Raw genomic sequence first — 115,343 nt, forward strand, 5'->3', positions numbered from 1 at the left:
AGCTGTTGAATTCGCCGCTGAACCAGACGCCGCCGAGCATTGCGGCGGCGAACACCAGCATGACGATGGCGAACGGGGGGCAATGTTCGTGTTCGATATGAGCGCGGCCGCCAGCGCCCAAGCCCATTTGGTAGCCGCTGAGAGAATATGCGCTAATGGACTGCGCCATTTTGTCCTCCAGACTGTTATCAATTTGTGTTTCCACAAACTTACGCAGTTGGAGCGATCAGTAATACCAGACAATTCCTAACAACGCTTTCGACCTGTGGCGCTTGACTTTCGCCGAACCCCGCAAAACGCGATGCCACCGCGATTCACGCCTCATTTCGCTCCTGCGAACTCCTGAACATCGGCATCGGCTTCGCCGGCGAGCGGCACGACGCCGGACGGCCCCGTCGCATGCGGATGCAGCAACAGCGCGACGAGCCCGCTCCAGCCCGTCTGATGCGACGCGCCCACGCCGCGCCCGTTGTCGCCATGAAAATACTCGTGAAAGAGCACGAGATCACGCGAACGCGGATCGGCCTGTAGCAGCGGATAGGCAGCCATCACCGGACGCTCGCCGTTCTTGTCGAGCAGAAAGAGCGTGGTCACGCGGCGCGCGAGTTCGTCGGCGATTTGCGCGAGCGAAAACTTCTGTCCCGAGCCCGTCGGATATTCGACGCGAAAATCATCGCCGTAATAGCGATGAAACTCGTGGATCGATTCGATCAGCAGATAGTTGACCGGCATCCACACCGGACCGCGCCAGTTCGAATTGCCGCCGAACACGCGCGAGTCGGATTCCGCCGGAAGATACTGGATGCCGAAGCTTTCGCTGTTGTGATAGAAGACGAACGGGTTATCGAGATGCACGCGTGACAGCGCGCGCACGCCGTGATCGGAAAGGAATTCGGTTTCGTCGAGCATGCGCCTGAGCAGCGCCTTCATGCGATGCCCGCGCAACAGCGACAGCAGCACGCTGTTGCCCTGACCCGCCACGTTCCAGCGCGACACGAGCCTCGAAAGATCCGTTCGATGTTCGAGAAACCAGTGCAGCCGTTCGCGCAATTCCGGCAGCGAGCGATACACCTTCGGCTCCAGCACATGCACGGCGAAAAGCGGAATCAGCCCGACGATGGACCGCACGCGCATCGGCACATTGGTTCCGTCGGGCAGGCGCAGCTTGTCGTAGAAGAACTCGTCCTCGCTGTCCCAGAGACCGGTGTCGCAATCGTCCTCGCAGCTCACCGCTTCCGCGATATACAGGAAGTGCTCGAAGAACTTCACGGCGATATCGACGAACACCTTGTTCGCGTATGCGAGCTCGAGCGCGATACGCATCAGATCGAGCGCGTACGCGGCCATCCATGCGGTGCCGTCGGCCTGATCGATGTGGCCGCCCGTCGGCAGCGGCGACGAGCGATCGAAGATGCCCACGTTGTCCAGGCCGAGAAAGCCGCCCTGGAAAATGTTCTTGCCGTCGGCATCCTTGCGATTCACCCACCATGAGAAGTTGAGCAGCAGCTTGTGGAACACGAGTTCCAGAAAATCGCGATCGCCCTTGCCGGTGATCGCGCGGTCGATCTCGTAGACGCGCCACGTCGCCCACGCGTGCACGGGCGGATTGGCATCGCCGAAAGCCCATTCGTACGCGGGCAATTGACCGTTCGGATGCTGATAGCGGTCCTTCACGAGCAATAGCAACTGACGTTTCGCGAACTCCGGATCGATGAGCGCGAACGCCGCCGCATGAAACGCGAGATCCCACGACGCGTACCACGGATATTCCCACTTGTCCGGCATCGACACGATGTCCGCGTTGCACAGATGCCGCCAGTCCGAATCGCGTCCGATGCGCCGCTGCTTCGGCGGCTTCGGCTGAAGCGGATCGCCGTCGAGCCAGCGCGTCACATCGAACTGATAGTACTGCTTCGACCACAGCATGCCGGCGAGTGCCTGGCGTTGCACGAGCCGCTGATCGGCATCGGCGATATCGTGCTGCAGCGCGCCGTAAAACTCGTCGGCTTCCGCGATGCGTCGCGCGAAGAGACCATCGACGTCGAGCGGCACGGCGTCCGGCGCGGACTCGGGCCGCCAGCGCAGATACACGACCGCCTTGCCGAGCGGCTCCAGTTCGAGATGCGCGTGCGCGGCCGCGCGCGTGCCCTTGTCGCGGCGAATCGCGTCTTCGTCGCCTTGCAGGATGTAATCGTTGAAGCCGTCCTTGAACGGTCCCGTGCCTTCCATGTGGAAGAGACGCCTGACGTTGGTCTCGTTCTCGCAGAAGAGCCATTCCATCGCGCTCGCGTCCGGCGACCACGCGGTGACGACCATCGGTTCGTGCGCGCCCTGTTCGGCGAGCACGTAGGTGCCTTCGCCCTGCACCGTTTCCACCTTCAGCGAGGGCTTGATCGGCGTCGGCTTCCACGACCAGGTATTGCGCGCCCAGATTTGCGGCAGCACGTCGAGCGCGGCCCGCACGTCGCTTCGATTCTCGATCGTCACGCGCATCACGATGTCGTCCGGCGTGTGCTTCGCGTATTCGACCTGCACGTCGAAGTAACGCGCGTCGTCGAACACGCCCGTGTCGAGCACTTCGTATTCGGGCATGTCGGCGCCGCGCCGCGCGTTTTCATCGACGAGATCGGCATACGGATACGCCGCATGCGGATACTTGTAGAGCATGCGCATGTAGGAATGCGTCGGCGTGCCGTCGATGTAGAAGTACAGTTCCTTCACGTCCTCGCCGTGATTGCCTTCCTGGTTCGTCAGACCGAAGAGCCGCTCCTTGATGATCGGATCGCAGCCGTTCCAGAGCGCGAGCGAGATGCACCAGTTGAGTTTGTCGTCGCCGAAACCGGCGATACCGTCCTCGCCCCAGCGATACGCGCGGCTGCGCGCATGATCGTGCGGAAAGTATTCCCACGCGGTGCCGAATTCGCTGTAGTCCTCGCGCACGGTGCCCCATTGGCGTTCGCTCAGATACGGTCCCCAGCGCTGCCAGCGTGGGCAGTCCTTCGAATGGAGCCTCAGGCCCTCGACGGTTTCGAGCTGGTTGACGGGGCGCGATTTCGACATGGGCGACTCCTCGATGGCGGCGTGCTGAACGACGGGCAAGTCTCGTAATTTAGCGCGTTTTGACGCCGGCCCGCGCGCGCCGCGCTAGGTTGCGCCGAGCAGCTTTTCGATGCGCAGGAGCTCCGCGAGCGACCACGCCTGGAACGGCGTCCCGCCGGGCGTGTGCGGCGCATCGGCATCGGCGACTTCGCTGACGTGATCGAGACCGTAGCGATCGAGATGCGCGTAGAGCGGCGTCAGAAAACGCTCGCGCGCGCCCGCCGCGCCGTGCACGCGCACCCACGCCTCGACGAACGGGCCGATCAGCCACGGCCAGACGGTGCCCTGGTGATACGCGCCATCGCGATCCAGCACGCCGCCCGCGTAGTTCGCCCTGTAGGCCGGATCGGACGGCGCGAGCGTGCGCAAACCGGGCGGCGTGAGAAGTTGCGTTTCGACCTGATCGACGACCGCGCGCGCGATATCGCCATCGACGAGCGGAAACGGCAAGCCGCCGACCGCGAAGATCTGATTCGGGCGAATCGATCGATCGACGCGACCGGGTTCGTGATCGACGTCGACGACATCGAAGAGCGTATGCGTGTCCGGATCGACGAAACGCGCGGCGAACGACAACTGCGCCTGATCGCGCAACGCCTGCCAGCGCGGATTCCACGCGCTCGCGATCGTGAGCGCGTTGATCCACAGCGCCTGCACCTCTACCGGCTTGCCGATACGCGGCGTCACGACCCAGTCGCCTGCCTTCGCGTCCATCCATGTGAGCTGGACGCCGGGCACGCCCGCGCGCAGCAGACCGTCCACATCGGCGGCGATGCGAAAGCGCGTGCCGCGCGAATAGCCGTCGAGAATCGCATCGACGGCGCTTTGCAGGCGGCTCGTCGTCGCCGCGTGCGCGTGCCCCGTCGCCAGATAATCGTGCGCGGCGACGACGAACCACAGCGAGGCATCGACGGAGTTGTATTCGGGCAGGCCGCCGCTGTCCGGAAAGCGGTTCGGCACCATGCCTTCGGAAATCGTATCGGCCCATTCGAGCAGGATCGATTCCGCTTCCTGATGCCGGCCGGACACGAGCAGGAGGCCGCGCATCGAGATGAAGGTGTCGCGGCCCCAGTCGGTGAACCACGGAAAGCCCGCGATGATCGTTTTGCCGACATTGCGCGTGACGACGTACGCATCGGCGCTGCGTGCGAGCCGCGAGCCGAACGCCGCGCGCCGTTCTTTTTCCCGCGAGGCGAGATGCGATGCGTGCGCGAGCGCGCTGTCTTCGAACGGCTTGTCGTGGCCCGCGTGCGCGTGGAGGATCATCACGGCTTCGCCGCGCGCGAGATCGAAGCTGAAGATGCCGGGCGTCGCGAGGTCTTCGGTGAAATCGAGTCCGCGCTCGCGTTCGCGCACGTAGCAGAAGTTGCGATACCAGTCGGGGGCGTGATCGTAAGCGCCGTTCGACGTGACGCAAATCGTCGGCAAATCGCCATACGGCTGCCATTGCACGCGCTCGCCTTCCAGTGTGGCATCGAAGGAAAATGCCGCGTTTTCGTGGTGCAGCGCGTGGTAGTCGCGGCCTGAGAGCAGCGGGCGGACTTCCAACTTGGCCGCTTTCGATGCGCCCTCGAGACGCCAGCGCAGGACGGTTTGGCGGGCTTCCTTTGCAACGAACGCTTCTGCGACGATGATTGTTGCGTCGTCGTGACCGATGCGGTAGCGCCATGTGGGCCACGGATCTGTATCGAATGAAAGGAGGCTTGCGGTCGTGTCGGGATAGAGGATGTCGGGGGCGTAGCGCTGCATCGTCAGAGGGATACGCGCGTTGCCCGTTTCGAGCCATGCTTCCATGCCGTTGATGAGCACGACACGGCCGGCGGGCGGTTGAGTCGCCGTCAGCAGCAGCGCTTGGTAGCGACGTGTGCGCATCGTGCCGACCGTGCCGGAGGCGAAACCGCCGTAAGCATCGGGTTCGAGCCATTCGTCTTCCAGACGCGCAGCGTCGATCGGCGATTCATCGGTGCGTTCGATGCGTGTCATGGTTTTTGTTTTTTTGCTGGATTGCGTGTTCGTGGCGGCTCGGGGTTTCGCCGGATCCCGCTTTCGTGGCGGCTCGGGGTTTCGCCGGATCCCGCTTTCGCGTCGGTCTATTAGCACTGCCCCTGTGCGGGGCGGCACTCACTTTCTTTGCTGCTGCAAAGAAAGTAACCAAAGAAAGCAGCTTCCGATACGCCCGCGGTCACACGCAATTTGGGTAGTCCTCTCGTCCATCGTGGGCTGCCTAAAGAGTGCCCTCATCACAATCACCGGGCTTGGCTCGCGCACGGTCTGACTAGCTAGTAGTTACAACGCGCGGGTCCAGCAATCATACATCCGGCACAGCGCTACGCGCTGCCGCCCGGTATGCGAGGGAAACCAAAGGGCGGCGATTGCAGTGAGATGGAGACGTTAGTAGAGAAGCACATGCATCCCCGATGGACCGGTCGGCCGCGGAGCGGGCTGGAGCTATTTGGTGCTGAACCAGTTTGGTGTGTGGTGCGATGGTTCAGACCGTGCGCGAGCCAAGCCCGATGGGGCCTATGAGGGCACTCTTTAGGCAGCCCACGATGGACGAGAGGACTACCCAAATTGCGTGTGACCGCGGGCGTATCGGAAGCTGCTTTCTTTGCTTACTTTCTTTGCAGCAGCAAAGAAAGTAAGTGCCGCCCCGCACAGGGGCAACGCTAATAGACCGACGCGAATACGGGATCCGGCGAAACCCCGACCCGACACAATCACGGGATCCAGCGAAGAAACAAAATCAACCAAGAACCACACTCACAGCGTGAATCAAAATCCCGACGGCGCCTCCCACAAGCGTCCCATTCACGCGAATGAACTGCAAATCCCGCCCAATATTAAGCTCAACATCCCTGACGAGCGTCGCATCGTCCCACTGCTTGACGGTGGCGGCAATATGCTTCGCGATCCCATCGCGCAACTCCGGCGCAAGCGCCTTCAAAGCATCGCGCATATGCTCGTTAATCGACTCGCGTAATGCCGGATCGCTGCCGAGCGCCTCGGCAAAACCGCCCGCCATCGCGACGACCTTCGCATGCAGCGCCGAATCCGGCCGCTTGATATCCGCATCGAGCCACGCGATGAACTCGTCCCACAGCCCGTTCACGTATGTCCGCAACTCGGGCCGCTCCAGCCACTCACGCTTGTGCTCGTCGATGCGCGCCTTGAACGCCGGATCCGTCTTCAACCGCTCGACAAACCGCTCCACAGCCGCATCGAAAGCCTTGCGACGTTCGTGCTCGGGATCGCTGCTTACATCGTGCAGCCATTGATTCGCGCCGCGCACGAGACCGGCCGCAAACTTGTTGCCAAGGTCTTCAGCATTCAGTCCGACGAATCCCAGCATACCGACGAGCTTCGGATACTCCTCGCCCGCCACCGCGACGATGCGCGTCGCGAGCATCTCCTGCACTTCGGGCTTGTCGAGCCACCCGGCCAGTTGCTTCAGGCCCTCATCGAGCAGCAACTGATGACGCCGGTCCGATATCAGCGTCGACAGCACGCTTCCCGTCGCGCTCGCCAGATCGAACGACTCCGCGCGACGGCGCAGCGTCTCGTAGAGCATCGACTTCACGCGCTCGTCATCGACGAAAGACAGCAGTTGCCCGACCGCGCCCACGGCCTTCTTGCCGAGCAACTCGGCATTGGCAGGCTCGGCCAGCCACATCGACAGACGGCTCGCCGGATCGAACGCATTCACGCGCGCGACGAGCGCATCGGTGCCGAGAAAACGGTCGCGAACGAACACGGCCAGGTTGTCCGCGACGCGCGCCTTGTTCGCGGGCAGGATCGCGGTGTGCGGAATCGGCACGCCAAGCGGATGCCGAAACAGCGCGACCACCGCGAACCAGTCGGCGAGCGCGCCGACCATCGCGGCTTCCGCGAACGACGACACCCACGCCCACGCGCCCGCATCGTGCTGGCTTTTCGCGAGCGCGAACAAGGCGCCGGCCGCGACGAGCAGCCCGGCGGCGAACCATTTCATCCTTCTCAGCGCGACGGCTTTGTCCTGCGTTTCCATCTATGTCGGTTTCATGGTTTTGATGAGGCCGAAAGCTTACCAGCAGCGCGTTGCAAATCCCGAAGGACTTCGACGGCGCGTTCGCCCTCTTCGACCGGAACGAAGATGTGATCGTGATACGCCGCCGCAATCACATTGCAACTGATGTTCGCCTCGCCGAGCGCACGCGCGAACGCCGCCGTCAAGCCGACCGCGTTCAGATCCGAATGAACGGTCAGCGTGATCCAGGCCGCGCGAAAGAGCGGCGCGACGCCGGCCGCCTGCGCCGCGCTTTCTTCCATCACGACCGTCAATCCCTCGCGCTCGCGGAACGTCGCGACGATGCCCGCGCCGCTCGCCACCGCATCGTGCGGCAGCGACGCGAACACGTACGCGCCCGGCTGCAGTTCGGGCTCCATCGACGCGATCAGCGTATCGAGATCACGCAGCATCTTCGGTCTCCCGTGTCCGCGCCAAAACCGGCCGCAGCGCAGCGCCGGTATGACTGCGCGGATGCGTCGCGAGCGTGTCCGGGTCCGCCGCCGCGACGATCGTGCCGCCATTCACGCCGCCTTCCGGGCCGAGATCGAGCACCCAGTCGGCTTCGGCGATCACATCGAGATCGTGTTCGATGACGATCACGCTATGCCCGCCATCCACCAGACGATGCAGCACGCGTATCAGCTTCGCGACGTCCGCCATATGCAGGCCGACGGTCGGCTCATCGAGCACATAAAGCGTGTGCGGCGGCTTCTGGCCGCGCCGCGTGACGTCGTCGCGCACTTTCGACAGTTCGGTGACGAGCTTGATGCGCTGCGCCTCGCCGCCCGACAGCGTCGGCGACGGCTGGCCGAGCGTCAGATAGCCGAGGCCGACATCGCGCAGCAATTGCAGCGGATGCGCGATGCTCTGCATCGACGCGAAGAACTCGACGGCTTCGTCGATCTCCATCGTCAGCACTTCGCCGATGTTCTTGCCGCGCCATGTCACCGCGAGCGTTTCCGGATTGAAGCGCTGGCCGTGGCACACGTCGCACGGCACTTTGACATCGGGCAGGAAGCTCATCGCGATGGTCCGCACGCCCTGGCCTTCGCATGCCGGGCAACGGCCATCGCCCGTGTTGAACGAGAAACGCGACGGCGTGTAGCCGCGCGCGCGGGCCTCGAGCGTATCGGCGAAGAGCTTGCGGATCGTGTCCCACATGCCGATGTAGGTGGCCGGGCACGAACGCGGCGTCTTGCCGATCGGCGTCTGATCGACTTCGAGCACGCGATCGATAGCCTCGAAACCGGTGACGCCCGCGCAACCCTGCCACGCATGCGCGACATCGAACGTCGGACGCGGCGCTTCGCGCGCGAGCACGCTGGCGCGCGACCCGGCAGCGGGCTTGTCCGCTTGCGCGGCCTTGCGCGCGCGCCGCACCGCAGGCGACGACAACACCGAACGGCCGACGGCATCGAGCAGGTTCGTCATCAGCACGTCGCGCGCGAGCGTCGATTTGCCCGAACCCGACACGCCCGTAATCGCGACGAGCCGATTCAGCGGCATCGTCGCCGTCACGTTGCGCAAGTTGTGCAGCGTCGCGCCTTCGACCGTCAGCCATTGCTCCGGCACGGCGGCGCGCTTCGCGGTCGCCGCGCGCACTTCGCGGCGCGGCTGCAACGGATGCACGATCGGATTCGCGAGGAACTGGCCCGTGAGCGACGCCTTGTGCGCCGCGAGATCCGTCACGTTGCCCTGCGCGACGACCGTACCGCCGCGCTTGCCCGCGCCCGGCCCGATATCGATGATGTGATCCGCGCGGCGAATCGTGTCTTCGTCATGCTCGACGACGACGAGCGTATTGCCCTTGTCGTTCAGCTTCTTGAGCGCGGAGAGCAGGATCAGGTTGTCGCGCGGATGCAAACCGATGGTCGGTTCATCGAGCACGTAACACACGCCTTGCAGATTACTGCCGAGTTGCGCCGCGAGACGGATGCGCTGCGCTTCGCCGCCGGAAAGCGTCGGTGCGGCGCGATCGAGGCTCAAATAGCCGAGCCCGACTTCTTCGAGGAATTGCAAGCGCCCTTCGATTTCACTGACCACGTCACGCGCGATATCCGCATCGCGGCCCTTGAGCTTGAGCGATGCAATCCACTCGCGCGTATCGCTGACGGTCCAACGTCCGACTTCCGTGATCGGATAATTGCCGAACGTGACGGCGCGCGCAACATCGTTCAGACGCGTGCCTTCGCATTCCGGGCAGGGCTGATCCACGATATCGTCCGGTTCCTGATCGACCGAGCCGATGCTCTGCTCGCGTCCGCGATCGTCTTGCGCGAAGAGCGTGTCGTCGAACGCGGCGCGCTGTTCGCGCGTGAGCTTCACGCCCGTCCCGACGCATGTGTTGCACCAGCCGTGTTTGCTGTTGTACGAGAACATGCGCGGATCGAGCTCCGGATAACTCGTGCCGCAAACGGGGCACGCGCGCTTCGTCGAGAACACGCGCGTTTCTTCCTTGCCGCGACGCGCGCCGTCGTGCCACGACCCATGCAGTTCATCGAGCGGCGCGCAAAGATGCATGACGCCCTTGCCGATTTCGAGCGTGTCGTCGAGCAAACGCCGCAGTTCCGCTTCGTTGTCCGCCGACACGACGAGATCCGCAACCGGCAATTCGATCGTATGTTCACGGAAACGATCGAGCTTCGGCCACGGACTCACGGGCAGAAATTCGCCATCCACACGCAGATGCGTATTGCCGCGCGCCTTCGCCCATTTCGCGAGATCGGTATAGACGCCCTTGCGATTGACGACGAGCGGCGCGAGCAGTCCGACATGCTGCCCCTTGAAATCGCGCATGATCTGCGCGGCGATCGATTCGGAACTTTGCGACTGGACCGGCGTGCCATCGTGAATGCAATGCTGAATGCCGAGCTTCACGTACAGCAAGCGCAGGAAGTGCCAGACTTCGGATGTCGTCGCGACCGTCGATTTGCGTCCGCCGCGCGACAGGCGCTGTTCGATCGCGACGGTCGGCGGAATGCCATAGACGGCATCGACTTCCGGACGGCCCGCCGGCTGCACAATGGAGCGCGCATACGCGTTCAGCGATTCGAGGTAACGGCGCTGACCTTCGTGGAAAAGGATATCGAACGCGAGTGTCGACTTGCCCGAACCGGACACGCCCGTCACGACGTTGAACTTGTTATGCGGAATATCGACATCGAGCGACTTCAGATTGTGCTCGCGCGCGTTGACGATCCGCACCACGTTCTCGCCCTGCAACGCACGCCGCGCGCTCGCGACTTCCGCCGCGAGTTGCAGCGGCACGCCCGCGCGCTTTTGAGCCGCGCCGGGCGCCATCGCTTCTTCGTATTCGACCAGCGCGCGGCCCGTATGCGATTGTTCGCATGCCGAAACATCGTCCGGCGTGCCGACGCATACGAGCTGCCCGCCGCCATCGCCGCCTTCCGGACCGAGATCGATGATCCAGTCGGCCGCGCGAATCACATCGAGATTGTGTTCGATGACGATCAGCGAATGACCGCGTTCGAGCAGGCGCCGCAGTGCCTGCATCAACTTCGCGATGTCGTCGAAATGCAGGCCCGTCGTCGGCTCGTCGAACATGAAGAGACGGCTTTCGCTCTTGCTGGTCTGCGACGTTTCGGCGAGAAAGCCCGCGAGCTTCAGACGCTGCGCCTCGCCGCCCGAAAGCGTCGGCACGGGCTGGCCGAGCTTCACGTATTCGAGACCGACATCGACGATCGGCTGCAGCACGCGCAGCACTTCCTTGTCGCCGGCGAACAGCGCGACGGCTTCGCTCACCGTCAGTTCGAGCACATCGGCGACGCTCAACTGACGATCGCCGCGCTCGATCTTCACTTCGAGGATTTCCGCGCGATAACGGCGTCCGTCGCAATCGGGGCAACGCAAGTAGACATCGCTCAGGAACTGCATCTCGACGTGCTCGAAGCCCGAGCCGCCGCACGTCGGGCAGCGTCCATCGCCCGAGTTGAAGCTGAACATGCTCGCGCTATAGCCGCGCTGCAACGCGAGCGGCGCCTTCGCATAGAGCTTGCGAATTTCGTCGAACGCGCCGACATAGCTCGCCGGATTCGAGCGCGCCGTGCGGCCGATCGGCGACTGATCGACGAACACGACGTCGCTCAAATGCTCCGCGCCCTTCAGGTCGCGATACGCGCCGGGCGCTTCCGTCGCCTTGCCGAAGTGACGCATCAGCGCGGGCGCGAGCACGTCCTGGATCAGCGTCGATTTGCCCGAGCCCGATACGCCCGTCACGCACACGAGACGTTGCAGCGGAATGTCGACCGTGACGTCGCGCAGGTTGTGATCGCTCGCGCCTTCGAGCGTGAGGCGCGGCGTGTTCGCATCGACGACGCGGCGATTCCAGTTCGACGCATGCGCGACATGCTTGCGGCCGCCGAGATACGCGCCGGTGAGTGTGTCGGTGACTTGAATGTCGTCGGGTGCGCCGTCATAGACGATCTGCCCGCCGCGCTCGCCCGGACCCGGTCCCATGTCGATGAGACGATCGGCCGCGAGCATCACCGACGGATCGTGCTCGACGACGACGAGCGTATTGCCCGCGTCGCGCAGACGATGCATCGCTTCGACGATGCGGTTCAGATCGCGCGGATGCAAACCGATGCTCGGTTCATCGAGCACGAACAGCGTGTTCACGAGCGACGTGCCGAGCGCGGTCGTCAGATTGATGCGCTGCACTTCGCCGCCGGACAGCGTGCGCGACTGGCGATCGAGCGTCAGATAACCGAGACCGACATCGCAGAGATATTTCAGGCGCGTGCGGACCTCGGCGTGCAAGAGCTTGAGCGCTTCGTCGAGCAAGGTCGATGGCAGCGTCAGCGAATCGAAGAAGCGGCGGATGCGCTCGATCGGCATCAGCATCAGATCGTGCACCGTGAGGCCCGGCAGCGCTTCGAGTTGCGCGCGCGTCCAGTCGACGCCTTCCGGCATGAAGCGATCGTGCGGCGCAAGCACTGCGTCGGCCTGTTCCTTCGTGCCGAGACGCCACAGCAGCGATTCGGTTTTCAGGCGCGCGCCGGCGCACACCGGACACGTCGTATAGCTGCGATATTTCGACAGCAGCACGCGGATGTGCATCTTGTACGCCTTCGACTCCAGATAATCGAAGAAACGCTGCACGCCGTACCACTGGTTCTGCCACTTGCCCGTCCAGTCCGGCGAGCCCTTGATGACCCAGTCGCGCTCCTGCTGCGTGAGATCCTTCCATGGCACGCCGAGGCGAATGCCCGCCTTCGCGCCGTAGCGCACGAGATCGTCCTGGTTCTCTTTCCACGCGGGCGTCTGCAATGTCTTGATCGCGCCTTCGCGCAGCGTCTTCTTTTCATCGGGGATGACGAGACCGTAATCGACGCCGATCACGCGTCCGAAGCCGCGGCACGTCTCGCAAGCGCCATACGCGGAGTTGAACGAGAACAGCGCCGGCTGCGGATCGGCGTAGCGCAGATCGCTTTCCGGGCTGTGCAGGCCGGTGGAAAAACGCCAGATCTCCGGCTCGCCTTCGTCTTTCAGCACATAGACGTCGACGCGGCCCGTGCCGCGCAGCAACGCGCTTTCGATCGCCTCCAGCGCACGCGAACGCTCGATGTTCTGCAAGCGAAAACGATCCGCGACGACATCGAGCATCTGCCGTTTGCCGCTTGCGGTTTCGACGTGGCGTTTCGCCTGCACGCGCGTATAGCCGCTCGCGGAGAGCCACTGCTCGACCTCCTCGTCGCTCGCGGTGTCGGGCAATTCGACCGGAAACGTGATCGCGAGACGCGGATCATCGGCCCGCGTGCGTTCGAGCAGTTCGGCGTAGATCGTCTCGGGCGTGTCGTGACGCACGCGATGCGACGTCTTCTTGTCGAAAAGTTCGGCGGCGCGCGCGTAGAAGAGCTTCAGATGATCGTTCAGTTCGGTCATCGTGCCGACGGTCGAACGCGAACTGCGCACCGGATTCGTCTGGTCGATGGCGATCGCGGGCGGCACGCCGTCCACGCGATCGACCTGCGGACGGTCCATCCGGTCGAGAAACTGGCGCGCGTACGCGCTGAAGGTTTCGACGTAGCGCCGCTGGCCTTCCGCGTAGAGCGTGTCGAACACGAGGCTCGACTTGCCGGAACCGGACGGGCCGGTCACGACCGTCATCTGGCCGGTGTGCAGGTCGAGATCGAGATTCTTGAGGTTGTGCTGACGTGCGCCGCGAATGCGGATTGCGTTATTCGATGCCAATTTTTCAACCGGTTCAATGAGTTAGGCGGCATCCTCGAAGTGTTCGACGAGGTCGCACGAGTGTTCGGAAGTGCGTGGCCGCCATAGCGATCAGTACTGTACACGCATACAGTGTTTGCCGCCAAACGTGTCGGAAGTGTCCGGTGACACTGCGCAAGGCGCTCGCCTGCTCTGCGATCACTTCAGATGTTCGATGACCGCATCCGCGACGGCATCCGGCGCCTCGCGCAGCGGAAAATGCCCGGCGCCATCGATAACGACGCGCCGATAGCCCGCCGTGAAGTAGCGCGCTTGGCCTTCCGAGCTCGCCGGTTCGTCGCAGGCGTCCGCGCCGCCTTGAATCATCAAGGCCGGTACGCCGATGCGATCGATCGTCGCAAGCCGCGCGTACAGATCGGCGAGCGCCGGATCGGACGGCTGATCGCTCCGCCAGCGCCGGCGATACGCGTTCAGCGTGATCGGCACCCAGTCGGGATTGTCGAATGCGCGCGCCGTCGCCGCGAATTCGGCTTCGTCGAACCAGCCGGGCGGCGACCATGTGTCCCACTGGATGCGCGCGAAGCCTTTGGGATCGGCGGCGACGGCGTCCGGGCCGCCGTCGAGCGACATGAACCATTGGTACCAGAAGCGCCGCGCCTGCGAGAAGTCGGGCAATTCGAAGACGCCGCGCGGCTGATACGCCAGCGCGAGCGCGGCCATGCGGCGCACGCGCTCGGGAAACAGCGTGGCGATCGTGTAGGCGGCGCGCGCGCCCCAGTCGTGGCCGACGACATCGAAGGTGGCGATGCCGAGCGCATCGGCGAGATCGACGGCGTCTCGCGCGAGCGCGACGCCCGAGCCGTCGCGCACGGCGTCGTCGCGCAGGAAACGCGTGCCGCCCGCCCCGCGCAACTCCGGCACGACGGTTCGATAGCCGGCGTCGTTGAGCCGCGCGGCCACGGCATTCCACGCGCGCGCCGCATCCGGCCATCCGTGGATCAGCAGCACGACGGGCGCGTCGGCGGGACCGGAATCGGCGTAAGAGATATCGAGCGTCAGCGTGCGCGCGTGGCGTGCGAAATCCAGCATGGCGAGACTCCTCGAAAGCGAGGAGTCATTCTAGCGAGCAGTGAAAACACGCGCTCGGCGCGCTCACGCCCCGATCAACACCCCGCTCCTGATCGCCTTCTCACCCGTTACGCGTCCCATCGGCGCGCCCGCGTACACGAAGCGGACCGCGCGTCGCATGTAGAACACGCCGTCGTTGGCCGTCGTGACGGTCGTCACCGAGTCGGTGACCGGATCGACGATATCGAACACCGGATCGCCCGCTTGCAGCCGCGCGCCCACTTTCGCGCGATACACGACGATTCCGCTCGCCGGCGCCGTCAGTTGCTGGCTGCCCGCGAGCGGCGTCGCGGCCTGCGCGAGCGGCGGCGCGTCCTTCGCCTCGCCTTCGATCACGCCGCGCGCGATCAGATAATCGACGATGGCCTCCGCATCATGCGACGCCGTGTCGTAATCGACATCGCGCTGGCCGCGATGCTCGATCGTCGCCGCAATGTTCGGCGCGCCGAGCGGCGTTGCATCGCCGAGGCGCTCGCGCAGCTCGTTCCACAAAAGCGCATGAACCTCGTCGAAAGATTGACCGCCCGAATCCGTCGCCAGCAGCACGCCGTTCGCGCCGAGATAGCGCGCGAGCGGCTCGATCGCGGGCCAGCTCGCGGGACTCGTGTAGATGTGCATCGTCGCTTCGAGCGAGCAATGCAGATCGAGCACGACATCCGCTTTCGACGCCAGCCCGAGCAGCGCAAGCCGCAGCGATTCGAACTCGTTCTTCGCGGTCGTTTCGCCGAGCATCTCGACGAGCGCGCCGCGCAGCAGACGCGCGTTGTGCGCGGCATCGCCCGACGATAAGCGCGCGCCCACGCGTTCGATCAGCGCGGCAGCGGACGGCATCGGAAAATCGCGGTTGAAGTTGTGGCCGCTGTTCGCCTCGAAGCGCCCGAGGAATTGCCCGAGCACATGCTGCGACAAGCCGATGGGATTCGCCACCGGCACCAGCACGATTTCGCCGCGCATGCGCCCTTCGGCTTCGAGCGCGGCGAGACGCTGCTTCAAGGCCCACGCGGTGAGCATGGCGGGGGTTTCGTCGGCGTGCAGCGACGCTTGCAGATAAACGCTTTCGCCATTCGCGGCATCGCCGAAATGAAAGCTGGCGAGTTCGCGCGACGTGCCGAGCGTCGTCGACACGAGCGGATGACGTTGAGTGTGCATGTTCAGTCGCCGTAGACGTCGAAATCGAAATACTTGCGCGCGATTCTTTGATACGTGCCGTCCGCGCGCATGTCGCCCACGGCCTTGTCGACCTGGGCCTTCAGCGCCGCATCCTCCTGCCGCAGACCCATGCCGACGCCGTGATCGCCCATCGACAGCGGCTCGCCGACGAACGCGAAGCCCGCGCCGCGCGGCGTCTTCAGAAAGCCGTGCTCCGCTTCGACGGAACCGAGCAGCGCGGCATCGATGCGTCCCGCAGTCAGATCGTTGAGCACGCCGTCCATGCTCTGATACGCGACCACTTCGACGCCGCCCGGCTGCCAGTTCTTCATCGCGTAGGTTTCGAACTGGCTGCCGCTCTGCACGCCGATGCGCTTGCCGCGCAAGCCCTGCGCGCTCGCCGTGAGCGGCGCGCCCTGCTTCGCGATCAGCCGCGAGCGGAACTGGAAGAGCTTGGTGGAGAAAGCCATCTGCTTCATGCGCTTGTCGGTGATCGCCATCGACGACATGATCCCGTCGATCTTGCGGGCCTGCAGCGCGGGAATCATCCCCGAGAACTCGAGTTCGACCCACTGGCAGCGCATCGCGATGCGGCGGCAGATTTCATCGCCGAGATCCACGTCGAAGCCCGCGACGTGGCCATCGGGCGTCTTCACGTCCATCGGCGGATAACCGGGATCGATGCCGAGGCGCAAGGTGTCGGCGTCTTTAGCGTGAACCGGCGCGGCGGCGGCGAGCGCGGCGGCGAGAAAAAGCGTGCTGAGTCTGAGCATGAACGCGGTGCCTCCTGATTATGGCCACCGATGGTACGGGCCCAAAACGCTCGTAAAAAGAGGCGTTTTGCTTATCATGTTCAGTTTTTGAGATCACCGACGGAGACGCCGAACGTGGATCTGACTCTCACGCAGTTGCGCATGTTCGTCGCCGTCGCCGATGCGGGCAGCGTGCGCGCCGCCGCGCGCCGGCTCGACGTTGCGCAAAGCGGCATCACGCAGCAGTTGCAGAAGCTCGAAGCGATCGCGGGCGGGCCGCTCTTCGAACGCGACGTGCGCGGCGCGCGGCTCACGCCGATCGGCGAGCGCTTGCGTGTACGCGCCGACTTGATTCTGGGGGAATGCCGCAAGACGGAAGACGAGATGCGCCAGTTGCGCGGCGAACTGACGGGTCGCGTCGCGCTCGGACTCGCGGCCGAAGCGACGATGCGGCTTTTTCCCGCGCTGCTGGCGAGCTATCGGGAGCGCTGTCCGCGCATCGATGTGCATCTGACGAGCGCGACGTCGCGGATGCTGACTTCGTGGGTACGCGACGGCAGCCTCGATTTCGCGCTCGCGCTCATCGCACCGGGCGCGGACATCCACGACATGGAAACGACGCCGCTCTTCGCTTCCGACGTCGCGGTGATCGCGCGGCGCGGTCATCCGCTCGCACGTTCGCGCGCACTGGCCGACTTGCAGAACGCCGAATGGGTCAGCACACGCCAGCGCGGCGGCGGCGCGCCGGCCAACAAGCTATCGGCGCTCTTCGAGCACGCGAAGCTCGCGCCGCCGCGCATCGCCGCGACGACCGAAGCGGTCTTCGACACGCTGCATTGCCTTGCGTCGAGCGATTATCTCGGGCTCGAACCCGCGAGCCTCGCCGGACATCCGTTCTTTCGCGAGCACGTCGAGATCGTGCCGATCGCCGAACGTGCGGGGAGAACGCCCGTCTGCCTGCTGCGCCGCGCGGGCGTGCCGCTAACGCCCGCCGCGCAGGAACTCGCGACGATGGCCGTGTCGTACGCCCGGATGCTGCCGACTCAACGCGATGCGTGACGCGCATGCGAGCCTTTGGACTTCGCGGCCGCGTTCCTGCGGCGCGTCGCCCAGCCCTTCTTCGCGGCTGCCGAGCGATCCGCCGCCGAGCGCCGGCTCGCGGCTGCATGCGTCTGCCGCGACAGCGACTTGTGCGAAGCGGCCTTGGTGCTTTCGCGCTTGAGCACGCGCGTGGACGTTGCCGAGCGCTTCGCCTTCGACTCCGTGCTCGGGCTCTTCTTCGTCCGATGCGCGGCCTTGGTGTCCTGCGCGGCCTTCTTGCGTGTCGCCTCGGACGCCGTGCCCTTCTTCGGCGGCTTCATCTTCACGCCTGAGCGACGCGCCTCGGACAAACCGATGGCGATGGCCTGCTTCGCCGATTTCGCGCCGTGCTTGCCCTCGCGGACGTGATCGATCTGCTCCTTCACGAATGCGCCGGCTTGCGTGCTCGGGGACTTGCCTTCGCGTTTGGCTTTCGCCGCGCGCTCGAGAGTTTTCTTTTCGGGCATGTCGGACCTCCTTGGTGAAGTGGACTTGCCCTGACGAAGCGAGCAACGTGCGTGCCCGCCTCGCCCGAAACCTTACTGCGTAAGACGCAGCACGCCGAGATTGCCCGCGATCTGCTGGAAGATCTGATTGAGCGTCGTGTTGCTCGGCGCGTGATAGTAGTTGCCGGGGCTCGCGCAGTTCTGCATCGTCGTCTGCGCGCTCACGCTGGCCGTATCCGTTCCGTAAGTGCCGAACGTAATCGAATAGATGATGATGCCGTCCTGCTTCATCGCCGAGCACACCGCGAGCTGGTACGTATTGATGTCGTCGACGGAGCCCATCGAGCCGGGGCCTTTGGGGAACACCGTGCTCGACGTCAGATCCGCGCGGCCCACGCCCGACAATCCGTTGAATGCTTGCGGCGGCATGAAGCCCGTCGATCCGCCCGGATCGTTCTCGCCGTCCGTCAGCACGATGACCACGCGCTGCAAGCCCTGCGTCGTCTCCGGGCGCGGCAAGGACGTGTCGGTCGAAATGAAGCCGTTGCCCGCGCCCGCCACATTGTCCGACCACGACGACTTCAGCATGCGCCAGCCCCACAGGAGACCGGTCGGGATCAGCGTCGAGCCGGCCGCCTTCATGTTGGTGATGGCGGTCGTCAGATCGCTCTGGCTCTTCGTGAGAAAGAGCGCAGGCGCGATGTTGCACGGACCGTTGGTGCCGTAGTTGGTATTGCCGTTCTGATCGTAGGTCGTGGTCGAAGTCGAATTGCTGCTCGAATTGACGTACCACTGGTCGTAAATCGCGGGCGGCGTTGCGCCCGAGTATGTCGTACCGCACGAAGTCGTCACGCTGCCGCTCGTGAGATACGTGAGCGGCGCGCCGACCGTGACGGTCGGATTGCTGTTGATCGTGCAGGTGGTGATCTTGTTCTTCGTCGATTTGGTGTACGTGTAGACCGAGAAGCTGTTCTTCGGCACGTTCCAGAAGAAGGGCCTGAAGTTCGGCGACGACGCCGGCTCGTAGGCCTCCGCGCGCAGGTTGCCGCCCGCGTCGCGCGGCTCGACCGCGCAGCCGCCCCAGCCCGAACCCTTCCAGTTCTTGCTGGCGGTCATCGACATATGCTGGGCGTTGTAGTTGTCGAACAGCGGCGTGATCCACTTGCCGGTGGGCTGCAACGCATTCTTCACGTTGACCATCGTCGTGAACGGCACGAGGCCGACATACGAATCGGTCGTGGACGACTGGAAGATGCTGGTGACGAGATTCTGCGCGGCCGCGCGCAAGCCCGTGATCTTCGTGCCCGCCGTGTAGTCCTTGGTGTTCGCGTAGTCGGACATCGAGCCGGTATTGTCGAGCACCATCACCAGTTCGAGCGTGCTCTTGGGCAGGCGCAGCGCTGCGTTGCTCGCGCTGACGGTCGCCGTGTCGGGATTAGTCTGGTTGTTGCCGCTGTCGGAACCCGTGTCCGTCTTGGCCTTGCCGAAGAAGACCGGCGCGAGCAGCGGCATCGAGCCGGATGCCGAGAGCTTGATGGTCTGCCCCGTCGCGGGCGCGCCCGTCACCGACGCCGAGAAATTCGCGTTGGGCATGTTCAGCGCCAGATAGCCGGACGGCATGTTGACGTCGTAGAACGCGCGCGCGTCGGTCTTCCAGTTGGCAAGATCGGCGGGCTTGGTGGTGTCGTAGTGCGCGAGATCCGCGCCCGCGGAGAGCGTCGCGACGTCGAGCGCCATCTGCATGCGCGCCTGCGTCATTTCGTAGTGGATCGAGTCGATGGCCATGCACATCGAGCCGATCATCATGCTCGCGCAGATCGCGAACATCATCGTGACGGCGCCCTCGTCGCCGCACACCAGATTGCGCGCGCTGCGCGCGCTCAGAGGGCCGTGCTGCTTTCGCATTGCGATGTCGACAAGGTCGAGGATGGGTTCGAGAGCGCCAGCACCTGCCCGTTGCGCGGACGAACGAAGACGCGCTCGTAGATCGTCGTCTCGCCCGGTGCGCTGCGCCAGAACGGCGCGGTCATCGAGAACGGCGTGTAACGGTAGAAGACTTCGATCGCCACCGCCGAATCGCCGTAGCGGAACGGCCAGTTGCTCGGCACGACCTTCGTCGCCGTGACGCTCGACGTCATGCCCGTCGGCTGCCATTTCGGCTTCGCGCTCCACATGATCGCCGGCGTGCCCTTGGTCTGCGCGAGCGTTCCGCCCATCTGCGTGCAATTGCAGTTCACATTCTGGTCGCAGATCGCCGTGATGATGACGCCGCCCTTGCTGTCGAGCGTGTTCGGCTGCGCGAGCGTGACCGCCGCCGCCCAGATCGACGTGAGGCTGTTCGCGTTGGTCGCGTTGTTCTTGTCCGACGTGTCGTCGATGACGTTGCTCATCTGGCCGATCGAATCCGCGAGCGTGAACGCCGTATGCTCGACGAGACTCACGGCGCGCATGTACAGATACAGCTCGGTGAAGCCGAGCAGGATCAGCAGCATCACGGGCACGACGATCACGAATTCGATCGTCACGGCGCCGCGCTCCGAGCGCATGAGCCGTTTCGACACCGAGCGCGCGCGTCGCGTGACGGCCGCCGCGAACAGGGATCGCATCGTTGCGCTGACGGGCTTCATTTTTCGTTCTGCACGAGATAGTTGCGTTGGAAGGTCATCGAGTTGATGCCGAAGAGCTTCGGAATGCCCGAGAAGGTCGGCATCGTCACCGTGATCTGGTAGAGCACGACATCGCCGAAGCCGCCCATCGTGTCCTCGTAGTTGCCTGCGGAAATATCGTTGTACGAGTCGTACGCGTAGGTCTTGATATCGACGGTGCCGTTGATGTTCTTCCAGCCGCCGAGAATGTTGTTGACGATGCGCGCCGCCTCCTGGCTGCGCGTGCCGCTCGACGGATCGGTCGTCGTGAGCCCCGCGCGCGAGGCCTGCTGCGCCGCGTATTGCACGGAGGCGTCGACGATCATGTCGAGCGCGACTTCGACCGTGCCGAGAATCAGGATGAACAGCACCGGCGCGACGATCGCGAACTCGATCGCCGATACGCCGCGCTCGTCGCGCGCGATGCGCTTCCAGAAGCGGCGGTTTCCGAGCGACCGCGCGCGCAAGATCATTTCACGCTCGCCGTCTGGACCTTGGGCGTCGCGATCGCGGAGACGGCGACGCTCTTCGACGGCTGCGCGCTCGTCTGTCCGTCGCGCTCGCGCTGCAGTTCGTAGTAACGCAGGTTGTCGCGCACCGACGCCTTCGGCAGATCGCGCGACAGGATCGCGGCGGCGGCTTCATCGTTGCCGAGCAGGCCGTACGCGAGCGCGAGATTCTGGCGCGCTTGCGGCGGCGCGGCGGGAAAGCGCGTCACGTCGAGCAGCACGTTCGCGCCCTGACGCGGATCGCCCGACAGCGTGAGCGAAAGACCGAGATTCAGCGACAGCATCGGATCGCCCGGATTCGCGATCAGCGCTTCGCGCAGCAGCGCTTGCGCGTGCGCGTGATCGCCGGAGAGATCGAGCGCCGCGCCGAGGCCCGCGCAGGCGAGCGGATCGTTCGGCGTGATCGCGAGCACGCGATGATACGTCGCGATGGCGTCGGCGAAACGTCGTTGATGAATCGCCACGCGCGCGATGCCGATGAGCGGCGGCGTCGCCTTCGGATCGATCTGGCTCGCGCGCTGATAGTAGACGCCCGCGCGCGTGAAATCGCCGACGCCGTACAGCGTGTTGCCGAGACCCGTCAGGCCGGGCACGGACTTCGGATCGGCCTGCACGATCTTTTCGTACAGCGAAGTCGCGAGCTCGAAGTTGTTCGATTCGAGCGCCGTGTCGGCGATGCGCAGTTCGCTCATCGTGCTCGGCGCGGAGTTGCGCAGCACGGGGCGCGTTTCGGTCACCTGGCGCACGGTGGTCGTGCAGCCGGTGGCGGCCAGCATGAGTGCGAGCATGGAGGCGAGTGCCGCGATACGCGCGGTGCGTTGGATGGATGGCTTCATTTATTTCCCGCGATGAACGCAAGCAACTGAATGACGGCAGGGCCCGCCGCGATCGAGATGATGGCGGGCAGAATGAACAGCATCATCGGCACGACCATCTTCGGCGCGAGCTTCGCGGCCTTCTCTTCGAGCGAGACGATATGCGCGAGACGCTCGGTGCGCGACAGCGTGCGCAGCGCCTGCGTGATGGGCGTGCCGTAGCGCATCGACTGCGTGAGCGTCGAGATGAGCGCGCGAATCGACGGCAGATCGATGCGCTCGGCGAGATTGTTGAGCGCGCGCGCGCTGTCGCCGGATAGCTTGAGCTCGTCGGCGGCGAGCGCGAATTCGTCGGAGAGCGGCGGGCAGATCGTCTTCAGCTCGTTGGCCACGCGCCGGATCGACACGCCCAGGCTGTTGCCCGCGTTCGTGCAAATGACGAGCAGATCGAGCGCATCGGGCAGGCAGCCGGCCATCATCTTGCGGCGGCGCGACGCCCGGAACGCGACCACGTACTCCGGCAGGATCATGCCGACGATGAACACCATCAGCATCGCGATGCCGCGTGCGGCCGGATACGCGCCGACCATCGGAATGCGCGAGCCGAGCATCACGGTGGCCGCCGCGCAGGCGAGCCCGCAGAAGAATTTCACCGCGAGCAGGATCGACACCGCGAGGTTGCTGCGATAGCCGCTGCGCACCATTTCCTTCTGCAGCTTGAGCCGATATTTCGCATCGAAGAACGGGATCTTGTCGCCGATGCGCGCGAGCCGGCGCATCACGCGCTCGCCGCGCGTCATCGTATCGCCGTCGTCGTCCGTCGCGACGTTGTCCGAGCGGTGCGTGGCCGCGGCCATGCGCGCGCGCTCCGCGATGCGCCCGCGCGTGCCGCCGTGCTTGGTCATCCACCAGATGGCGAGCGCGGCGAACAGGCCGAACAGCATCAGCAGATTGATGAGCGTTTCGAACTGGTTCTGGTTCATCGCGAGGTATCGAGTTTCGACATCTTGCCGATCACGATCAGGCCCACGACGATGGAAATCACGCCGAACGTGAGCACGTTGTTACCCGAATCGGTGTTGAACAGCACCATCAGATAGTCGCGGTTGAGCGCATACATCGATCCCATGATGACAACCGGAATCGCCGCGAGAATCTTCGTCGTGATGCGCGCCTCGCCCGTCAGCGCCTTGGTTTTCTGGCGAATCTCGCGGCGCGTGCGAACGATGCCCGACAGGTTTTCCAATGTCTCGCCGAGCTGGCCGCCGGTTTCGCGCTGCAGCAGCAGACATACGCAGAAGAACGAAAAATCCGCGATCTCGATGCGCCGCATCGCCACCGCGAGCACTTCTTCCAGCTCGAGGCCGACCTGCAGCGAGTCGGCCATCAATTGGAACTCGCTCTTGAGCGGCTCGCGGCATTCGCTCGCCGCGCTGCCGATCACCTGCGTCACGGGCACGCCCGCACGCACCGCGCGCACGATCATGTCGATGACATCGGGGAAGCCGTCGAGAAAGCGCTTGCGAAAACGCTCGACGAGAAAGCGGTACGACTGCGTCAGCGCGAGCGCCGGCAGGCCGATCGACACGAGCGGCGGCAGAAAATCCGGCATCGGCGCGAAACGGTTGACGATGACGGCGACGAGCTCGCCCGCGAGCGTCGCGACGATCACGATACGAAGGCCGTTCGCGCCCGCGACCGTGCGCAGGCGCGCGAGGCGCGGCCCGGTCCAGCGCGTGAAAGCGTTCTCGTGGCGATTGACGTGGAAGATGTCGAGATCGTGCTTGCTGGCCTTCGCCACGTTCGCGCCGCGCCCGGCGAACGATGTCTGCATGCGTTGGCGGATGCGCGACGGCGGCTGATTGTTGCGCATGTCCTGCACGATGACGACCATCACGCCGAGCAGCATCACGCAGACGAACGAAGCGACGGTGATGAGATTGACGAGGTTCATGGCTTCATCGCTTCCAGAAGCGCATCTTCGAGGCCGTAGTACGCGGCGCGCTGCGCGAAGGCCGGACGCACGGCGGAGGTTTCGAAGACGCCCTTCACTTCTTCGCTGTAGGCGCTCGCGTCGTAGCGGAACGTGAACAGATCCTGCGTGATGATGACGTCGCCTTCCATGCCGACGAGCTCGGTGATGCGCGTCACGCGCCGCATGCCGTCGCGCATGCGCTCGATCTGCACGATGAAATGCACGGCGCTCGCAATCTGCCGGCGGATCGACAAGAGCGGCAGGTTGCCGTTCGCCATCATCACCATCGATTCGAGACGCGTGATGCCGTCGCGCGGCGTGTTCGCGTGGATCGTGGTCATCGAACCGTCGTGGCCGGTGTTCATCGCCTGCAGCACGTCGAACGCTTCGGGGCCGCGCGTTTCGCCGAGGATGATGCGGTCCGGGCGCATCCGCAGCGCATTGCGCACGAGATCGCGCTGCGTCACGGCGCCGAGACCTTCGGCATTCTCCGGCCGCGTCTCCAGACTCACGACGTGCGGCTGCACGAGTTGCAGTTCGGCCGCATCCTCGATCGTCACCGTGCGCTCGCCGTGGCCGATGAAATGAGACAGCGCGTTGAGCAGCGTCGTCTTGCCCGACCCGGTGCCGCCCGACACGATGATGTTGAGGCGGCATGTGCTCGCGAGCTTGAGCACGGTCGCCATTTGCGCGGACAGGTTGCCCTGCGTCGCCATGCGATGCAGCGTGATGTTGCGCTTCGAGAACTTGCGGATGGAGATCGACGCGCCGTGGATCGCGAGCGGCGGCAGCACGACGTTTACCCGGCTGCCGTCGGCGAGACGCGCATCGACCATCGGACTGCTTTCGTCGACACGACGTCCGACGCCCGCCGCGATGCGCTGCGCGACGTTGACGACGTGCGCGTTGTCGCGGAACTTGCAGTTGGTCAGTTCGAGCCGGCCGTGCCGCTCGACCCAGACCTGATCGGGACCGTTGACGAGCACGTCGGTGATGGTTTCATCGGCGAGCAAGGGTTCGATCGGGCCGAGACCGAACATGTCGTTCAGCAGCTCGCCGACGATCTGCACCTGCTCCGCGATCGTGACGTTCAGGCGCTCGCGCTCCGCGACATCGAGCACCAGCGTTTCGACCGCAGGCTTCATCTGCTCGCGCGTCTTGCCGACGGCCGCCGACGGATTCATCGCCGCGAAGACGCCCGCGCGGATCGTCTTGAAGAGATCGGAGCGCACGAGCGCTTCGTTGCCGTCCGGCTGCTGCGAGCGCACGGGCGCAGGCGCGGGCGCGGCGGCCTGCTTCTCGACGAGCGAAAGCGGCGGCGCCTCACCTTGCGGCTGTCCGTTCGCGCCGTCGCGGGAATCGGACGGCGGCTCCGCGCGCACCTGCTTTTGCCCGAACATCACGCCCTCCGGAGCTTGAACTTGCTCAGGAACGAGCGCTCGACCGTCGCGTGCTGGCCGGTGAGGTCATTGGCGATGCGCGCGATAGTCTGCGTGAAGCCGTTCTGCGCGCGCTCGACCGGCGCTTCGCCAAGGTTCTCGGCGGTCGCGAGCGCTTTCGGCTCGAACTGCACTTCGTGCAGCACGGTGCGGCCGATCGCCGTCATGAAATCCGTTTGCTGCACCTTCCCTGCGGCCGCCGCGTTCGGATTGTTGAGCACCACGGAAGTCGGCGGATTGTTGTCGCGATCCTCGATGTAGCGCAGCATGCGGATCGTCTCGCGCGTCGCATGCACCGAGCGGTCCGCGACGAGATACACGCGCGACGCGTGATCGAAGGCTTCGGCAGCGAGCGGGCCGTTCGGATCGCCGATATCGAGAATCACGTAGTGGAAGCTGTCGCACAGAAGCTCGACGACGCGGCGCAGCGCGCCCGGCTCGAACTGCTTCGTCGTGCCGTAGTCGATATCCGCCGACAGGATGAAGAGGCGGCTGCCGTTCGAGACCAGCGTGCGTTCGACATATTGCGGATCGAGACGATGCACGTTCTGCAGCACGTCGACGAGGCCGTTGTTGCTCTGCGTGCCGAGCATGCTGTTGGCGGCGCCGCCGCACATCTTCAGGTCCACGTACGCCACGCGGCGATGCGTGTCCTCGGCGAGATAACGCGCGAGATTGAGCGCGAGCGTCGTCACGCCGACGCCGCCGCGCGCGCCCGCGAACGCGATGGTCTTGCCGGCGCGCGCGAGCGTCACCGGGCTCACCTTGCCCTCGGAGACGTTGACGGTGCGCTTGAGCAGCTCGACCGTCAGCGGCTTGACGAGATAGTCGCGCACGCCGATCTTGAGCAGGCTGCGGAACAGGCCGACGTCGTTGCGCTCCCCGATCGCGACCACCTGCACCGAGGGCTCGCACACTTCCGCGAGACGGCCGAGGTCGGAGAGCGGCATCACCGATCCTTCCAGATCGACGAGCAGAAAGAGCGGCGATCGCTCGATCTTCGACAGATGCGCGATGGCGTCGTCCACGTTGCCGACGGCGATGTGAACGTGCGGCATCGCCTGTTCGAGCACGAAGCTCTTCAGGACCTGCTCGGTCTTGCGGTCCGCCACGAACGCGATGAAGTCGGCGATCCGGACGCCCTGCTTGCCTTTGAAGAAGCTGATCTCGGTGGTGCTCATGTTCTCGGTCCGTGAAGGCGCTAGTTCGAATCGCGCGTCGACGACTTGTCGAGCTGGAGGACGTGGCCGGTTTCGTAGCGGCGCATCGCGCTGGCGGCGGTCGCGCCGTCGGCGGGGCCGAGCGGCTGCGGCGCGACGATATCGGCCGGATGCGCGAGCTGCGCCGCGAGATTCGTGTAGGTCGCGCAGCCCCATTGCATCGACGGGCGCTGCCTGCCGGCATCGGAGAGAACGGGCGGGCGCGAGAGCGCCGCGCAATCGGGCGGCACGGCGCCGGTGCCGTCATAGCCGATCACCGATTCGTTGGGCATGTTGCGCGGCGGGTGGAAACACCCGGACAGGCCGCACGCGAGCGCGAGCAGCACGGCGAGGGTCGAGACGCGGGTCGGGCGAAGTGCGAGTTTCATGGCTGGGCGCTCAGTAGACGTAGCCCGCCGCGCCGACGAGACGCGGTTCGGATGCGGACGGCTGCGCGCCCGCCTTGCGCTGGAAGCTGTATTCGACGTCGCTCGAAGGCGAGATCAGCGAATCGAGCGGCGAACGCAGCTTCGCGGGATCGGTCGGCTCGACGAGATACGGCGTCACCATGATGACCAGCTCGGTCTTGTTGTTCTGGTAATTCGACGACGAGAACAGCTTGCCGAGCACCGGAATCGAGCCGATGCCGGGAATCTGCGAAACGATGTCGGTGGTATTGCTCTGCAACAGCCCGCCGATCGCGAAGCTCTGGCCGCTCGCCAGCTCGACGGTCGTATCGGCGCGGCGCACCGAGAGGCCCGGCACGGTCACGCCGCCGGTCGTCACGCTCGCGGTCGAATCGATCTGGCTCACTTCCGGGCGCACCTTCAGGCTGATGCGGCGTTCGTTGAGCACGGTCGGCGTGAAGTCGAGCTTGACGCCGAACTGCTTGAATTCGACCGAGATCGCGCCGTTGGTCTGCGAGACGGGAATCGGAAACTCGCCGCCCGCGAGGAAGCTCGCCGTCTGGCCGGACATCGCGACGAGATTCGGCTCGGCGAGCACGGTGAGCAGGCCTTCCTGATTCAGTGCGTCGATGAGCGCGCGAATGTCCGTATTGCCCGCCTTGAAGCCCGCGAGAACGGAGAACGCGTTGTTGGACGGCAGGTTGATCGGATACACGACGCCGCCGTTCGAACCGACGATCGGCTGGCTCAGATTCTGGATCGCGCGGCCCGCGAAGAGCCCGCCGAGCCAGTTGCCCGAATTGCCGAGCGCCTGCCAGTTGATGCCGAGCTGCTGCGTCACGTTGCGGTCCACTTCCGTGATGCGCACGCGCAACTGCACCTGCAGCGGACGGTCCACCGTCAGGCGGTTGATGAGCACTTCCTTGTCGGCGAGAAACGGCGTCAGCGCCTGCACGATCGCATCGGCATCGCTGGAAGTCGGCACCTGGCCGGAGACGAGCAGCGAGCCCTGGCCCGAGCTCGTCTGCAGGTTCAGGTTCGGAAAGCGCGCGGCGAGCATGTTGCGCACCGAGAGCATGTCGCGCGCGACGACCACGGTGCGCTGAAGCAGCGTCTTGTTGCCCGGCCCGAGCACATACAAGGTCGTCGTGCCGTTCTTCTTGCCGAGCACGAACACGGTCTTGGGCGAAGGCACATGCACGTCCGCGATCGACGGGTCGGCCACGAACACCGAAGTCGCATCCTCGGGCAGGCGCAGCATCGTGCCCTTGCCCGCGTCGAGCGTAAGCGGGCCGAGCGTGACGGCGGCGTCCGCCGGCGCGGCGAGCGCGGTCCGCGCAGGCGCCCCGGCGCGCACGCGAGTCTGCTGCGCGAGCTGCATGGCGGGCGCCGCGTCATCGCCCGGCTTCGTGGACATGACCGGCTGCGCCGCCGCTACGGACCCCGCCAGCAGCGCGCCGGCGCACGCGAGCGCGATTCGTGCGTTCCGCACGGTTCGCGCGCTCCGTCTTTCGATGCTGCTGAAGTCCAACTGCGTTCTCATGAGATTCGATCCTGGCACTGTGCTGCCGTGACTTGATGCTGCTGCTCCGTATCGGCGCCGCGTTCGGCCGCGGCGGACGATGCTCATCGGGCCGGCACGCTCGGAATCGGCGGCGCGGCGTCCGACGATCCGCCGACCTGCGCGACCGTCGCACCGGCTTCGCCCTTCTCCGATCCGCGATAGATCGTGACCGGACGCGCGGGCGCCGCCACGCGAACCGGCGCGCTGACCTGCGTCTGGCGCGAGCGCGGCAGATCCCGCACGGCGCGCGAGATGTCGCCGGCCCAGATCGGCGCGTGCTGCGCGGACGATGCAGGCGCCGCCGCAGTCGCCGATGCGTTCGGATCGCGCTTGTCGGTCGCGAAGCTGCGCAGCGCGAGCGAAAGGGAACCGAGGCGCGCCGCCACGGCGACGACCTCACCCATGCGCGGCGTCACTTCGAGCGTCACGGTGCGGGCGCGCGCGATGGGCTCGCTGCTGTCGCCGTTGTTCTTGGGCCGCTTGATCTCCGAGCCGACGGCCAGCACGCGTACGTGCTCGACCACGGTTTCGCTCGATACGGCCATGTCCGGCGAATCGGTGCGGCGCTCCATTTGCTGCGTCAGCAACAGATCGACGTAATCGCCCGGCTGAATCAGACCTGCGTTGCCGGAGACGTCATCGACCGCGACGGACACGGCGCGCATGTCGGGCTTGAGCGTCGCGGCGAGAAAGCCGGGTGCGTTCGGCAAAAAAACATCGGCCGCGGTCAGCACCGCGCCGCTCGCGGCCGGATGGCGCAGCAGCGCGCCCTTGAGGTCGGGCGCGTTCTGCGCGCCCGAAATGATCGCGTTGGGCGGAATCTGGTTGGCGGGCATCGCCTTCCACGCGAGGTCTTCGTCGCGCAGAAGCAGGCCTTGGGGCAGATCGGCGGCGCTCACCTGCACCTTCTCGGTCGTCACGGGCTGATTGGGCGGGCGCGAAGCGCTCGCGACCACGACGCGCACGATGAGCGCGATGAGCAGCGCGCCGATCAGAAGCATGGCGAACTTGATGATGTTGGACATGAGCGCGCCGTCCTATCGGATCGCAAAGAAAGGCATGAGCGCCGGCAGCACGATCACGAGACCGCCGCCGAGCGCGAGGGCCACGCCGTACGGAACGCCGCGCGCGCCGGAGAACATCGCGAGCGCTTTCATGGGCATGAACCGTTGCACGGGGTCCATGTGGCGCGTCGCGAGGCTGATGAGGGACACGACGGTCCCGATTACGGAAATCAGGGTTAAGGCGGGCAAGGACAAAGCGAGTCCGGCCCAGAGAAAAATCACGGAGGCGAGTTTCGCATCGCCTCCGCCCAGCATTTTCGCCGCGAACAGCACGGCGCAGACCAGGAATACGCCAATCGCGAGCAGCAGATGCACGATGACATCGTCGACCGGCATGCGGCGCGCCAGCGCGTCGGCAAAGAAGAGCGCCCCGACGACCAGCACGATTTTGGTCGGCAGGCGTCGGGAGCGCACGTCGATGACCGCGAGCCAGAGCAGCACGCAGAGCACGATCAGGCGGATGGCAAGAGACAAGAGCTGCACGTTGGTCTCGTTGTTGTGTGGGCCGGCGCTTGTTAGTTCGCGCTGCTTTGTGCCGTCGTGACCTTGTCGAACAGGGTCGAGAACATCGTTCCGACACTGGTGCTGAACGTGCTCGCCATCGCGCCGAGCGCCAGCACGACGATGCCGGCCAGGACTGCATACTCCATCGCGCTGACGCCGCGCTCGTCGCGCACGAATGCCTTCATCAGTTTGCGCATTTTTCTTTCCTTCAAGGGTTTAGGTAGGTGTGGACCCGGCAAAAGGAATACCGGGCAGGACCCATCCTAGCCATTTTGGGAAGGAATAACTTCGCGAATTAAAGCCTGAAATGGCCTCTTTCCGAGGTTTAGAAAAACGATGCGCGCGCCCTTTGTCGGCAACAATCCGAAATACTTTAGAGAGTGGATTTTTTCTTTTTTTATTTTTAACCAATCGACAAGACGGGCGCCCTATCGTTTTAAGCAGATCCCGCAAACTTTAGAGAAACCGCTTACTGATGTCTGGCGAAATGCGCTCGTAAGAAACGGCTCGACAAAACCTGAGCGATTCCGGAGCCAGGCGCGCGGCGCAGCGCTGAGCGCGCCGCCGCGAAACCGAAAGATTACCTTTTATTACCTGCTTTTGTCACGCAGTTTGCGCAACTCGCAAGATTATTATCCAGGGCCGCTCTTTCATGCCTTTCCATGCAAGCTTTATCCATCGCGCTTCTCGTCTTGTGGAAAAGAAGGCATGTCGATATCGCTGCTTGCCGAGCGGAAATTATCGCGCGCTTCTTGCGCGAGCTTTTCATAACGCTTGCGAAAAACCGTGAGTTCCCTTTCATCGAGCTCTTCGAGATCGAGCAGCGCGTTATGCGCCTTGTCGATTGCGCGAATCAGTTCGTCGAGCTTGATCTGCATCGCTGCGGTGTCGCGGTTCTGCGTGTTCTGGATCAAGAACACCATCAGGAAAGTGACGATCGTCGTCGACGTATTGATGACGAGCTGCCATGTATCGCTGAAGTGAAAGAGCGGTCCCGAGACGGCCCAGACGATCACGAGCACCACGGCGATGACGAAGGTCGATGCGCGGCCCGCTAATTGCGCGAGCGCATTCGAGAACCTGAGAAACCACGAAGTCTTCATTCGGCGTCTCCTGAGCTTGAGGATCTGCTACGGGGCGCGGCTAGAATACCGCTTGTGAACACGAAGCCCAAACCCATCGATTTCTACGCGCCGTCCGAGATCGTCGCGCAACGCCTGATCGGCGCGATCGTGACCGTCGACGGTATCGGCGGCCGCATCGTCGAAACGGAAGCGTACGACCGCGAAGATCCGGCCTCGCATAGCTTCTCCGGTCCGACGCCGCGCAATGCAGCCATGTTCGGGCCGCCCGCGCATGTCTATGTCTATCGCTCTTATGGCATTCACTGGTGCATGAATTTCGTGTGCCGCGAAGCCGGCCATGGCGCGGGCGTGCTGATTCGCGCGATCGAACCGCTCGTCGGCATCGATGAAATGCGCGAGCGGCGCGGCCTTGCGCCGATCAAACTGCTGTGCTCGGGACCGGGCCGCGTCGCGCAGGCGCTCGGCATCACGCACAAGAACAATGGCATGTCGCTGCTCGAAGCGCCGTTTCATATCGAGCCGCCCGAGGAAGAATGCGCGATCGTTCAAGGACCGCGCATCGGCATCAGCAAGGCGATGGACGTGCCGTGGCGTTTCGGGCTTGCCGGTTCGAAATTCGTCAGCAAGCCCTTTCCGAAGGATTGACGCTTCAGTCAGCCGGACGCAGCTTCTTCACTTCATCGTCCGATGGCTGCACGCTCGCGCCATCGACATAACGGAAGGACGTCATCACGCCCTTGCCGTCTTTCAGCCCGGTTACGCCGACATACGCGCCCATCGTCGATTGATTGTCCTCCTTGCGATACGTGATCGGACCGAACGGCGTATCGACAGGCAAGCCCTTGAATGCGGCCGCGAGCTTGTCGGCGTCGGGCGAGCCCGCTTTCTTCAGGCCGTTCGCAATCGACATCATCGCCGTATAGCCGACGACCGATCCGAGGCGCGGATAGTCGTGATACTTCGCCTCGTAAGCGGCGACGAACTTCTTGTTCGCCGGCGTATCGATCGAATACCACGGATAACCCGTCACGATCCAGCCGACCGGCGCTTCCTTGCCGAGCGGATCGAGATAATCCGGCTCGCCCGTCAAAAGCGATACGACCGCGCGATTCTTGAACAGGCCGCGCGTATTGCCTTCACGCACGAACTTGCCGAGGTCCGCGCTGAAGAGCACGTTGAAGATGCCGTCGGGCTTTGCATCGGCGAGCGCTTGCGTGACCGCGCCGGCATCGATGTTGCCGAGCGGCGTCGCCTGCTCCGCGACGAACTCGACATCCGGCTGCGCGGCCTTCAGCAAGCGCTTGAACGTGGCCACCGCCGATTGCCCGTACTCGTAGTTCGGATAGACGAGCGCCCAGCGCTTCTTGCCGAGTTTCGCGGCTTCGGGCACGAGCATCGCGACCTGCATGTAAGTCGAAGGACGCAGCCGATATGTGTACTTGTTGCCGTCCTGCCAGACGATCTTGTCGGTGAGCGGCTCGGCTGCGAGGAAGAAGATGCGCCGTTGCTTGGCGAAGTCCGCGAGCGCGAGACCCGTATTCGACAGATAACCGCCGAACAGCAATTTCACCTGCTCGCGCGCGACGAGCTCTTGCGCGACGCGCACCGTATCGCCGGGATTGCCGTTGTCGTCGCGCGAGACGACTTCGAGCTTGTTGCCGTTGATGCCGCCCGCCGCGTTGATCTCGTCGAGCGCGAGATTCCAGCCGTTCTTGTACGGCATGAGAAACGCGGGCTGCGCCTTATAGCTATTGATCTCGCCGATCTTGATGGTGTCGGCGTGCGCGGCGAACGCCATGCCCGCTGCGATGGCCGCGATAGTGAAGCGCATTGGCGCCATTGAATCTTCTCCTCTCCGTTTGAATGATCGTTTAAACACCGAGCAACTCGCGGCGCGCGGCATCGTCGCTCGCGAATGCGTGCATCGGGCCTTCATGGCGAATCTGCCCTTTTTCCAGCACATAAACGCGATCGCTGACGAGTTCCGCGAAATGCAGATTCTGTTCCGACAGCAGTATGGCGAGCCCTTCGCGCTTCAGTTCGAGAATCATATCGGCCATTTGTTCGACGATGACAGGCGCGACACCTTCCGATGGCTCATCGAGCAACACGAGGCGCGGATTGCCCATCAGTGTGCGCGATACGGTCAACATCTGCTGCTCGCCGCCGCTCATGCGGCTCGCGCGGCGATTGCGCATTTCGCCGAGATTCGGGAACACGCGAAAGAGCTTTTCGGGCGTCCACGATGGCGCATCTTCGCGCGGCGGCTGCCGGCCCGTGTCGAGGTTCTCCATCACCGTGAGATCGCCGAACACGCGGCGATCTTCGGGCACGTAACCCAGCCCCTTGCGCGCGATGCGATGCGGCGCCATGCCCGCGATGTCTTCGCCCATGAACGACACCGCGCCCGATATGCGCGGCAGAAGACCCATGACGGCTTTCATCGTCGTGGACTTGCCCGCGCCGTTGCGGCCCATCAGCGCGACCACTTCGCCTCGTCCGACTTCGAAGCCGACATCGAACAGTATTTGCGCGCGGCCATGGAACGCATTCAACGCATCGACTTTGAGCAGCGTCATGACGATGCCCCCGCATTCAACGCCGCACGCGGCGCATACGATGCGCCCGTGCCGAGATAGACCTCGCGCACGCGGGCATCGTTGCGGATCGCTTCCGCATCGCCTTGTGCGATGAGACGTCCGCGCGCGAGCACGATCAGCTTATCCGCATGTGAAAAGACCACGTCCATGCTGTGCTCCGTGAACAGCACGCCGATGTTGCGCTCTTTCGCGAGACGCGCGGTGAGCGTCATCAATTCATTGCGTTCCTGTGGCGCCATGCCAGCGGTCGGTTCGTCCATCAACAAGAGCTTCGGATGATTTGCAAGCGCGATAGCAAGCTCGACGCGCTTCACGTCGCCGTATGCGAGCACCGCGCAACTGCGGCGCGCATGCATCGCCATGCCGACGAGATCGAGCAACGCCATCGCTTCGTCTTCCCTCCACGATTCGACGCGCCCGAACAGCCTGTAGATGCGCCGCTCGCGCGAAAGCAATGCCATCTGCACGTTTTCGAGTACGGTCATCGAATTGAAGGTCGCGGCGATCTGAAACGTGCGCGCGACGCCACGCCGCCAGATATCGCGCGGACGCATACCCGCGATATCGTGACCGTCGAAGCGGATCGCGCCGGAAGTCGGCTTGAGCTGACCGTTGATCATGTTGAAGCACGTCGATTTGCCCGCACCGTTCGGACCGATGAGCGCGAGCAATTGACCGGCTTCGAGATCGAATGAAACGTCGTCGACGGCGTGCACACCGTCGAACGACTTCGAGAGATGCGCGACGGATAGCAGGCTCATTGCGCCTCCCTGAAAAAGCGCTCGCGCACGAAACCCGCGATGCCTTGCGGAAACGCGATGACGAGCACGAGGATCGCCGCGCCGAGCAGCGCTTGCCAGTAGTCGGTCTGACGCGCGACGGCATCCTGCAGCCAGTTGAACACGCTCGCGCCGACGATCGGACCGGCAAGCGTCTGGATGCCGCCGAGCAGGACCATCACGAGGCCGTCGACGGAGCGGCCCACGCTGATCGCTTCCGGCGAGATGTTGCCCTTCGAGAACGCATAGAGCGAACCCGCGAGCCCGCACACGAGCGCCGCGACGATGAACGCGGCCCACTGCACGCGCGCGACGTTCACGCCGATCGCTTCGGCGCGCAACGGCGAATCGCGACCGGCGCGCATCGCGAGACCGAGCGGCGAGAAAAGCATGCGCCGCAAAAGCCATACGCCGATGACGGCGAAGAAGAGCGTGAGGTAGTAGAACGCGACGGGAGACGATAGCCACGGCGACGGCCAGATGCCCAATATGCCGTTGCTGCCGCCCGTCACGGCATCCCATTGAAAGACGACGGACCAGACGATCTGCGCGAACGCGAGCGTGAGCATCGCGAGATACACGCCCGATAAGCGCACGCAAAACCAGCCGAACACGATCGCGCCGATGCCCGCAATCAGCGGCCCGAGCACGAGCGCGGCTTCCATTGGTAACGCGAATACCTTGAGAAACAGCGCCGCGCCGTATGCGCCGAGGCCGAAGTACGCCGCATGACCGAACGAGTGCATGCCGCCCGGTCCCATGATGAAGTGCAGGCTCGCGGCGAACAGCACCGCGATCATGATCTCGACGAACAGCACGGGCATGTACGGAAACGCATCGGCGGCGAGCGGCGCGAGCGCAAGCGCGATCACGGCGATGAACGCCGCGATCCTCATGTTTCGCGTGGCGGGTAGCAAAGGCCGGTCGGCGGGCGCGGCGGAACGTGCGATCGTCTGCGGACGGCCGAAGAGTCCCCACGGACGCAGCACGAGCACGACCGCCATTACGACGAACTCGGCGACGAGCGTGAACTTCGACAGCGAGAAGCCGACGCCCATGATCGTTATGTTCCCGATGCCGATGCACATCGCCTTGATTTCGGCGATCAATAGCGCCGCGACGAACGCGCCCGGAATCGAGCCCATGCCGCCGACCACGACGACGACGAACGCATTGCCGATGGTCTCCATATCGAGCGAAAGATTCGCCGACATGCGCGGCACCTGCAGCGCGCCGCCGAGTCCCGCAAGCATCGCGCCGACGAAGAACACGCCGGTAAAGAGCCACGCCTGATTGACGCCGAGCGCGCCGAGCATCTCGCGATCCGCGCTCGCCGCGCGCACGAGCGTGCCCCAGCGCGTGCGCGCGAGCGCATACCAGAGCATGAACAGCACAAGCGGGCCGATGACGATCAGCGCGAGATCATAGGTGGGCAACGCATGACCGAGCAGCTGCACCGCGCCTTCGAGATGCGGTGCGCGCGGGCCGAACAGATCTTCCGGTCCCCAAAGCCACAGCGCCGCATCGCGAATGATGAGCACGAGCGCGAACGTGGCAAGCAGATGAAACAACTCCGGCGCGCGATAGATGCGCCTCAGCACGCTCACTTCTATTACTGCGCCGATCGCGCCGACCAATAGCGCGGCGCCCGCGATCGACGCCCAGAACCCCGCGACGCTTTCGCCGAAGCGGCTCGTCAGGCTGTACGCGACATACACGCCGAGCATATAGAGCGAGCCGTGCGCGAAGTTGACGATGCGCGTGACGCCGAAGATCAGCGACAGTCCCGAAGCGACGAGAAAGAGCGCAGAAGCATCGGCGAGGCCGTTGACGAGTTGAACGAGCAGGTTGGAGAGCATCGGCTCTGTGAGCATTTCGGCGGTAAGAGCCGACATTATCGATGAATTGCGCAACCTTCTCGTGGCGCGACAGAAACATCCCGCGTGAAAACCACTGGAAAAAACGTATTGACGGCGTTTATGTCTCGTATATGCTCGCTGAGGGGCAATTGTCGGCATGGGCAATCGCTCTGCAAATCCACTCGACCAACGAGTCTTATCGTGAAAGTCCAAAGCCCTCTGGCACGCAGGAGCCATCACTCCCGCGCCGATCGCTGCGGCAAGCTTCCCGATCGCCGCTTCCTGTCGGTTCTGACCGTCCTCTCCCGCCGCTGCGTGCGGCGTCGCAACGCGATTTCCGCGCGCGCGTTCATCGCCGTGCATTGCGTCGGCGCGGCTTCGCTGCTGCCGTAGCGCCTCCTCTCGTTTTCTCCTCGAGCTGCTGTTGGTCCGCGCGCGTGCGCCCGCACGCGTGAACGCGCGCGTCCTGCTTCTTCGCGCATTCGCGATGCATCGCGAAGGCCGTGGACGCGTGCGCCCTATCGAAACGTGAGAACGAACATGGAACGCATCGACGAATTCCTGCGAAAACATCGCATCACCGAAGTTGAAGCGATCATTCCCGACATGGCCGGCACCGCGCGCGGCAAGATCATTCCGCGCAGCAAGTTCGAATCGGGCGAAGCGATGCGCCTGCCGCAAGCCGTGATGATCCAGACCGTGACGGGCGACTATCCCGTCGATGGCAGCTTCACCGGCGTCACCGATCCCGACATGGTCTGCGTGCCCGATCCCGCGACGATCCGCCTGATTCCGTGGGCCACCGATCCGACCGCGCAAGTCATCCACGATTGCGTGCATTTCGACGGCACGCCTGTCGCCATTTCGCCGCGTCGCGTGCTGCGCGAAGTGCTTCATAAATTCGCCGCCAAGGGCTGGCGGCCTGTCGTCGCGCCCGAACTCGAGTTCTTTCTCGTCGACATGAATCGCGATCCCGATCTGCCATTGCAACCGCCGGTCGGCAGAACGGGGCGCGCGGAAACGGGGCGTCAGGCGTACTCGATCGATGCCGTCAACGAGTTCGATCCGCTTTTCGAAGACATCTATGAATACTGCGAGATGCAGGAGCTCGAAGTGGATACGCTGATTCACGAAGTGGGCGCGGCGCAGATGGAAATCAACTTTCTGCATGGCGATCCGCTCAATCTCGCGGACCGCGTGTTTCTTTTCAAACGCACGGTGCGCGAGGCCGCGCTGCGCCACAAGATGTACGCGACCTTCATGGCGAAGCCGATGGAAAACGAACCCGGTTCGGCGATGCATGTGCATCAGAGCCTCGTCGATGACGAGACCGGCCGCAATCTCTTCACCAATCGCGAAGGCGAACCGACGGGACTCTTCTATAGCTACATCGCGGGCTTGCAGAAATACACGCCCGCGCTCATGCCGATCTTCGCGCCGTATATCAACTCTTATCGCAGGCTATCGCGCTTCATGGCCGCGCCGATCAACGTGCAATGGGGCTATGACAACCGCACCGTCGGCTTTCGCGTGCCGCACTCGTCGCCGCAGGCACGACGCATCGAGAATCGCATTCCGGGCGTCGATTGCAATCCGTATCTCGCGATTGCCGCCACGCTCGCCGCGGGTTATCTCGGCATGACGCAACATCTCGAACCGACCGAACCGCTCGCGAGCGATGGTTATCGCCAGCCTTATCAATTGCCGCGCAATCTCGACGAAGGCCTCACGCTGATGGGCGCTTGCGAGCCGCTTGCCGAAATGTTCGGCGAGAAGTTCGTGCGCGCCTATCTCGCGCTGAAGGAAACCGAATACGAAGCGTTCTTCCGCGTGATCAGTTCGTGGGAACGCAAGCATCTGCTATTGCACGTTTGAAGGAGCCGACAACATGAACGATCGAATCGATTCGACGGCGCATTACCGCGCGCTCGACGCCGCGCATCATCTGCATCCGTTCTCCGATATGGGCGCGCTCAATCGCGCGGGCAGCCGCGTGATCGTGAAGGCCGAAGGCGTGTATCTGTGGGATTCGGAGGGAACGCGCATCATCGACGGCATGGCGGGCTTGTGGTGCGTGAACGTCGGCTATGGACGCCGCGAACTCGCCGATGCCGCACTGAAACAGATGCAGGAACTGCCTTACTACAACACCTTCTTCAAGACGACGCATCCGCCGATCATCGAGTTATCGGCGATGCTTGCCGATGTCGCGCCCGCGAAGTTCAATCACTTTCTCTATTGCAACAGCGGATCGGAGGCCAACGATACGGCGCTGCGCGCCGTGCATCGCTATTGGGCAGTGCAAGGACAAACGAAAAAACGCTATGTCATCGCGCGAGCGAATGCGTATCACGGCTCGACGATCGCGGGCGCAACGCTCGGCGGCATGAGCTATATGCACGAGCAGATGCCATCGAAGATGGAGCATGTCGCGCATATCGATCAGCCTTACTGGTTCGGTGAAGGCGGCGCGATGAACGAAGAGGAATTCGGCATTGCGCGTGCGCGTCAGCTCGAAGATATGATCGTCGAACTCGGCGCGGAGAACGTCGCCGCTTTTATCGGCGAGCCGTTTCAGGGCGCGGGCGGCGTGATCTTTCCGCCATCGACTTATTGGCCGGAGATCGCGCGCATCTGCCGCAAGCATGACGTGCTCTTGATCGCCGATGAAGTGATCGGCGGCTTCGGCCGCACAGGCGAGTGGTTCGCGCACGAGCACTTCGGCTTCGAGCCGGATGTCATCACGATCGCAAAAGGTCTTACGAGCGGCTATGTGCCGATGGGCGCCGTCGCGCTATCGGATCGCATCGCGAATGCAATCGTGAATGGCGGCGAATTCAATCACGGCTTCACGTATTCGGGGCATCCGGTCGCGGCTGCGGTGGCCGTGGCTAACCTTAAGTTGCTGCGAGACGAAGGCATCGTCGCGCGCGTAAAGCACGATGCGGGGCCGTACTTTCAAAAGCGATTGCGCGAAGCGTTAAGCGATCATGCGATCGTCGGTGAAATTGCGGGCACGGGGCTCGTCGCCGGCATTCAGCTTGCCGAAGATCGCGCGACGAAAAAGCGCTTTGCCAATGGCGACGATATCGGCACGATATGCCGCGACTTCTGTTTCGCGGGCAATCTCGTGATGCGCGCGAGTCACGATCGCATGTTGCTTTCGCCGCCGCTCGTCGTCACGCATGACGAGATCGACGAAATCGTCGATAAAGCTCGCGCCGCCATCGATGCGACCGCGCGCGCGATCACGCACGCCGCGTAGCGAAGTATTCCGCCGCCATGTGCCTAAACGCCGTGACGGCGGGATTGTCTTGATCGGCACGCCACGCCATGCTCATTTCGGCCTGAACGGCGTTGCCCGCAATTTCCCTGAACTCGACACTGTCGTAATGAAACCGTTGCGACGATGCGGGCAGAATCGATACGCCCAGCCCTGCACGCACGAGCGAAAGAATGGTCGGCGTCTGATCGATGTATTGCGTGAAGTGCGGCTTCACTTCATCGGCGACGAGCATGCTCATGATGCGGTCGTAGAAGTATTTGCCGTGCGTGGGCGAATGCATGATGAAGGGCTGCTCGTGCAACTGCGTGAGTTCGAGCCGGTCGAAACGGCACAGCGCGTGTCCCGCAGGCAATGCGACGATCATCGGCTCGCGGTCGACGAGAAGAAACTCCACTTTCTGCCGCGAAGGCAGCGGCCGCATGAAGCCGAGATCGATCGCGTTTGCCTCGAAGGCTTCGATCTGCGCGACGGAAATCATCTCGAGCAGCACGACGTCGATATCGGGCAAATCGCGCTTCGCAGCGACGAGCAGTTCGGGTATCAGCTCATAGCCCGCCGCGCCCGTGAAGCCAATGCGTACGCGCCCCGTCTTGCCCTTGCTCGCGCGCCTCACGGTGCTTTCGGCTTGCTCGGAAAGATTGAGCAGGCGCGTTGCATCGGCGAGAAACACGCGCCCTTCGGTCGTCAGCTTGACCGTGCGCCCGACGCGCTCGAACAGCTTCACGCCGAGGTTTTCTTCGAGCAGATGAATCTGTCTGGAAAGCGGCGGCTGCGTCATGTTGAGCAGCGCGGCCGCGCGCCTGAAGTTCAGTTCCGTCGCGGCCGCAACGAAGCAACGTACTTGTCCGAGATCGAGCATTCGTAATCGACGTTGAGGTGATGGCCGATCATTATATGTTCGCCCCGGACGCGTTCATGCGCGTGCGTCAGGTCGTGAGGCTGCCTTCGGGGCGCTGTCCCGCAAGAGCCTGAGCGAGACTCGCGAGCACCATCTCGCCCATCGCCGTGCGCGATTCGACCGTTGCGCTCGCGCGATGCGCCTGCAGCACGACGCGATCCATGCCGAACAATTCGGCCGGCACATTCGGCTCATCGACGAAAACATCCAGGCCCGCGCCCGCGATCACGCCACGCGACAGCGCTTCGACGAGATCGCTTTCCTCGACGAGCTTGCCGCGCGCGATGTTGATGAGATAGCCGTCCTTGCCCAACGCATCGAGCACGGCCGCATTAACGATGCCCTTCGCTTTATCGGCTGCCGCGGCGAGCACGAGAATGTCGCTCTCGCGCGCAAGCGACAGCAGATCGGGCACGAAGCGATAGTCGATATCGTCCATCGCGCGTACATCGGTATAAGCGATCGGACAACCGAACGCGGCGGCGCGTTGCGCAATCGCGCGGCCCACCTTGCCGAGGCCCACGATGCCCACGCGCTTGCCGCTGAATCGGCGCGACAACGGAATCGCGCTCGGGCTCGGGTTGTTCACCCACTTGCCGGTCTTCACGAAATCGTTGCCGGGGCAGATCTCGCGCAGCGTGGTCAGGATGAGACCGATGGCGAGATCGGCAACATCTTCGGTCAACGCGCCGAACGTACCCGTCACCGGCAAACCGCGCGAGCGCGCGAATTCGAGGTCGACGGCATCGGTGCCGACGCCGTTCACCGCGATCACCTGCAATGCAGGCAAGCGTTCGATGAGATCGTTGGCGATGCCCGTATGTCCGCCGGTAATCACGCCGCGAATCGAAGCGCCGTGTTCGCGGATATACGCGTCCTTGTCTTCCTGCTCGAACAGCCGATGCATCGTATAAAGCGCATTCAGCTTTTCATTGATGGCCGGTACGAGGATGGGATTGAGTTGCAGAATGCTCGGCTTCAATTCGCGTGCTCCATGGTGTTCGTTGCGATGTGGAGCGGATCATGTCTGCTTTCGGCGATAACGTCCAATCCCAAAACGCTATCAATTGATCCACGAATCGACGCATTGCATGCCGCGCTTCGATCGATTCAATCCGGGAATCAGGTAATAGCAATAAAAGATTGGACGCTCTTGCCCACGCTCCCCACAATTCGAAACATCGGAAGGCACATCGACAATAAAGCCTTGCACATAACATCGGAGACAACAGCGCAATGAACAACGCTGACGGCATCGTCGCTTCCTCGAAAGCGGAACCTGTTGCGGAGAAACACACGAAACACCGCTGGGTCGTGATGGGACTGATCTTCTGCATCTGGGCGATCGCGTGCGCGGATCGCGCCAACTTCGGCATCGCGCTGCCGTATCTGAAGAGGGAATATCACATCACCAATACCGAGGCCGGTCTCATCGTGAGCCTGTTCTCCTTCGCTTATGGCTTTGTGCAGATTCCCGTCGGCCTCCTCTACAAGCGACTCAGCGAAAAGACCACCGGCCTGCTGTTTTCCGTCTTCATGATTCTCACGTCGGTATTCACCGGATTGATGGGCACGACATCGTCGGTGTTTCTGCTGATGGCGTATCGCGTGGGTCTCGGCTTGTCGGAAGGACCGCTCGGCATCGGCTGCACCAACGTCATCAACCGATGGTTCCCCGCAAAGGAAAAAGGCACGGCCACCGGCCTGTGGATCGCCGCATCGAAGCTCGGGCCGCTGATCGTGCCGTCGGTGTGCATCATCGTGATCCAGTTGTGGGGATGGCGCGAGATCTTCTATGTGTTCGCGGTGCCGGGCATTCTGCTCGCCGTCGTATGGATGTTCTTCGTGACGAACTCGCCCAGCGAGAATCGCTTCTGCTCGCCCGCCGAGCGCCGCTACATCGCCGATGAAACGACCGTCGGCAGCAACGGCGGCAAGTCGCTGTCGCGCGCGCGCATGACGCCGATGCCCCGGCTCGACGCTATCAATCGCACGAAGCGCGTGCCGCAGCTCGAAACGATTCGCCAGGTCTTCGGCTCGTGGAATATCTTCGGCATCGCGCTGGGCTATGGCTGCATGATCGGCATCAGCAACATCTTCATCTCGTGGATTCCCACTTATCTCGTGACAGTGAAGGGCTTCGCTTCGGTGAAGATGGGCTTCCTTGCATCGGCGCCTTTCATCGGCGCGGTGACGGGCAACATGCTCGGCGGCATCATCTCCGATCGTCTGCTTGGCGGACGCCGCAAACCGATGATGATGCTCGGCGCGCTCGGCACGATGCTGATGACCTTCCTGCTGATCGATGCGCCCGACAGCGTCGCCTATCTCGGCGCGGCGCTGATGCTCGCGGGCCTGATGCTCGGCATCGGCTTCGCAGGCTACTCCGCGTATCCGATGGGTCTAGCAACCAAGGCCACCTATCCGACGGCGTTCGGCATCGTGAACTCGGTCGGACAAATCGGCGGCGCCTGCGCTCCGCTCGCGGTCGGCCTGCTGCTCGACAGCTATAACTGGACCGCGGTCTTCCTGTACATGGTCGGGACCGCGACGCTGTGCCTGCTCTTGTTGCTCAGCGTGGTCGAACCGATAACCGACTCATCGGAACCGGCGAAATGAAATTCAGTTGATTCGATGATGCTTCGCGCCGCTCCTCGCGGCGCAATTTCTTTCAAAGACCGCTCTCGACCATATCGAGAAGCCGCTCGGCAAGCGGTTCGATCTGCGTGCGCTTCAGCCCCTGCAAAGGGCCTTCGATCAGCAAGAGCGCGAAGCCGTGCACCGCGCTCCATGCTAGATATTCCGCTTCGGGCCGGCGTTTCGCTTCGAGCGCGCCCGCCTCGACCATGTCGTCCAGCGCGCGGCTCAGCAACTCGAACGGATCGAGACCGCCCGGCCCCGCGCCATAGGTTTCCTCGTGTTCCGTCCATTCCGTTTGCGGCGCCGCGAACGCCGTGCGAAACAATCCCGCTTCCTTTTGCGCAAAACGAAGATATCCCGTGCCGATGGCGCGCAAACCCGCGCGCGCCGCATCGGCACGGCGGCGCTTCTTCGGGCGCGACGCGAGTTCCTCTTCCATTGCTTGCGCGACGAATGACAGCGCCGCCGAGCGTACCGCCGATAGCAATTCCTGACGGCTCCCGAAGTGACGATAGGCCGCGTTCGGCACGACGCCCGCCCGGCGCGTGGCTTCCCGCAAGACGATCGCGTCGGGGCCGCCTTCGCGCGCGAGTTCGATTCCCGCATCGATCAGCGCGCGTCGCAAATCGCCATGTCGATAGGTGCTGCGCGGCTTGCCATTTGTCATTTTGATTCGTGTGACTTCGATTATGTGGACACTGTTCATTATCTCTGCTACTTTTTGTGGACGGTGTACACAACACAAAAAATAGTTCTGCATCGGTGTTTGCCGTTGCATTGTCGCGACGCGGCGGCATCGTATGCGAAAGGAGGTTCGCATGGCGAATACAAATGATCGTACGGATCCGCATGACGATATCGCGCGCATCCGCGAAATGATCGAGGCGTGGCGGCAGGCAGTGCTGGCGAAAGACGTCGATACGCTCGTCAGCCACTACGCGCCGGATGTCGTCGTGTTCGACGTCGTGCCGCCCGCGTCGATCAGGGGCATCGAGCACTATCGCGAGAACTGGCGGCGCTGGTTCCACAGCATGAAAGCCCCGCTCTCATTCGAAATGCGGGAAGTGGAAGTCGCCGCGAGCGGCGATCTGGCTTACGCGCACTCCGTCAACCGCGTCGCCGTGGGCGAACAGGAGGACATCGTGCGCGCGACCGTGTGCTTCAGAAAGATCGATGGCGACTGGCGTGTCGTGCACGAGCACGCATCGGTGCCGCTCATGATGGATATGGACCCTGACGAAACGTCATAACTCAAGGAGCAGTCATGCAAGTGCAACCCTATTTGTTTTTCGAAGGCCGCTGCGAGGAAGCGATCACGTTCTATCGCGAGAACCTGGGCGCGCAAGTCGTCATGATGATGCGCTTCAGCGAAAACCCCGACGCCGGCAAGGCCGAAGCCGCGAGCGGTTGCGGCGTGCCGTCGGGATCGGAAAACAAGATCATGCATGCGGCGTTCACCATCGGCGATTCAATGGTGATGGGCTCCGACGGCATGTGCAGCGGCAACACCGAATTCAAGGGCGTATCGCTTTCGCTCACGGCCGATGACGAACAGCAGGCGGAAAAATACTTCAACGCGCTATCGAACGGCGGCCAGGTGCAGATGCCGATGACGCAAACCTTCTTCGCCAAGCGCTTCGGCATGGTGACGGACAAATTCGGCGTCAACTGGATGGTGCTCGGCGGCGTCGAAGGTCAGCCGCAATAAGCATGCGACGACCGTCCGGCTGGAACGCGGCTTGCGCGCCTTTCATCGCATCGATTCGAAAGGAGGCGCACCATGAGCAACTACGCCGGACGTTCTCAGGAAGACCGTATCGCGCAACGCAAGGGCAATAAGCAGACAGCGCAGGAACAGCCGGGCGGAAACATGGCCGAACCCGGCACGGAGCCCAACAAGGACCATAGCAGCGGCGTGCTGACGGAAGAAGGCAAGCAGGTGTGGCGCACGGGTTCGGGCATCGACGGTGGGGGAAAGACCTGACATCCGTATCGGCCTTCTGAAACGTGAAACAATGGCGGGGTGCCAAAAATATCGCATGTACTATTTGCACCTTGACTCATAGGAGCTTTCGATGAGCGCCCCGCGCAAAAACAATCTTTCAGGTTCGGACATGCCTGCTGATGGAGCCGATCGTCCGACCCGCGAGGAAGCCGAAGCCGCTGTCCGTGTTCTGTTGCGCTGGGCGGGCGACGACCCGCGCCGCGAAGGCCTGCTCGATACACCGGGCCGCGTCGTGCGCGCATATGAAGAGTTTTTTGCGGGCTATACGCAGAATCCGCATGACATCCTCGCTCGCACGTTCTCGGAAGTGCAAGGCTATGACGAAATGATCGTCCTGAAGGACATTCGTTTCGAGAGCTATTGCGAGCATCACATGGTGCCAATCATCGGCCGCGCGCATGTCGCTTATCTGCCGAACAAACGCGTCGTCGGCATTTCGAAGCTCGCGCGTCTCGTCGACGCCTTCGCGAAGCGTCTGCAGATTCAGGAGAAGATGACCGCGCAGATCGCCGATACGCTGAACGAAGTGCTGCAGCCGCTCGGCGTCGGTGTCATTCTGGAAGCCGCGCATCAATGCATGTCGACGCGAGGCGTGCACAAGGCGGGCGTGTCGATGGTCACCTCGCGCATGCTCGGATCATTCCGCGACGATCCATCGACGCGTCGCGAGTTTCTTGCCATCGTCGGCAATCAGAACGCGTTCAGCGTGTCGAATACGTAAGGCCGCCGCAAGCAAAGCGCACGCGCGAACGCAAACGCAAGCAAACAAAAAAGGGCCTCGCGGCCCTTTTTTCATGCGCCGAATCCGTTGCCCGGCGTGCCCGGTCCCGAACCTTCGCGAATCTTGCCCTGCGATACGTTGCTGCCCGGCGGCACGCTATGCGTGAGCCACACATTGCCGCCGATGACCGAGCCTTTGCCGATGGTCACGCGGCCGAGAATTGTCGCGCCCGCGTAGATGACGACATCGTCCTCCACGATCGGATGCCGTGCGTTGCCTTTGACGAGCGCGCCATCGCTCGTCGAAGGAAAGCTCTTCGCGCCGAGCGTCACGGCTTGATAGACGCGCACATGCTGGCCGATCACCGCCGTCTCGCCGATCACGACGCCCGTGCCGTGATCGATGAAAAAGCTCGGCCCGATGGTCGCGCCCGGGTGAATGTCGATGCCCGTCAGCGAATGCGCGATCTCGTTGATGAAGCGCGCGAGCAAGGGCACGCCGAGCTTGTGCAACGCATGCGCGAGACGATGATGCGTCATCGCCCAGACGCCCGGATAACACAGCAGGATCTCGGTGATGTGCTGCGCCGCCGGATCGCCGGTGAAAGCAGCTTGTATGTCGCTTACGAGCAGCGCGCGGATATGCGGCAACTGCGCGCCGAACTCGCGCGCGATCGCGAAGGCTTGCGCCGAGAGATCGGCTTCGCTCGTATCGCGATGTTCGGGGAGGAAGCGCAGCGCGCGGCGAATCTGTTCGCGCAACAGACGCAAGTTGGTTTCGAGCGTTTGCCCGACATAGTAGTCGACGCTTTCGTCGGTCAGATCGGGCGCGCCGTAATGCGTGGGAAAGAGCGCCGAGCGCAGGCCGTTGACGATCCCGACGATGGCCTCGCGTGAAGGCAGTTCACGTATGCCGAGCGGATGCCGCGTGCGATGAAGCTCTTCGCGCGACTGGCGCAAGTCCGCGACGATGCGGGCGAGGCCCCATTCCTGAGGCGTGTCGAGCGCGGTGTCGCGGGATGTTTCGAGCGGCGGTACTGCGCCGAACGTGGGCATGTTCTGCATGTCGGGCAAGAAGCGAGGGACGGATTAAACGACAAGCGTAACCGGTTTTGCGAAAGCCTGCCGTCCGGCCGATCGCGCACCCGCGTCCCCGATGCTCGCGCGGAACATCGCTCAGGCTGTGACGTTGCTTGCGTCGATCCAGCGCACGGCCCAGTCGCGCGCGTGCGCGATGGCTTCGCCTTCGTTGCGGAATCGCAGCTCCGAAGGAAAGAATCGGTTCGCGACGAGCTCGCCATCGCTCGATCGCGAGATCACCACGTACGGCTGGTAGCTGCCATCTCCGGCCCGGGCGGGCGCGCAGTTTAGAAGGTAGCCTCGATGTGAAAAGGCTGCATCGTGTTGCATGAGTCACCTGTGTGAAAGTGCCCTGCTCGTTCGAATCGCATTGCTCTTTTTCGACGGCAAGGTAACGCGCCCTCCTGATTGCTCGAGTTTCGCGTATTGCGCTTTGCCGCCGACAGGTTCCAAATAATACTTGCAGGAAATCGGCTTGGGGTCGAAAAAAGGCCTGAAATTTTAAGTATCTCCGAAGGCGCTCTCCGGCAAGGCTCGCGGTTCCGTCGCCAAATATCCGGAACGAGTCTTGCGTGAGGGCTTGGTCAATTCAGGTCCAACTGCAACGGAGCAATGCGATGAACAACGCTGAATCAAACGATCCGCAGAATAAGCAGAAGGAGCAGGTCGCCGACAGTCCGATCAAGACGCCCGGCGCGGAAACCGCTCACGTGAAGATGAGCGATGCGAACAAGGCCGCAGCGGGCGGCGAAGCGCACGCGGGCGCGGGCGCCGGTGCGAAGACGGAGACGACGAAGGCAGGCATGCATGTCGGCCCGCAAGGTCTCTATGAGAAGCCGCCGCGCGGCGTCGATGTCGCCAACGACGACGGACTCGACGACACCGTCGATGCCGACGCGAAGAGCATTCATGCGCGACGCGAAGCGGAAATGCTCGCGCGCGAGCCGGATTCCGTCATCACTTCGAATGCGACGACCGTGAACTTCGTACCCGAACCGGGCGATGGTCTCGGCGGCTTCGACAGCCGTCCCGGCCGCAATGGCGTGTTGCTTGCGCTGGAGCGGGGCTATCGCCTGATCGATCGCGGCATGGTCGCGCCGACGGTGCCCGAGGTCGAAGACAAGGTGCGTTTCGAAGGACGCGACCCGCACGGCCACACCTTGCGCGGACGCAAGCACTACGCGCTGAATCATCTGCGTCCGTCGCGGCTCTTCGAGCTCGAACGGAAATGAGCACGACCGCCGTCGCGCATAAGCAAAGAGCCGCATGGACTATGCGGCTCTTTTTACTTGCGTGGGCTTCGCGCGTTACTTTTTTTCTTCCTTCTCGTCATCGGTTTCGATGCGCGTCACGCCGCCCGTTGCAGGCGGATCGCTCGCGGGGAACGTGTCTTCGACTGCCTTGTCGAGATCTTCGTCGTCACGTTCCGAATGCGGATTCTGTTCCTTCAGATTGCCCATCGTCTGCTCCTTTGCTCGTTGCTGATCGACGTAATGGGAAGCAACGCGCGTTCCCCGAACGTGGCACGGCGTATGCTCAGGGACACGGCGAACGAAGCGCCGCAGCGCAACATACATCGCCGGCGCACGAGAGTCGATAAAGGGGAAACCACATGACGACCCACGCATACGACGGTTACACGCAAGAGACCGAAGAGACCACGCAACTTGAACCGGCTACGCGCCACGCCGTTACGCCCGAGCAGCGCTTTACATCGGCGATCGCGTGTCTCGGCGCGGCCTGGGCGCTGTCATGGGCCGAGTTCGCATTGGCGCTCGCCATCGGGCTTCCAGGCGATGCATCGAGCCATCCGCTCGCCGCGATGGTCGCGTCGCGGGTGCTCGTCGGCCTGCTCTATGTGTGCGTTGCATCACGCCTGCAATGGGCGCGCTGGCTGACCGTCGTGCTCGGATTCGTGTCCGTCGCCCTCGTCGCGCCGACCCTTGCGCTGCAATGGCATATCTTTCCGGCGGCCGCGTTCGTCTGCGGCGTCGGACTCGTCTGCAAGTTCGCGGCGTCGCTCTATCTTCTTTCGCCGATGCCAGGACGCCTCGCGACGCACTAGCCATTCGAAACTCGCGGTTTGCAATCCTTGAAGCGGACGCGGCTTTTTCGCGCGTCCGTCCGCTCGCACAATGCATGACCACCTTCAACGTCATCCATGCGAGCCCGATCATGAAAATCGCTGTCATTGGTGCAACCGGCACGGTCGGCCAGGCGGTCGTCGCCGAATTGAAAGCCCGTCACGAAGTCATCGAAATCGGTGCGACGCGCGGGGCGCATCGCGTCGATCTGCTCGATCTCGACAGCATCAGAAAGCTCTTCGAAACCATCGGCAAAGTGGATGCGATCGTCGCGACCGCCGGTCATGTGCACTTCGGCCCGCTCGTGAAGATGACGCCGGAGCAATTCCGTCTCGGTCTCAACGACAAGCTGATGGGCCAGGTCAATCTCGTGCTCACCGCGCGCGATTACCTGAACGACGGCGGCTCGTTCACGTTGACGAGCGGCATCGTCGGCGCGGAGCCGATTCGCGAGGGCGCGAGCGCGGCGGCGGTCAACGGCGCGATCGAAGGCTTCGTGCGCGGCGCGGCGATCGAACTGCCCCGCGGCCTGCGCATCAACGTCGTGAGTCCGACGATGCTCGAAGAGGCGCGCGAAAGCTTCGGCCCGTATTTTCGCGGTTTCGAGGCCGCGAGCGGCGCGCGCGTGGCGCTGGCGTACAGCCGCAGTGTCGAGGGCGCGGAGACGGGGCGCATCTATACCGTCCACTGACACTTGCGCGCGCGAAGTGTGCATGGAGCGCGACGCATCGATCGCTTATGCTCGGCGCTTCGAAAAACTCATGGAGCGCGCGATGCAATGGACCCGGGACGGCTATCGGCTGAGCACGGACATCGACGAATTCGACTTCGATGTCGTGCATCGCTATTTGAGCGAAGTGGCGTACTGGTCGCCGGGCATCGCGCGAGAAAAGGTCGAGCGCGCCGCGCGTCATTCGCTCGCGTTCGGGCTCTTTCACGGCAACGCGCAGATCGGCTATGCGCGCATGATTACCGACACGACGACATTCGCCTATCTCGCGGATGTGTTCGTGCTGCCCGAGCATCAAGGCGCGGGCCTCGGCACATGGATGATGCAATGCGTGATGGCGCATCCCGATCTTCAGGGGCTGCGCCGCATGATGCTCGTCACGTCCGACGCGCACGGGCTCTACGCGCGCTTCGGCTTCGCGGCGAGCCAGCATCCCGAGCGCATCATGGAGAAGATCGGCAAGGCTTAACCGCCTTTCACGCCTTGCGTATTGACGTAAAGCGCATAGAGCCCGTGACTCGCCGCCATGAACAACCGGTTGCGATGCCGTCCGCCGAAGCACACGTTCGCGCAACGCTCGGGCAAGTCGATGTGGCCGATCGCTTCGCCTTGCGGCGTGAAGACGCGCACGCCGTCGAGTTCGGCGTCGCCCATGCCCCAGCCGCACCACAGGTTGCCGTGAATATCGACGCGAAAGCCATCGGGGGTGCCGGGGCCCGCATCGATGAGCGGGCGCGCCTCGCCTAGCCTGCGGCCGCCGTCGAGCACGTCGAACGCGTAAATCTTGCGCGGCGTCGCGCGCGATTCCACCACATACAGCACCGATTCGTCCGGCGAGAACGCGAGACCGTTCGGGCCCACGAAGGCGTCGATCATCATCGTGATTTCGCCGCTCTGGCCATCGACGCGATAGACGCAGGGCTTCAGTTGCGCCTCGTTCCTTTCGCCTTCGTAGAAACCGTCGATGCCGAAGGTCGGATCGGTGAACCAGATCGAGCCGTCCGACTTCACGACGACATCGTTCGGCGAATTGAGCGGCTTGCCGGCGTAGCGATCGGCGATGACGGTGATCGATCCGTCGTATTCGGTGCGCGTCACGCGCCGCGTCAGATGCTCGCAGCTTACGAGCCGGCCTTCGCGATCGCGCGTGTTGCCGTTCGCGTTGTTCGACGGCTTGCGAAACACGCCGACTTCGCCGCTCTCTTCGTCCCAGCGCAGGATGCGATTGTTCGGGATGTCGCTCCAGAGCAGATAGCGGCCGTCGCCGAACCAGACCGGCCCTTCGGACCAGCGCGCGCCCTGATACAGACATTCCACCGACGCCGATGCGATGCGCAGTGCATTGAAACGCGGGTCCAGCACGCGCACGGCGGGGTCGGGATAGCGGCGGTCGGGGTGGGTCATCTTTCTTGTCTCCGGTTGGGGGTTGTCTTCACGGTTCGCCGGCGGCCACGCCGGTCAACTCGGCGATCGATCTGTTCAGCCCATCGAAGATACGCTCGGCGACCCGAGGCGGAAAATCGCCGGGCAATTGCGCTGTCACTTCGTCGATGACCGTCGGCGCGCGTTCGATGATGTGCCGGATGATCGGCTCCGCGCTGTCGCCGAAACCGCATCTCTGCGCCATCGCGTCGAAGTGCCGGCGCTTGATCTCGCGAAACGCGTAGCGCCTGCTCGCACCGGGGATGGCCATCGCCAGCTTCGCCTTGTCCCACGACCATGGGTTGGCGCCGTCGCCTTCTACTGGCCAGATCGACATGACGTCATAGAGCGGCGTGAGGCGGTATTGTCCGCCCCTCGCCAGAAGAATGCTGAAGTTCTTCGCGTGACCGTCGGGCGCGGCCAGCAGCCAGAACAGGATCTGCGCGCTCACGAGCGTTTGCACGTCACGGCGCGCTTCGGTCGACTGTTGCAGCACGCGCGCGAGATCGAGCACGCCCGGACCGCCATCGTGCTCGTACTTCTTGTGCGGAGGCAGCCCGGTCGCCTGGCAGAAATCTTTGGCAGACGAAGAATCCACTTTCCGCCTGGGTGCATCCGCCGGTCGAAACGCTCGACGACAAGCACGCGCCGTTCGCCGAAATTCGCGATCTCGACGTTCGCCGCGGGCAAGCCGAACGCCTGCAGGAGACGCATGCAGAGCCATTCGTTCTCGACCGATGTCGTGAGATCGGCGCGTCGATTGCCGACGAGCCCCAACGGCAGCTTGAGGATATGCGTCGTCGGCGTCGCGCCATGGGGCTTGAGCCATCGCCCGCCGTGCCGCAGCAGCGCGGTCTTTTCCTGCGCGCCCGCGAGCGAAATGCGGAAGTCGTGGTCATGGTCGGTGCCCAAGGGCATGCCGCCGGCCACCTGATTCAGCAGGCTTTCGACGTCATCGTCGCTGAACGGCGTTCCCTCGATGCTTTCGATGTCTTTCGGCGCTTCGTCGTCGGCAAGCAGTTGCACGGCACCGACACAATCGCGACCGATGGCCCGCAGCAAGTCGAACGCATCGGCGCTGTCGGTCTGGAAGCGCTGCGCGATGCGGCGGCGAATCGGCTCGCTGTCGGGCAGAAGATTGTCGAAGTAGTTGAGCACGGCGTCGCCTTTCAGCAGCGCGCCGTCGAGACCGATCGGCAGCGACAGCGAGAGCGGACGTGCCTCGAAATATCTGTATGGCGAATAAAATCAGTTTATTCGCCATACAGATAATCGGCCAACTACAAACCAGAGCGACTATCTGCGAGAAGAATAAATACCGTTTATTCGTCCCGCAGATATTCGATGCCGGCGCTCAGTTCGGCCCCAGCTCTCCATCCCTCAGACGCCACAAGTTCAATGGATTGTCGTCCGCCAGCGCAGCCGGCAACAGCGCCGCCGGCAGATCCTGATAGCACACCGGGCGCAGGAAGCGCTCGATCGCCATCGCGCCGACCGACGTGGAACGGCTGTCCGATGTGGCCGGGAACGGCCCGCCGTGCACCATCGCGTAGGACACTTCGACGCCCGTCGGAAAACCGTTCGCGAGAATCCGGCCCGCCTTGCGCTCGAGCACCGGCAATAAGCGCCGCGCAAGCTCGACGTCGCCCTTTTCCATCAGCAGCGTCGCGGTGAGTTGGCCTTCGAGATGGCGCGCGACGGCGATCATCTCGTCCTCGTCGCGGCAAATGACGATCACCGACGTCGGTCCGAAAATCTCGCCCGACAGTTGCGGCTTGGCCAGAAATTCCTCCGCATTCACGCGATACAGCACCGGCAGCGCGCCGCTCGATGCGTCGCCCTTCACGCCGGTCGCGATATTGCGCGCGCCGGAGGCGTCGCGTTCCTGGATCCCGCTCGCGTAGGCCGCGGCGATCTGCGCGGTGAGCATTGTCTGCGTTTCCTTCTTCATGATCGCGGTGGCGGCCAGATCGATGAAGTCGTCGAGATCCGGCCCCTCCAGCGCGATCACGAGGCCCGGATTCGTGCAGAACTGGCCGACGCCGAGCGTCACCGAATCGATGTAAGCCGCCGCCAGCGTGTCGCCGCGCGCTTCCAGCGCGCCCGGCAACGCGAAAACCGGGTTCACGCTGCTCATTTCGGCGAAGACGGGAATCGGCACCGGGCGTTTCGCCGCGATATCGACGAGCGCGAGCCCGCCGCGCCGCGAGCCGGTAAAGCCGACGGCCTGAATCGCCGGATGCGCGACGAGCGCCTCGCCGATCGCATTGCCCGCGCCGACGACGAGCGAAAACGTGCCCTCGGGCAAGCCGTTGTCGGCGACCGCCTTCTGCACCGCGCGGCCGACGAGTTCGGACGTGCCGAGATGCGCCGGATGCGATTTCACGACCACCGGACAGCCCGCCGCGAACGCCGAGGCGGTATCGCCGCCCGCCACCGAAAACGCCAGCGGAAAATTGCTCGCGCCGAACACGGCGACCGGGCCGAGCGGAATCTTTTGCAAACGCAGGTCGGATCGCGGCAGCGGCTTTCTGTCCGGCTGCGCGGAATCGAGCGTCGCCGAGAGCCAGCGGCCCTCGCGCACGAGCGATGCGAAGAGCCGCAACTGCCCGACCGTGCGGGCGCGCTCGCCTTCGAGACGCGCCTTCGGCAGCGCGGATTCGGCCATCGCGCGCTCGATCAGCGTATCGCCGAGCGCGATGATGTTGTCCGCGATCGCTTCGAGAAACTGCGCGCGCGTTTCGAACGGCGCGTGGCGATAGTCGTCGAACGCCGCTTCGGCCAGCTCGCACGCGCGCGCGACTTCCGCCGCGCCGCCGCCGCCGAACTCGGGTTCGAGATCGGCGTTGCGCGCGGGGTCGAACGCGCGGAGCGTGGCATCGGTGCCCCGCACGGCCGATGCCCCGATCAGCATTTCTCCGGTGATCTTCATTTCAGCTCCTCATCTCTTGTTGGCGATGGGCGGCGAGCGCTGGGCGCGGCCGCCCGCTAAAGCGAGTGACCCGCGCCCCGCGCAAGCGTTCCGCGCGAGGCGTGCGAGTGGTCATCGAGAGCGGTGAAGCAAATGCGGTGCGCGGTCGAAGCCGAAGCGAAAACCGGTCTTGCGTTGACGCCAGAAACTATAGGCGCGACGCACCACTTGCGAAAGGAAGCGCCTCAGGTTTTGGCGACGGGCGTCGCGGACTTCCTGAACGTGATGTGCGCGATGCGCCGCACCAGCAGCGCCGCCACGAGCGCGGCGACGGCCGTCAGCAGCACGCCGATGTGGATCGACTGCACGAGCGCGTCGCGGGCGGCATCGAAGAGCGCGGGCCCGTCGAGACCGGCCGCGCCCAGTTCGGCGAGGATGCGCTCGCGCAACGCTTCATCGACGAGAATGCGCGGATCCGACAGCCGCGGCAGCCACTGCGCCGACACCGACGGCCCGAGCACGCTCACCGTGCGCGCCACGACGCTCGCATAGTGATGCGCGACGATCGTCCCGACGATGCTCGTGCCCATCATCCCGCCGACCATGCGCGTCGATTGCAGGAGCGCCGTCGTGATGCCGAAGCGCTCGCGGCCCGCGATCTCCTGCCCGAAGATATTCATGTTGTTGAGGATGAAGCCGAGGCCGATGCCGGTCGCGGCCATCGGCAATTCGATCCACACGTGCGGCGTCGATTCGCGCGCGAACGCGAGTCCGACCGACGCGATCAAAAGCAGCGTGAAGCCGATCGACAGGATATTCACCGGCTTCTTCATGTGAATCACGATGCGCGTGTTGATGAAGCTGCCGAGCGCGATGCACGCGGCGATGGGCGTCGCGAGCAGACCCGCGGCCTGCGGCGACAGGCCGAAGCCGCCTTGCAGCAGGAGCGGCGCGAAGAAGATCAGCGAGAACATCACGAAGCCCGCGAGAAACGAGAGCGTGAAGAGCGTGTTCATCTGCGCGTCGCGGAAAATGTCGAGCGGGATGATCGGATGCGTCGCGCGCCGCTCGCAGATCAGGAGCGCCACCGCGCACACCGCCACGCCGATGCCGAGCGCGACATTGGCGGCCGTCAGCCCGTCCTGCGGCAGCGCCTCGATCAGCGCCTGAAAGCCGCCGAGCACCAGCGCGACGAGCGCCGCGCCCGTCCAGTCGATCTTCACGCCGCCCTCGCGCGGCCGATGCAGGTTCGGCAGATGCGCCCAGATGAAGTACAGCGCCGCCGCGCCGACCGGCAGATTGACGAGAAACGTCGAGCGCCAGCCCCAGTGCTGGCTCATCCAGCCGCCGAGCGACGGCCCGGCCGCCGTGCCGATGCCGTAAGCCGCCGCGAGCACGACCTGCCAACGCACGCGGGCGCGCGGATCGGGGAACAGATCGGGAATCGACGCGAACGCGGTGCCGACCATCATCCCGCCGCCGACGCCCTGCAGCCCGCGCGCGAGCACGAGGAACAACATGCTGGGCGCGAGGCCGCACAGCACCGACGCGACCGTGAACGTAATCACCGCGGCGATCACGAAGCGCTTGCGGCCGAAGTAGTCGCCGAGCCGCCCGAACACCGGCACCGTCACGACCGACGCCAGCAGATACGCGCTCGCGATCCACGCGTAGAACTCGAAGCCGTGCAGCTCCGCCACGATCGACGGCAGCGCGGTGCTGACCACCGTCTGATCGAGCGCGACGAGCATGTTGACGAGGCCGATGCCGAGCATCGCGTAGAGAGCGGTTCTGAACGGTAAAGCAGGCGGCGATTGAGTCACGGTCGGGCGGGCGGGATGGAGAAGTGCTAAAAAGAGATCGCGCCGCCGTTTGTTAAGCGGACGCTGATGCAGAAGAACCACGAATTGTACGGCCTGCCTTGCGCCAGATCGACCTATCGCAAAAAAGCATCGGCGCTGATTCCGTCGACCATTGGCGATCTCGGTAAAAAAGCAACCCAGTAAGGTAAAAAAGTTTGACCGATGCCGTGCCCGCGTCAATTTTTCACGCGGGCCAATGGTTGCCCTATGGGAGAATCGTTTTGTCATTCATCAACAAAACGAAGCCCAAAATGTCCGTCGTGTCCGAACTTTCCCGTGCGCGCCGCAATTCGGCGCACTGCTCCACGTGCGCGATGCGTCATCTGTGCATGCCCGAAGGCCTGTGCGCGAACGACATCGCCAAGCTGGAGAACATCATTTCGGTGACGCGCAAGGTCAAGCGCGGCGACGCGCTCTTTCGCGCGGGCGACCGCTTCGATGCCCTGTTCGCCGTGCGCTCCGGGTCGATCAAGACGGTCATCACGCACGACGGCGGCCGCGAGCAGGTGACGGGGCTGCTGCTCGCGGGCGATGCGCTCGGTTTCGAAGGCATCGAGGAAGGCGAGCATACGTGCGATGCGATCGCGCTCGAAGACAGCTCCGTCTGCGTCGTGCCGTATTCGCTTTTCGAGCGCATGTGCCGCGAAACCGACGCGCTGCAAAAGCGCCTGCATCGCATGATGAGTCACGCGGTGAACCGCGAGGCGAATCACGTCGTGCGGCTCGGCATGCTGAGGGCCGACGAGCGCGTCGCGCGGCTGCTGCTCGATCTTTCGTCGCGGCTGTCGAAGCGCGGTTACGCGTCGTCGGAATTCACGCTGCGTATGACGCGCGACGACATGGGCAGCTATCTCGGCATGACGCTCGAAACCGTGAGCCGCACCCTGTCGCGTTTCGACAAGGCGGGCCTTATCGAGACGCAGGGCAAGTTCATCCGCATTCGCGACTTCGACGCGCTGCGCGCCGTCTGACGGGACATCGTCTGCGATTATTGCGTCGGCCCGAATAATCGCCGCCTATTTTTCTGTTGGCATGCGCTTCGCTACGGTTTAGTCTTTTCGATTCGACCGACGCGCGCTACGGCGCGCGTTTTGGTCGATTGCGAAGCCACTGGCCAGCCACGGAGATTGGGCGACATGAACCGCGAACCTTCCCTGCGTCATCCGCTGCTCGAGCGCCTCGCCGAAGCGCGCCGCGTCACCGACGAGCTTTTCAATGTCGTCAAGCCCGAGCACCTTTACGACAGGCCGATCGCCGAGCGGCATCGCATCGTTTTCTATATCGGGCATCTCGAAGCCTTCGACCGCAATCTGCTCGATCAGCGGCTCTTCGATCTGCCGAGCCCGAATCCCGCCTACGACCAGCTTTTCGCTTTCGGGATCGATCCGGTGGACGGCGGCCTGCCGACCGATCAACCGTCCGACTGGCCTTCGCTCGACGAAGTGCGCGCGTATCGCGACACGGTTCGCGCCGAGATCGACGCGCATTTCGATCCGATCAGGATCGCCGCGGCGCCGCTTTCGGCAGACGAGCCGCCCGCGAAGCTGCTCGAAGTGGCGATCGAGCATCGGCTGATGCACGCGGAAACGCTCGCGTACATGCTGCATCAATTGCCGGTCGATAGAAAAATCGCGCCATCGAATGCGTTTTCGGAACGTTCGTCGGATCGCGATCTGTCGCACGAAAGCGTGCGCGTGCCGGCGGGCAGCACGACGCTCGGGCTGACGCGGGAAAGCGGCCTGTTCGGCTGGGACAACGAGTTCGGCGAGGAACGCATCGAGGTGCCCGCGTTCGAGATAGACCGCCATATGGTCACGAACGGCGACTATCTGCGTTTCATCGATGCAGGCGGTTACTGGAATCGCGATTACTGGGACGACGCCGACTGGGCGTGGAAGGAAGAGCAGCGCATTGCGCACCCGGCGTTCTGGATTCCCGGCGACGACGCGAACGCATGGCAGCTACGCACGATGTTCGACGAAATCGCGCTGCCGCCCGACTGGCCCGTCTACGTGAGCTACGCCGAAGCGAAGGCGTACGCGCGCTGGGCGGGCAAGTCGTTGCCGACCGAGGCGCAATGGCAGCGTGCCGCATCGGGCGCGCCGCATGTCGCGGAAGGCAACTTCGATTTCCGCCGATGGGACCCGGCGCCGGTGCAGGCGCATCCGGAGAATCGCAGCGAGTTCGGCGTCGAAGGGCAATTCGGCAACGGCTGGGAATGGACGTCGACGGAATTCGGCCCGCTGAACGGCTTCGAGCCGTTTCCGTTTTATCTCGGCTATTCGGCGAATTTCTTCGACGGCAAGCATTTCGTGATAAAGGGCGGCTCGGCCCGCACGGCGGCGTGCATGTTGCGGCCGAGCTTCCGCAACTGGTTCCAGGGGCATTACCAGTACGTCTATGCGGGATTTCGCTGCGTGAAGAACATCGATTGAGCGATCACCGCGCGCAACTTATCGTGCGGTCACATCCTTGGCCGGGACGTCGATGGTCGCCGTTGCATTGGCGGCCGGCGTCGCGCTTTCGCCCACGCCATCCTTGAAAGCCTTGACCGCGCCGCCGAGATCGGAACCGACGCTACGCAGCTTTTTGGTGCCGAAAACGAGCGCGACGATAGCCAAGACGATGAGCCAATGCCCGATGCTGAGACTTCCCATATCACCTAACCTCACAGAGATAAACGTTGAAACCGGGCGGAATGCGCAAGATTTACTCGACGCCCCGCTCGCACTTTGCGTATTCTGTCATAAAAATCAACAACTTATGTGGCCCCGTTTTGAACTGCGCTCGGTAAACGGCCGGCTCCCGAGTATTTATTGCCTCGGGCGCCAAAATGGAAACGCCGCGCGTCCTCACGAACGCGCGGCGTTTTTCGCTTGCTATCGACGCGATCAGAAATCCGTTGTCACCGACAGCAGCACCGTGCGCGGCGCGCCTTGCGTCAGATAACCGCCGATCGTCGAAGCCCAATACGACTTGTTCGCGACGTTGAGCACGCTCGCGCGGAACGTCGTCGGCTTGCCATAGATCACGGTCGCGTAACGCGCGCCGAGGTCGAAGCGGTTCCAGTGCGGAATCGACAGCGTGTTGGTCGTGTTCAGATACTGCGACCCGGTATAGATCCAGCGCGCCGTCAGCGTGAGGCCGTTGAGCATCGGCACGTCGTACTCCGCGTTCACGTTGAACATGAACGTCGGCACGCCGATCGGCTTATTGCCGTCCAGGGAGGCGTCGCCGAGACCGTATTGCGTCGCGTGGATATACGTCGCGCCCGCGATCAGGCGCACGCCGCGCACCGGCTCGCCGAACACCGACGCCTCGATACCGCGATGGCGCTGCGTGCCGTCCGAGACAAAAACGTTCGACGTGTTCGTGTAGGTCAACGGCTTTTCGATCTGGAACGCCGCGATCGACGCGCCGTACTGGCCGTTGTCATATTTTGCGCCGACTTCCCATTGCTTCGACTTCTCCGGCGGCAGCAGTTGCCCGGTGTTGACCGCGGTTGACGGCGCCGCCTCGCCTATCGTCAGCGCTTCGCTATGGTTCGCGAAGAACGACACGTTCTGCCACGGCTTCACGACGAGACCGAACAGCGGCGTCGTCACCGAGTCGTTGTAGGCCTCGGTCTGAACGCCCGTGTAGTCGAAGTTGTTCGCGTGGATGTCCTGATGACGCACGCCGACCGTGAACAGCACGCGGTCGTTGAGGAAGCCGAGCGTGTCGGAGATCGAGACGCTGCGCAGCAGGCTGAGCGACGTGGTTTGCGGATCGGCGAGATTGCCCGCCTGCCCGATCGTCGCCGGATACGGAACCTGCGGCGTGTCGTAGATGCTCGACGCCCAAGAGCCGCTGTACGTGTACGCGGACCTCGAATCGACGCGCACGATCGACGCGCCCGCCGTCACGAAGTGCGACACCGGGCCGGTGTTGAAGTGACCGCGCACGCCGGCTTCGGCGGAAGTGCCGTCTTCCTTGTGCGGCACGCCGAGACGCGATTGGGTGACGCCCGTCGTATTGATGCTCGGCGACGAATACTCGCCGTGCTCGTCCGTATGACGCGCGCCGCCCGTCACGTAAGCCGTCCAGCCGGGCAGGAAATCGTATTCGGCGCGCAGGATGCCGACCGTGTCTTCGATCGAACTGTAGGTCCACGACTGCCCGTAGTTGTACGACGCCGACGGCGGTTCGGGAATGTAGTTGGCGTAGTCGTAGACCGTCGAGCGGCCGCCGTTCACGCGCTGGCGCTGATACAGGAAATCGGCGTACAGACGCAGTTTGTCGCCGCGCCAGTCGAGCGCCACGGCGGTCGTGTTATCCCGCCGATGTTCGTTGTCGATCGACGTCTCGCCGTCGTGATTCGCCTGATTCACGCGGATGCCGAACTGCCCTTCGCTGCCGAATCTGCGGCCGACATCGACATGCGCGCCGATCGTACCGGACGTCTCGCCATCGATCGTCACGCGCGTGAGCGGCTTGTCGTCGGCGCGCTTGAGTTGCAGATTCAGCCCGCCGCCCACCGCCGAGCCGTTCGGCGATGCGCCGTTCAGAAACGCGTTCGCGCCCTTGAACACATCGACGCGTTCGAGCGCATCCGTCGAGACGAGCTGACGCGGCGTGATGCCGTAGAGACCGTTGAGCGAGACGTCATCGCCTTGCAGCTCGAACCCGCGAATGATGTACACCTCGGAGAAGTTGCCGAAGCCGAACGCCGTACGCACCGCCGGATCGTTCGCGAGCACGTCCGAAAGCGTGCGCGCCTGCTGGTCCTCGATCAGCTTCGACGTGTACGTCGTCATGCTGAACGGCACGTCGATCATCTTTTGCTGGCCGAGCACCCCGAAATCCGCGCCGCGCGCGACCTGGCCGCCAGCATAGGTCGGCGCGAGATCGCCGGGCAACTGTTCCTTCGACGCCTGCACCTTGACGGCGGGCAGCGTGCTCTCGGCGGGCGAATTCGCGCCTTCAGCGTTGCTTGCGCCGGACGATTGCGCGTGAGCGGACAAGGAAAACACCGCCGCGACAGCCGCGACGATGGCTACGCTCGACGCGCGACGGACGAGCGCCTTCGCAGGCGTGGCCTGCAAGGTGGAAACACGGGAAACGGGCATGAATCAGAGAGGAACGTCGAAGTTGGTCGGTCTTCCGTCCCGGGGCGCGAATGGAATCCGGGCGGCATTGTTCTGAGCGTCGAAGCAAGCCGCGCAAGCGCGCGGCAGCCCGAGGCCGTTGTGCGCCGCATTATATTGCAAATAAGAGTCGTTATCATTCCGATAACGAGAGATTTGTCGGAACGCAACGTCTGACGCGCGTCAGGCTTTTGAATCGCGCTTTATGCGAGGGTCCTCGGATTTACGAAGTCATTGAACGTGCCGACCGCGCATCGGCGACGGCGGCCGAATGACGGCGCGCCGCGCGCTTCCTGAACCAGATGATGAGCCCCGTCGCGCTGAGCACCGCGACTGCGATGCCCACGGCGCTCACGAGAATCCGTCCGCCGAGGCCGACGATGCGCCCCGAGTGCAGCGGAAACTGCGCCTGCATGAAGATGTCGCCGGCCGAGCCGCGGCCCGGAATCGTCGATCCCGCGAGCGCGCCCGTCTGGGCGTTGTAGTACAGCCAGGCGTTGCCGAGACCGACGTCGCCGTGATCGTGCCCCGGCGCGAAGAAACCGACGCCGTAAGCCTTGAACATCGGCGCGTAGTAGAGCGCGCCCGGCGGTTCGGTCAGGTTCTCGCGTTTCGCATCGCGGGCGGCCATCTCCAGAATCTGCTCGCGCGTCGCTGGCGCCTTGCCCGGCGGGCCGGCGCGCACGAGTTCGGGGTTGTCGAGGAAAGAAGGCGAAAGCTTCGAGAACATCGATACGACCGGGCGCATCACGGGTTCGGAAAGATTCATCGAGATCGAGGTGAGCGCCATGACGAGCAGAAGGCCCCAGATCCACACGCCGCCCGAGCGATGCAGGTCGAACGTCAGCGCGTAGCCGCCGCGCTTCACGCGGAACGCGAACGACTTGCGCCACGCCTTCACGCTCGGAAACGACAGAATCAGCGCGATGCCGCTATCGAAGAACCAGAGAATGCCCACGATGCCGATGAGCCACGTGCCGATATCGAAGCCGCCGACGACCGGCAAATGCAGCGTGTAGTGCAGCTTGTAGAGGAACGGCATCAGATCGATGCGCGCGAGCGACACCGCGCCCCACATGCGCTGCGCCTGCACCTGCCCCGTCGCGGGATCGACGGCGATCTGGTTGTACGGCACGTCGAACGGCGCGTTCGTCGCCGGATTCGTGCGCGGCATCACCATCATCTGCGCGGTGTGCCCCGGCTCGATGCCGAGCGGCAGGTACGTCACCTCGACGCGCGGATCGGCCGCTTCGACGCGCCGCGCGAGTTCGAGCGGCGGAAGCGCGGGCGCATCGGTGCGCGCGTTGAAGAACGACGGATTCAGCAGCGCGTCGATCTCGTGATCCCACGCGATGATCGCGCCGGTCAGCCCCGAGACGAAGAGAAAGAGCGCGGTCGCGACGCCGAGCCAGCGATGCAGGCGAACCAGAACCGGCCTCATGCCCGCTCCTCGGAGCGATAGTCGTGCGCGACGGCGATCATCTTTTCGACGTGATGTAAATAGGAATTGTTCGCAATTCTATCGACGACTGATCGGCCACACAAGCTTCTCGTAAGCTGCTTACCGATTTTTTGTCGCGAATCCGTGCCGACAGTGGAGCAAAAGTTTACAAGCTCGCGATGTTCAGGGCAGAATGCCGTCGCCCGATAATGCGAACGATTCGCATTTAAAACAACTTCAAACGACGACGGACAGACCATGAAATCAGCGACGCGCTCGCGCGCATTCCCGGCCACATCGACGATGCGGCCTTCGACCCTCGCCGCCCTGCTGCTCTTCGCGATGAGCCAGTCCGCGCTGGCGCAAGGCAGCGACGGCGCGCAAGCCGCCGATCAACCCCACGAGGCGTCGCTGCCGGCGGTGTCCGTCACCGCGTCGCAGGACACGCTGCAGCATCTGCGCGACGACGTGTCGAGCGGCGCGCTCGGCTCGCGCACGCAACTGGAGACGCCCTTCTCGACGACGATCGTCACCGGCGAGGAGCTCGCCGACCGGCAGGCCAACAAGCTCGGCGACGTCTTCGCGCAGGACGCGTCCGTGTCGGACAACAGCAATCCGTACAACGCGTGGGCGAGCTACATCACCGTGCGCGGCATGCAGCTCGACTGGCAGAACGGCTTCAAGCTCGACGGCCAGCCGTACAACGGTTACGGCATCACGATGCCTTACGAGCAGCTCGAAAGCGTCGAACTGCTGAAAGGGCTGTCGGGCTTCATGTACGGCTTCGGCGCGCCGGGTGGCGTCGTGAACTACGTGACGAAAAAGCCGCCCGCGACCGACAGGCAGATCGCGAGCGTCGATGTCGGCTATCGCTCGACGTCGGTCTGGACCGAGCATCTGGATCTCGGCGGGCGCGTCGGCCCCGACAGCGTGGTCGGCTACCGCTTCAACGCGACGCACGAGGAAGGCAAGACGTACAACGGCGGCAACGTGCGGCGCGATTCCTTCTCGCTCGCCGCCGACGCGCGCCTGACCCGCGATCTCACCGCGACCTTCGGCGCGCTGTATCAGGAGCGGCATGCGTCCGGCATCACGACGGCGATTTCGACCGCGCGATATACCGGCACGTCGCTGCCGGCGACGCTGTCCGGCGGCAGCAGCACGCTGCAGACGCCCGATCAGCATCTGAACACCAACCTGCAGATCTACACCGCCGGCCTGCATTACAACCTGAGCCCGGACTGGACGCTCTCGGCGACGTACAGCTTCAGCAAGAGCACGCGCTATCGCAACGAAGGCACCTGGTATCTGCTCGATCAGGCAGGCGATTACGACGACTATCGCTTCGAAGGCAAGGAAGGGCATCAACTGAACACGTTCCGCGTGATGGCCGAAGGTCTCGTGAAGACGGGACCGCTCAGGCATCAGCTCGTGTTCGGCGCTGATTACCAGAAGCAGACGACCGACTACGGCGCGAACTCCTTCTATGCGCAGCTCGGCACGGGCAACCTCTATCAGCCGAACGTGAATCGTTACGACAGCTCCGGCTTCTACACCTATCGCGCCGCCGACGTCACGCAGAAGGCGCTGTTCGCGAGCGACACGATCGCGCTGACCGAGCGCTGGTCCGTGCTCGGCGGCCTGCGCTACACGAACTACGAGCAGCACGGTTACGGCCTCGACGGCAGCACGTCGTCGACGTACACGCAAAACGGCGTGCTCACGCCAACCGTCGCGCTGATGTACAAACTCACGCCGGGCACGACGCTCTATGCGAGCTATGTCGAATCGCTCGAAGCGGGCAACGTCGTCGGCGACACCTATGCGAACGCCGGGCAATTGCTCAAGCCGCTGCGCAGCAAGCAATACGAAGTCGGCGTGAAGAGCCAGAACGCACGCTGGAGCGCGACGGCCGCGCTGTTCCGCATCGAGCGCGGCGCGCAGTATGCCAACAGCGACAACGTCTTCGTCGAGGACGGCGAGTCGATCTTTCAGGGTGCCGAAGCGGGCGCGGACGTGCGTCTCGGCCGGGACTGGACCGTCGGCGCCGATCTGATGTGGATCGCGACGCACTACGAGAAAGGCTCGACCAACAACGGCAATCGCGTCGCGGGCGCGCCGGGATTCGTCGCGGCGGCGCACGTGAATTACGCGGTGCCCGTCGTTCCGGGCCTGACGCTCGGCGCCGATGCGAAATTCACCGGCAACACGAGCCTCAGTCCGTCCGGCGACATCAAGGTGCCGGGCTATCTGGTGATGAACCTCGGCGCGACCTACACGACGCGCATCGCCGGACATAACGTCGGGCTGCGCGCGGCCATCGACAATCTGACGAATCGCCGCTACTGGGAATTCCAGTACGCCGATTACATCCAGCCGGGCGAGCCGCGCACGCTCTCGCTCAACGCGCGCGTCGAATTCTGATCCTTGCCGCGCGACATGCCTTGAAATAACTGGTCCGAGAGGCCCGCCGCTTGTGCCGCAAGGCTTGGCGGGCGGGCCGTGACATTCCGTGAAATAGTTTGCGCGTGGTTTTTAACCGGGCCGATCGCCACAATGGGTTCATTCGCAACCACCCACCAAGGCGAACAATCATGGAACTGGAACTGCTCGGAAAAATCTCGATGTACGTGATGGGCATCGTCCTCACCGCGTCGCTGCTCGAGGCCGTCGTCCTGCATTTCAAGTACAAGGGCACCGACAAGGCGTTCGACTGGCACGAGACCTGGATCTCGCTCGTCGATCTCGTCGGCCGCAAGCTCCTCGCGTTCCTGCCGCTCTCGCTCGCGACGCCCGTCTTCAACTTCGCGTGGGAGCATCGCATCCACACGGTCACGACGAACACGGCGCTCACGCTGTTCCTGCTCTTCATCGGACAGGAGTTCTGCTACTACTGGTATCACCGCGCGTCGCACACGATCCGCTTCTTCTGGGCGAATCACGCGGTGCATCATTCGCCGAACCAGTTGACGCTGTCGTCGGCGTATCGATTGGGCTGGACCACCAAGATCGCGGGCTCGGCCATCTTCTTCACTCCGCTCGTGTGGTTCGGCGTGAAGCCCGACGTGGTGCTCGCGGTCGTGTCGATCAACCTCCTCTATCAGTTCTGGCTGCACGCAACGTGGATTCCGAAGCTCGGCTGGCTCGAATATGTGTTCAACACGCCGTCGGCGCATCGTGTGCACCATGCATCGAACGCGACATATCTCGATGCGAACTTCGGCGGCGTGCTCGTCATCTTCGATCGCCTGTTCGGAACGTACGTGGAAGAGCGCGCCGATGAGCCGTGTGTCTACGGCCTGACGACGCCGGTGACGTCGCATAACCCGATCGTCGTCGAGATGCAGCACTGGGTCAGCCTCGCGAAGGACATGTACAACGCGAAGAGCGTGTCGGATGCGGTCGGCTTCCTGCTGCGTCCTCCGGGCTGGCTGCCGAACGGCGAAGGCGACACCACCGAAGAATTGCAGAAGCGCGCCAAGTCGATCGAACAACAACCGGCCCACGCGGGCCGATAACGAAAGCCTCGCAGCGGTACTTTCGAATCCCGATGTCCGGTTCAGCGCCGGCATCGGGTTTTTTCATTTGCGGCGCTGGATCGTCGCAGCCGCCGCGCCCGCCGCCGCGAACGCGCACGCGGCGGAGAGCGCGGCGACGGCGCGCAACGCATCGGCGATGGCATCGGCTTGCGCGCGGGCGAGCGGCGCCGATGACGCTTCGGACGTCGGCTGGGCGTCCAGCGCGCGCATGCTGTCGCGCGGCACATGCATCCGATCGAGCCGCGCCGACAAAGCCGCGTCGTGCGACCACACGAACACGATGCCGAGCACCGCGATCGCGAGCAGGCTCGCCACGCGCGCGACCGCGTTGTTGATGCCCGACGCGATGCCCGCGCGCTCGCTTCCCGCCGATGCCATCACGGTCGTCGTCAGCGGCGCGACCGTGATCGTCATGCCGAGCCCGAGCACGACGAGCGCTGGCAGAAAGCCCATCCAGTAGCTGCCCGCGACGAACGGCAGCGCGAGCATCGCGAAGCCCAGACCCGCCACGCACGGACCGGCGATCAGGAGCGCACGCGCGCCGAAGCGGCTCGTCAGCCCGCCCGTGAAACGCGACAGCAAACCGATGATGAGCGGCATCGGCAACACCGCCGCGCCCGCTTCCGTCGCGGTGAAACCGTATGCGCGAATCAGCGTGTACGGCAGGAAAAACAGCACGCCGCCGAGCCCGAAGTACAGCAGCAGCGTGACGATATTCGCGCCGCTGAAATCGCGCGAACGGAAGATGTCGAGCGGGACCATCGGATCGCGCGATTTCGCTTCGATCGCGATGAACGCGGCGAGCAGCACGATGCCCGCGCCGATCATCCCGAGCACGAGCGGATCGGCGAAACCGCGCGACGGCGCTTCCGTGAGACCGTAGGTCAGCATCGCGAGGCCCGCTGCCGTGCTCGCCGCGCCGGGCCAGTCGAGGGTTGGCGGCGCGTCGGCGTCGTGGCTGTCGGGCACGGAAGCCATCGCCAGCGCGATCGTCGCGGCCGCGAGCGGCACGTTGAGGAAAAAAATCGCGCGCCACGAAAATGCATCGACGAGCCAGCCGCCCGCCGCCGGACCGACCGACGACGTGATCGCGCCGACGCCCGCCCACGTGCCGATCGCGCGGCCGCGCGCCTCGCCGTCGAATACCGCGCCGATGATCGCAAGGCTGCCCGGCACGAGCAGCGCCGCGCCGATGCCCTGCAATGCGCGCGCCGCGATCAGCCAGCCCGTGCCCGGCGCGAAGCCGCACGCCGCCGACGCGACCGTGAAGATCGCGACGCCCGCGACGAACACCTTGCGCCGTCCGAGCTTGTCGCCCATCGCGCCGCCGACCAGCACGAGCGCGCCCAGAAACAGCAGATACGCGTTGACGACCCACTGCATCGCCGCAATGCTCGCGCCGAGCTCGCTCTGGATCGACGGCAGCGCGACGTTGACGACCGAGCCGTCGATGAACGCCATGCTCGATCCGAGAATCGTCGCGGACAGCGCGAGGCGCTTGCGATGGCACGGCTGATCGGCGGCGACGGGTTGCGCGCGGATCGCGAGTTCGTCGCAAGGACTCGCGGGCGAGGCGACGGCGTGCACGCGTTGCGGGTTGTTCAATGGCGCTCCTGGTCGACGAATCCGCGGATAGAAGAGGCTAACCGGTTCTGCATTTTCACGCCCGCGACGTGGTTGGCACGCTCGCGCGCACGCCCCGGCCCGGCGGGTTAAGCTAATTGCTTCACTCGCATCGAGATGCCGCCATGAGTCGAACAGACGGAGTCGCGCAAAGCCGATGGCTCGTAGATGCGCGCGAGGAAATCGCCGCCGCGCTTCGGACTTCCGACGAAGCCTGGCTTCACGACATGAGCATGCGCTGGGGTTGCCGTCTCGCGATGCTCGTCGCGGATTTCGGCGTGCGCGTGATGCTGCGTGAGGAAGGCGTCGTCATGAAGCTCGAGCCGCCGCCGGAGGTCGACAGCGCGCTCATCGAGTTCTGCGAAGGGAAGGCCGATTCGCTCGCGCGCGCCGCGTGGATCAAGCTGTCGAAGTTCGAAGAGCACGCGATCGCCGTGCTCGAAGCGAGCGCGCTCATTCAGGGCGATGCGCAATGCACCGCCTGCCGCGAAACGATTCTCGCGTGGCGTCAGATGCTCATCGCCGCGAACGAGTGGCCGCGCGAGGAAGCCGATCCGTACATCAGCCACGCCTGCCGGCCGATATTGAAGCAGTTCATGAATCTCGCGTCGTGCGCGACGGACGGGCATCAGTTCGAGCTCGCGCGCGCAGGCGATTACGAAGAGACATGGCGCGAGTTCGAGACCTTCTGTTCCGATGAAGATGCGCCGCCCGTGACCGGCTGGGGCCGCAAGTATCGGCATCGGGGCAAACGCATTGCCGATGCCTCGTGCGTTCGAAGTCAGAACCGATGCCGCAAGCCGACCGTCGCTTCGACCTGATTGCTCGTCGACGATGGCGCCGTGAGGCCGTTGATCCAAGCCACACCCAATGGCGAATTGGCGCTGGCGCTCACGCCTTGCCATACGCCCTGGATGTAGACATCGGTGCGCCGCGAGAAGGCATAGCCGGCCATCGCGCTGACCTGATTCCAGTGCGGATTGCCCGCGCCCCCGAGCCCGCCCGCGCGCGAATACGTGTACGCGGCCGAAAGTTCGACGGCGGGCGTCAGCGCGTAGCGCACGTTGCCTTCGAAGTTCTGGACATGCGTCGAAGAGCCGGTCTGGAACAGCTCCGTCAGATTCGTCTGCGTATAGACGAGGCCCGCCACCGCCGGGCCGATCGCGTAGCTCACGCCCGCGCCCCACGTCTGCTGACGGCCCGCCAGCGCGCCTAGCGGAACGGCCGTCGTCGTGAGCACGCCCTGTAGCGAAGAGCCGGTCGTATCGGTGACGGCGCCGTTGGTGTTCAGCTGCCCCGGCGTCGCGGCGTCGCTGTTCAATTGCAGGAAGCCCGCGCCGAAACTAAGCGGTCCCCACATATACGACATGCCGAAGCTGTACGCACGATTGTTCGAAAATCCGCCGGCCTGGTTCGAGAAACCATATAACGCACCGAGCTTGAATCCCGCGAAATCCGGGCTCTGATACTTCACGGCGTTGTTGATCTGGAACGAATCGTTGAGGTTATCGATATCGAATGGATGTGCGAAATGCGTGCCGCCATACTCCGTGCCCGTCAATGATAGTGGCGCGACGAAATCGACCATGTCGTCGGTCTGACGGCCGAACGTGATAACGCCGTAATCGCGGCTCGACAAGCCGACATACGCCTGCCGGTTGAAGAGGCGGTTATTCACCGACGATTGTCCATTGTTCAGATTGAAGCCGCTTTCCAGATTGAAGATAGCTTTCAATCCCCCGCCGAGATCTTCAGCGCCGCGCAAGCCCCATCGGCTGTATTGGACTGGGCCGCTTTTCAGTTCCCAATTGCTGTGGCCGCCGCCGGTCGGCGTGATCTGATTGTTCGAATACGTGATGCCGGCGTCGATGAGGCCGTAGAGCGTCACGCTGCTTTGCGCGTGGGCCGCGCCCGCGCAAGCGATCATCGTGGCCGCACCGCTCATAAGCAACTTTTTCATTTGCCGAGGCTCCATCGATGTCGGGTAAAGACACGCATGCCTCATCCACTTTATGCGACCGAAACGATAACCGGCAACCTGAAAATATCGCGCGCGAGCACGGGCTCGGGCGTTCGCTTAAAAGTCGTGGCGCACCGAGAATGTCATGCCCTTTTCATGCTCGTGATTCACGCCGAGCTGCGGATTGGCAGAGAAATGCCAATCGTCCGTGTCGTTCGTGATGTCGTCGCGCGGCTGCACCCGAACGGGCGCCGAATTGGGCGATAGCGGCAAGGGATAAGCCCGCGCGAGCTGGCTCAGATCGGGATGAACATTTCTTTCGTACTTCGACAATGCGATGGCGTCGAGCGCGTCCATCGTGCCCTTGAATGCATATCGCGGATGACGAGGCCCGACGCGAGACACGCTTTCCGTCGAGACAATGGCTGGCGCGGGAAAGAACAGCACATTCGCCGCCACGCGCTGATTGGGAATCAGGCGAGCCTGTTCGCTGGCTGATGCGAAGCTGCCGACAACGAAAACCATGATGCCGGCGACCCAATACCTTCGGATAAGACGTGTCATCGAATGCCCGAAAGACGCTACGGTCGAATGAAATTCAGCGCTCTTAAATCATTTTAATTCATTTGGCGGTGCGTTTCCTGACAATGACGCCATCGAATCGTAATCACGAATTGTGCAACGAATCGAAATGTGATTCTCGAATTGCATGACGGGTTTCACAACTCTGCACGCAGCATCTATCTTGAAGAGCGGATCGACTCCGATCACGCATCTTCCGGAGACCACATCATGTTTGCGCGCAAGCTCCGACTCATTGCCTTGTCCACTGCAATACTCGTCTGCGCCATACCGAATGCCTCTTTCGCAACGGAACAGGCACAACAACGCCGCGCGGGACGCGACGTCCGCCAGGACACGCGACAGCACGCACGCCATACGAAACAGGATTGCCGCGCGGCGAATCAGCAATCGAACGCGAGTTGCCGTCACGACAAACGCGACACGAAGCAACAGGGACGACAGGCAGCACGCAATATCAAGTATTGATGTGCGGGACAGGTTGTTTCCTGTCTATCGCATTCCCGCAATCGCCGATGAACGTTCAATGAAAGGAGACCTCGTGATGAGCAAGCACTCCAGAAATGGCGCGTCGCATTCTTCTGCTCTCGAAGGCGATGAACTTCGCCTCGTCGATGCGTGGTGGCGCGCGTGCAATTATCTTTCGGCGGGCATGATCTTTCTCGCCGATAACCCGCTGCTGCGCGAACCGCTGAAGGCCGAACACGTCAAGCACCGGCTGCTCGGGCACTGGGGCGCGAGTCCCGCACTGTCGTTCGTATGGGCGCATCTGAACCGCGTCATCAGGCGCGACGACATCGACGTGATCTTCATGGCCGGCCCCGGTCACGGCGCGCCCGGCGTGCTCGGTCCCGCGTATCTCGAAGGCACGTATTCGGAGGTCTATCCGGACAAGAGCGAAGATGCCGAAGGCATGCAGAAGTTCTTCAAGCAGTTTTCCTTTCCGGGGCATATCGGCTCGCATGTGACGCCCGAAACGCCGGGATCGATCCATGAAGGCGGCGAACTCGGCTATAGCCTTTCGCACGCTTATGGCGCGGCACTGGACAATCCGGAGTTGATCGTCGCGTGCGTCGTCGGCGACGGCGAAGCGGAAACCGGTCCGCTCGCAACGGCGTGGCACTCGAACAAGTTCATCAATCCCGCGCGCGATGGCGCCGTGCTTCCGATCCTCAATCTCAACGGCTATAAGATCGCGAATCCGACGATCCTCGCGCGCATCGGTCATGACGAGCTGGAGGCCTTGTTCGTCGGTTATGGTTATCGGCCTTATTTCGTCGAGGGATCGGATCACAACGAAATGCATAAGAAGATGGCGGAAACGCTCGATGCCGCGACCGCCGACATCCGCGCGATCTGGGACAAGGCGCGCAACGATGGCCATGTGAAACGGCCGCGCTGGCCGATGATCGTTCTGCGCACGCCGAAAGGCTGGACCGGTCCGAAGGAAATCAACGGACATAAGGTCGAAGGTTCATGGCGCGCCCATCAGGTGCCGTTCTCCGACGTGCATAACAATCCCGCGAATCTCGCCGTGCTCGAACGCTGGATGCAAAGCTATAAGCCCGAAGAACTCTTCGATGAAACCGGCCGCCTGCGTGAAGAGATCAGATCGATCGCGCCCGTTGGCACACGGCGCATGAGCGCGAATCCGCATGCGAATGGCGGCACGTTGCGCAAGGAACTCAAGCTGCCCGATTTCCGCGACTATGCCGTCGATGTCGGTCAGGCCGGCAAGCTCCTGCACGAAAATACCCGTCCGCTCGGCGCATTCCTGCGCGACGTCATGCGCTGCAACATGGACCGGTTCCGCGTGTTCGGCCCCGATGAAACGGCCTCGAATCGGCTTCAGGCGATCTATGAAGTCAGCAAGAAAGTCTGGATGGCCGACCTTCTACCCGAAGACGAAGACGGCGGCGAGTTGTCCCGCGACGGCCGCGTGATGGAAATGCTTTCCGAGCACACATTGCTCGGCTGGCTCGAAGGTTATCTGCTTTCAGGGCGGCACGGTTTCTTCCACACGTACGAAGCGTTCGCGCATGTCATCGATTCGATGTTCAATCAACATGCGAAGTGGCTCGACATCTGCAAGAACCATGTGCCCTGGCGCGCATCGGTTTCGTCGGAAACGATTCTGCTTTCATCGACGGTATGGCGGCAGGATCACAACGGCTTCTCGCATCAGGACCCGGGCTTCATCGATCTCGTCACGAACAAGAGCCCTTCGGTCACGCGCGTGTATCTGCCGCCCGATGCCAACACACTGCTCGTCGTGGCCGATCAATGTCTGCGCTCGACCGACTGCATCAACATCATCGTCGCGGACAAGCAGAAGCATCTGCAATTCGCGACCATCGACGAAGCGATCGTTCATTGCGCCAAAGGCATCGGCATATGGCGGCGCGCGAGCACCGATGAAGGCGAGGAGCCCGACGTCGTGCTCGCCTCTTGCGGCGATGTCGCGACGCAAGAAGCGCTAGCCGCCGCGGCGATCCTGCGCGAGCAGTTGCCCGAATTGAAATTGCGCTTCGTGAACGTAGTCGATCTCTTCAAGATGCAGCCCGACACCGAGCATCCGCACGGATCGAGCGCGCGTGAATTCGATAGCCTCTTCACGCTCGACAAGCCTGTGATCTTCAACTTCCACGGTTATCCGTGGCTGATTCACAAGCTCGCTTATCGCTTTCACAATCACGAGAATCTGCACGTTCGCGGCTATAAGGAAAAAGGCAACATCAACACGCCGCTCGAACTGGCGATACTCAATCAGGTCGATCGTTTCAATCTCGTCATCGATGTGCTCGATCGCGTGCCGCGCCTGCAGGCAAGGACCGCGCACTTGAGGGAGGACATGAAGAACGCGATCATCCGTCACCTCGATTACGCGCATACGCACGGCACCGACAAGCCGGAAATCGCCGACTGGGTATGGCCCTTCTGAATCACGGAGATTCCTTGAGCACGCGAAGATCCGGCTGCACGGCGCCATCCGCTGCATGCCGGGTCTGAGCCTGCGAGCGTTCGTCGCTCTCCTTCGATGTCTGGATGTGCATCTGCGGCAACATCATCTCGATGCCCGCTTCATCCATCTTGAGTTTGAGCCTCGCATTGAAGGCGCGCGCGACGCTCCATTGCTGGAGCGGTTTCGTCTTGATCTGCCCTTTCACGACGATGCAGTTCGACTCGAAGCGATCGAGTCCCCACACTTCGACCGGCCCGATTATTTCGTTGCGAAAGCGAAAGTCGGCCATCATGTCGGCGCCCACTTCGTTGATCATGCGCGTGATGTCGTCGAGCTTCGCCGAGAACGGCACGCGCACTTCGAACACGGCATTCGCGAAATCGCGCGACAGGTTCTTCACGATCTTGATCTGCGAAAACGGAATCGTGTGAACCGCGCCTTGTCCGTCGCGCAGGCGCACCGTGCGGATCGTCAGGTCCATCACGGTGCCCGCGTGTCCGCCGTCGATGTCGATCCAGTCGCCGACCGAAATCGTCTCCTCGACGATGATGAACAGCCCCGTGATCAGATCGGTGACGAGCGATTTCGCGCCGAAGCCGACCGCCAGGCCGATCACGCCGGCGCCCGCGAGCAGCGGCGTCAGGTTGATGCCGAGACTCGCGCACGCGACGATGGCCGCGAGGCTCGCGACCGTCACGAAGATGCCATTGCGCACGAGCGGCAACATCGTGCGGGCGCGCACGCCGGGACTCAGCGCCTTGTTGCGCGAACTGTTCTGGCCGAGCGCTTCGAGTATCACGGTATCGAGCACGATCCAGATGAACCACGCGCCGAACACCGTCGCGACGACCGCGATCAGCGCGTGCCTGAAGCCGGGCGTCATCGCGCTGTGCCTGATGAGCCGCGCGATCGGTCCGCTCCATAGCTCGAGCTCGAAGCGCAGATAAGCCAGCCAGATCAACAATACGATCAGCGTGCATCCGAAGCGCAACAGGCGCGTGAGATGCGGCGCGCGGCGCTGCGCGCGCGTGTCGCGCCGGCGCGTCAAATGCAGCAGCAGCGCGGACGCGAACAGCGTAAGCACGAGCAGCGCCGCGCTCAATAACGACGGCCGCAGCACGTCGCCTTCCGCGCCGCGCCCGTCGATGATCGCGACGACCGATGCCACCGCGATCAGCAGTATCGGGATATGCCATAGCGACGCGAGGATATCGAGCGCTTCCGTCGCGAACTGATGATCGCGCCTGCGCGCATACGGCCGATTGCGGATCAGATGCGTCACGGGCCGCCGGTAAGCGAGCGCGAAATAGCCGCACAGCAACGCGGCGGCGAGCCCCGCGAAGGTCGAGATGATGCCCGCGAGATTGGGGCCGAGCTGCCGTGTGACATCGGCGTTGGCGGTGGCATCGCCGAGCGCGCCGGATGCGCCGATCGCAAAGAGCGGCCAGAGCGTGCGCGTCAGCAGTTGCTGCACGGCCACGCGCCGATGCGCCGTGCTGAACACCGAAAACACGATCATGCAGATGGCCGAGAAGATCGAGCCCGCGACAATCGCATAAGCAATGACGAGCCCGAGCGTGCGGCCGAGCGCATCGGGCATCGCGCGCACGAAGAGCAGCACCGCGATGAACGCGACCACCCACGGCCCCGTCTGACGCAGCGCGAACGCGAGCAATTGCGTCGATGTCGGATTCGGCGCGAGCGCGACGTCGCGGCCATAGCGCGCGAAGATGCGCCGCTGCACGCGGATCAGCAAGAACGCGCACAGGCCCCATCCCGCGAGCGTCGCGCCCATGCCGCTGACGATCCTGCCGAACGATTCGCCTTTCGCGCCCGTGACAACGGCCTGCAATTCGCCCGCGGCCGCACTGCCGCGCGCGGTCCAAAAACGCATCGGCGTGAGCCCTTCGCTGAGATTCGTTTCGACGGATGCAATGCCCGATGCGATCGCGCCAAGAAGATCGGCATTGGCGGGCGCGGGCGTGGCGGGCGCGGCGCTCTGCGTCGCATCGCGTAACGCTTTCAATTGCGTGACGAGCGCGCTGCGTTGCGCGTCGTTGTCGAGCGTGCCGATGAGGTTGTTCAGCGAACGCACCATTTCGGCCTGACTCGCGGACGACGGCGCGGACGCCGCGGTCGCATCGGCGGGCGTCTGCGGCGCGATGAACTTCTGCATCGCACCGGTCAGCGGCGCGGCCATCGCCGGAAACACGCACGAACATCCGATCAAGACACCGAGTGCCATCAGGACACGCCTCGCATCGATGCGCCGCGTGAATGTGCTCATGGAGTCGCCCTCCAGGATCATCGCCGTTGCGCGAGATCGCGAACGGCTCTCGCGCAAAGATTAGCGTATCGAATTCAGGCGTGCCATCAGGCTGTCCTATTCGGCGGCGCCGCTCAGCACGACACGCCGGAAGAATTGCGCGAGGACGTCCTCGGCGAATTGCGCCGGCACCGACTGCGGGTCCGACGAATAGAAGAACTGCACGCCGTCGCACAGCGCGATGAGGCCGAGCGCCATCTGTTCGGGCGGCATGGTGAGCGGCGTGCCCACGCGTTCGGAAAAAGCGCGGATGTAATCGGTCGTGGTCTGACGCAGTTCGCGCATCAGCGCATTGAAGCTCGCGCGGAACCTCGCGTCGCGGCTCGCGTGCAGCTTCGCTTCGACCCACAGAAGAAAGCACGCGTTGTTCTGATAGCACTCGCTGTAGTACTGCAGCACGCGCGCTTCCATGTCGGCGCGCGACGCCTCGCCATCTTCGAAAATCGTGGAGAGGCGCTGCATGATCGTGTCGTGATCGCGCTTGAGCACTTCGAGCAGCAACTCGGCCTTGCTAGAAAAGTTCGAATAGAACGCACCGCGCGTGTAGCCCGCGTCGGCGGCTACATCTTCGACGCTCGATGCGCCGAATCCTTTCTTCGTGAAAACCGCTTGCGCAGCGTCGAGCAGACGCTGGCGCGTCTGGTCACGGCTCTGCTCGCGGGTGAGACGGACTGGTTTCATGCGCGCAGTGTAGCACCGCCAGGCTTACGAATCCGTCTTTGCATTCAGATACAAGTGTGTATTAGAATTCACTTCGTATTTGCGTCCGGGTCGTCGAAACCCTTGCCGGACGGGGCTTTCAGGTCGATGCATCAATCCGCCCCATTCAGGCTCGTTTCTCGAAATTGCTGCCGGACAGCCCCGGACAACCCATTTCCCCTGCTTTGCCCACGAGCGGCGCGTCACGTCTTCGCGGCGCGCGGCACCATGCCCTTGCGGGCGCCGAGGTTCCTGTGAAGCTCTTGCACTCACCCGCGTCGGTCGTGGCGCGCGCGGCATTCGTCCCGATCGTCTGTGTTGCGCTCGTCGCCTGCAAGCGGCATGAAGCGCCTGCGCCCGCACCGCGTCCGGTCGTCGCCGTCGCGGCACAAGCCGACGGCCACGCGACCGCGTCGAGCCTGCCCGGTCAGGTGCAATCGCGTTATTCGACGCCGCTCTCGTTTCGCATCAACGGCAAGATTCTCGAACGGCGCGTGCGCCTCGGCGATAGCGTGAAGGCGGGGCAAGTCGTCGCCCGGCTCGATCCCGCCGATGCCGAGAAGAACAGCGCCAGCGCCCGCGCGCAGCTCGATGCGGCCGAGCATCAGCTCGTCTATGCAAAGCAGCAACTCGATCGCGATCGCGCGCAGGCCGCCGAAAATCTCATCGCGCCCGCGCAGCTCGAACAGACGCAGAACGCGTATGCGTCGGCGCTCGCGCAGCGCAATCAGGCGCAGCAGCAAGCGGGGCTCTCCGCCGATCAACTGCGCTACGCGACGCTCGCCGCCGATCACGCGGGCGTCATCACCGCAGAGCAAGCCGACACCGGCCAGAACGTCACGGCAGGCCAGGCCGTTTATACGCTTGCATGGAGCGGCGATATCGACGTGATCTGCGACGTGCCCGAAGCCACGCTCGCCGCGTTCGCCGTCGGACGCGAAGCGAACGTGAAGCTCGCGGCACTGCCCGGCAAGACCTTCAAGGCGCGCGTGCGCGAACTGTCGCCCGCCGCCGACACGCAAAGCCGCACCTGGCGCGCGAAGCTCACGCTCGAAGCGCCGACGCCCGATGTGCGGCTCGGCATGACGGCGGACATCGCGTTCGCGGCAGCCAGCGACGCGAAAGGCGCGTTCACGATTCCATCGACGGCGCTCTTTCACGACAACGGCCATCCCGCCGTGTGGATCGTGAAGCAACCGGGCGATGCGCTCGAACTGCGGCGCGTCGAAGTCGCGCGCTATGGCGAGCGCACGGTGACGCTCGCGGGCGGCATCGCGGCGGGCGAGCGCATCGTGTGGCAAGGCGTGCATACGGTGTCCGCGGGCGAGAAAGTGCGCGTCGTCGCGCCGCTGCATCCCGAGGACTTCGCGTCATGAGCGATACACGCGAAGACAACGACGCCTATCGCCACGAAGAAGGCCGCTTCAATCTCTCCGCGTGGGCGCTGCGGCATCGCGCGCTCGTCGTGTTTCTCATCGCGATGGCGACGATCTTCGGCATCCTCGCGTACACGCGGCTCGCGCAGTCGGAAGACCCGCCTTTCACGTTCCGCGTGATGGTGATCCGCACGTTCTGGCCCGGCGCGACCGCGCGACAGGTGCAGGAGGAAGTGACCGACCGCATCGCGCGCAAGCTGCAGGAAACGCCCTACACGGATTTCATGCGCAGCTATTCGCGTCCCGGCGAATCGCTGATCTTCTTTCAGATGAAAGATTCCGCGCCCGCGAAAGACGTGCCCGAGGAGTGGTATCAGATCCGCAAGAAAGTGGGCGATATCGCCGCGACCTTGCCGCCCGGCACGCAAGGCCCTTTCTTCAACGACGAGTTCGGCGATGTCTACACCAACATCTACGCGCTCGAAGGCGACGGCTTCTCGCCCGCGCAACTGCACGATTACGCCGATTCGCTGCGCACGGTTCTGTTGCGCGTGCCGGGCGTCGCGAAGGTCGATTACTTCAGCGATCAGGAAGAGCGCATCTATGTCGAGATCCCCAATACGACGCTCACGCGTCTGAACATCTCGCCGCAGCAGATCGCGCAGGCCATCGACGGACAGAACGCCGTGTCGAGCGCGGGCGTGCTGACCACGCCGAACGATCGCGTATTCGTGCGTCCGAGCGGCCAGTTCAAGAGCGTGGACGCGCTCGCCGATACGCTCATCAACGTGAACGGGCGTTCGTTCCGGCTCGGCGATATCGCGACGGTCAAGCGCGGCTACATCGATCCGCCCGTCACGCAGATGCGTTCGGCGGGCGTGCCCGTGCTCGGCATCGGCATCACGATGCAGCCGGGCGAAGACGTCGTGCGTCTCGGCAAATCGCTCGATGAAACGATGATCAAGTTGCGTGCGCAACTACCCGCGGGTTTGAAGCTGACGGAGGTGTCGAGCATGCCGCGAGCGGTCTCGCATTCCGTCGACGACTTTCTCGAAGCGGTCGCCGAAGCGGTCATCATCGTGCTGATCGTGAGCCTCGTATCGCTCGGCGTGCGAACGGGCATGGTCGTCGTGATCTCGATTCCCATCGTGCTCGCCGTCACCGCGCTCTTCATGTATTTCTTCGATATCGGCTTGCACAAGGTTTCGCTCGGCACGCTGATTCTCGCATTGGGTCTGCTCGTCGACGACGCGATCATCGCCGTCGAGATGATGGCCGTGAAGCTCGAACAAGGCTGGAACCGCACGCGCGCCGCCGCGTTCGCCTACACGAGCACGGCGTTTCCCATGCTGACCGGCACGCTCGTCACCGTCGCGGGCTTTCTGCCGATCGCGCTCGCGAAGTCGAGTACCGGCGAGTACACGCGTTCGATCTTCGAAGTATCGGCGATCGCGTTGATCGCATCGTGGCTCGCGGCGGTCGTGCTGATTCCGCTGCTCGGCTACAAGCTGCTTCCCGAGCGCAAGAAAGAAGCGCATCTGCCCGACGATCACGAACACGATATCTACGACACGAAGTTCTACGGACGCCTGCGCCGATGGGTCGGCTGGTGCGTGAAGCGGCGCTTCGTCGTGCTCGCAGTCACGGTCGTGCTCTTCGTCATCGCGATGGCCGGCTTCACGCTCGTGCCGCAGCAGTTCTTCCCCAGCTCGGATCGACCCGAACTTCTGATCGACGTGAGATTGCAGGAAGGCGCATCGTTCGAAGCGACCTTGCGCGAAGCGAAGCGTCTCGAAGAAGCGTTGAAGGCCCGCGATGAAATCGATCATGTGGTGAGCTTCGTCGGCACCGGCGCGCCGCGTTTTTATCTGCCGCTCGATCAGCAATTGCCGACGCCCAACTTCGCGCAGTTCGTCGTCACCGCGAAGTCGGTCGAAGCGCGCGAGCAGCTCGCGCGCTGGCTCGATCCGATGTTGCGCGAGCGCTTCCCCGCCGTGCGTACGCGCCTGTCGCGTCTGGAGAATGGTCCGCCTGTCGGCTATCCGGTGCAGTTTCGCGTGAGCGGTGACGATATCGGCACGGTGCGTCATATCGCGGAACAAGTAGCCGCCGACATGCGCGCCGACTCGCGCACGACGAATGTGCAGTTCGACTGGGACGAGCCATCGGAGCGCTCGGTGCGCTTCGAGATCGATCAACAGAAGGCGCGCGATGCGGGCGTCACGTCGCAGGACATATCGAGCTTTCTCGCGATGACGCTGACCGGCACGACCGTCACGCAGTATCGCGAGCGCGACAAGCTCATCAGCGTCGACTTGCGCGCGCCGCGCGCCGAGCGTGTGGATCCTTCGCGGCTCGCGACGATCGCGATGCCGACGCCGCACGGACCGGTGCCGCTGGGGGCGCTCGGCCGCGTCGTCGATACGCTCGAGTACGGCGTGATCTGGGAACGCGACCGCCAGCCGACCATCACCGTGCAATCGGATGTGAAGGGCGACGCGCAAGGCATCGACGTGACGCACGCCATCGACGAGAAGCTCGACGAGATTCGCCGCGCATTGCCCGTGGGTTATCGCGTGGAAGTGGGCGGATCGGTGGAGGAAAGCGGCAAGGGTCAGGCGTCGATCAACGCGCAGATGCCGGTGATGGTGATCGTGGTGCTCACGCTGCTGATGATTCAATTGCAGAGCTTCTCGCGCGTGATGATGGTCGTGCTCACCGCGCCGCTCGGACTCATCGGCGTGGTCGTCACGCTGCTCGCATTCGGCAAGCCGTTCGGCTTCGTCGCGATGCTCGGCGTCATAGCGATGTTCGGCATCATCATGCGCAACTCGGTGATTCTCGTCGATCAGATCGAGCAGGACATTGCGTCGGGGCACAAGCGATTCGATGCGATCATCGGCGCGACGGTGCGGCGCTTCCGCCCTATCACGCTGACCGCAGCCGCCGCCGTGCTCGCGCTGATTCCGCTTCTGCGCAGCAACTTCTTCGGCCCGATGGCCACCGCGCTCATGGGCGGCATCACGAGCGCGACCGTGCTCACGCTTTTCTATCTGCCCGCGCTCTATGCCGCGTGGTTTCGCGTGAAGCTCGACGAACGCGAAGGAGCATCGTCATGAATCGCCGGCTATTGATGACTTGCGCGTGCGTCGCGTTGAATGCGTGCGCGCTCGGCCCCGATGGCAAGCCGCCCGCGATGCCGCAGCCCGCGCATTACGGCGCCGAAACGCAAGTGCAGGCGAGCGTGAGCGCAGAAGGCGCGTCGCAACGTTTCGATGTGGGCGCGAAGCCCGTGCCCGAATGGTGGAAGCGCTATCGGTCGGATACGCTGAATGCACTCGTCGATGAAGGCTTGCGCGCGAGCCCGAATCTCGCGGCAGCCGACAAGAGCCTCGTCGCGGCGCGCGAACAGTTGCGCGCGCAAGTGGGTTCGTCGCTGTTGCCGCAGATCGATGCGGGCGGACAAGCGACGCGGCAACGCGGCTTCGGCATTCCGCAGGGCGGCCCGCCGACCGTGCTCTACAACCTCTTCGTCGGGCAGATTCAGGCGCAATACACGTTCGATCTCTTCGGCGCGGCGCGCTATGCGAATGCATCGCTTGCCGCGCAGGTCGACCAACAGGCCTTTCAACTCGATGCCGCGCGCCGTGCGCTTGCTGCGAACATCGTGACGGGTGCGATCGGCGCGGCCGCGTTGCATGCGCAGATCGACGTGACGACGCGTCTCGTCGCGCTAGCCAACGACGACGCGCACGATGCCGAACGCCGCTACGCGCTCGGCTCCGCATCGCGCGCCGACATGCTCGCCGCACAGCAGAACGCGGCGTCGCTCGCATCGCAATTGCCGGGCTTGCGCGCGCAATGGCTTGCGGCCCGCCACGCGCTCGCCGTCCTGCTCGGACGCACGCCCGATCAGGCGCCCGACGATCTCGATCTCGCGAGCCTCGCCGTGCCGTCCGATGTGCCGGTCGTGCTGCCGTCGGAATTGCTGCAGACGCGCCCCGACATCCAGGCCGCCGATTCGGCGTTGAAGGCGTCGGCGGCGCAAGTCGGCGTCGCGACGGCGCAGTTGTTTCCGAGCTTGTCGATATCGGCATCGATGGGCAAAGGCGGCTTCGACTGGCCGACCGCGCTCTCGGGCGCGGGCGCGTTGTGGAGCGTGGGCGCATCCCTGTCGCAGCCGATCTTTCATGGCGGCGCGCTGCTCGCGCAACGGCGCGCGGCCATCGCCACGTATGAGGCCGCCGTCGCGCAGTACAAGCAGACCGTGCTCGCGGCGTTTCAGAACGTCGCGAACACGCTGGCGTCGCTCGAAACCGACAGCGAAACGCTCGCCTTCGCCGATCGCGCGAGCAACGCGGCACGCGATGCATCGGCGGATGCGGCTGCGCGCGTGCGTCTCGGCGCGATCCCGCCTCGCGCGGCGCGCGGCAGCGAGCAGCAGTATCTCAACGCGCGGCTTGCGACGATCCGCGCGAGCAGCGCGCGTCTGAGCGATACCGCCGCGCTCTTTCAGGCGATGGGTTCGCCGGTTGCGCCGGAAGCATCGGTCGTGCAAACGCGATGTTCGGACGATCAGTCGGAGAGACCTCGCAACGTTTGCTGCGGCGCGGCCGAAGGCGCGGGCGAACGTTGCGCGAGCCAGCGATAGGTGAGCGTCGCGCCCGCTATCGCAATCGCCGACGGAATCAGGAAGTCGTGATCGAAACGCGTGAATTCGAGCATCAGCACGAGCGCGGTCAGCGGCATCTGCATCGCCGCGCCGAGAAACGCACCCGCGCCGATGACCGCGAACGCGCCGAGCGGCGTGCCCGGCCAGATGCCGTTCCACAGACTGCCGAGCACGATGGCGAGCAGCGCGCCGTTGGTGAGGCCCGGCGTGAGCAGGCCGCCTTGCGCGCCCGCGCGCAGCGAGCTCACTTCGATCGTTACCTTCAGCACGAGCAGCACGCCCGCGAGCGCGAAGCTCACGTGATCTTCGAAGGAAAGACCGGCCGGACCTTTGCCGTTTCCCGCGAGCTGCGGGTAATACATGACCAGCGCGCCGACTAGCGCGAAATTCGCGATCGTCAGCACAGGCAACGTCTTGCCGCGTGGCGCGTTTTCGCGTGCGGCGCTCGTGAGCTTCGCGAAAAGACGCGCGGCCGCCCCGAAAACCGGCGCCATGACAACGGCCCACGCGAGCAGTTGCGCGTTCAGCGTGAAGTCCGGCAGATGATACTGATGCCCGTCGCCGAGCCCGATCCACGCGACCATTGCCGCGATCGACGACGTCACGAACGCCGCCGCGATGATCGCGCCATCGAACGTGCAGAGCAGCACTTCCAGCACGAACACGGCGCCGCCGAGCGGCACGTTATAGACGGCGGCAAGCCCCGCGCCTGCGCCGCACGCGACCATGATGCGCGATTGCGCGGGCGTGAGTCCCGCGTAGTGCGCGAGCCAGCCGGACCATAACGCGCCGATTTCACGCGGCGCGACTTCGCGGCCGAGCGGCGAGCCCATCGCGACCGTGAAGATCTGCAGGAGCGCATGCGCGATCGTGCTGCCGGGCGGCATGCGCGGATCGTCGGCCTTGACGGCCTTCGCGATGCTGACGAGCGGTTTGCCGAAGCGATGCACGCACCACCAGCCGACGCCCGCGACGACACCGCAAAGCGTCAGCACGATGAAGCGCCGCGCGGGCGACGCAGCCGATATGCCTTCGAGAAAGCTTTCGCCGCTGGTGAACGCATCGAGGCTGTAGCCGAACGCGACGTGCTGGATCAGATGCAGCAAGAGCGCCAGCGACATGCCGCCGAGACCCGCGCCCAGACCGACGAGCACGGTAACGACGATGAGCTTCGCGCTTGCGTTCGACGAGGGCATCGCAGTCACCGTTGGGGGAAAACGTACAGCTTAATCCCAAGTCCCCCCGTTGCTCTTCGCGCTGCGCACGCAGTTTCGAATACGAACGATGCTAGTTCTTGTCCGCCACGACCTGATCGAACGTGCCGCCATCGGCGAAATGCGTCTGCTGCGCCTTCTGCCAGCTTCCGAACATCTGCTCGACGGTGAAGGTTTTCAGCGGCTTGAACTCGCTCGCGTGTTTTGCAAGCACGTCGGCGTTGCGCGGACGCAGATGATGCTGCGCGATGATTTCCTGCGCGGCAGGCGTGAACAGAAAGTCGAGATACGCCTGCGCTTCCTTGCGCGTGCCGCGCTTGTCCACGACCTTGTCGACGATCGACACAGGCGGTTCCGCGAGCAGACTCACCGACGGATACACCGCCTCGAAGTCCTTCGCGCCCGGTCCCGCGCTCATCAGGCCGACTTCGTTTTCGAAGGTGACGAGCACATCGCCGATGCCGCGCTGCGTGAAGGTCGTCGTCGCGCCGCGCCCGCCCGTATCGAGCACGGGCACGTTCTTGAAGACGGCTTTCTCGAAGTCTTGCGCCTGCGCGTCGCTTGCGCCTTGCTGCTTCTTGAAGCCCCATGCCGCGAGATACGCATAGCGTCCGTTGCCCGATGTCTTCGGATTCGCAATCACCACTTGCACGCCGGGCCGCGCGAGATCGCTCCAGTCCTTGATGTTCTTCGGATTGCCCTTGTGGACGAGGAAAACCATCGTCGTCGTGTAGGGCGCGCTCGCGTCCGGCAGACGGCTGCGCCAGTTCGCGGGCACGAGCTGACCGCGCTCCGCGAGCAAGTCGATGTCGTTGGGTTGATTCATCGTGACGACATCGGCCTGCAAACCTTGCGTCACCGACAACGCCTGCGCGCTCGATGCGCCATGCGACTGCCGCACCGATACCGTCGCGCCCGACTTCTTTTTGTAGTCCGCGACGAAGGCCGCGTCGATATCCTTGTACAGCTCGCGCGTCACGTCATACGAGACGTTGAGCAGCGTCGTGTCCGCATGCGCGATGCTCGCCGCGATGCCGAGTGCAACCGTAACGATCAGCTTCTTGTGAACTGCCATTTTCTCTCCAGAGACAAGGGGTTTGTCTACCGCACAACAGACAAAGGCCGCCCGAGGGCGGCCATGCATACATTGAACGAATTCAGACAGCGGAGTCAACCATACGCGCGCTGTTCCTCCTCTTCGTATTCGGGCGACGCGCGGCGGGCGAGCGTTTCGACGAAATGCTTCGCGAGCGGCCACGGCCCAAATCCCGCCGATGTATTGATATGCCCCGCATCGCCGAGATTGACGAACGCGCTGTTCCAGCGCTGCGCGAGCGTGCGCGCGTCGTCGAGCGGCATCCACGGATCGGTCTCGCTGCCGACGACGAGCGACAGCGTATCGAGCCTGCGCGCATTGAACGCGCCCGCGAAACGGAACTTCGCCGGGCTCGCGGGCGCGACGAACAGCACGCCCTTCACGTTCGGCAAGTATGCGTGACTCAGCGCATGTCCCGTGGCAAGACAGCCGAAGCTATGCGCCGCGATGACGACAGGACCGTCGATGCCCGCGAGGACGTCGAGGACGGCATCGCTCCAGATCGCGAGATTCGGCGTGCTCCAGTCGCGTTGGTCGACGCGCCGCGTGCCGGGCATCTCGCGTTCGAGCCAACTCTGCCAGTGCGCGTCCTCGCTGCCGTGCAAGCCGGGCACCGTGACGAGCGTGACCGCGTTTCCTGCGTTTCGTGCATCGGGCGCGTTACGATGATTCATCTTCGATCCTCGCTGGACTCGAACTGGACAGGTTCCATTCTCGTGCAGCGCGCAGCGGGCGCTAACCAATATTTCGTCATTTGTTTATGGCGATGCCGCCGGGGCGCGCCGCTATAATCGCAGCTCGAAGCGCCCGCCTTCCTTCCCCTTCCCGCTCTCATGCCGACCCGTCGCCCTTCCGTTTCGCTCGATTCGCACGTACCGCTCTACACGCAGATCAAGGACGTGCTGCGCTCCGGCATTCTCGATGGCCGCTATCCGCCGATGAGCCGCATGCCCTCGGAAAGCGAGCTGATGACGATGTTCGACGTGAGCCGCATCACGATCCGCCAGGCGCTCGGCGACCTGCAAAAGGAAGGGTTGATCTTCAAGGTCCACGGCAAGGGCTCGTTCGTATCGCAACCGAAGGCGTTTCAGAACGTGACGTCGCTGCAGGGTTTCGCCGAGGCGATGTCGGAGAGCGGACACGAGATCATCAATCGCGTCGTGCAGATGCGCGTCGTGGCCGCGCCGCCCGAAGTCGCCGCGCAACTCGCTCTTGCCGAAGGCAGCAGCGTCGCCGAGATTCATCGCGTGCGCCTGCTCAATCGCGCGCCCGTTTCGTACGAAGTGACGTTCCTGCCCGAAGCCATCGGCAAACGCCTGAAGCGCGCGGAGCTCGCCACGCGCGATATCTTCCTGATGCTCGAAAACGACTGCGCCGTGCCGCTCGGTCACGCCGATCTGGCGATCGACGCCATCGCCGCCGCGCCCGACATCGCGGATGCGCTCGACGTGAAAAAAGGCGCACCGCTTCTGCGCATCGAGCGCCTCACGCACGATGCCGGCGGCAAGCCCATCGACTTCGAATACCTCTATTTCCGAGGCGATACGTTCCAGTATCGGCTGCGCATCGATCGCGAACGGACCTCGCCCGCCGCATCGCGCGTTATTCGAAGCAGGCACAAGCAAAGCAAAAACAATTGATTCCCTCGCGGTTCGCGCACTTCTAGAATCTGGTCCTGACTTGTCATAACAAGCGGCGAAACCAGATCATGCAGACCCACGAACTCGAATACGACATCGTCGTCGTTGGCGGCGGCACGGCTGGGCCGATGGCCGCCGTCAAGGCGAAACAGCGCGACCCGAATCTGCGCGTGCTGCTCATCGACAAGGCGCACGTGAAGCGCAGCGGCGCGATCTCGATGGGCATGGACGGCCTGAACAACGCGATCATTCCCGGCCACGCGACGCCCGAGCAGTACACGAAGGAAATCACCGTGGCCAACGACGGCATCGTCAATCAGGCCACGATTTATGCGTATGCGCGCCACAGCTTCACGACCATCGAGGAGCTCGATCGCTGGGGCGTGAAGTTCGAGAAGGACCATACCGGCGACTATGCCGTGCGCAAGGTGCATCACATGGGCGCGTATGTCTTGCCGATGCCCGAAGGTCACGACGTAAAGAAGGTGCTGTACCGGCAATTGAAGCGTGCGCGCGTGGAGATCACGAATCGCGTCGTCGCCACGCGTCTTTTGAATGGCCCGAATGGCGAGATCGCGGGCGTCATGGGCTTCGATTGCCGCACCGCCGACTTCTACGTGATCCGCGCGAAAGCGGTCATTCTCTGCTGCGGCGCGGCCGGCAGATTGGGCCTGCCCGCATCGGGCTATCTGATGGGCACGTACGAGAATCCGACGAACGCCGGCGACGGTTACGCGATGGCGTACCACGCAGGCGCGGAACTCGCCAATCTCGAATGCTTCCAGATCAATCCGCTCATCAAGGATTACAACGGCCCGGCATGCGCGTATGTGACGGGACCGCTCGGCGGTTATACGGCGAATGGCAAGGGCGAGCGCTTCATCGAATGCGATTACTGGAGCGGGCAAATGATGTGGGAGTTCTATCAGGAACTCCAGAGCGGCAACGGGCCGGTGTTTCTCAAGCTCGATCATCTCGCGGAAGAAACGATTCAAACGATCGAAACGATCCTGCACACCAACGAGCGGCCGAGCCGTGGGCGCTTTCATGCGCGGCGCGGTAACGACTATCGCTCGCGCATGATCGAGATGCACATCTCGGAGATCGGCTTGTGCAGCGGACACAGCGCATCGGGCGTATGGGTCGACGAGCACGCGCGCACTTCGGTGCAAGGGCTTTACGCGGCGGGCGACATGGCCGCCGTGCCGCACAACTACATGCTCGGCGCGTTCACTTACGGATGGTTCGCCGGTGAAGATGCCGCCGCGCATGTCGCCGGCCGCGCGCTGCCCGCGCTCGACGCATCGCAGATCGAACATGAGCGTGCCCGCATCTTTGCGCCGCTGTCGCGCGAACATGGCCTGCCGCCCGCGCAAGTCGAATACAAGCTGCGCCGCTTCGTGAACGACTATCTACAGCCGCCGAAAGTCACGCGTCGCATGGAGATCGGCCTGCAACGCTTCGCGGAGATTCGCGAGGACGTCGAGCGTCTCGGCGCCGCCGATCCGCACGAGCTGATGCGCGCCGCTGAAGTCGCCGCGATCCTCGATTGCGCGGAAATGGCCGCGCGCGCGTCGCTGTATCGCACGGAGAGCCGCTGGGGCCTTTATCACCATCGCGTCGATTTTCCTGAGCGCAACGATGACGAATGGTTCTGCCACGCGCATCTGAAGAAGGATGCATCGGGACGCATGACGTCCTTCAAGAAACCCGTGGAACCGTACGTGGTTCCCGTCGACGAGTCCGAGCGCGGCGCGTATTCGCGTCTGCGCGTGGCTCGCACGTCGCAGCCTGTCGCTGCATAGGAGAGAGAACATGGCACTCGTGCCCCGCGAAGCGCGCCAGCGCTCGAGTCTTCCCGTGATGATCGACGAAGACAAGTGCATCGCCGACAAGGGTTGCACGGTCTGCATCGATGTCTGTCCGATGGACCTGCTCGCAATCGATCCCGACACCGGCAAAGCCTTCATGAAGTTCGACGAATGCTGGTACTGCATGCCCTGCGAACGCGATTGCCCGACCAATGCCGTGCATGTCGACATTCCCTATCTTCTTCGATGATGACGAGGACTCGCTTCATGAAACGAACGCTATCCATCGCGCTTGCAGTCGCCTTGTTCGCGGGCGCTGCGCATGCGGAAACGATCCGCGTCGCTATCGGCACGCAGGACACGACGATCAATACCGCAGCCGGCGGCGCATTGATCCGCGAACTGCATCTGCTCGAAAAGTACTTGCCGCACGATGGCAAATACAAGGACGCGCAATACGACGTTCAATGGAAGAACTTCACGAGCGGCGCGCCGATCACGAACGAGATGGTCGCGGGCAAGCTCGATTTCGGCTCGATGGCGGATTTCCCCGGCGTGCTGAACGGCGTCGCGAATCAGAAGGCCGGCAAGAGCAGCATCTTCATCAGCGTGTTGTCGGGCAGCGTGCGCGGCAGCGGCAACGGCATCGTCGTGCCGACGGATTCGCCCGCGCAGTCCATCGCCGATCTGAAGGGCAAGACGATCACCGTTCCGTTCGCATCGACCGCGCACGGCATGTTGCTGCGCGCGGTCGCGGCGCAAGGATGGGACCCGGAGCGCGATGTGAATATCGTCACGCAGGCGCCCGAAGTCGCCGGACCCGCATTGCAGACGCGCAAGATCGACGCGCACGCGGACTTCGTGCCCTTCGCGGAGCTGTTTCCGTATCGCGGTTTCGCGCGCAAGATCTACGACGGCTCGCAGGCGGGATCGCCTACGCTGCACGGCACGCTCGTCGAAAAGGACTATGCGCAGAAGTATCCGGAGATTGTCGTCGCGTACTTGCGTGCCGCGATCGAAGCGAATCGTCTGCTCACGGCGGAACCCGAGAAGTACAGCGAGCTGATTGCGAAGGTGACGGGCATCGAGCCTGAAGTCGACTATCTCTTTCACGGTCCGCTCGGCTTGCAGACGCGCGATCTCACGTGGAAGCCCGAGTATCGCAAGGCCGTGCAGACATCGTTCGATACGCTCAAGCTGCTCAAGCGTGCCGACGGCGATCTGAACGCCAATAGCTTCATCGACGATAGTTACTTGCGCGCCGCATTCAAGGCCGAGCATCTCGACTACGAAGCGGCACTGAAGAACTATGCGCCGACGCCGCTCGTCGCGAACGATGCGCTGACGGGCAAGCCCATCGCAAAGACGGATCGCGTCGCGCAGATCTGGGTGCGCGGCGAGCCGAAGGTGCGCAGCTATGCGTCGCCGGAAGAAGCGGTGCGCGAGCTCGGCACGCTCGAACGCGATGGCAAACAGGTGCGCGCGTTCTATGCGCAGGATCGTGAGAGCGGCATCAAGCTGCTCGGCAATCAGGCATGGTTCGCGAAGACAGGCGACGGCCAGTTGAACGCGTTCCTGCTGAAGGATCGCGCCGAGGCCTGGGCGAACGCGCACGGCGGACAAGTGCTCGACTTCGCCGCCGCGCGCCAGCCGACCGCGCTCGCCAACCGATGAGGCCATGATGGCGACGCTCGCATACTTCGCTCCTTCGTTGCTGCGTTCACGCGGCGCGCGCGCCGGCGTGCAGTGGGCGTCGCTCGCGCTGTGCATCGCGTTATGGCATCTGGCGACGACGCATCGCTGGAACCTCGGCATCGTCACGTTCGAGAATGTCCCGACGCCCGCCGATACGCTCGCGGCCATCATCGATCTCGCGCATTCGCCCAAGCTCGTGGCCCATCTCACGAGCAGCGTGGGACGCATCGCGGCGGGTTATGTCGCGGCGGCGGCGAGCGGCGTGGTGCTCGGAATCGCCATCGGCCGCTCGCAATGGTCGCGCCTCGCGTTGCTCACGCCGCTCGAAGTATTGCGGCCGATTCCCGCCGTCGCGTGGATTCCGCTCGCGATCCTGATGTTTCCTTCCTCCGAAATGTCGATGATCTTCATCACCTTCACCGGCGCATTCTTTCCGATCCTGCTCGGCACGATACACGGCGTCGAAGGCGTGGAGCCACGGCTCGTGTCGTCGGCGCGCAGTCTCGGCGCGGGCAATCGCGTGATCCTGCGCGAAGTGATCCTGCCGGGCGCGGCGCCCGCGATCGTCACCGGCCTTGCCATCGGCATGGGCACGTCGTGGTTCTGCCTCGTCACCGCCGAGATGATCTCGGGGCAATACGGCATCGGCTATTACACATGGCAGTCGTACACGGTGCAGCGTTATCCCGATGTCGTCGTCGGCATGTTGCTGATCGGCCTGCTCGGCATGGGCAGCAGCGCGCTCGTGCGCGTCGCGGGCACGCGGCTCACGCCGTGGCTCGCCGCAGGGAGGATTCGATGAGCGCGGGCCGCATCCAACTCGAAGCGCTCGGCATTGCGTTGGGCGACGGCGCGAGCGCATTCACCGCCGTGCGCGATGTGAACGCGGTCATCGAGCCGGGCGAATTCGTCTGCATACTCGGGCCGTCGGGCTGCGGCAAGTCGACCTTGCTTGCCGCGCTCGCGGGACATGTCGCGCCGAACGCGGGCCGCGCGACGCTCGATGGCAAGCTCATCGAAGGACCGCATCCCGAGCGCGGCATGGTGTTTCAGCAGCACACGCTGCTGCCGTGGCGCAAGACGCTCGATAACGTTGCGTTCGGACTGAAGATGCGCGGCGTGAAGAAACGCGAGCGGCATCTGCGCGCGCGGGCGTTGCTCGATCGCGTCGGGCTGGGCGCGTTCGCGGAGCGCTATCCCGCGCAGCTTTCGGGCGGCATGCAGCAACGCGCGGAGATCGCGCGCGCGATGCTCAACGAGCCGCGCGTGCTGCTGATGGACGAACCCTTCGGCGCGCTCGATGCACAGACGCGCGCATCGATGCAGGCGCTTCTGCTCGATGTATGGAGCGAGCGCCGTCCGACGGTCGTGTTCGTCACGCACGACATCGACGAAGCGCTCTTTCTCGCTGATCGCGTTCTCGTGATGAGCCATAGCCCGGGCACGGTGCTCGAAGAACTGCGCGTGCCGTTTGCGCGTCCGCGTGAACGCGAGCTCGTCACGGAAGCCGGATTCGTCGCGTTGAAGCGTCGTTGTCTCGCGTTGCTTCGTTATCCGCTTGCGAGTCCGATGGCCGCATCGAACGACGCGCCCGCGCGCATCGACATATCACACTCCGTTCTCTCATGACGCACACCAATCCACTTTTCGATACCGTCACCGACGCCGCCCTCGCCGCGCGCTTCAACGATGCCGATGCCGCCGTGCGCCGTCTCGCCGTGCTCGAAGCCGCCGACCTCGAAGACGAAGCCTGGCTGCCCCTGCTCGCCGATGCCTTGCGCCACGACACGGATGCCGACGTGCGTCGCACCGCGGCGCAACGTCTCGGCGCGTGGGAAACGGACGAAGCAGTCGATGCGCTATGCGCCGCGCTCGACGACGCCGATACCGATACGCGCGAAGCCGCCGCCGACAGTCTCGCTGCGTTGAAAGATCCCGTCGCGGGCGAACGCCTGCTGCCGCATCTCGCCGATGCCGATACCGATGCCGACGCGTTCAAGCGCGCGGCCCTTTTGCGCGCGTTGCGCGAATTGCGCTTGCCGAGCGCGGCCGGACCTGCGCTTGCGGCGCTAGCGAATGCGTCGCCGTTCGTGAGGCGCGAGGCCATCGGCGTGCTGGGCTGGCTGCGTCATGTGGATGCGCTGCCGCAGTTGAAGCACATCGCGCGCACCGATGCTTCGACGGAGGTGCGTCACGCTGCCGTCGGCGCATTGGGCTTCGCCACCGACGACGGCGTGATCGAAACGTTGATCCACGCGCTCTCCGATCGAGCGTGGCGCGTGCGTGAGGAAGCCGCCGCGACGCTCGGCAAGCTGCGTCTCGTCGCCGCGCGCAATGCATTGGAAAACGCCCTCTCCGACGACTATTGGCAAGTCACGTTGCAGGCGACACGCGCGCTCGGACGTTTGCGCGATGTCGCAAGCACGCATGCCGTGTCGGAACTGCTGACGTTTCCGATCAGCAACGTGCGCAAGGAGGCCGCGCTTTCACTGGGCGAACTCGGCGATACGCATGCGCTCGCCGTGCTCGAAGCCGCACTCGACGACGGCGATCCGGAAGTGCGCAAGGCCGCGCGCATCGCGATTGCGCAAATCAGCGAGCGGCACGCTTCACGTAGCGCGCGATGAAGGTGCGCGTCTCGTCATCGGGAAAGCGCACGGCGACGCGCTCGCCGCTGATCATTTCGACAATGCCTTCGCCATAACGACGCACTTTCACGCGCTCGCCCGGCGCGAACGCCTTCGTCTTGCGATCGGCTTGCTCTTCTTCTTTGGCGCGCATCTGTTCGCGCACTTCGCGCGGGCTCTCGATCACCTCCGGCGGATGCACGCAGTTATCGCACACGCCGCAGTGGCCGCCGTCGAGTTCGTCGTCGGGCGCGCGGTAATGCACATCGCTCGCGCGCAGCGGCGCGGACGTGCGCGCGTCGTTCATGTCGTCGGCGAAGTAGTCGAGCAGCATGCGCCAGCGGCACTGCGCGCTCTGCGCATACGCGATCATGCGCTCGAGCACCGCGCGATCGCGTTCGCTGCGCGCCGCGTATTCCTGCGACGCCCCTTCGAGCTTCGCGATGGCCGCATCGTCGTCGACGAGCTTCATGCCGCCGCGCCGCGTGCGACGCGTCACGCCGAGATCGTTGAGCAGCGCCGCCGCCACGCGCAGCTTGTTCGCGCCGATGTTCGGCAACGCTTCGCGCAGACGCGCAAGCGGCTTGTCGAGCGTGCGGGCGGCATCGTCGCTCGCGAGTTCGCGCACTTTCTCCGCGACGCGCGCAATCATCTCCGCGCTCGGATATCGGCCGCTCATGAAGAACTGCTGCACCTGCTTGTCCTTCATTTCGAACAACAGCGTGCAACGCGCGGTCTCGCCGTCGCGGCCGGCGCGCCCCGCTTCCTGATAGTACGCATCGAGACTGCCGGGCATCTGCGCGTGAATGACGAAGCGGATGTCGGGCTTGTCGATGCCCATGCCGAACGCATTGGTCGCGACCATCACGCGCGCGCGGTTCTCCATGAACGCGTCCTGCGATGACGAGCGCGCGCCCGACGACAGCTTGCCGTGATAGCGCTCGGCCTCGACACCCGCATCGACGAGCGCGGCATGCAGCGCCTCGCATTCCGCGACCGTCGCGCAATAGACGATGCCGCTCCCCGCTTCGCCCGTCGCGATCTCGATCGCGCGCCGGCGCCGGTCATCCGGGTTCGTGAGTTGTTCGACGCTGAAATGCAGGTTGTCGCGAAAGACGCCCGTATGGATGACGTTCGCGCGCTTCATCTCCAGTTCGCGCACGATATCGACGATGACGGCGGGCGTCGCCGTCGCGGTGAGCGCGAGCACGGGCGGACGGCCGAGCGTCTTGATCGCGTGGATCAGTTCGACATATGCCGGCCGGAAATCGTGGCCCCATTGCGATATGCAATGCGCCTCGTCGATGACGGCAAGCGCGATCGGCGGCATGTCCTTCGCGGTGAGTTCGGCGGTGAATTCGGCATCGACGAGACGCTCGGGCGTGACGAAGAGCATGCGGATTTCGTGTCGCGCGATGGCCTGCATCGCGTCGCGCTGTTCACTCGCGGAGAGCGTGCTGTTGAGCATGGCGGTCGCAATGCCCGCTTCGACCAGCTTCGTGAGCTGATCGCGCATCAGCGAAATCAGCGGCGATACGATGACCGTCATGCCATCGAATTGCAGCGCGGGCAATTGATAGCACAGCGACTTGCCCGCGCCGGTGGGCATGACGGCGAGCGTGTCGTTGCCGTCGAGCACGCTGCGAATCACGTCTTCTTGTCCGGGACGCAAGTTCGGAAAGCCGAAGACTTTGCGCAGCGCGGTTTCGAGTTCGCGATCGAGCGGCTTGCGCGATTGCGTGTGGATGTCGGCTCTGTCGTTCATTCGAAGGTAACGCGGATCGTGGATGCGCAATGACATCCGCAATTGGCGTTCCTTGCGAGACAGGCTTGCTTGGCGGAAGGCAGCCGGAGTCGAACCGACCTGGGAATGTCTGACATCCCCAACCGGGTTTGAAGCCCGGCCGCACCACCGGATACGGATGCCTTCCTTTGAAAACCACGGCGCTGCACGTCCGATCGAATTTCGACCGGGCGTCCGATTATAACGGCGCGTTCTCAGCCGTTGCCATCGCGCGAGCGCGGCTGTCGCCGCCGCATCAGCCGATAAACGCAATAGACGAGCGCCGCCGCGACGAGCACATCCACCACCGTCGCGCCATGCGATTCCAGTTCGAGCACGGCGACATGCAGTTGCCGCTCGAAAAGCGCGCCGCCCAATACCCAGAACGACGCCCACGCGGCAATTCCAGCCGTATCCCAGAAGAAGAACGCGAGCGCGGCGATGTGCGTCGTGCCCATCAGCGGCGGCGTGACGAGACCGAGACCCGGCACGAACTTCGATACCGCGACGATCGGCGCGCCATGACGCTCGAACAGTTCGCCGGTCGTACGCATCCCGCTGTCGACCGCATACGATCTGCGCGAGAGCGCCGCGACGAGCCGACGTCCGTAGATGCGCCCCGCCGAGAACCACACGCTGTCGCCGAGCAACGCGCCGCACAGCGCCGCGAACAGCACATGCGCGAACGAGAGGCGTCCGCTCGCCACGGCCGAGCCCGCGAACACGAGCAAAGGCGCGGACGGCAGCGGCACGCCGAGGCGCGTCAGCAGAACGTTCGCGAAGACGGCAGCGCCGCCCCATTGCACGATCGCCGACGGAGGAATCTGGATCAACCGGCACCTCTCGATCGCAACATCATTCGGACCTCGACTCGACGAGCATCACCGGCACGTTGCCGCACCCCGCGCTGCTCGCAATTTCGATACCGCGCCAGGGCGTGCCCTCGCCATGATCGAAGGCCATCGGATCGACGCGCCGGTCCGGGCGCAGCACGTTGAACGGCCACGACGGACGGCGCAGGCGCTCGTGCACGACCGAGCCGAGCCAGATCGGCGCAGGCGGCGCGCCTGCGTCCTGGCGCACTTCGTAATGCGTGGGCCAGAAGCGCAGCACGTCGCGCTCGTCGGCGCCGCGCACGGAACGCGCGAACACGAGCTTCGACGGCTCGCCGTTGTTCAGGCGCGGCAACGCGGGCAACGCGATGGCGGGCGCATTCGGCAACACCACCGACATCACGCTCTTCAGGCTCACGTGCGACACCTCCGTCCAGCCGCGCGATGCCAGTTGCGCGCGAATCTGCTCGGGCGTCGCCGCCCATTGCACGGTGATCGGCTCGCGACGATCGCCCTCCATGCTCGCTCGATAACAGGAAAACGTGCGCCATACCGAATCGGTCCACTGAATCGGCGTAATGACGACGGTCGATGGCACGACGCTGTGCGCCTCCGTTTCATCGCTCGTTTGCAGCGCAACGCTCGCGCAGATCACGGCAAGCACGGCGACCGGCATCAGCGGCCGCGGCGGCGGCTTGCCGGGATTGCGCCATACCGCCGTGAGCGCGATCAGGAAGACCCAGACGGCGGCGAGCGCCGCGCTGCCGAGCGCATCGGAGATGGTGAAGCGGCCAAAGTACAGCCCCGCCAGACCGACCGCCGTCACGATGGCCGAGGTCGCCGTCGCGATGAACACGCCCGTCAGGATGCCCACGCGCCGCAGCAGCAGGAACGCGAGAAAGCCGTAGATCACGACCGTCGCCGCGACGTCGCTGTTCGGAAAGCGATGCTCCGACGGCGCGAACGAAACGAGCGCCGGCTCGTGCGCGGTGAAGCGGATCGCCGCGACGAGCAATTGCGAAAACGCCACGGCCACGACCCAGTACGTGACCGTGCGCCAACGCCGTTCGAAGCTCATCCACACGATGACCGTCGCGCCGAGCGCGAGCAGCGTCTGCGTGCTGCCGAGCGTCGCGGCGACATCGAGGATCGAATCGGTCCAGGTCGACTGGAACGATTGCAGCAGCCGGTAAATCGACACATCGACCTGAACGATCGACGCGCCGCGCGCCACGTTCGCGAGCACCGAGAAAAAGAGGATCGCGGACGCGAGCAGCAGCACCGAGATCATGACGATGAGGCCCGTCGCCGGATTGCCCGGATCGAGCGCGCGCGAGACGAGCCGCGCGGGCAGGCCGTTGCCCTTCCGCGCCCAGGAGAGCAGCGCGTCGCGCGACGCGATGGTCCAGCGCATCGCGTGCGAAACGATCACGCGCGCGAGATTGAACACGATCCACGCTAGCGCCGCGACGAGAATCAGAATCACGACGAGCCGGATCGACACCGCGCCCGCCAGTTCGATCGACGCGCCGAACACGACGCCCGGCAGGATATGCGTCGGCGCCCAGATGAGCGCGCTCAGTATGTTGACGACGAGAAAGCGCGCCGGCGTCATGCCGGTCAGGCCCGCGACGACCGGCACGACCGCGCGCATCGGCGCGACGAAGCGCGCGAGCACGACGCTCTTCGCGCCGTGCTTGTCGAAATACTTCTTGCCGGCGACGAGCGCGCCCGGATGCGAGCGGAACGGCCACATCTGCGCGATGCGGTCCGCGTAGTGCTGGCCGAACCAGAAACTCGCGGCGTCTCCGGCAATGGCGCCCGCGATCGCGCAGACGAATACCCAGCCGAGATTCAGCGCGCCCGCGCCGACGAGCGCGCCCGCGATGAACATGGCCGTGCTGCCCGGCACGAACGTACCGATGAACGCGACCGATTCGAGAAACGACGCGAGCAGCACGACCGCGAGCGCCCACTCGGGGTGGCTCGACATGACATGCAGCAGCCTGAAGTAGAGATGCTCCATCGTGATGGAAGGACGAGCGCGCAATCGTCAGACGGACTCGTGCCAGCGGCTATCGGCGCGCAAGAGGTGCAGGTCGCGGTGGAATCGAGTGTACCCAACCCGGTCGAAGAACTCCAAAATCTGTATCGCGCGCTTGCGGCCGAGCGCGCTCGCATCGCGGAAAGCGGCCGCACCGACCGCGCCGCCCTGCGTTTGCGCCGATTGCGCGACGAGTTGCGCCAGCGCGCCGATCGACGCGCGGCAATAAAACAGATCGCGCACCACCTGATACACGTCGCCGCGGCGCGCGAGCTTCCTGAGCAGCCTGCGCATCTCGTCCTCGCCGACGCCCTGCGCCTTCGCCAGATCGCGCACCCAGGGCGGATCGAAACGCCCTTCTTCGAGCGATGCGAGCACCGCGCGAGCGAGCGCTTCCTCGTTGTCGTCGAGCGTCACCGCATGCGACGGCAGATGCAGCCACGGCCCGCTCTTCGCGATCGCGCAGCTCGTCACCGCATCGTCGACGAGCGCGCGCCACAGCGCGTCCGGCGCGAGCGGCGCGGCCATGCGGCGCAGACGGGCGGCGTCGGGGCCTTGCTCGTCGGGAAAGCGTTCGTGGAAAGCGGCGAGCGCATCGAGCAGGCGCGCCTTGAGCGTATCCCAGTGACGCGCCGCGATGTAGAGCATGTCATCGTGCGTGGGCACGGCGCGCACGCCTTCGGGCGACAGGCCGCGCCCGTACAAATGCTCGACAAGCGAGCGCGGCAAGCCATACGGCGCTTCGTCGAAAAGCGCATCGGCGCGACCGGTATCCAGCATCGCGACGAGCGCATCGAGCCACGCGCGGCGCGCCGGCGTGCGGCGCTTGCGCGCGGGCGCGAACGGATCGAGCACGCGCCCGCCGCCGACCGTCCGGTTCGCCTGCGCGCTGCGCACGATGAAGCGATCGCCGGGCAGCGCGCAAACGGGTTGATCGAAGACGAGCTGCACGCGCGCCGTGTTTCCCCCAGCGAGCGTATCCGCTTCGAGCAGCGCCACATGCGCGACGCGATGCGTCGTGCCGAGATGCACATGCAGGGGCGCCCAATGTGTGAGCGTGAGTTGCGCATCGCCGAGCAAGCTCAGTTCGACATCGAGCCGTTCGGATGCCCGCGCGAGCCGCGCATCCACGATCCAGTCGCCGCGTGCGAGCGCATCCTTGTCGATGCCCGCGAGATTGAGCGCGCAGCGCTCGCCCGCACGGCCCGTCTCTGCGGCGCGATTCTGCGCGTGAATGCTGCGCGCGCGCACGGGCTCGCCGCCGGATTCGCGCGGCGCGAGCGCCAGCATGTCGCCGACGTTCACGCGGCCCGCGAACACCGTGCCCGTCGCGATCGTGCCCTGCCCCGTCAGCGTGAACACGCGATCGACCGCGAGCCGGAAGAAGCCATCGTCGCGGCGCGTGCGCCAGTGCGCGGCGGCATCGTGAAGATACGCTCGCAACGAAGCGACGCCCGCGTCATCGTCTTGAGTCGCATCGGTGTCGAACAAGGGCGCACCGTGCAACGGGCCGCGCGCGAGCAACGCCGCGATTTCGGCGTGCACGTCGCGCACGCGCGATGCCTCCACGCGATCGCACTTCGTCACCGCGACCGCGCCGCGCGTCACGCCGAGCAGTTCGAGGATCGCGAGATGTTCGCGCGTTTGCGGCATCACGCCGTCGTCGGCGGCGATCACGAGCAAGGCGAAGTCGATGCCGCACGCGCCCGCCGCCATCGTGTGCACGAGTTTCTCGTGTCCGGGCACGTCGATGAAGCCGAGCACGCCGCCGTCGTCCAAAGGCACGTACGCGTAGCCGAGTTCGATCGAGATGCCGCGCGCCTTCTCTTCCTTCAGCCGGTCGGTGTCCACGCCCGAGAGCGCGCGCACGAGCGTCGTCTTGCCATGATCGATATGCCCCGCCGTGCCGACGATCATTCGCGTGCGTCCTCGCCTGCATCCAACTGCGCGATGAACGCGGCTTCATCGGTTTCTTCGAGACAGCGCAGATCGAGACGCAGCGCGCCATCCGCGATGCGCCCGATGACCGGACGCGGCAACTCGCGCAGCCGCTTCTCGATGCGATTGAGTTGCCCGCCCGCGCGTTTGCCGCTCGCGAGGCGCACCGCGAGGCCGTAGCTCGGCAGCACGTCGACGGGCAATGCGCCGCTGCCGATCTGGCTGAACATCGGTTCGGCGCTGACAGTGAAGGCATCGCCGATCATGCGCTGCAACGCAGGTTCGATGCGTTCGGCGGCGAGGCGCATTGCGTCGGCGGGACGCGTGAGCAGACGCAATGTCGTGAGACGCTCGGCCAGCGTTTCAGGCGCGCGATAGAGACGCAGCACGGCTTCGAGCGCCGCGAGCGTGAGCTTGCCGACGCGCAATGCGCGCTTGAGCGGATGCTTCTTGATCTTCGCGATGAGATCCGCGCGCCCGACGATCAGGCCCGCTTGCGGCCCGCCCAACAGCTTGTCGCCGCTGAACGTGACGAGATCCGCGCCTGCCGCGACCGTCTCGCGCACGGTCGCTTCGCGCGGCAAGCCCCATTGCGCGAGATCGACCAGCGTGCCGCTGCCGAGATCGACCGCGACCGGCAAGTTCCGCGCTTTCGCGAGCGGCGCGAGTTCGGCGAGCGTGACTTCCTTCGTGAAGCCGCTCACGGCGTAGTTGCTGCAATGCACCTTCATCAGGAGCGCGGTCTTCGCGTTGATCGCTTCGTCGTAGTCTTTCAGATGCGTGCGATTCGTCGTCCCGACTTCGCGCAGCTTCGCGCCCGCACGATTCATGATGTCGGGAATGCGGAACGCGCCGCCGATCTCGACGAGTTCGCCGCGCGACACGATCACTTCCTTGCGCGATGCGAGCGCGGAAAGCGTCAGCAGCACGGCCGCCGCGTTGTTGTTGACGACGGTCGCGGCTTCGGCGCCCGTCAGCTCGCAGATGAGGCCGTTGATGAGATCGTCGCGATCGCCGCGCGCGCCGGTGTCGAGATCGAACTCGAGATTCGCCGGACGCGTGAGCACTTCGGCGACCGCGCGCACCGCTTCGTCGGGCAGCAGCGCGCGGCCGAGATTCGTATGCAGCACCGTGCCCGTCAGGTTGAAGACGCTGCGCACGTTGCTGCGCGCGCGTTTCGCGAGCCGCGCGTCGACGGCGAGCGCGAGTTGCGCATCGCTCAGTGCATCGACGGACGCGCGGCCCGCTTGCGCATCGGCGCGCCATGCATCGAGCGTCGCGCGCAATGCGGCGAGCGCCTGCGTGCGGCCGTACGTGGCGATCACCGCCTCGAACTCCGCCGATGCCAGCACGCGCTCGACCGATGGCACGCGAGCCATCAATGCGCGCAACTCGCCGCCGTCGCCTGTGACATCGCTCATCGATCGCCTTCCTGTTGTTCGGGCCAGAGCCACGGATGCGGCGCCGCGCGCCGAAAACCCGCATCGCCCATCAGGAGATCGAGCGTGAGGCTCGCGAGATCGTCGGCGTAAGGTTCGAAGTCGTAAGCCTTCTCCTGATAGCCGATCTTGCGATACGTGCCGCATTCGTCGCACGATTCCGCCTTGAGCGGCGCGCTTGTCGCCTTCGCCGTTTTTTCTTCCTCGGGTTCGTCGCCCGTACCCATCACGTGATACGCGATGCCTTTGGTCGAATCGCAGTTCGTGCATTTCGCGCGGACTACGTGAAGCTCCGTCGCGCACAGTCCGCATTGCACGTAGCGATAACCTTCATACGCGCCGCCCACGCGCACGATGCTCGCGACCGGCACCGAGCCGCAGACGGGACATACGCCGGGCGTGTCGAGATACGGCACGTCCCGCATGTCGATGCGGCTGGCGAGATCGGTCCACACGACTTGCAGCGCGGCCGCGATGAGGGGCGCGGCGGCCGGATCGATTTCGGCGAAGCGCAGCGCGAGGATCGCGTCGGCTTGGGCGTCGAGCGCGGCGGCGTCGAGCGCGCGCAGACGGGCGACGAGTTGCGCGAGCGCGGGCGTTAGCGCGCCGGCGGCTTCGATGCCGTCGAGCAGCATGAAGAGTACGTCGCGCCACGCGGGATCGCGGTCATCCGTGAGCGCGGGAACGATCGGCATCGAATGACGCTGATTCAGTTCGATGGACTCGCGCGAGGGCATCGGCGCATTGAAATGCGCGAGCACGCGCTGCTGGGCGTCGGCGAGCGCGGCCATCAGGCGCAGATAACCGGAGATGGGATTGCTTGCGTCGGCGAGTTGCCGAAGACGTGCGGCGCGCGTGGCGAATATCGTCGCGCGCTCCGGCATGCGCAAACGCGGAATGGCCGACGGATCGAGCGATTCGATTCGCGAGGCTTCGACTATGCGTTGGACCACGGAAGGTTTCCTCGCGGGGTGAACGGTCGACCGAGCATATCAGCAAAACGGATATGAAATGGACCGCACCCCGCACGTATTGGCCCAACGTCGCGCCGGATTTCTACTTCCCGATCATCTCCCTGAACCACCGCGGATGATGCTTGCGCGCCCATCCATACGTGACAGTGCCGCGCGTCATCGCGCCGATCGAACCCTTCACCCAAAGCGCCGCATAGATATGCACGATGATCGACACGATCAGCACGAACGCCGTCGCCGCGTGCACGACGGATGCAAGACGAATCACGGTAATCGGGAAATAGAACGCGAAGTATCTGCGCCAGATCACGATGCCGCTCACGAGCAGCAACACGAGACTCGCCACCATCACGAAGAACAACAGCTTTTGCCCGGCGTTGTACTTGCCGATCTCAGGCAGGCGATCCTCGCGATTGGTGAGCACGTCGTTCATCTGCTTCATCCACTGGACGTCGTTCTTGTCCAGATAGTTGTGATGCCAGAAGCGCAGCGCAAGGATCATGAAGGAGATGAACATCACGCAGCCGACGAACGGATGCAGGATGCGCGTCCATTGCCCGCCGCCGAACACGGCATAGAGCCATGCCATCGACGGATGAAACATCGCGAGTCCGGACAGCGCGAGCAGCACGAAGGTGATCGCGGTGATCCAGTGATTCGTGCGCTCGTTCGGCGTGTAGCGCACGATCAGCCGATGGCCCTTCACGTCACGCAGTTCGCTATCGTGTTTCATCTGTACGCTCCTGTCCGCCTTCACGCCGACGCTGCACTTCTTCCGCTTCGCGATGCGCTTCGAGTTCGTCTTCCTCGCTGACTTCGTTCGGCCCGACGCGCGTGTAATGGAAGAAGCCCGCAAACGCCGCCAACGCGATGCCGATCATCGCGAGCGGCTTCGTCACGCCCTTCCATATCGACACGAGCGGACTGATGTGCGGATCCTTCGCGAGCCCGTGATACAGCTCCGGCTGATCCGCGTGATGCAGCACGTACATCACATGCGTGCCACCCACGCCCGCCGGATCGTAGAGGCCCGCGTTAGCAAAGCCGCGCTCCTTCAGATCCTCGACGCGATCGGCCGCCTGCTGCTGCATGTCGACCTTGGTGCCGAACATGATCGCGCCGGTCGGGCACGTCTTCACGCACGCGGGCTCCTGCCCGACCGCGACGCGATCCGAACATAGCGTGCACTTGTACACGCGATGATCTTCCTTCGAAAGCCGCGGAATATTGAACGGGCAGCCGGTAATGCAATAGCCGCAGCCGATGCAGTTCTCCTCGTGAAAATCCACGATGCCGTTCGTGTACTGAATGATCGCGCCCGGCGAAGGACACGCCTTCAGGCAACCCGGATCCTCGCAATGCATGCAGCCGTCCTTGCGGATCAGCCATTCGAGATCGCCCTTCGGATTCTCGTATTCGGTGAAGCGCATCACCGTCCACGAATGCTCCGTCAGGTCGCGCGGATTGTCGTAGATGCCGGTCGTGTGACCGATATCGTCGCGCAGGTCGTTCCACTCCATGCACGCCGTCTGACACGCCTTGCAGCCGATGCACTTCGACACGTCGATGAGCTTCGCCACCGTGCCCGTCACCGGCTCGCGTATTTGCGTCTGCGGCACGGTCGTCGCGGAGAGACGCTTGATATCGAGCGATTGCAGAGCCATCTCGTCCTCCCTATGCCTTCTCGACCTTCACGAGGAACGACTTGAACTCGGGTGTCTGCGAGTTCCCGTCGCCCACGGAAGGCGTGAGCGTGTTGACGAGATAGCCCGGCTGCGTGAGGCCCTTGAAGCCCCAGTGCAGCGGCAGGCCGACGGTGTGCACCTTCTTGCCCTCCACAGTCAGTGGTTTGATGCGCTTCGTGACGAGTGCCACCGCGACGACATGCCCGCGATTGCTCGACACCTTCACGCGATCCCCCGCGACGACGCCGACTTCCTTCGCATGCTCCTCGCCGATCTCCACGAACTGCTGCGGCTGCACGATCGCGTTGAGCCGCGCGTGCTTGGTCCAGTAGTGGAAGTGCTCGGTGAGGCGATACGTGGTCGCGGTGTCCGGGAACTTGTCGGCGGTGCCGAACGCGGCGCGATCGTCGGGGAAGACGCGCGCGGCCGGATTGCTCGTCACCGCCTTGTTGTCGGGGAAGAACGGGTTATGGCCGAGCGGCGTCTCGAACGGCTCATAGTGCGCGGGGAACGGGCCTTCGTTCATGCCGTCGCGTGCGAAGAATCGCGCCACGCCCTCCGGATTCATGATGAACGGACTCATGCCCTTGTCCGGCGGTTCGTCGACCTTGAAGTCGGGGACATCCGGACCGCCCCACGCGCGCCCGTTCCACGCGACGAGCTTTCTCGACGGATCGAACGGCTTGCCGTTCACATCGCACGATGCGCGGTTGTACAGCACACGCCGATTCGCCGGCCACGCCCACGCCCAGCCGAGCGTCTGCCCGATGCCCGTCGGATCGGAGTTGTCGCGCCGGCCCATCTGGTTGCCCGCCTGCGTCCACGATCCGCAGAAGATCCAGCATCCGCTGGCGGTCGAGCCGTCGTCGCGCAGTTGCGCGAAGCTCGCCAGTTGTTCGCCGCGTTTGGCGAGGACCTTCGTCTGATCGGTCGGATCGGTGACGTCGGCGAGCGCGCGGCCGTTGAACTCCATCGCGATTTCCTCCGGCGTCGGGCTTTCCGGGTCCGCGTACGGCCACGTCATCTTCAGGATCGGATCGGGATATTTGCCGCCCTTCTCCTGATATGCCTTGCGCATGCGCAGCCACAATCCCGACATGATCTCGAGATCGCTTCGCGCTTCGCCCGGCGGCGTCGTGCCCTGCCAGTGCCATTGCAATACGCGCGACGAACTGACGAGCGAGCCGCGCTCTTCGGCGAAGCAACTCGTCGGCAGACGGAACACTTCGGTCTGAATCTTCGACGAATCGACATCGTTGAATTCGCCGTGATTCTTCCAGAACTCCGACGTCTCGGTCGCGAGCGGATCCATGATGACGAGCCATTTCAGCTTCGACAGGCCGAGCCCGATCTTCGCCTTGTTCGGCGCCGCCGCAAGCGGATTGAAGCCCTGGCAGATGTAGCCGTTCATCTTGCCCTGCGCCATCAGCTCGAAGACCTGCAGCATGTCGTAGGACTTGTCGAGCTTCGGCAGCATGTCATAGCCGAAGTTGTTGTCGGCCGTCGCGTTATCGCCCCACCACGACTTCATGAAGCTCACGTAAAACGCCCGATAGTTCTTCCAGTAGCTCAGTTGATTCGGCCGCAGCGGCTGCGACGCGCGCTTCTTGATGTAGTCCTCGTATTCCTGCTCGCCTTCCATCGGCAAGGTCATGTAGCCGGGCAGCAGATTCGACATCAGGCCGAGATCGGTCAGGCCTTGAATGTTCGAGTGCCCGCGCAGCGCATTCATGCCGCCGCCCGCGATGCCGATATTGCCGAGCAGAAGCTGCACCATCGCGCCCGTGCGAATCATCTGCGCGCCGACCGAGTGATGCGTCCAGCCGAGCGCATAGAGAATCGTGCCGGCGCGATTCGGCGCCGCGGTCGTCGCGAGCATCTCGCAGACCTTGAGGAACTTGTCGGTCGGCGTGCCGCAAACCTTCGTCACCATTTCCGGCGTGTAGGCGGCGTAGTGCTGCTTCAACAGGTTGTAGACGCAGCGCGGATGCTGCAAGGTCGGATCGGTCTTCACATAGCCGTCGTCGCCGCGCTCGTAATCCCAGCTCGTCTTGTCGTACTTGCGATGTTCCGCGTCATAGCCCGAGAACACGCCGTCCTTGAACGCGAAGTCCTCGCGCACGATGAACGACATGTCCGTGTAGTTCTTCACGTACTCGTGCTGGATCTTGTCGTTCGTGAGCAGATAGTTGATGACGCCGCCGAGGAACGCGATGTCCGTGCCGGTGCGAATCGGCGCGTAGAAATCCGCGACCGATGCCGTGCGCGTGAAGCGCGGGTCCACGACGATGAGACGCGCGCGCCGATGCGCCTTCGCCTCCGTCACCCACTTGAAGCCGCACGGATGCGCCTCGGCTGCATTGCCGCCCATCACGAGAATCAGGTCCGTGTTCTTGATGTCGACCCAATGGTTCGTCATCGCTCCACGGCCAAACGTCGGGGCAAGACCTGCCACCGTCGGGCCATGTCAGACACGCGCCTGATTATCGAATGCGAGCATTCCCCAACTGCGCACCGTCTTGTGCGTCAGATAGCCAACTTCGTTGCTTCCCGCCGACGCCGCCAGAAAGCCCGAAGTCAGCCATCGATTGACCGTCTTGCCGTCGGGCGTCTTCTCGACGAAATTCGCATCGCGATCTTCCTTCAACAACTCGGCGATGCGATCGAGCGCCTCTTCCCACGAGATGCGTTTCCACTCGTTCGACCCCGGCGCGCGATGCTCGGGATACGTCAGCCGGCTCGGGCTATGTATGAAGTCGATGAGCGATGCGCCTTTCGGGCAGAGCGTGCCGCGATTGACCGGATGATCCGGATCGCCTTCGATGTGGATGATGCTCGATTTTGCGTTCTTGGCGTTGTCGCCGAGACCGTACATGAGGATGCCGCACCCGACTGAACAGTACGGACAGGTGTTGCGCGTTTCCGTGGTGCGCGACAGTTTGTATTGCCGGACTTCTGCGAGCGCGGGAGCCGGAGAGAAGCCCATTGCCGCCAGGCTCGAACCGGCGAGCGTGCTCGCAGAGACCTTGAGGAACTGTCGCCGTGACATTTGGAGCATGATTGCCCTCGGCGCGTCGTAATGTGGGTTACTGGGTTACTAAAGTATATGGTGCCCGATTACATCCCGCAGACAGGTTGACACGGTATTTGCACCAATCACAGGTCTTGCGCGCGTTGCATGCAACGAATACTTCATACGCAACCTTGTCGCTTTAGCAAGCGCCGCGCCTGGCCACGCATGTTCTGGAATGGAACGTGCTCGACGGGGTGAAACATTCGCGCTCCATTCATCGAACCGAGAGGTCGCCATGAGTTCCGTCTCAACCCAGAAGATCGAAGCGGTCGTGAAGAAAGACGCTTCGTGGGCGCTCGGCGCGCTGAAGCAGTTCTCGGAAGACCGCTGCGCCGCGATGGCCGCGAGCATCGCGTTCTACTCGGCGTTCTCGCTCGCGCCGACGCTCGTCATGGTGATCGCCGTCGCGGGCTGGATCTTCGGACCGGAGGCGGCGCGCGGGCAACTTTTTCATCAAGTGAACGGACTCATCGGCGATCAGGCCGCGGCGGGCGTGCAGAGCATCGTCGAGAACGCGCATCGCAGCAGCGGGACCGGCATCGCCGCGATCATCTCGTTCGTGCTGCTCGCGGTCGGTGCATCGGCGACGTTTTCATCGCTCAACACGGCGCTCAACATCGTCTGGCCGATGAGCGGCGAGCAGCGCTCCAGCATCATGACGCTGGTGCGCGTGCGGCTCGTGTCGTTCGGGCTCGTGCTCGGCGTCGCGTTTCTGCTGATCGTCTCGCTCGTGCTCGATACCGCGATTCAGGCGGTCGGCATGTGGCTGTGGGCAAATTCGCCGTTCGTGATCGTCGGCGATGTCGTGCAGCTCGTGGTCGGGCTCGCGATTCTCACCGCCGCGTTCGGCGCATTGATGAAGTTCCTCCCCGATGCGCCCGTGCAATGGCGCGATGCGCTCGTCGGCGGGCTCGTCTCCGCGCTGCTTTTCTCGGCGGGCAAGAAGCTGTTCGCCTTGTATCTGACCCACGCGGGCACCGCGAGCGCGTTCGGCGCGGCGGGTTCGCTCGCCGTTCTGCTGATGTGGCTGTACTTCTCCGCCGCCGTGCTCCTGCTGGGCGCGGAATTTTCGGCGGCGCGCGCGCGAATGCACGATCCGCGCGGCGCATGGGGACAGCAGAACCATGGCCGCGTGCCGCCGGGCAGCCGCGCGAAGATTGGCTCGCTGCTCGCGGCCTCGACGCGCACGGCTGTGCCGGTCGCGGGCGCCGCATCCGCCGCCGCGCCGCTCACGCCGGCAAGCGCTCCTGACGATGCCCCCGCCACCGCGAGCGCGCGCCGCGCGATCGGCGCGCGCGCACAACACGCGCAACAACTGACGGGACAGGCGCGCAAGAAGGTATCCGCCGTCGCGCGGGCGCTGGCGTTGTCGCGCAAGCTCGCGCGCGCCGAATCGACGGCCACGCGCGCCACCGCGCTCGCGATGGTCGGCGCTGGCCGCAAGGCATCGCATGCGAATGCTGCGGTGCGGCGGCATCCGTGGCGCGCGGTGCTCGTGGCGGCAGGCGCGGGTATGGCGCTCGCATTGCTTTCGCGTCGCGATGCCGCGCGTGAAAACGACCGAGGCTGAGGCGCTTGCGCGCTATGTCGCGCGGCTGTCCGTCGAATCCGAAAGATCGCGCGCCGGGAAAGCGATTTGTTATTTGAAAAGCAAGTAATCGAATATCGGCGTCCGGAAAATCCGATTCAAATGTCCGATTGCGCGCGGAACTTTTCCGCGATAGCCCTGTCTCCCAAAATTCCCCTTGCGACTGCCTGAGAACCTTGACAGGCGGGCTTCACGCCCAAGTGTGTGTTTTTCGAGACAGTCAATATTTTTTCGTTTCTGAAGTTACGAAACGTTGCGTTATTCTCTGCGCCGGCAACAACGATTAATCATTCGCGTGGAGAATTCGATGAAACGAATCGCACTGACGTCCCTCTCGCTGGCGCTGCTCGGCGCAGCAGGCGCGGCGCAAGCACAAACGAGCGTGACGCTCTATGGCGTGATCGATACCGGTCTCGCATATGTGAGCCACGCCAACGAAAATGGCGACCATCTGTTCGGCATGGTCAACGGCACGCTGTCCGGCCCGCGTTGGGGCTTGAAGGGTCAGGAAGACCTCGGTGGCGGCCTCAAGGCAATCTTCCAGTTGGAAAGCGGCTTCGATCCGGGCACGGGTCAGTCGAACCAGGGTGGTCGTCTGTTCGGCCGTCAAGCGTTCGTCGGTTTGAGCGGCAACCAGTGGGGTACGGTCACGTTGGGTCGTCAGTATGACCCGTCGGTCGACATGGTTCAGGGCCTCACGGCCGACAACTACTGGGGCGCTGCCTTCGCAACGCCGGGCGACGTCGACAACTACGACAACAGCCTGCGCGTGAGCAACGCCGTCAAGTACGTGTCGCCGGTGTTCTCCGGCTTCCAGTTCGAAGGCATCTACGGCTTCAGCAACCTCGCGGGCGCTACCGGCCAGGGCCAGACCTGGGGTGCCGCTGCAACGTACGGCAACGGTCCGTTCTCGTTGGCCGCCAGCTACCTGTACGTGAACAACCCGACGGCTGGCCGCACGACCGGCACCACCGGCTGGAACAGCCCGTCGTCGGATTCGCTGTTCAACACGGTGATCAACGTCGGCTACCAGACGGCCCACGCAGTCGCCATCGCGCGCGGCGCAGGCCAGTACGTGTTCGGTCCGTTCACGGCCGGCGCTTCGTACAGCTTCGCTCAGTACAAGAACGACGGCAGCTCGACGTTCACGGAACAAGAGAAGTTCAACGTCGCCAACGCGTACCTGAACTTCCAGCTGACGCCGGCAACGCTGCTCGGCCTGGGCTACACGTACACGCACGGCAGCGGCGACACGTCGGCGAACTACCACCAGGTTTCGATCGGCGCGGACTACTCGCTGTCGAAGCGCACGGACGTCTACGCTGTCGGCGCGTATCAGCACGCAAGCGGCACGCAGCGCAACGCGGACGGCTCGACGCAAGAAGCGCAAGCTTCGATCAGCGACTTCGGTTTCGCAAGCGGCCGCAGCCACCAGGAACTGGTGCTCATCGGCCTGCGCCACAAGTTCTAAGAACAACCGACTGGCGTGGCACGCGAGTGCCGCGCCGGAAGGACAGCAGCATCCTCGAACAGCCATCGGTTTTCCGATGGCTGTTTTTTTTCGCGTCCGAAAGCGGCAAGCGCAACAAAGTGTCGAATCAACCGCGTGCGCGTCATCCCGCCCGGACAACGGCGGCAGAATCGGCCGAATCTCAATGCCCCGGGGGTTCGCTGAATGCCGCTTCGCTCAAGACTTCTGGCTCCGCTTGCAATGACCGCGTGCATCGCCGCAACCGCTTGCACGACAGCCGCGCATCGGTCCGATACTGCGCACGCGTCCGCCTTGCCGATGATCATCGCGCATCGCGGCGGCGCAGCCGATTACCCGGAGAACACGCTGATCGCCATCCAGGGCGCGCTGCACAATCGCGCCGATGCGATCTGGCTCACAGTGCAACTCACCCGCGATGGCGTGCCGGTGCTCTATCGCCCGGCCGATCTCTCGACCAACACGGATGGCAACGGAACGGTCGCGGACCACGACTTCGGCGCGCTGCAACATCTCGACGCCGGACGGAACTTCGCCCTCGCCGATGGAAACGGCGTGACGCGCTATCCGTATCGCGATCATGCGCTGCGTATTCCATCGCTCGCGCAGGCGTTGCGCGTGATTCCGCCCGACGTACCCGTGATGCTCGACATGAAGGCATTGCCCGCCGGACCTCAGACGGCGGCGGTCGCGCGCGTGCTGGACGAGGAAAACGCGTGGTCACGCGTGCTGATCTATTCGACCGATGCCGCCTATCAACGGGCCTTCTCGGCCTATCCGCAGGCACGTTCGCGGCTGTTCGAGTCGCGCGATGCGACACGCGCCCGCCTCGCCTACGTGGCGCTCGAATCCACGTGCAAGGACGCACCGTCGCCCGGAAGATGGACCGCGTTCGAATATGCGAGAAAGATGGAATTGGTCGAAACGTTCACGCTCGGGGAAGCGCGCTCGGCGGTGACGTCGAGACTCTGGACGCCCGCAGCGGTGCAGTGCTTTCGCACCAGAGGCGAGACCCCGATCCTCGCGATCGGCATCGACAACGCCGACGATTATCGCGCCGCCGCCTGTATCGGCATGACGGCCGTGCTCACCGATTCGCCGCGAAAGATGCAAGCGGTCAGGTCGGGCATTGCGCTGCCGCTGCCGTGCCCCTGAAGCCGCTCACTGATGCGGCGCGTTGCCGTTCGATTCGACGTCTTGCGCGAGCGTCTGCGCGGGCGCGCCCGGGCACGGCAGATCGCCGATGACGAGCCGCGGCACCGTGCTGCGCGTCTCGCGCGGACGCAGCGGAACATTGTCGAGCTCGGTCCACGAAGGGTTCGGAATCTCGCCGAAAAGCTGCCTCAGACGCTCGCCCCAGGTCTTGTTGATCATCTGGTAGTACGCGCTGTTGTTGTCGAGCGTGGCGAAGCGCGTGACGCGCAGCGAGTCCTTCTCGTAGACCAGCAGATCGAGCGGCAGACCGACCGAGAGATTCGAGCGCAGCGTCGAATCCATCGAAATGAGCGCGCATTTGGCGGCTTCGTCGAGCGGCGACGACGGCGTGATGACGCGATCGATGATCGGCTTGCCGTACTTCGATTCGCCGATCTGGAAATACGGCGACACACGCGTCGATTCGATGAAGTTGCCCGCCGCGTAGATCATGAAGAGTCGCGGCGGCTGGCCGAAGATCTGTCCGCCGAGGATGAAGCTGCAATTGAAGTCGACGCTGAATTCAGCGAGCGACAGCGCGTCGCGCCGATGCACCTCGCGCACCGCATCGCCGACGATGCGCGCGGCTTCCGCCATCGTCTGGACGCTATACAGCGTGGGTGCGTTCGGATCGGAGGGCTCCACGAGCAGATGCGTCACCGCCTGCGTCAAGGCGAGATTGCCCGCCGCGAGCAGGACGAGTACGCGCTCTCCCGGCTGTTCGAAAACAGCCATCTTGCGCGCGGCGCTCACGTGGTCCACGCCGGCGTTGGTGCGCGTGTCGGACAGGAACACGAGTCCCTCGTCCACGCACATGCCCACGCAATAAGTCATGTCGATCCGTCCTGAAACAAGCAAACCCACATTGTACTGAGCGCGAACGCGCGTCGCATCGATGCGTTCACTGATCCGGCTGTGTATCGATGCTCACATGCACCGTCAGCGTTTCCTCCTTCCCGCCGACGCGCGAGCCGCGCACCGGCGCCGCCGATTCGTAATCGCGCGCGACGGCAAGACGGCAATGACGCTCGCCCGCGAACGCCGCCCGGGTCGCATCGATCGACACCCAGCCGTGCTCGATCCACACGTCGGTCCAGGCGTGCACGTCGGCATCCAGATAGCCGCTCACGCAGCGCGCCGGCACGCCCCGCGCGCGGCAGCACGCGAGCATCAGATGCGCGAGATCGCGCGCATCGCCGAAGCCGCTCGCGAGCGCCTGCGCCGCCGTGCCCGCCGCATACGCCGGCTCCTTGCGATACCGCACGCGCTCGCCGATACGCTCCGTCAGCGCGATGAGCGACGCGGGCGTATCGAGCGCGTCGACGCCGTGCGCGAGCTCGCGGATCGCGGCATCGGGCGCGGTAAGCCGCGTGGGACAGGTGAAATGTTCGAGCGGAATCGGACCGGCTTCATCGAAGAGACGGCCATCGGATAAAGCCTCCGTTTCGATCTCGCCCGCCACGCTCGCATGAATCTCGCTGTGCGGCTTCGTCAGCACGAGCGTGTGCAGCGCGTTGCCGTAGGCGTCGCGCGTGAGGTCGAGCTTGCCCGGCGCTTCGACATGCCAGTGCCGCACGATCTGCGACGCGCCGCTCGCCGGACTCACGCGAAACTGCTGGATCGAATACGTGACCGGCGTGGCGTAGCGATAGCGGATGTCGTGGCGAATGGTCAGCAGCATGATTCACGCGATCGGCAACATGAGGAAGGTGTGCATCACGCGCAGGCCGAGTTCGTCGACACGCTTGAGAAACTGCGTCAGCCACGCGTGCACGCCGGTTTCGAGTATCTGGCGGATGTCGGCATACAGCACATCGGCGCGCAGCTTGCCCGCGAAACGCTCGCATTCCTTCGACGCGTCCGTGCGCAATTTCGCGAGCGTGTCGCAGACGCCGTCGAGCGATGCCAGCAGCGAACGCGGCATCTGCTCGTTGAGGATCAGCAGTTCGACGACGCGCGCGGGCGTCACGACATCGCGATACACCTTGCGATAAATCTCCAGCGCCGACACGGAACTCAGTATCGACGTCCAGTAGTAGAAGTCTTCGAGCTGCCGCGCGGCTTCGCGCGAGTTCGGCGTGGCATCGGCGAAACGGACATCGAGAATGCGCGCCGTGTTGTCCGCGCGTTCGAGATACGCGCCGAGCTGCATGAAGAAAAACGCGTCGTCGCGCAGCGCGGTGCCCTGCATCACGCCGCGGCACAGATTCGAGCGGTACTTGACCCATTCGAACAGTGCATCCGGGCTCGTTTGCAGTTCCATGTTCGCGAGGCGCTGAGTGAATTCGAGCCAGGTGAAGTTGATCGTTTCCCAGCCGTCGGTGGTGAGCGTGCCGCGCACCGCGCGCGCATTTTCGCGCGTCGCCTGCAGGCACGAGAGGATGCTCGACGGATTGCGCGCATCGGCGACCATGAAGTGCAGCATGTCCTCGCGCGAGCGCGATCCCGGATGACGCGCGTCGAACATGTCTTCCAGCTCGGATATCTTCAGCACCGAACGCTGCGCGCGCGCTTCCTGCTCGGGCGTTTGCGGCAGGAGCGCGCCTTCCATGTTGATGTCGAGCATGCGCGCGGTGTTCTCGGCGCGCTCCATGTAACGCGCCATCCAGAACAGGTGATCGGCGGTTCGGCTCAGCATGTCATTCGACCATCCACGTATCTTTGGTCCCGCCGCCTTGCGACGAATTGACGACGAGCGAGCCTTCGCGCAGCGCGACGCGCGTGAGGCCGCCCGCGCACATCGACACTTCGCGGCCCGACAGCACGAACGGCCGCAAATCGATATGACGCGGCGCGATGCCCGCCTCGACGAAGGTCGGGCACGCGGAGAGCGCGAGCGTCGGCTGCGCGATATAGCCTTCGGGCCGCGCGAGCAGCAACGCGCGAAAGGTTTCGATCTCCTCTTGCGTCGATGCCGGCCCGACGAGCATGCCGTAGCCGCCCGCGCCGTGCACTTCCTTCACGACGAGCTCCGGCAGATGCGCGAGCGTGTACGCGAGATCGTCGGGCTTGCGGCACTGAAACGTCGGCACGTTGTTCAGGATCGGCTTCTCGCCGAGATAGAACTCGATCATGTCGGGCACGAACGGATAGATCGATTTGTCGTCGGCGATGCCGGTGCCCATCGCGTTCGCGAGCGTCACGCGCCCCGCGCGATACGACGTCAGCAAGCCCGGAATGCCGAGCGCCGAATCGGCGCGAAACGCGAGCGGATCCAGAAAGTCGTCGTCCACGCGGCGATAGATCACGTCGACGCGGCGCGGGCCGTGCGTCGTCCGCATGAAGACATAGTTGTCGTCGACGAAAAGATCCTTGCCCTCGACGAGTTCCACGCCCATCTGCTGCGCGAGGAAGGTGTGCTCGAAGTACGCCGAGTTGTACATGCCGGGCGTCAGCACGACGACCGCCGGATCGTCGACGCCTTCAGGCGCGATCGAACGCAATGTTTCCAGCAGCAGGTCGGGATAATGCGCGACCGGCGCGACGCGGTTCTGCACGAAGAGTTCGGGAAAGAGCCGCATCATCATCTTGCGGTTTTCGAGCATGTACGACACGCCCGACGGCACGCGCAAATTGTCTTCGAGCACGTAGAACTCGCCCGCCGCGCCCGCGCGCACCACATCGACGCCCGCGATATGCGCGTAGACGTCGAGCGGCACGTCGACGCCCTGCATTTCCGGCCGATATTGCGCGTTCGTGTAGACCTGTTCGGCCGGAACGCGCCCGGCGAGCACGATGTCGCCGTCGTGGTAGATATCGTGCAGAAAGAGATTGAGCGCCTGCACGCGCTGCCGCAAACCGGCTTCGAGCACGCGCCATTCGTCGCCGGGAATGATGCGCGGAATCATGTCGAAGGGAATGAGCCGCTCGGTGCCGGACAGATCGCCATTCACCGCGAAAGTGATGCCGACGCGCCGGAACAGCACGTCCGCTTCGGCGCGCTTTCTCGCGATGGTTTCGGGGCGCTGCTGCGCGAGCCAGCGTGAAAACCGCGCGTAGTGACTGCGCACGGTGTCGTCCTGACGCATTTCATCGTAGATCTGCATCATTGCGTCCTTCGTTTTTTTACTGCATTTCCTTGCAGTATCGGACGAAAGTGCGCGACGTGCGCCACTTTTTTAGCGCGCGTTCATGGTGCACGGCCGTTTCGCGCTAGACTGCCCGCTCAACGCTCAACGTTTCATCATGTCCGACGCTTTCGAAGACGAAGCCGATTCCCTCGCCGATGCCCTTCTCGCAGGACTCGTGCGCCCGATCGTTTTCGTCGATCTGGAAACCACCGGCTCGAACGCGACCGAGGACCGCATCACCGAAATCGGCGTCGTTGAAGCGAGCACGGCGGGCATCGAGCGCTGGAGCGTGCTCGTCGATCCGGGCGTGCCGGTCCCGCCGTTCATCGCGCGCCTGACCGGCATCGACGACGCCATGCTGCGCGGCCAGCCCACCTTCGAATCGCTCGCGCCCGCGCTCGCGGAGCGGCTGCACGGCAAGCTCTTCGTCGCGCACAACGCGCGCTTCGATTACGGCTTCCTCAAGAACGCCTTTCGCCGCGCGGGCATCGCGTTTCGCGCGGATACGCTGTGCACGGTGCGGCTGTCGCGCGCGCTCTTTCCGTCGGTCGAAAGACATGGTCTCGATGCGCTCATCGCGCGGCTGAATCTCGCGCCCGAAGGACGCCATCGCGCGCTCGCCGACGCCGACCTGCTCTGGCAGTTCTGGCAGAAGATTCACGCGCTCTATTCGCAGGATCTCGTCGACGCAGCCATCAAAACGCTCGTGCGCCGCGCGAGCTTGCCCGCCGCGCTGCCCGAAGGCGCGCTCGATGCGTTGCCGTCGGCGCCCGGCGTCTATCTCTTTCACGGCGACGACGACGTGCCGCTCTATGTCGGCAAGAGCATCAACCTGAAACAACGCGTTGCGGCGCATTTTTCGGGCGATCAC

96 protein-coding genes, 1 tRNA gene and 1 pseudogene (2 of these 98 running past the window's edge) are annotated in these 115,343 nt (G+C 64.0%); 36 read left to right on the forward strand and 62 right to left on the reverse strand.

Features of this window, described 5'->3' with window-relative positions; genetic code table 11:
• A protein-coding gene (locus tag NCS03_RS18705) for a hypothetical protein (protein WP_250529558.1) crosses the window boundary here: on the forward strand, window positions 1-250 show its 3' portion. 167 nt of this gene lie to the left of the window's left edge; only the last 250 of its 417 coding nucleotides appear in the window; its start codon lies beyond the left edge, outside the window; the stop codon is at window positions 248-250.
• 71 nt (window positions 251-321) lie between these two features.
• Here NCS03_RS18705 and NCS03_RS18710 read toward each other — a convergent pair whose 3' ends face one another.
• The 8 genes from NCS03_RS18710 to NCS03_RS18745 form a co-directional block, all read right to left on the reverse strand.
• Entirely contained in the window at window positions 322-3,060 is a 2,739-nt protein-coding gene (locus NCS03_RS18710; protein ID WP_250529559.1) for an MGH1-like glycoside hydrolase domain-containing protein, read from the reverse strand.
• A gap of 84 nt (window positions 3,061-3,144) precedes the next feature.
• The gene (locus NCS03_RS18715; RefSeq protein ID WP_250529560.1) at window positions 3,145-5,082 is read right to left on the reverse strand and encodes an amylo-alpha-1,6-glucosidase; all 1,938 of its coding nucleotides are present in this window, start codon (window positions 5,080-5,082) and stop codon (window positions 3,145-3,147) included.
• A 760-nt stretch (window positions 5,083-5,842) separates the two neighbouring features.
• The gene (locus NCS03_RS18720) at window positions 5,843-7,123 is read right to left on the reverse strand and encodes a DUF445 domain-containing protein (RefSeq protein WP_250436015.1); all 1,281 of its coding nucleotides are present in this window, start codon (window positions 7,121-7,123) and stop codon (window positions 5,843-5,845) included.
• A gap of 11 nt (window positions 7,124-7,134) precedes the next feature.
• A complete protein-coding gene (locus NCS03_RS18725; protein WP_250458001.1) occupies window positions 7,135-7,554 on the reverse strand; it encodes an ACT domain-containing protein in 420 nt (139 codons plus the stop codon).
• On the reverse strand, window positions 7,544-13,357 hold the full coding sequence (gene uvrA, locus NCS03_RS18730; protein WP_250436019.1) for an excinuclease ABC subunit UvrA: 5,814 nt from the start codon (window positions 13,355-13,357) through the stop codon (window positions 7,544-7,546). The genes NCS03_RS18725 and uvrA overlap by 11 nt, the downstream gene beginning before the upstream one ends.
• A gap of 177 nt (window positions 13,358-13,534) precedes the next feature.
• Window positions 13,535-14,425 carry an alpha/beta fold hydrolase gene (locus NCS03_RS18735; RefSeq protein ID WP_008352942.1) on the reverse strand — a complete coding sequence of 297 codons (891 nt, stop codon included), beginning with the start codon at window positions 14,423-14,425 and terminating at the stop codon, window positions 13,535-13,537.
• Between the two features lie 63 nt (window positions 14,426-14,488).
• Complete coding sequence (locus tag NCS03_RS18740) at window positions 14,489-15,613, reverse strand: succinylglutamate desuccinylase/aspartoacylase family protein (RefSeq protein WP_250529561.1); 1,125 nt, start codon at window positions 15,611-15,613, stop codon at window positions 14,489-14,491.
• Between the two features lie 2 nt (window positions 15,614-15,615).
• Complete coding sequence (locus tag NCS03_RS18745) at window positions 15,616-16,386, reverse strand: transporter substrate-binding domain-containing protein (RefSeq protein WP_250529562.1); 771 nt, start codon at window positions 16,384-16,386, stop codon at window positions 15,616-15,618.
• A 114-nt stretch (window positions 16,387-16,500) separates the two neighbouring features.
• On the opposite strand from NCS03_RS18745, the gene NCS03_RS18750 reads away from it, so the two are divergent.
• Complete coding sequence (locus tag NCS03_RS18750; RefSeq protein WP_250529563.1) at window positions 16,501-17,424, forward strand: LysR family transcriptional regulator; 924 nt, start codon at window positions 16,501-16,503, stop codon at window positions 17,422-17,424.
• On the opposite strand, the gene NCS03_RS18755 is transcribed toward NCS03_RS18750, so the two are convergent.
• The 15 genes from NCS03_RS18755 to NCS03_RS18825 form a co-directional block, all read right to left on the reverse strand.
• A complete protein-coding gene (locus NCS03_RS18755) occupies window positions 17,409-17,912 on the reverse strand; it encodes a DUF6496 domain-containing protein (RefSeq protein WP_008352931.1) in 504 nt (167 codons plus the stop codon). The two genes, NCS03_RS18750 and NCS03_RS18755, sit on opposite strands and share 16 nt — an antisense overlap.
• A 72-nt stretch (window positions 17,913-17,984) precedes the next feature.
• Window positions 17,985-19,796, reverse strand: a complete 1,812-nt coding sequence (locus NCS03_RS18760; RefSeq protein ID WP_008352929.1) for a TadE/TadG family type IV pilus assembly protein — start codon at window positions 19,794-19,796, stop codon at window positions 17,985-17,987.
• Window positions 19,772-20,518: a TadE/TadG family type IV pilus assembly protein gene (locus NCS03_RS18765; RefSeq protein WP_239294390.1), complete on the reverse strand. Its 747-nt coding sequence runs from the start codon at window positions 20,516-20,518 to the stop codon at window positions 19,772-19,774. Before NCS03_RS18765 ends, NCS03_RS18760 begins: the two co-directional genes overlap by 25 nt.
• Window positions 20,515-21,009: a TadE/TadG family type IV pilus assembly protein gene (locus NCS03_RS18770; RefSeq protein ID WP_008352927.1), complete on the reverse strand. Its 495-nt coding sequence runs from the start codon at window positions 21,007-21,009 to the stop codon at window positions 20,515-20,517. Before NCS03_RS18770 ends, NCS03_RS18765 begins: the two co-directional genes overlap by 4 nt.
• Complete coding sequence (locus NCS03_RS18775; RefSeq protein ID WP_250529564.1) at window positions 21,006-21,881, reverse strand: tetratricopeptide repeat protein; 876 nt, start codon at window positions 21,879-21,881, stop codon at window positions 21,006-21,008. The genes NCS03_RS18770 and NCS03_RS18775 overlap by 4 nt, the downstream gene beginning before the upstream one ends.
• Entirely contained in the window at window positions 21,878-22,843 is a 966-nt protein-coding gene (locus tag NCS03_RS18780; RefSeq protein ID WP_250529565.1) for a type II secretion system F family protein, read from the reverse strand. The genes NCS03_RS18775 and NCS03_RS18780 overlap by 4 nt, the downstream gene beginning before the upstream one ends.
• Window positions 22,840-23,814 carry a type II secretion system F family protein gene (locus NCS03_RS18785; protein ID WP_250529566.1) on the reverse strand — a complete coding sequence of 325 codons (975 nt, stop codon included), beginning with the start codon at window positions 23,812-23,814 and terminating at the stop codon, window positions 22,840-22,842. Before NCS03_RS18785 ends, NCS03_RS18780 begins: the two co-directional genes overlap by 4 nt.
• Window positions 23,811-25,235, reverse strand: a complete 1,425-nt coding sequence (locus NCS03_RS18790; protein WP_250529567.1) for a TadA family conjugal transfer-associated ATPase — start codon at window positions 25,233-25,235, stop codon at window positions 23,811-23,813. The genes NCS03_RS18785 and NCS03_RS18790 overlap by 4 nt, the downstream gene beginning before the upstream one ends.
• Window positions 25,235-26,455 (reverse strand): CpaE/TadZ family protein, encoded by a 1,221-nt coding sequence (locus NCS03_RS18795; RefSeq protein WP_008352922.1) that lies wholly within the window; start codon window positions 26,453-26,455, stop codon window positions 25,235-25,237. Before NCS03_RS18795 ends, NCS03_RS18790 begins: the two co-directional genes overlap by 1 nt.
• A 20-nt stretch (window positions 26,456-26,475) precedes the next feature.
• Entirely contained in the window at window positions 26,476-26,862 is a 387-nt protein-coding gene (locus NCS03_RS18800) for a CpaD family pilus assembly lipoprotein (protein WP_175979509.1), read from the reverse strand.
• Between the two features lie 10 nt (window positions 26,863-26,872).
• On the reverse strand, window positions 26,873-28,261 hold the full coding sequence (locus NCS03_RS18805) for a type II and III secretion system protein family protein (RefSeq protein ID WP_409014183.1): 1,389 nt from the start codon (window positions 28,259-28,261) through the stop codon (window positions 26,873-26,875).
• 245 nt (window positions 28,262-28,506) lie between these two features.
• Window positions 28,507-29,469 (reverse strand): Flp pilus assembly protein CpaB, encoded by a 963-nt coding sequence (gene cpaB, locus NCS03_RS18810; RefSeq protein WP_250503089.1) that lies wholly within the window; start codon window positions 29,467-29,469, stop codon window positions 28,507-28,509.
• Between the two features lie 12 nt (window positions 29,470-29,481).
• The gene (locus NCS03_RS18815; RefSeq protein ID WP_008352914.1) at window positions 29,482-29,991 is read right to left on the reverse strand and encodes an A24 family peptidase; all 510 of its coding nucleotides are present in this window, start codon (window positions 29,989-29,991) and stop codon (window positions 29,482-29,484) included.
• 32 nt (window positions 29,992-30,023) lie between these two features.
• Window positions 30,024-30,209, reverse strand: coding sequence for a Flp family type IVb pilin (locus tag NCS03_RS18820; RefSeq protein ID WP_175979510.1), 186 nt, complete (start codon window positions 30,207-30,209; stop codon window positions 30,024-30,026).
• A gap of 474 nt (window positions 30,210-30,683) precedes the next feature.
• A complete protein-coding gene (locus NCS03_RS18825; RefSeq protein ID WP_250458009.1) occupies window positions 30,684-31,115 on the reverse strand; it encodes a low affinity iron permease family protein in 432 nt (143 codons plus the stop codon).
• A 54-nt stretch (window positions 31,116-31,169) separates the two neighbouring features.
• Here NCS03_RS18825 and NCS03_RS18830 point away from each other — a divergent pair, with 54 nt between their 5' ends.
• On the forward strand, window positions 31,170-31,742 hold the full coding sequence (locus tag NCS03_RS18830) for a DNA-3-methyladenine glycosylase (RefSeq protein WP_008352911.1): 573 nt from the start codon (window positions 31,170-31,172) through the stop codon (window positions 31,740-31,742).
• A gap of 4 nt (window positions 31,743-31,746) precedes the next feature.
• On the opposite strand, the gene NCS03_RS18835 is transcribed toward NCS03_RS18830, so the two are convergent.
• The 4 genes from NCS03_RS18835 to NCS03_RS18850 are packed head-to-tail and all read right to left on the reverse strand — an operon-like array spanning window position 31,747 to window position 36,335.
• Window positions 31,747-32,937 (reverse strand): ABC transporter substrate-binding protein, encoded by a 1,191-nt coding sequence (locus tag NCS03_RS18835; protein WP_008352910.1) that lies wholly within the window; start codon window positions 32,935-32,937, stop codon window positions 31,747-31,749.
• A 31-nt stretch (window positions 32,938-32,968) separates the two neighbouring features.
• Window positions 32,969-33,676: an ABC transporter ATP-binding protein gene (locus tag NCS03_RS18840; protein WP_249798690.1), complete on the reverse strand. Its 708-nt coding sequence runs from the start codon at window positions 33,674-33,676 to the stop codon at window positions 32,969-32,971.
• Window positions 33,673-34,458: an ABC transporter ATP-binding protein gene (locus NCS03_RS18845; protein ID WP_250529568.1), complete on the reverse strand. Its 786-nt coding sequence runs from the start codon at window positions 34,456-34,458 to the stop codon at window positions 33,673-33,675. Before NCS03_RS18845 ends, NCS03_RS18840 begins: the two co-directional genes overlap by 4 nt.
• A complete protein-coding gene (locus NCS03_RS18850; protein ID WP_250529569.1) occupies window positions 34,455-36,335 on the reverse strand; it encodes an ABC transporter permease in 1,881 nt (626 codons plus the stop codon). Before NCS03_RS18850 ends, NCS03_RS18845 begins: the two co-directional genes overlap by 4 nt.
• A gap of 201 nt (window positions 36,336-36,536) precedes the next feature.
• Here NCS03_RS18850 and NCS03_RS18855 point away from each other — a divergent pair, with 201 nt between their 5' ends.
• The 3 genes from NCS03_RS18855 (at window position 36,537) to NCS03_RS18865 (ending at window position 39,600) form a co-directional block, all read left to right on the forward strand.
• A complete protein-coding gene (locus NCS03_RS18855) occupies window positions 36,537-36,728 on the forward strand; it encodes a hypothetical protein (protein WP_008352906.1) in 192 nt (63 codons plus the stop codon).
• A gap of 147 nt (window positions 36,729-36,875) precedes the next feature.
• Window positions 36,876-38,210 (forward strand): glutamine synthetase family protein, encoded by a 1,335-nt coding sequence (locus NCS03_RS18860; protein WP_008352904.1) that lies wholly within the window; start codon window positions 36,876-36,878, stop codon window positions 38,208-38,210.
• A 13-nt stretch (window positions 38,211-38,223) separates the two neighbouring features.
• Window positions 38,224-39,600: an aspartate aminotransferase family protein gene (locus NCS03_RS18865; RefSeq protein ID WP_250529570.1), complete on the forward strand. Its 1,377-nt coding sequence runs from the start codon at window positions 38,224-38,226 to the stop codon at window positions 39,598-39,600.
• On the opposite strand, the gene NCS03_RS18870 is transcribed toward NCS03_RS18865, so the two are convergent.
• The gene (locus tag NCS03_RS18870) at window positions 39,584-40,480 is read right to left on the reverse strand and encodes a LysR substrate-binding domain-containing protein (protein WP_008352900.1); all 897 of its coding nucleotides are present in this window, start codon (window positions 40,478-40,480) and stop codon (window positions 39,584-39,586) included. The two genes, NCS03_RS18865 and NCS03_RS18870, sit on opposite strands and share 17 nt — an antisense overlap.
• Window positions 40,481-40,547: 67 nt before the next feature.
• On the reverse strand, window positions 40,548-41,501 hold the full coding sequence (locus NCS03_RS18875) for a 2-hydroxyacid dehydrogenase (RefSeq protein WP_250436036.1): 954 nt from the start codon (window positions 41,499-41,501) through the stop codon (window positions 40,548-40,550).
• 254 nt (window positions 41,502-41,755) lie between these two features.
• Here NCS03_RS18875 and NCS03_RS18880 point away from each other — a divergent pair, with 254 nt between their 5' ends.
• Window positions 41,756-43,138: an MFS transporter gene (locus NCS03_RS18880; RefSeq protein WP_250458014.1), complete on the forward strand. Its 1,383-nt coding sequence runs from the start codon at window positions 41,756-41,758 to the stop codon at window positions 43,136-43,138.
• A gap of 52 nt (window positions 43,139-43,190) precedes the next feature.
• On the opposite strand, the gene NCS03_RS18885 is transcribed toward NCS03_RS18880, so the two are convergent.
• Entirely contained in the window at window positions 43,191-43,826 is a 636-nt protein-coding gene (locus tag NCS03_RS18885; RefSeq protein ID WP_175979518.1) for a TetR/AcrR family transcriptional regulator, read from the reverse strand.
• Window positions 43,827-43,977: 151 nt separating this feature from the next.
• Between NCS03_RS18885 and NCS03_RS18890 the strand changes: the two genes are divergently transcribed.
• The 4 genes from NCS03_RS18890 (at window position 43,978) to folE (ending at window position 45,885) form a co-directional block, all read left to right on the forward strand.
• Window positions 43,978-44,409 carry a YybH family protein gene (locus NCS03_RS18890; RefSeq protein ID WP_250521779.1) on the forward strand — a complete coding sequence of 144 codons (432 nt, stop codon included), beginning with the start codon at window positions 43,978-43,980 and terminating at the stop codon, window positions 44,407-44,409.
• A gap of 14 nt (window positions 44,410-44,423) precedes the next feature.
• Complete coding sequence (locus NCS03_RS18895; protein ID WP_008352892.1) at window positions 44,424-44,867, forward strand: VOC family protein; 444 nt, start codon at window positions 44,424-44,426, stop codon at window positions 44,865-44,867.
• Between the two features lie 72 nt (window positions 44,868-44,939).
• Window positions 44,940-45,143: a hypothetical protein gene (locus NCS03_RS18900; RefSeq protein WP_008352891.1), complete on the forward strand. Its 204-nt coding sequence runs from the start codon at window positions 44,940-44,942 to the stop codon at window positions 45,141-45,143.
• A gap of 91 nt (window positions 45,144-45,234) precedes the next feature.
• Window positions 45,235-45,885: a GTP cyclohydrolase I FolE gene (folE, locus tag NCS03_RS18905; RefSeq protein ID WP_008352890.1), complete on the forward strand. Its 651-nt coding sequence runs from the start codon at window positions 45,235-45,237 to the stop codon at window positions 45,883-45,885.
• A gap of 71 nt (window positions 45,886-45,956) precedes the next feature.
• Here folE and epsC read toward each other — a convergent pair whose 3' ends face one another.
• Together epsC and NCS03_RS18915 are read right to left on the reverse strand one after the other, a co-directional pair.
• Entirely contained in the window at window positions 45,957-46,949 is a 993-nt protein-coding gene (gene epsC / locus NCS03_RS18910) for a serine O-acetyltransferase EpsC (RefSeq protein WP_239294389.1), read from the reverse strand.
• Between the two features lie 111 nt (window positions 46,950-47,060).
• Window positions 47,061-47,294, reverse strand: a complete 234-nt coding sequence (locus NCS03_RS18915) for a hypothetical protein (RefSeq protein ID WP_008352888.1) — start codon at window positions 47,292-47,294, stop codon at window positions 47,061-47,063.
• A 287-nt stretch (window positions 47,295-47,581) separates the two neighbouring features.
• On the opposite strand from NCS03_RS18915, the gene NCS03_RS18920 reads away from it, so the two are divergent.
• Window positions 47,582-48,196 carry a DUF3005 domain-containing protein gene (locus NCS03_RS18920; protein WP_175979519.1) on the forward strand — a complete coding sequence of 205 codons (615 nt, stop codon included), beginning with the start codon at window positions 47,582-47,584 and terminating at the stop codon, window positions 48,194-48,196.
• Window positions 48,197-48,271: 75 nt separating this feature from the next.
• Here NCS03_RS18920 and NCS03_RS18925 read toward each other — a convergent pair whose 3' ends face one another.
• A complete protein-coding gene (locus NCS03_RS18925; protein ID WP_008352886.1) occupies window positions 48,272-48,424 on the reverse strand; it encodes a hypothetical protein in 153 nt (50 codons plus the stop codon).
• Window positions 48,425-48,576: 152 nt separating this feature from the next.
• On the opposite strand from NCS03_RS18925, the gene NCS03_RS18930 reads away from it, so the two are divergent.
• The 3 genes from NCS03_RS18930 (at window position 48,577) to NCS03_RS18940 (ending at window position 50,247) form a co-directional block, all read left to right on the forward strand.
• The gene (locus NCS03_RS18930) at window positions 48,577-49,029 is read left to right on the forward strand and encodes a hypothetical protein (RefSeq protein WP_250440725.1); all 453 of its coding nucleotides are present in this window, start codon (window positions 48,577-48,579) and stop codon (window positions 49,027-49,029) included.
• A gap of 107 nt (window positions 49,030-49,136) precedes the next feature.
• A complete protein-coding gene (locus NCS03_RS18935; RefSeq protein ID WP_175979582.1) occupies window positions 49,137-49,739 on the forward strand; it encodes a short chain dehydrogenase in 603 nt (200 codons plus the stop codon).
• Between the two features lie 82 nt (window positions 49,740-49,821).
• Window positions 49,822-50,247 carry a GNAT family N-acetyltransferase gene (locus NCS03_RS18940; protein ID WP_250458016.1) on the forward strand — a complete coding sequence of 142 codons (426 nt, stop codon included), beginning with the start codon at window positions 49,822-49,824 and terminating at the stop codon, window positions 50,245-50,247.
• Here NCS03_RS18940 and NCS03_RS18945 read toward each other — a convergent pair.
• From NCS03_RS18945 to NCS03_RS18960, 4 genes and pseudogenes are all read right to left on the reverse strand, one after another.
• Window positions 50,244-51,182 (reverse strand): SMP-30/gluconolactonase/LRE family protein, encoded by a 939-nt coding sequence (locus NCS03_RS18945; RefSeq protein ID WP_008352880.1) that lies wholly within the window; start codon window positions 51,180-51,182, stop codon window positions 50,244-50,246. The two genes, NCS03_RS18940 and NCS03_RS18945, sit on opposite strands and share 4 nt — an antisense overlap.
• Window positions 51,183-51,210: 28 nt before the next feature.
• Window positions 51,211-52,418, reverse strand: a pseudogene (locus NCS03_RS18950) (type II toxin-antitoxin system HipA family toxin); the annotation flags it as partial.
• Between the two features lie 136 nt (window positions 52,419-52,554).
• Window positions 52,555-54,132: an aldehyde dehydrogenase (NADP(+)) gene (locus NCS03_RS18955; protein ID WP_008352875.1), complete on the reverse strand. Its 1,578-nt coding sequence runs from the start codon at window positions 54,130-54,132 to the stop codon at window positions 52,555-52,557.
• Between the two features lie 224 nt (window positions 54,133-54,356).
• Window positions 54,357-55,886 (reverse strand): MFS transporter, encoded by a 1,530-nt coding sequence (locus NCS03_RS18960; protein WP_008352874.1) that lies wholly within the window; start codon window positions 55,884-55,886, stop codon window positions 54,357-54,359.
• 338 nt (window positions 55,887-56,224) lie between these two features.
• Between NCS03_RS18960 and NCS03_RS18965 the strand changes: the two genes are divergently transcribed.
• Both NCS03_RS18965 and NCS03_RS18970 read left to right on the forward strand, forming a co-directional pair.
• A complete protein-coding gene (locus NCS03_RS18965; protein WP_008352872.1) occupies window positions 56,225-56,944 on the forward strand; it encodes a helix-turn-helix domain-containing protein in 720 nt (239 codons plus the stop codon).
• 165 nt (window positions 56,945-57,109) lie between these two features.
• Window positions 57,110-58,408: an SUMF1/EgtB/PvdO family nonheme iron enzyme gene (locus tag NCS03_RS18970; RefSeq protein WP_008352871.1), complete on the forward strand. Its 1,299-nt coding sequence runs from the start codon at window positions 57,110-57,112 to the stop codon at window positions 58,406-58,408.
• 18 nt (window positions 58,409-58,426) lie between these two features.
• On the opposite strand, the gene tatA is transcribed toward NCS03_RS18970, so the two are convergent.
• The 3 genes from tatA to NCS03_RS18985 form a co-directional block, all read right to left on the reverse strand.
• A complete protein-coding gene (gene tatA / locus NCS03_RS18975) occupies window positions 58,427-58,630 on the reverse strand; it encodes a Sec-independent protein translocase subunit TatA (RefSeq protein ID WP_008352869.1) in 204 nt (67 codons plus the stop codon).
• A 234-nt stretch (window positions 58,631-58,864) separates the two neighbouring features.
• Window positions 58,865-61,081 (reverse strand): TonB-dependent receptor, encoded by a 2,217-nt coding sequence (locus tag NCS03_RS18980; protein ID WP_250503097.1) that lies wholly within the window; start codon window positions 61,079-61,081, stop codon window positions 58,865-58,867.
• Window positions 61,082-61,322: 241 nt separating this feature from the next.
• Window positions 61,323-62,540, reverse strand: a complete 1,218-nt coding sequence (locus tag NCS03_RS18985) for a PepSY-associated TM helix domain-containing protein (RefSeq protein WP_175979524.1) — start codon at window positions 62,538-62,540, stop codon at window positions 61,323-61,325.
• Between the two features lie 258 nt (window positions 62,541-62,798).
• Between NCS03_RS18985 and NCS03_RS18990 the strand changes: the two genes are divergently transcribed.
• Window positions 62,799-64,964 (forward strand): TonB-dependent siderophore receptor, encoded by a 2,166-nt coding sequence (locus NCS03_RS18990; RefSeq protein WP_250529571.1) that lies wholly within the window; start codon window positions 62,799-62,801, stop codon window positions 64,962-64,964.
• Between the two features lie 170 nt (window positions 64,965-65,134).
• Window positions 65,135-66,058 (forward strand): sterol desaturase family protein, encoded by a 924-nt coding sequence (locus tag NCS03_RS18995; RefSeq protein ID WP_008352862.1) that lies wholly within the window; start codon window positions 65,135-65,137, stop codon window positions 66,056-66,058.
• Window positions 66,059-66,121: 63 nt separating this feature from the next.
• Here the strand turns inward: NCS03_RS18995 and NCS03_RS19000 are convergent, their stop codons facing one another.
• Window positions 66,122-67,684, reverse strand: coding sequence for an MFS transporter (locus NCS03_RS19000; RefSeq protein ID WP_250529572.1), 1,563 nt, complete (start codon window positions 67,682-67,684; stop codon window positions 66,122-66,124).
• Between the two features lie 143 nt (window positions 67,685-67,827).
• Between NCS03_RS19000 and NCS03_RS19005 the strand changes: the two genes are divergently transcribed.
• The gene (locus tag NCS03_RS19005; RefSeq protein ID WP_250529573.1) at window positions 67,828-68,523 is read left to right on the forward strand and encodes a hypothetical protein; all 696 of its coding nucleotides are present in this window, start codon (window positions 67,828-67,830) and stop codon (window positions 68,521-68,523) included.
• Here the strand turns inward: NCS03_RS19005 and NCS03_RS19010 are convergent.
• Window positions 68,484-69,662, reverse strand: a complete 1,179-nt coding sequence (locus NCS03_RS19010) for a porin (protein WP_250458022.1) — start codon at window positions 69,660-69,662, stop codon at window positions 68,484-68,486. The genes NCS03_RS19005 and NCS03_RS19010 overlap by 40 nt on opposite strands.
• A gap of 117 nt (window positions 69,663-69,779) precedes the next feature.
• Window positions 69,780-70,187, reverse strand: a complete 408-nt coding sequence (locus tag NCS03_RS19015) for a hypothetical protein (protein WP_250436057.1) — start codon at window positions 70,185-70,187, stop codon at window positions 69,780-69,782.
• Between the two features lie 267 nt (window positions 70,188-70,454).
• On the opposite strand from NCS03_RS19015, the gene NCS03_RS19020 reads away from it, so the two are divergent.
• Window positions 70,455-70,712, forward strand: a complete 258-nt coding sequence (locus NCS03_RS19020; protein WP_033536715.1) for a hypothetical protein — start codon at window positions 70,455-70,457, stop codon at window positions 70,710-70,712.
• 76 nt (window positions 70,713-70,788) lie between these two features.
• Window positions 70,789-73,185 (forward strand): phosphoketolase family protein, encoded by a 2,397-nt coding sequence (locus NCS03_RS19025; protein WP_008352857.1) that lies wholly within the window; start codon window positions 70,789-70,791, stop codon window positions 73,183-73,185.
• 1 nt (window position 73,186) lies between these two features.
• Here the strand turns inward: NCS03_RS19025 and NCS03_RS19030 are convergent, their stop codons facing one another.
• Together NCS03_RS19030 and NCS03_RS19035 are read right to left on the reverse strand one after the other, a co-directional pair.
• Window positions 73,187-75,493 carry a mechanosensitive ion channel family protein gene (locus NCS03_RS19030; RefSeq protein ID WP_250529574.1) on the reverse strand — a complete coding sequence of 769 codons (2,307 nt, stop codon included), beginning with the start codon at window positions 75,491-75,493 and terminating at the stop codon, window positions 73,187-73,189.
• Window positions 75,494-75,589: 96 nt separating this feature from the next.
• Window positions 75,590-76,213, reverse strand: a complete 624-nt coding sequence (locus NCS03_RS19035) for a TetR/AcrR family transcriptional regulator (RefSeq protein WP_008352853.1) — start codon at window positions 76,211-76,213, stop codon at window positions 75,590-75,592.
• Window positions 76,214-76,485: 272 nt separating this feature from the next.
• Here NCS03_RS19035 and NCS03_RS19040 point away from each other — a divergent pair, with 272 nt between their 5' ends.
• Genes NCS03_RS19040 through NCS03_RS19050 form a run of 3 tightly spaced genes read left to right on the forward strand, consistent with a single transcriptional unit; the run spans window position 76,486 to window position 82,258 of the window.
• Complete coding sequence (locus NCS03_RS19040) at window positions 76,486-77,607, forward strand: efflux RND transporter periplasmic adaptor subunit (protein WP_250529575.1); 1,122 nt, start codon at window positions 76,486-76,488, stop codon at window positions 77,605-77,607.
• Window positions 77,604-80,726, forward strand: a complete 3,123-nt coding sequence (locus tag NCS03_RS19045) for an efflux RND transporter permease subunit (RefSeq protein WP_250529576.1) — start codon at window positions 77,604-77,606, stop codon at window positions 80,724-80,726. Before NCS03_RS19040 ends, NCS03_RS19045 begins: the two co-directional genes overlap by 4 nt.
• Window positions 80,723-82,258, forward strand: a complete 1,536-nt coding sequence (locus NCS03_RS19050) for an efflux transporter outer membrane subunit (RefSeq protein ID WP_250529577.1) — start codon at window positions 80,723-80,725, stop codon at window positions 82,256-82,258. The genes NCS03_RS19045 and NCS03_RS19050 overlap by 4 nt, the downstream gene beginning before the upstream one ends.
• Here the strand turns inward: NCS03_RS19050 and NCS03_RS19055 are convergent.
• From NCS03_RS19055 to NCS03_RS19065, 3 genes are all read right to left on the reverse strand, one after another.
• Window positions 82,183-83,475, reverse strand: coding sequence for a chloride channel protein (locus NCS03_RS19055; protein ID WP_250436065.1), 1,293 nt, complete (start codon window positions 83,473-83,475; stop codon window positions 82,183-82,185). The genes NCS03_RS19050 and NCS03_RS19055 overlap by 76 nt on opposite strands.
• A 91-nt stretch (window positions 83,476-83,566) precedes the next feature.
• On the reverse strand, window positions 83,567-84,568 hold the full coding sequence (locus NCS03_RS19060; RefSeq protein ID WP_250529578.1) for a sulfate ABC transporter substrate-binding protein: 1,002 nt from the start codon (window positions 84,566-84,568) through the stop codon (window positions 83,567-83,569).
• Between the two features lie 95 nt (window positions 84,569-84,663).
• Window positions 84,664-85,263, reverse strand: a complete 600-nt coding sequence (locus NCS03_RS19065) for an RBBP9/YdeN family alpha/beta hydrolase (RefSeq protein ID WP_250529579.1) — start codon at window positions 85,261-85,263, stop codon at window positions 84,664-84,666.
• A 159-nt stretch (window positions 85,264-85,422) separates the two neighbouring features.
• Here NCS03_RS19065 and NCS03_RS19070 point away from each other — a divergent pair, with 159 nt between their 5' ends.
• From NCS03_RS19070 to NCS03_RS19100, 7 genes are all read left to right on the forward strand, one after another.
• Window positions 85,423-86,229 (forward strand): GntR family transcriptional regulator, encoded by an 807-nt coding sequence (locus tag NCS03_RS19070; protein WP_250436068.1) that lies wholly within the window; start codon window positions 85,423-85,425, stop codon window positions 86,227-86,229.
• Window positions 86,230-86,297: 68 nt separating this feature from the next.
• Window positions 86,298-88,034, forward strand: coding sequence for a fumarate reductase/succinate dehydrogenase flavoprotein subunit (locus NCS03_RS19075; RefSeq protein WP_250458028.1), 1,737 nt, complete (start codon window positions 86,298-86,300; stop codon window positions 88,032-88,034).
• Window positions 88,035-88,044: 10 nt separating this feature from the next.
• A complete protein-coding gene (locus tag NCS03_RS19080; RefSeq protein WP_008352838.1) occupies window positions 88,045-88,290 on the forward strand; it encodes a 4Fe-4S dicluster domain-containing protein in 246 nt (81 codons plus the stop codon).
• A 17-nt stretch (window positions 88,291-88,307) separates the two neighbouring features.
• Window positions 88,308-89,714, forward strand: coding sequence for an ABC transporter substrate-binding protein (locus tag NCS03_RS19085; protein WP_008352837.1), 1,407 nt, complete (start codon window positions 88,308-88,310; stop codon window positions 89,712-89,714).
• Between the two features lie 4 nt (window positions 89,715-89,718).
• Window positions 89,719-90,537 carry an ABC transporter permease gene (locus tag NCS03_RS19090; protein WP_502801527.1) on the forward strand — a complete coding sequence of 273 codons (819 nt, stop codon included), beginning with the start codon at window positions 89,719-89,721 and terminating at the stop codon, window positions 90,535-90,537.
• On the forward strand, window positions 90,534-91,364 hold the full coding sequence (locus NCS03_RS19095; RefSeq protein WP_250436070.1) for an ABC transporter ATP-binding protein: 831 nt from the start codon (window positions 90,534-90,536) through the stop codon (window positions 91,362-91,364). Before NCS03_RS19090 ends, NCS03_RS19095 begins: the two co-directional genes overlap by 4 nt.
• The gene (locus NCS03_RS19100; RefSeq protein ID WP_250458032.1) at window positions 91,361-92,362 is read left to right on the forward strand and encodes a HEAT repeat domain-containing protein; all 1,002 of its coding nucleotides are present in this window, start codon (window positions 91,361-91,363) and stop codon (window positions 92,360-92,362) included. Before NCS03_RS19095 ends, NCS03_RS19100 begins: the two co-directional genes overlap by 4 nt.
• Here the strand turns inward: NCS03_RS19100 and NCS03_RS19105 are convergent.
• The 10 genes from NCS03_RS19105 to fdnG form a co-directional block, all read right to left on the reverse strand.
• Window positions 92,328-94,127 carry a RecQ family ATP-dependent DNA helicase gene (locus tag NCS03_RS19105; RefSeq protein WP_250436072.1) on the reverse strand — a complete coding sequence of 600 codons (1,800 nt, stop codon included), beginning with the start codon at window positions 94,125-94,127 and terminating at the stop codon, window positions 92,328-92,330. The genes NCS03_RS19100 and NCS03_RS19105 overlap by 35 nt on opposite strands.
• A gap of 70 nt (window positions 94,128-94,197) precedes the next feature.
• Window positions 94,198-94,293: transfer RNA gene (locus tag NCS03_RS19110), tRNA-Sec, on the reverse strand.
• Between the two features lie 67 nt (window positions 94,294-94,360).
• Window positions 94,361-94,978 carry a DedA family protein gene (locus NCS03_RS19115; RefSeq protein ID WP_008352832.1) on the reverse strand — a complete coding sequence of 206 codons (618 nt, stop codon included), beginning with the start codon at window positions 94,976-94,978 and terminating at the stop codon, window positions 94,361-94,363.
• A gap of 22 nt (window positions 94,979-95,000) precedes the next feature.
• Window positions 95,001-97,004 (reverse strand): VTT domain-containing protein, encoded by a 2,004-nt coding sequence (locus tag NCS03_RS19120; RefSeq protein WP_250529600.1) that lies wholly within the window; start codon window positions 97,002-97,004, stop codon window positions 95,001-95,003.
• 27 nt (window positions 97,005-97,031) lie between these two features.
• Window positions 97,032-98,939 (reverse strand): selenocysteine-specific translation elongation factor, encoded by a 1,908-nt coding sequence (gene selB, locus NCS03_RS19125; protein ID WP_250529580.1) that lies wholly within the window; start codon window positions 98,937-98,939, stop codon window positions 97,032-97,034.
• Window positions 98,936-100,381, reverse strand: coding sequence for an L-seryl-tRNA(Sec) selenium transferase (gene selA, locus NCS03_RS19130; RefSeq protein WP_250440740.1), 1,446 nt, complete (start codon window positions 100,379-100,381; stop codon window positions 98,936-98,938). Before selA ends, selB begins: the two co-directional genes overlap by 4 nt.
• Window positions 100,378-101,352: a formate dehydrogenase accessory protein FdhE gene (fdhE, locus tag NCS03_RS19135; RefSeq protein ID WP_175979542.1), complete on the reverse strand. Its 975-nt coding sequence runs from the start codon at window positions 101,350-101,352 to the stop codon at window positions 100,378-100,380. Before fdhE ends, selA begins: the two co-directional genes overlap by 4 nt.
• A 103-nt stretch (window positions 101,353-101,455) precedes the next feature.
• Window positions 101,456-102,106, reverse strand: coding sequence for a formate dehydrogenase subunit gamma (locus tag NCS03_RS19140; RefSeq protein WP_008352824.1), 651 nt, complete (start codon window positions 102,104-102,106; stop codon window positions 101,456-101,458).
• On the reverse strand, window positions 102,093-103,037 hold the full coding sequence (gene fdxH, locus NCS03_RS19145; protein WP_008352823.1) for a formate dehydrogenase subunit beta: 945 nt from the start codon (window positions 103,035-103,037) through the stop codon (window positions 102,093-102,095). Before fdxH ends, NCS03_RS19140 begins: the two co-directional genes overlap by 14 nt.
• Before the next feature lie 10 nt (window positions 103,038-103,047).
• Window positions 103,048-106,116 carry a formate dehydrogenase-N subunit alpha gene (gene fdnG, locus NCS03_RS19150; protein ID WP_144403755.1) on the reverse strand — a complete coding sequence of 1,023 codons (3,069 nt, stop codon included), beginning with the start codon at window positions 106,114-106,116 and terminating at the stop codon, window positions 103,048-103,050.
• Window positions 106,117-106,366: 250 nt separating this feature from the next.
• Here fdnG and NCS03_RS19155 point away from each other — a divergent pair, with 250 nt between their 5' ends.
• The 3 genes from NCS03_RS19155 (at window position 106,367) to NCS03_RS19165 (ending at window position 110,363) form a co-directional block, all read left to right on the forward strand.
• Entirely contained in the window at window positions 106,367-107,701 is a 1,335-nt protein-coding gene (locus NCS03_RS19155; RefSeq protein ID WP_250529581.1) for a YihY/virulence factor BrkB family protein, read from the forward strand.
• Window positions 107,702-108,026: 325 nt separating this feature from the next.
• Complete coding sequence (locus NCS03_RS19160; RefSeq protein WP_008352819.1) at window positions 108,027-109,190, forward strand: porin; 1,164 nt, start codon at window positions 108,027-108,029, stop codon at window positions 109,188-109,190.
• A gap of 240 nt (window positions 109,191-109,430) precedes the next feature.
• Window positions 109,431-110,363: a glycerophosphodiester phosphodiesterase family protein gene (locus NCS03_RS19165; protein WP_250529582.1), complete on the forward strand. Its 933-nt coding sequence runs from the start codon at window positions 109,431-109,433 to the stop codon at window positions 110,361-110,363.
• A 6-nt stretch (window positions 110,364-110,369) separates the two neighbouring features.
• Here the strand turns inward: NCS03_RS19165 and NCS03_RS19170 are convergent, their stop codons facing one another.
• The 4 genes from NCS03_RS19170 to NCS03_RS19185 all read right to left on the reverse strand — a co-directional run bounded on the left by NCS03_RS19170 (window position 110,370) and on the right by NCS03_RS19185 (window position 114,448).
• Entirely contained in the window at window positions 110,370-111,236 is an 867-nt protein-coding gene (locus tag NCS03_RS19170; RefSeq protein WP_008352816.1) for a proteasome-type protease, read from the reverse strand.
• Window positions 111,237-111,303: 67 nt separating this feature from the next.
• Entirely contained in the window at window positions 111,304-112,083 is a 780-nt protein-coding gene (locus NCS03_RS19175) for a transglutaminase family protein (protein WP_250529583.1), read from the reverse strand.
• A gap of 3 nt (window positions 112,084-112,086) precedes the next feature.
• Window positions 112,087-113,040, reverse strand: a complete 954-nt coding sequence (locus NCS03_RS19180; RefSeq protein WP_008352812.1) for an alpha-E domain-containing protein — start codon at window positions 113,038-113,040, stop codon at window positions 112,087-112,089.
• A gap of 1 nt (window position 113,041) precedes the next feature.
• Window positions 113,042-114,448 (reverse strand): circularly permuted type 2 ATP-grasp protein, encoded by a 1,407-nt coding sequence (locus tag NCS03_RS19185; protein ID WP_033536712.1) that lies wholly within the window; start codon window positions 114,446-114,448, stop codon window positions 113,042-113,044.
• Window positions 114,449-114,587: 139 nt separating this feature from the next.
• Here NCS03_RS19185 and NCS03_RS19190 point away from each other — a divergent pair, with 139 nt between their 5' ends.
• Window positions 114,588-115,343, forward strand: the beginning of a protein-coding gene (locus NCS03_RS19190) for a 3'-5' exonuclease family protein (RefSeq protein ID WP_250529584.1). Its footprint extends 819 nt past the window's final position; 756 of the gene's 1,575 nt are visible here — the first part of the coding sequence; its start codon is at window positions 114,588-114,590; the stop codon falls past the right edge of the window.

Origin of the sequence: Caballeronia sp. ATUFL_F1_KS4A, assembly GCF_023630905.1 — a bacterium.
Taxonomy (GTDB): Bacteria; Pseudomonadota; Gammaproteobacteria; order Burkholderiales; family Burkholderiaceae; genus Caballeronia; species Caballeronia zhejiangensis.

Excerpts from the sequence above, each read along its gene's own strand:
- NCS03_RS18795 (WP_008352922.1), bottom strand. The coding sequence starts at position 26,455 with ATGAGCACCACCGAGATCAGCTTCTTCAAAGGCAAGCAGGGCGTCCGG.
- NCS03_RS18790 (WP_250529567.1), bottom strand. The coding sequence starts at position 25,235 with ATGTTCGGGCAAAAGCAGGTGCGCGCGGAGCCGCCGTCCGATTCCCGC.
- NCS03_RS18920 (WP_175979519.1), top strand. The coding sequence starts at position 47,582 with ATGAACAACGCTGAATCAAACGATCCGCAGAATAAGCAGAAGGAGCAG.
- NCS03_RS18760 (WP_008352929.1), bottom strand. The coding sequence starts at position 19,796 with ATGCGAAAGCAGCACGGCCCTCTGAGCGCGCGCAGCGCGCGCAATCTG.
- NCS03_RS19045 (WP_250529576.1), top strand. The coding sequence starts at position 77,604 with ATGAGCGATACACGCGAAGACAACGACGCCTATCGCCACGAAGAAGGC.
- NCS03_RS18880 (WP_250458014.1), top strand. The coding sequence starts at position 41,756 with ATGAACAACGCTGACGGCATCGTCGCTTCCTCGAAAGCGGAACCTGTT.
- NCS03_RS18785 (WP_250529566.1), bottom strand. The coding sequence starts at position 23,814 with ATGAACCTCGTCAATCTCATCACCGTCGCTTCGTTCGTCTGCGTGATG.
- tatA (WP_008352869.1), bottom strand. The coding sequence starts at position 58,630 with ATGGGAAGTCTCAGCATCGGGCATTGGCTCATCGTCTTGGCTATCGTC.
- NCS03_RS18870 (WP_008352900.1), bottom strand. The coding sequence starts at position 40,480 with ATGCTCGATCTCGGACAAGTACGTTGCTTCGTTGCGGCCGCGACGGAA.
- NCS03_RS19005 (WP_250529573.1), top strand. The coding sequence starts at position 67,828 with ATGAGTCGAACAGACGGAGTCGCGCAAAGCCGATGGCTCGTAGATGCG.
- NCS03_RS19120 (WP_250529600.1), bottom strand. The coding sequence starts at position 97,004 with ATGGAGCATCTCTACTTCAGGCTGCTGCATGTCATGTCGAGCCACCCC.
- NCS03_RS19010 (WP_250458022.1), bottom strand. The coding sequence starts at position 69,662 with ATGAAAAAGTTGCTTATGAGCGGTGCGGCCACGATGATCGCTTGCGCG.
- NCS03_RS19100 (WP_250458032.1), top strand. The coding sequence starts at position 91,361 with ATGACGCACACCAATCCACTTTTCGATACCGTCACCGACGCCGCCCTC.
- NCS03_RS18945 (WP_008352880.1), bottom strand. The coding sequence starts at position 51,182 with ATGACCCACCCCGACCGCCGCTATCCCGACCCCGCCGTGCGCGTGCTG.
- NCS03_RS18735 (WP_008352942.1), bottom strand. The coding sequence starts at position 14,425 with ATGCTGGATTTCGCACGCCACGCGCGCACGCTGACGCTCGATATCTCT.
- NCS03_RS18775 (WP_250529564.1), bottom strand. The coding sequence starts at position 21,881 with ATGAAGCCATCCATCCAACGCACCGCGCGTATCGCGGCACTCGCCTCC.
- NCS03_RS18960 (WP_008352874.1), bottom strand. The coding sequence starts at position 55,886 with ATGCTCGGCATCGGCCTCGTCAACATGCTCGTCGCGCTCGATCAGACG.
- NCS03_RS18715 (WP_250529560.1), bottom strand. The coding sequence starts at position 5,082 with ATGACACGCATCGAACGCACCGATGAATCGCCGATCGACGCTGCGCGT.
- NCS03_RS19175 (WP_250529583.1), bottom strand. The coding sequence starts at position 112,083 with ATGCTGCTGACCATTCGCCACGACATCCGCTATCGCTACGCCACGCCG.
- NCS03_RS18895 (WP_008352892.1), top strand. The coding sequence starts at position 44,424 with ATGCAAGTGCAACCCTATTTGTTTTTCGAAGGCCGCTGCGAGGAAGCG.
- NCS03_RS19025 (WP_008352857.1), top strand. The coding sequence starts at position 70,789 with ATGAGCAAGCACTCCAGAAATGGCGCGTCGCATTCTTCTGCTCTCGAA.
- NCS03_RS19015 (WP_250436057.1), bottom strand. The coding sequence starts at position 70,187 with ATGGTTTTCGTTGTCGGCAGCTTCGCATCAGCCAGCGAACAGGCTCGC.
- NCS03_RS18940 (WP_250458016.1), top strand. The coding sequence starts at position 49,822 with ATGCAATGGACCCGGGACGGCTATCGGCTGAGCACGGACATCGACGAA.
- NCS03_RS18725 (WP_250458001.1), bottom strand. The coding sequence starts at position 7,554 with ATGCTGCGTGATCTCGATACGCTGATCGCGTCGATGGAGCCCGAACTG.
- selA (WP_250440740.1), bottom strand. The coding sequence starts at position 100,381 with ATGAGCGATGTCACAGGCGACGGCGGCGAGTTGCGCGCATTGATGGCT.
- NCS03_RS19185 (WP_033536712.1), bottom strand. The coding sequence starts at position 114,448 with ATGCAGATCTACGATGAAATGCGTCAGGACGACACCGTGCGCAGTCAC.
- NCS03_RS19180 (WP_008352812.1), bottom strand. The coding sequence starts at position 113,040 with ATGCTGAGCCGAACCGCCGATCACCTGTTCTGGATGGCGCGTTACATG.
- NCS03_RS18765 (WP_239294390.1), bottom strand. The coding sequence starts at position 20,518 with ATGAAGCCCGTCAGCGCAACGATGCGATCCCTGTTCGCGGCGGCCGTC.
- NCS03_RS18745 (WP_250529562.1), bottom strand. The coding sequence starts at position 16,386 with ATGCTCAGACTCAGCACGCTTTTTCTCGCCGCCGCGCTCGCCGCCGCC.
- NCS03_RS19090 (WP_502801527.1), top strand. The coding sequence starts at position 89,719 with ATGATGGCGACGCTCGCATACTTCGCTCCTTCGTTGCTGCGTTCACGC.
- NCS03_RS19085 (WP_008352837.1), top strand. The coding sequence starts at position 88,308 with ATGAAACGAACGCTATCCATCGCGCTTGCAGTCGCCTTGTTCGCGGGC.
- selB (WP_250529580.1), bottom strand. The coding sequence starts at position 98,939 with ATGATCGTCGGCACGGCGGGGCATATCGATCATGGCAAGACGACGCTC.
- NCS03_RS19060 (WP_250529578.1), bottom strand. The coding sequence starts at position 84,568 with ATGGCAGTTCACAAGAAGCTGATCGTTACGGTTGCACTCGGCATCGCG.
- NCS03_RS18985 (WP_175979524.1), bottom strand. The coding sequence starts at position 62,540 with ATGAGGCCGGTTCTGGTTCGCCTGCATCGCTGGCTCGGCGTCGCGACC.
- NCS03_RS19080 (WP_008352838.1), top strand. The coding sequence starts at position 88,045 with ATGGCACTCGTGCCCCGCGAAGCGCGCCAGCGCTCGAGTCTTCCCGTG.
- fdxH (WP_008352823.1), bottom strand. The coding sequence starts at position 103,037 with ATGGCTCTGCAATCGCTCGATATCAAGCGTCTCTCCGCGACGACCGTG.
- cpaB (WP_250503089.1), bottom strand. The coding sequence starts at position 29,469 with ATGTCCAACATCATCAAGTTCGCCATGCTTCTGATCGGCGCGCTGCTC.
- NCS03_RS18865 (WP_250529570.1), top strand. The coding sequence starts at position 38,224 with ATGAACGATCGAATCGATTCGACGGCGCATTACCGCGCGCTCGACGCC.
- NCS03_RS19065 (WP_250529579.1), bottom strand. The coding sequence starts at position 85,263 with ATGAATCATCGTAACGCGCCCGATGCACGAAACGCAGGAAACGCGGTC.
- NCS03_RS18755 (WP_008352931.1), bottom strand. The coding sequence starts at position 17,912 with ATGCCCGAAAAGAAAACTCTCGAGCGCGCGGCGAAAGCCAAACGCGAA.
- NCS03_RS18885 (WP_175979518.1), bottom strand. The coding sequence starts at position 43,826 with ATGACAAATGGCAAGCCGCGCAGCACCTATCGACATGGCGATTTGCGA.
- NCS03_RS19170 (WP_008352816.1), bottom strand. The coding sequence starts at position 111,236 with ATGACTTATTGCGTGGGCATGTGCGTGGACGAGGGACTCGTGTTCCTG.
- NCS03_RS18900 (WP_008352891.1), top strand. The coding sequence starts at position 44,940 with ATGAGCAACTACGCCGGACGTTCTCAGGAAGACCGTATCGCGCAACGC.
- NCS03_RS18990 (WP_250529571.1), top strand. The coding sequence starts at position 62,799 with ATGAAATCAGCGACGCGCTCGCGCGCATTCCCGGCCACATCGACGATG.
- NCS03_RS18995 (WP_008352862.1), top strand. The coding sequence starts at position 65,135 with ATGGAACTGGAACTGCTCGGAAAAATCTCGATGTACGTGATGGGCATC.
- NCS03_RS18825 (WP_250458009.1), bottom strand. The coding sequence starts at position 31,115 with ATGAAGACTTCGTGGTTTCTCAGGTTCTCGAATGCGCTCGCGCAATTA.
- NCS03_RS18970 (WP_008352871.1), top strand. The coding sequence starts at position 57,110 with ATGAACCGCGAACCTTCCCTGCGTCATCCGCTGCTCGAGCGCCTCGCC.
- NCS03_RS18720 (WP_250436015.1), bottom strand. The coding sequence starts at position 7,123 with ATGGAAACGCAGGACAAAGCCGTCGCGCTGAGAAGGATGAAATGGTTC.
- NCS03_RS18800 (WP_175979509.1), bottom strand. The coding sequence starts at position 26,862 with ATGAAACTCGCACTTCGCCCGACCCGCGTCTCGACCCTCGCCGTGCTG.
- NCS03_RS18930 (WP_250440725.1), top strand. The coding sequence starts at position 48,577 with ATGACGACCCACGCATACGACGGTTACACGCAAGAGACCGAAGAGACC.
- NCS03_RS18740 (WP_250529561.1), bottom strand. The coding sequence starts at position 15,613 with ATGCACACTCAACGTCATCCGCTCGTGTCGACGACGCTCGGCACGTCG.
- NCS03_RS19070 (WP_250436068.1), top strand. The coding sequence starts at position 85,423 with ATGCCGACCCGTCGCCCTTCCGTTTCGCTCGATTCGCACGTACCGCTC.
- NCS03_RS18805 (WP_409014183.1), bottom strand. The coding sequence starts at position 28,261 with ATGCAGCTCGCGCAGCAGACTCGCGTGCGCGCCGGGGCGCCTGCGCGG.
- NCS03_RS18980 (WP_250503097.1), bottom strand. The coding sequence starts at position 61,081 with ATGCCCGTTTCCCGTGTTTCCACCTTGCAGGCCACGCCTGCGAAGGCG.
- NCS03_RS18710 (WP_250529559.1), bottom strand. The coding sequence starts at position 3,060 with ATGTCGAAATCGCGCCCCGTCAACCAGCTCGAAACCGTCGAGGGCCTG.
- NCS03_RS18850 (WP_250529569.1), bottom strand. The coding sequence starts at position 36,335 with ATGCTCTCCAACCTGCTCGTTCAACTCGTCAACGGCCTCGCCGATGCT.
- NCS03_RS19095 (WP_250436070.1), top strand. The coding sequence starts at position 90,534 with ATGAGCGCGGGCCGCATCCAACTCGAAGCGCTCGGCATTGCGTTGGGC.
- NCS03_RS18780 (WP_250529565.1), bottom strand. The coding sequence starts at position 22,843 with ATGAACCAGAACCAGTTCGAAACGCTCATCAATCTGCTGATGCTGTTC.
- NCS03_RS18955 (WP_008352875.1), bottom strand. The coding sequence starts at position 54,132 with ATGAAGATCACCGGAGAAATGCTGATCGGGGCATCGGCCGTGCGGGGC.
- folE (WP_008352890.1), top strand. The coding sequence starts at position 45,235 with ATGAGCGCCCCGCGCAAAAACAATCTTTCAGGTTCGGACATGCCTGCT.
- NCS03_RS19030 (WP_250529574.1), bottom strand. The coding sequence starts at position 75,493 with ATGAGCACATTCACGCGGCGCATCGATGCGAGGCGTGTCCTGATGGCA.
- NCS03_RS19160 (WP_008352819.1), top strand. The coding sequence starts at position 108,027 with ATGAAACGAATCGCACTGACGTCCCTCTCGCTGGCGCTGCTCGGCGCA.
- NCS03_RS18890 (WP_250521779.1), top strand. The coding sequence starts at position 43,978 with ATGGCGAATACAAATGATCGTACGGATCCGCATGACGATATCGCGCGC.
- NCS03_RS19140 (WP_008352824.1), bottom strand. The coding sequence starts at position 102,106 with ATGAAACACGATAGCGAACTGCGTGACGTGAAGGGCCATCGGCTGATC.
- NCS03_RS19055 (WP_250436065.1), bottom strand. The coding sequence starts at position 83,475 with ATGCCCTCGTCGAACGCAAGCGCGAAGCTCATCGTCGTTACCGTGCTC.
- epsC (WP_239294389.1), bottom strand. The coding sequence starts at position 46,949 with ATGCAGAACATGCCCACGTTCGGCGCAGTACCGCCGCTCGAAACATCC.
- NCS03_RS19165 (WP_250529582.1), top strand. The coding sequence starts at position 109,431 with ATGACCGCGTGCATCGCCGCAACCGCTTGCACGACAGCCGCGCATCGG.
- NCS03_RS18915 (WP_008352888.1), bottom strand. The coding sequence starts at position 47,294 with ATGCAACACGATGCAGCCTTTTCACATCGAGGCTACCTTCTAAACTGC.
- NCS03_RS18860 (WP_008352904.1), top strand. The coding sequence starts at position 36,876 with ATGGAACGCATCGACGAATTCCTGCGAAAACATCGCATCACCGAAGTT.
- NCS03_RS19075 (WP_250458028.1), top strand. The coding sequence starts at position 86,298 with ATGCAGACCCACGAACTCGAATACGACATCGTCGTCGTTGGCGGCGGC.
- NCS03_RS18835 (WP_008352910.1), bottom strand. The coding sequence starts at position 32,937 with ATGGCGCCAATGCGCTTCACTATCGCGGCCATCGCAGCGGGCATGGCG.
- NCS03_RS19020 (WP_033536715.1), top strand. The coding sequence starts at position 70,455 with ATGTTTGCGCGCAAGCTCCGACTCATTGCCTTGTCCACTGCAATACTC.
- NCS03_RS18770 (WP_008352927.1), bottom strand. The coding sequence starts at position 21,009 with ATGATCTTGCGCGCGCGGTCGCTCGGAAACCGCCGCTTCTGGAAGCGC.
- NCS03_RS18925 (WP_008352886.1), bottom strand. The coding sequence starts at position 48,424 with ATGGGCAATCTGAAGGAACAGAATCCGCATTCGGAACGTGACGACGAA.
- NCS03_RS19155 (WP_250529581.1), top strand. The coding sequence starts at position 106,367 with ATGAGTTCCGTCTCAACCCAGAAGATCGAAGCGGTCGTGAAGAAAGAC.
- NCS03_RS19035 (WP_008352853.1), bottom strand. The coding sequence starts at position 76,213 with ATGAAACCAGTCCGTCTCACCCGCGAGCAGAGCCGTGACCAGACGCGC.
- NCS03_RS19105 (WP_250436072.1), bottom strand. The coding sequence starts at position 94,127 with ATGAACGACAGAGCCGACATCCACACGCAATCGCGCAAGCCGCTCGAT.
- NCS03_RS19050 (WP_250529577.1), top strand. The coding sequence starts at position 80,723 with ATGAATCGCCGGCTATTGATGACTTGCGCGTGCGTCGCGTTGAATGCG.
- NCS03_RS18965 (WP_008352872.1), top strand. The coding sequence starts at position 56,225 with ATGTCCGTCGTGTCCGAACTTTCCCGTGCGCGCCGCAATTCGGCGCAC.
- NCS03_RS18820 (WP_175979510.1), bottom strand. The coding sequence starts at position 30,209 with ATGCGCAAACTGATGAAGGCATTCGTGCGCGACGAGCGCGGCGTCAGC.
- NCS03_RS18845 (WP_250529568.1), bottom strand. The coding sequence starts at position 34,458 with ATGAGCCTGCTATCCGTCGCGCATCTCTCGAAGTCGTTCGACGGTGTG.
- NCS03_RS18840 (WP_249798690.1), bottom strand. The coding sequence starts at position 33,676 with ATGACGCTGCTCAAAGTCGATGCGTTGAATGCGTTCCATGGCCGCGCG.